A 115,204-nucleotide genomic window follows, 5' to 3' on the forward strand; every position below is an offset into this window, starting at 1 on the left:
CTCCCGCCCGCCCCGCAAGGCGTTAAAGCAAGGACGATGAAACAGCCCCACGGCGATAAAAGCGCTGGGAGCCGACACTCTTTAGGCGAGATGCCGCGGCACGCCAGGGCTCACTGCCCCGTTCGCTTGCGGTACTTGGTGCTGACCCCGCGCGATGCCTCGACCGGGTATTTCGCGGCGTTGGAGGCGAGCTTGCCGGCGATCGCCGCGTCAAGGTCGACCCCGAGCACGTCAGCCAGACGGATCAGGTACAAGGCAACGTCGGCGAGCTCATCGCGCACCGCCTGTGCCGTTCCGGGATCCGAAGCAGCGCCGTGGGAGTCCACCTCGCTCATCCACTGGAAGATTTCGGTCAGCTCGCCGACTTCGCCGGAGAGCGCCATCACCAGGTTCTTGGGCGAATGGAATTGCTGCCAGTCCCGCTCTTCGGCAAATTGCCTTAACGCCTTCGTTGCACCGTCGACATCAATCAACCCCTTTGCCATGTCCGCTCCCGGTCCGATTAACGGCCGAGTGTAGCCGCGCCTGTTGCCGGGGGCTTCCCGCCGCCGTTATCACAGCCTGGGGCGGTGTGCGCGGCTCGAAGCGGTGTGCCAACGGCGCCGAACGCGTCCGATTTGGAACAGCACACAAATCCGTGTATAATCTTTCGTCTTCGCTGGTGACGCGTCGCCAGCAATGGGAAAGCCCAAGGTTTCTCCAAACTGCGGACTATCCCAGACCCCCCAAGCGGGCTGTTAGCTCAGTTGGTAGAGCAGCGGACTCTTAATCCGTAGGTCGAGTGTTCGAGCCACTCACAGCCCACCAAGAATACCCAGGTAGATCAAGCCCTTACGGAACAAGCGCCGTAGGGGCTTTTTCTTTTGCCTGCGTTGTTGAGCCTTCGTGTCCGACTTGTGTCCGAAATTTCCGGCGAGAGAATCGAGACACATTGAGACGACGCATGTTGTTTCGGCGAGGCCGCACATGCTCTTGGGCTGCTGGCAGAGCCGCTGGTGCGGCTCTGTAGTCTCCAGGCGCTTCGATCCAGGCTTGCAGCTCATTGGGCGCCCAACCACATGCGCGACCACCTAGATGGACAGGACGGGGAAATCCTCCATTCGCAATGCGTCGGTAGATCGTTGCTCGACTCAAGGCCGTAAGACGCATGACATCGGCGATGCGGTAGAACGCGGGAGCAATCGGCGACGCCACCTGTACCGGCTGGCTGCTGGGTTCTTGCATATTGGGCATGACCATTTCCAGGAGGGACATGCCATCAGATTGATTCAAGCCGTCTCAACGCCAAACTCACATGGGCGTAGTACAGCGTAGATGAACCGAACGAGCCCTACGCGGCGTAAGCCCGCGCTTCATACGCACGGCCGGATGCCTGCCCCTCGAAGTAAGCATCTGTAGCGCCGGGGGCGTTTTTGCCGGCCAGTGCTATCTGCCGCGCCTGGTCGGACGCGACCAGCCATTGCCGCGCGACCTTCCACGTTTCATTCGACAAGCTGCCCAGCTTGTGCTCGGCCTCCTGCCAGGCGTGCCATGCTCGCAGCACGCCGTCGGCTCCGCCCAGCGCCTGTTCAAGCGCCTGCCGATACTGCACGTCCGCTTCCTGGCGCCGGCTGGCCGACAGAAAGGGATGGTGCAAGGTGACGGTGTAGGCGTGCTGCATGATCTAGCATGGCGTAGGAAGCGGCGTCCGGCCGGATGTCTCTGGTCGTTACGGCGCCAAAGAGTTCGAGGGGTCCGGCAGCGGCTCGAACGCGGGGATAGCGGCCTGCATCGTGGTCAAGCGCAGGTCAGCGCGCCGTGTCACGGTCTTGACGCAAGGATCGGCAGACCGCGCCAATCCGTCAAATCAAATTGGGCATGACTGCAATGCGAGATCGGCCACAGGCGCATCCGGACCGGCCTGGCCCATTGCGATAAAACGCCGGATGGCCGGCGTCATCGCATCCTCGCGCTCGCGCTTGGTAAGCGCGAACGTCGTTAAGATCGCTTCGGGTTCGGCCAGCGGCACCATCACCACGTCCGGCCGATGCACGGTCTGCGCATGGTTCGCATCGAGAAAGCCCAGCCCGTGGCCGGCGCCGACGCGCACGATCATGCCGGCCGGCGAGTCGGCCGTCTCCACCGGATTCGGGTCAATCCCGGCGCCCTGGAGCATGGCGTCGAGCTGCACGCGCAAGCCCGGCTTGACGCGCGGGTTGCACAGGACCAGAGGGCAATCGGCGATGGCCGCGAAGGTGAGCGTTTCGGCCTCGGCCAGCGCATGATCGTGCGGCACCACGACCACGACCGGATCGTGCCAGAGCGATTCGACCGCCAGGCTGTCGGACGTGGCGCCAAACCCCAGGGCGATGTCGATGTGCTCGGTCTGCAAGGCATCCTGCTGCTGGTAGGACGGCAGTTCGGTGATCTGCAAGGACACGGCCGGCTCGGTCTCCTGCCAGCGGTGGAACAGGCACGACAGGCGCGGCTGCACCAGCCCGTCGGACAGTCCGATGTGCAGGACGGGCGGCAGGCCGCCGACGGCGGCGACCGCGCGCTTGGCTCGCTCGAAGTTGGTCAGGATCTCCCGCGCGTGTTCGCGCAGAGCATCGCCAGCAGGCGTCAGGGTCGTGCCCAGGCGAGATCAGATGAACAGCGGTACGCCCAGATTGTCCTCCAATTGGGAGATGTTGCGTGACAGAGCCGACTGCTCTATGTGCGCGTGGGCCGCAGCCCGCCCGAAATGCAATTCCTCGGCCAATACAAGAAAATACCGAAGGTGGCACACGTCCATTATGCGGTCTCCTGATCATTGCCCCGTCTAGAGGAACTCCAGTCGACGCGAAGATGGCAGGACGAAGGGAGGCACCTCAGCCCCGTGCATCCTCTAAAAATTGATTGACCCGTAAGTGTTGTCAACCATTCCAGAGCCACCGTACCTGCAAGTGAATTTCCGTTTTTATCTAGTCCGGGAGACCACACGCAGACCGCCATCTCAGTAGGCAATACAGCCACGATGCCACCGCCTACACCACTCTTTGCCGGCAAACCGACCCTATAGACAAAATCTCCGGCCGCGTCATATGTTCCGCACGTCAACATCAACGCGGAGAGACGCTTCGCCGACCTCTGGTCGAGTATGCGTTCGCCGGTAGATGGGACTACCCCTCCGTTTCCCAGGAAGAGCGCAGCCTTCGCCAGTTCGACACAACTCATCGAAACTGCGCATTGACGACAATAAGCATCGACGACAGCTTCGGGGGTCATTTCCATGTTTTGGAAACTCGCCATGAAATGTGCCATCGCGTAATTTCGATGTGCGTACTGCAATTCTGATTGAGCGACCTGCATGTCATAGTCGATCGTCGGATTTCCCGTTAGACGCCTCATAAATTCGACAAGCGCCGTCTCTGCGCTCACGAAGCGACGACAAAGCACATCAGTAATCACCAGTGCGCCGGCATTGATGAACGGATTACGCGGCTTTCCATTCTCAGCTTCGAGTTGCACCAGTGAATTAAAGGAAGTGCCTGATGGTTCACGGCCGACACGGTGCCACAATGCATCACCTAACAGCCTAAACGCCATCGTGCATGCGAACAGTTTTGAGATGCTCTGGATCGAAAAACGGTAATCAGCTTTGCCGACGCGAAATACATCTCCTGTCATTGTGACGACGGCCATGCCGAAACTCTTCAATGGCACTTTTGCCAACTCTGGGATGTAATCGGCAACGCGTCCCTTCTCGAGCCAAGGACCAATATCCGCATAAATTTTTTCAAGAAAAACTGAATAGTCCATCGATGCTTGTTAGGGATAAACACCTTGTAAAACGAGCGTCTCGATCCACTACGCGCACCTTACGTCTATTGTGTTGTATATGCTGATACGCTCCGGAATCGCTCGATGGTGAAGGCGTCGAGCGGAAGAGAGGACGCGCCCTCTAGCATGAGTTCAGCAATGAGCCGCCCACATGCAGGTCCGAGTTGAAAGCCACTGCCGCAGTAGCCGAACGAGTAATAGAGGTTGGCGGCGCGGGAGCTTGCCGAAATGACCGGAAGAGAGTCGGCCGTAAACGCTTCCACGCCGGCCCAGGCACGGTTCACGCCCAGATGGCGCAAATGTGGGAATATATCGATGACGGTCTTCGCGCTCTTCACAAGCCGCAAGAAATCGACCTCACCGTGACGCCCTGGTAGGTCTGCGATGCCAATCAGCTTACCGCCGATCACCACCGTGCCATTTTCGAACTGTTTAAAAGAAAGTGGCCGCCCTGTCGCACCGAGTGTTGCATGGCAAAAGGGGGCCACACGGTGCGTGACCATTAGCATAAGGCCCTCCGGATGCACGGGTATCGGCTCGCCGGCCTCCCTCGCCAGTTCTCCCGACCATGCGCCAGCCGTGACTAGAAGCTTCTGCGCAGAAAAAGCCCCGTGCGGCGTTTGTGCAATCCACAAGTTGCCGCGCGATTCGATCTGCGTGACTGGTGTTCCCTCGTAAAAGCGTGCACCATGCTTTTGCGCCGCGCGTCGAAACGCCATAGTGGTGCGAAAGGGAAGGGCGTATCCATCGCGCTCGACCCAGATGCCGCCCGTCACATGCTTGGCAAGCGCAGGTTCGAGTTCGAGCACCGTCTCGCGGTCGATCAGTGTCTCGTGAGTAAATCCGTGCGAATTGAGCAGCGCGACACGTTCCCGGCACTCTTCCAGATCGGCTTCACTTTCAGCGATCTTTAGTTGACCAGAAGGAACGAAACCACCATCGTCACCGATGGTTTCGGACAGCGTGTGCCAGATTTCCCGCGACATCAGAGAGAGAGGAATCTCGGGCATCGGCCGGCCCAGTGTGCGCACGCCGCCCGCGTTGACTCCCGAGGCATGGCGCCCCACGTATTCGGCTTCGAGCACGATCACGCTCGCGCCGTGTTGCGCCAGGTAAAAGGCTCCGCACGAACCGTGCAAGCCGCCACCGATCACGAGCACGTCTGCTTCTTGAACGCCGTTCGCAAGAATAGTTTGAGCGTCACGCACTGGCGAGTTCTCCGAGGCTTAGTGGCTTAATGGGCGGCCGAATTCGGTAGTAGCCGACATCGGCGGGCGACAGTTTGCGCACATCGGCAATCACTTCTGTCACAGTAAGGCCGCACATACGGCCCTGGCAGGGGCCCATGCCGCAGCGGCCGAATGACTTGGCCTGGTTTGGCCCGAGGCAGCCAAGTTTCACAAAACGGCGCAGATCCCCCGCTGTCACTTCCTCACAGCGGCAAACAATGGTGTTGTCCGCTGGAATACGGTTTGCCTTGCGCGGTCGGTAAAGACTGTCAAGGAATGGGCGAATGCGCATCAATCGCTTGAGTTCGGCGCGATGCGGGATGGCCTCTCTATCTCGAGTTTCCTCATCAATCGAACCAAGCTGCGCGGCAACGGCCAATGCCGAAAGCGTGCCTTGTTGCGCAGCGGCCTGAGCACCACCGATGCTCGCACCATCCCCAGCCACAAAGATACCGGACACGTCGAGTTCTCCCCATTCATCGACTTGTGGGGCGAAGCACAATTGAGCGTCGTCCCACATGTGCGTTGCGCGCAGCGCCTGCGTGAATTGTGTATTCGGGACTACCCCCTGGTGCAAGGGTACGAAAGCGCGTCCCAGTTCAGCCGGGAGTTCAAGCGCCTGTTTGGCCGGACACCGGTCGAGGAGGTGCGCGACATGCGCGAATCTTTTACGCTCTCGCCGGCGGTCCGCTTTGGGACTTGAGCGTTGATAGCACGGATCACGATCTGACCTGCGTATCGCCTACCCACAAGGTCCGGCACCACATCGAGTTCGATGTGCTGGACGATCTCGCTGCCGCAATTGTCCCGGCTTTTTTTCCGCAGTCGCCCGGCACTTCGCCCTAAGGCGCGATCCCCGGCACCCCGCGCCGGATGTTGCGTGAATAGTCCGCCGGATCCCGCGTCGCCCGCGCGCGGTCGGTATAACGGCCGGCCGCGCGGTAGGCCTGGACGCTGTCGGCGCCGGACAGCGCCCCCAGCCGATACAGATACTCCGGCAGATAGCCCGACAACAGCAGTCGGTAATCCAACGGCAGGCCCGGCACGATCTTCTCCGCCAGGCGATACACGATGGTGGTGCAGTTGGCCGTCAGCGTGTTGTAGAAACGCGGGTGGCGTTGCAGGCGCGTGGCGGTGTCCACGTACGACAGCAGCAGCTTGCGCGGCGCCCCGGCCGGCATATGTATGCGATACAGATAGCCGTCTTCGCCACGCACGTTGGTGCGCACCCGCAGGCTGTCTTCCTCGGTCGAGGCCAGCACCGACAGTTCGTACTGGCGGAAGAAACCGCCGATCTCCGAGAACGCGTCGTGCCGCTTGCGGCGGATCTCCACCGAGAACACCACGTACTGGCCGTCCGCGAAGCCGAACGACACCAGCGCATGCGCGATCGCCGGCCGGCCCCAATACGACAGCGCCAGGTCCACCGACGCCAGTTTCGACAGGTCGTAGCGGCGGGTTTCCCAGCGCGCGTCGAAGTCGGTCGCGCCGCGCCATTCGAAGTTGCGTACGTTGTGCAGGGTCAGGATGTCGCCATCGACCATGCCGTGGGTGATGCGGGCGACCTCTGGTATCCAGTCGCGGTCGTTGGACGGCCGCATGCCCAGGAACCACCAGGCCAGCAACGCGGCCAGCATTGCGCCGAACAGCGCCGCGACCCAGAGACGGTCCGTCGCCAGTCCCGCCAGCGCGGCGCTGGCCAGTCCCAACCAGGCCAGCGGCGGCAGCAGGCGCAGGCGCCCGCCCAGGGGCGACTGGAACCATAGCGCCAACGCGCCCCACAAGCCGCCGGCCACCATCGCGGCCGCGGCCAGCGCCGTCATGACTGGGTCTGCGTATTACGGGCGACCGCCTCGCGGTCCTGGCGGCGCCAGCTGGCGCGCAGCCCCGCCATCTGGCGCAGCGCCGCCTGCGACATCTTCCACCAGCCGGACGGCCGCGGATCGGCCAGCATACTGAGCGCGCGCGCATAGTCCAGCGTCAGCCCGGGGGTCCAGGCCATGGTCATGGCGCGCTTGCGGATCTGCGCCGCCACCCACAGTTCCGGCGTCAGCAGCAGGCGCCACAGCACGCCCCAGCCGGCCTGCGGGCCATGCAGGCGGCCGACCACGCCGTCCAGGGCCGCTTCCAGCGCGGCCGACACCGAGCTGGAGCAATTGCGGTGGGTCAGGTTGTAGATCTCGATCTTGCGGTACGCGTCCCAGAACGCCTGCAGCTTGGCCGCATCGTAGTTGCGTATGCGCACCTGCATGGTCGAGGGGCACCAGGCCTTGGACTCGGTGGCGTAGTCGGGCTGGTAGATGCCAGGCACGTTGTTTTCAGCGGTCGCGCGCAGCAACGTGCCGAACTGCTCGGGCGAATGGTCGATTTCCTCGGCCGGGTACAGGCTGATGTAGATGCCCTCGGCCGATTCCAGCGCGGCGTGCCCGGTGGACACCACGCCGTTGATGTCGACCGCCGCGATATAGCGGTTGACCACCGGATAATGGCGCGTCGCGGTCTTGGCGGAGCCCGCCGGCGTCCACACGTGCACGGTCAGGGCGCGCTCGCTGGCCAGCGGCGGACCGTCGAACACTTTCTGCGCCGGGCCCTCCGTGCGTGTCGGCATGAAGGACGGGTCCGGGTTGCTGGCCAGCGCCGGATTGGCCTCCAGGTTGCGCACCCGGAGCGCGAGCCACAGCAGCTTCAGGCCCGAGATAGCCAGGAACAGGCCGACGCAGTAGGGCACCGTGCCGACGTAGTGGGTGGGATAGGGTTGGAAGAAGAAAATCGCCAGCAGCACCTCGGCCACGCCGGAGGCGAACACCAGGCGCCAGCGCGGGTAGCGCACCACATAGGCGGCGATACACTGGATCAGGCCGTCCACCAGGAACAGCAGCCCGAACAGCATCGACAGCACGAAATGCCCATGATGCTGGCCCGCCAGCACCAGGGTGCCAGCCACCAGCACGAACACGCCCTTGGTGTAGCGCAGCACCCGCTGGCCGCCGACGCCGGACTTGGCGATGGAAAGCGTGGCGATACCTTCAACCACCAGCAGCGCGGCAAAGAACTCCAGCGGAAAGTAGAGCACACCGTCGAGCGCGTCGATGAAGACTACCGCGCCCGCCGCGAACATCAGGGCCCCCCCGATGGCCAGCGCGCGGGCACGTTTGTGCAGATAGTCGATTCCAAGCAGCAGCAAGACCAGGTGGCTCATGGGGAGCGATCTCCATGCATGGGGTAATGCCAAAAGGATAGCAAGTAACGCACGGTGGACACCGCGCCGCCGACCGCGACGTCGCGCCCCGGGGCGCCCCTCCGGCCGGGGACGGCACGGGCCGCCATGGACCCGTTCACCGCCATGGCCGCGAGCCGAGGGCCCGGATCGGCGGCCTATCCCTCAACCTGTCGCGGCCAGGCGACATAATCCGCTGCTGATCCGTACGGTTACATCTCGCCGCGCGCCAGGCTCCGCCTTTGGACTACACCCGGCGTATCATCTTGCGATTCTAAGCTTGAGTAGCGCGTCGGCAGCCATCACGTCCAATGTTCAGAATCGACCTGCGCCGTCTCATTCTTTGGTTGTGTCTATGCTCGGTGCTGCTCGCCCTGGGCAACAGCTTCTACGCCAGCTACCGCGTACAGCGCGAGGTTCTGCTCACCAACACGCTGGAAGGCAACCGGGCCTACGCCGCCAAGCTGGCCAACACCACCGAAAACTTCATCAAGACAGTCCGGCAGGAGCTCGCCTACAGCGCGGGCATGCTCAGCGACATGGAGACCGGCCCGGATCGCGCCGTCGCCGAAGCGCGCAGGCTCATGCGCCAGAACGACCACTTCAACTCCGTGCTGGTGGTGGACGCCGCGGGCTACGTCCTGTCGGTGGATCCGCCGCTGTCCGCGCTGGTGGGCGCGCGGCTGGATAGCGAACCCGTACAGCGGGCACTGCGCACGCGAGAAACGCAGGTCAGCGAACCCTACGAGGGCGTGACGGGCCGCTGGGTTATCCTGAACTCCCACCCCATCTTCGACCGGGGCGGCCGCTACATCGGCTTCGTCGGCGGCACCTTGTACCTGCATGAGGAAAACGCGCTGCACTTCCTGCTCGGCGAACACTATTATCGCGACGGTTCCTATCTGTTCGTGGTCGATCGCACGGGCAAACTGATCTATCACCCCGACAAGAATCGTATCGGCCAGTCGGTCAACAGCAACCCGGCCGTCGCGGACATCATGCGCGGCGTTTCCGGCGAACGCCGCCTGGTCAACACCAGGGGCGTCGACATGCTCGCCGGCTACGCGGTCGTGCCGTCCACCGGCTGGGGCCTGGTGGCGCAGCGACCGGTCGACGGCACCCTGCAGCGTCTCGACGACCTACTATGGTTGACGGTGCGCAACTCGCTGCCGCTCATGCTTATCCTGCTGGTCTGCATCGGCTGGCTTTCCAAGCTGATCTCCGAGCCTTTGTGGCAGTTGGCCCGGGCGGCCAAGCAAATGGACGAACTGGATGCATCAGATCGCATACGCGGCGTCAAGTCCTGGTATTTCGAAGCGGCGCAATTGAAACGCGCGCTACTGACGGGCCTGGGCAGCATCAATCACAAGATACGCAGCCTGCGCCGCGAATCGACCACCGACGCCCTGACCTCCCTGCTGAACCGCCGCGGGCTGATGCGCGCCCTGGACGAATTCGCGGCGACCGGCATGCCCTTCGCCGTTGCGGTCATCGACATCGACAACTTCAAGGCGATCAACGACAACCACGGCCATGATATCGGCGACGACGTCATACGCATGCTGGCGTCGCTGATGCGTCACGGCTCGCGCAGCAACGACGTCCTCGGGCGCGCCGGCGGCGAGGAATTCACCATGCTGCTGCCGGCCACGTCCCTGGACGACGCCGTGCGAGCCGCCGAACGCCTGCGCGCATCGACGGAAGCCGCCGTCAACCCCACGGGCGGCAAGGTCACTATTTCCATAGGCGTGTCGCGCTACCCCGATCACGGCAACGACGTCTATGCCGTGCTGAAAGAGGCCGACAAAGCGCTGTACCAGGCCAAGAATCACGGCCGCAATCTGACGTGCATCGCCGCCCCGACCGATCCGGAAGGCTTCCGCTTCGTCGCGCGGCCGGCGGCTTGACGAAGCCCTCGGCATCCTTGCGCTTACCCGGCCAGGATTCCGCGCCGACCCAGCCCCTATCACTGGCGGGCCAGCGTTACACCGGAGCGCATCCGTGTAACTGGCGCGGGCCCGCTATTGTGGGAATACCGTGACGAGCTCGGGAAGTCCGGCCGCTTGATCCCCATCGATATAGCCGAACACCGCTTGAGAATTCGCCTGGGATATCACGATGATAGGAACGAAGATATTCGTAAGATCGTAATAACGTTTCTGCTGCGCTTGCGCGATCACCAGGGGCTGTTCATCCCGGCTGCTGGTGGTAGACGCGCCGGACCCGGCGCTGTTGCGGTTTTGAAGCAGTATAAAAAACGCCATCAGGGGGATGCGGCCCGCCTGGGCGGAGGGCCACGGCCCAAGCACCACCTCGTTCCAGGGGTATAAGAATGGACCATGGTTTTGCAGCGCGGCGGCGACCTGCGTCATGGCGTCCATGCCACCCTTGGCGTCAACAAGAGAACCCAGGGTGAAGCCGCAAAACATCGTACCCCCTTGAACGCCGTATTTATTCAACCACTGTTGGGCCGTCGCAATTCCCAGGCTCGCGCATGGCGCGGTATCAGGGTTGGCATTCAACGGGTGATACGTGGTTATTAACTGACCGCATCCATTATCGAGGCGTTGATCCGTATCGCCATCCAAGGGATATGCGCAACGATAGGCAGGATCGAAGGGGTGGCTCGGGTCGCCCGCGGGGAACTCATGGTCCACGTAGGCCTGGGGCCACAGCACCAGTCCCGCGTCTCCGAATAATTCCGTCGCGATGTCTTTTCTGAAGTAGGTGAACGACAACCTTCTGGTTTCCGGATCCATCCAGTACGTCGACTCGCCGTCCTCGAACGCCGTGACCATCAACCCTTGGCAGTAGTAAACGGCCCGATTGCCGCATGGGTAGATATCGGCAAGCGAACCATCGAAAGCAAGGGACATTTTTCCCGCCACATATTGGCCGAACGCCTGCCTGTCCACGCCTTGCCGGCTGGTAAAGGAGGCGCCCCCGGGTACCGATGCGCCGGCCGCGGCATATGCGAACGATGGGCCGGACAAGAGCGATGTCAACAGGATAAAAAACCATGCTTTCATGACGCCCCCTTTATGCCCGGGCATGTCCAGCTTCTTCAAGCGAATGCGGTAAGCGTGCCAGGCTCGAGGCTACGGCGGCGTGTCGATAAGGTAGCATCGGAGTCGAGGGGCGCAGATGCTCTTACATAGCCCTTTACCGTTTATTACGCCACCGCGCCGACCACGTCGCGGCAAGCCTCACCGGCCGCCGCCGCGGCCGCTGGGTTCGTGCCGGCGTCCAGGTCTCGCCTGGCAGCGATACAGAGGGCGCTAACGGCCACGACCCGGTTTGGCCGCTGGCTTGGGCGCCGGCGCCTTCGGCGGCTGCTGCATCTGGTGCAGCAAGGTGGAACACTGGTTCTCCGCGCCGGAGTTGCTCGGTACGATCAGGGCAAGCAGGCCCGCCGCCGGTGTCAGCGCAGCTCCCAGCGCCACCATGCCGGCGCCGCGCGCCAGCAGCGGCCCCACCTTGACCCCGGCCTTGGGGTTCTTCAGCGTCCCGTCGACGTAAAGGGGCGAGCGCAGCGAGATGATGCGCAGACCCTTGCTATGCGGCGTGATGTCCAGGTCGATGCCCTCCGTCTTGAAATTCACGGAACCGTCGATGTCGATCACGGCGTTCTCCGTATCGAAGACGAACAGATCCGGCGTCGCCAGGCCGTCCTTCAGCTTGACGTCGGCGGCCGCGCAATTGATCGGCACCTCCTGGTCGCCGAACAGCCGCGCCACGACATAATTGGCGACGTTCAGGCCCGCCAGTTCCATCAGGCTGGCGCTGATCACGCCGTCGTTGATCAGGAGCTTGGTCTCGCCGTTGGCGGTGGCCAGCAGCGCGGCCACCGAATTGCCGGTGCCGCTCAGGGCGGCATCGCCGTTCAATTCGCCCAGGCTGCGCTTCATGCTCTCGACCTTGGGAAAGAGCTGCTGCAGCTGCAGACGGCGAGCCGACACCTTGGCGCGTCCCGGCATCGGTTTCTTCGATCCATCCAGATGGATGTCCGCGTCCAGGGTGCCGCCCGCCATCCCGAAGCGCAGCGGCGTCAGCGCCAGCGCGCCATTCGTCATCACCGCGCGCACCTGCAGATCGGTGATCGGCAGATCGGCGGTCTGCACGATCTTCTTGGCCTTCAGGCTGACATCCGCATCCATGGCATTCCAGCGATCGGTGCGGAATTCCTGCACCGGCAGCGCTTTGTCCGCCGGCTGGTCGGATGGCGTCTTGCCGCTTTCGGCAGACTTGCCGGAAGCGCGCTCGGCCTGCGCCACCTTGGCGCTGTCCGAGTCCGCCTTGCGGCCACTGCCCTTGCCGGTATCGGCCCCCACCAGAGGCCCCAGGTCGGCGAACCGCAGCAGGTTGGACGTGAATTGCCCTTGCAGGCGCGGACGCGGCTTGCTGTTCGTGAACGTCAGGTCGCCGTGGATGTCGCTGTCACCGACCTTGCCGTTGAAAGCGCGATACTCGTACACCGCCCCCTGCGGCTCGTTCAAGCGTCCCACCAAGCGCCCGTCCGTGCTGTACGGCGGCGTATCGGGCAGAGCGACTCCGATCAGAGGGTACAGGTCCGCCATGCTGTCGCCCGACAAGGTCAGTCGCAGATCCAGGGCGCCCAGATGCATGGGGTTGGTCAGCGTACCCTCCGCAGAGGCCTTGGTATGCCCCAAGGCGGCCTTGACCTCGAGCGGGAAAGGCTTATCGGCATCCTGCAGCGCCAGCACGCCGCCCACGCGGCCCTGGGCGTCGACAGGCAGCCCCTTGTACTTGCCCTTGGCTTGCCAATGGAAAACGTAAGCGGCATCGGCGGCCTGGCCGGATTGCCCAGGCCGCGCGGCTTGCCCCGATTGATCGGATTGAGCGGATTGAGCGCGACCCTGGCCTTGTTCCGCCTCCTGCCGGGCAGGCCTGTCGTCCTGCCGTTTCGGCCCGCTCAACCCCCCGGCGATCTCCGACCCCGCCAGGTTGGCAATCGACACAGGCTTGCCCAACGGGTCCACCACGACCTGTACGTCCGCCTGGCGCGTCTCATCGCGATATGCCACGGTACCCTTATCGAAGGCGATTTCGCGTACATCCAATTGCCACGCCGACGGCTGCTTCCGGTCCGCATCCTTGTCTTTATCGCCCTGGGGCTGGAAGTCCCAGTTGGCGCGACCGTCGGCCAGGCGCTCCAGGTTCACCGCCGGTTCACCAAGCTGGATATGCCGCAAAGCCACCCGGTGCGTCAGCAAAGGCAGCAATCCTACCTGGAATTGCAACTGCTTCAGCGTGGCGAATTTCGGCGCCTTGCCCCACTCGGTATTCCCGACCGAAATATCCCCGGCCGTCAGTTGCGCCCACGGAATCCAGGCCCGCCAGCCGTGTTCGTCCTCGGGACGCCGCCATTCCAGACGCAGATCGCCGTCGATGGCCACCGGCCGTCCCAGCGCCGCCGTCGCCTTTTCTTCGACAAAGGGCTTGAACCGGTTGGCGTCCAGCGTCGCCAGGAACACGATCACGGCCACCAGGACTAAAATTACCGCGCCGCCAATACCGGCAATGATCTTGTTTCTACGCGCCATTCTTGTCGCCTTCCTTCGATGACAGTCGTCAGGACATGCCCGTCCGTAGGCGGCGCGGCGCATATACCGTGCCGGCCAGCGGCGCGACGCCGGGCGTGGCGGGGCGCGATGCCCTGATACGCATTAACATTGCGCCCCGGGGGTCCGCCCCCCGTCCACCGGCGCCCGTCCCAGGGACGCCGAACCCGTTAGACCATAAGGCAGCGCGGCTCAGCGCCGGCATGCCGGGAGAGCCCATGCGGCAACTGTGTTTCGTTTTTATCGTCGCGGCGCTGTTTATGCTGACCGTCAGCCGCCTGGCGCTGGCGGGCTGGCAGCGCGAGCGCGTGCGCAATGCCGGCGGCCTCTGGCCCATCGTGTTCGGTGGCTGGCGCATCGACGCGCACCAGGTGTCCGTGCTGGCCATCGCCCCGGCCGTATTCGCCCCCTGGCTGGGTCATTTCCCCACGGCCGCGGCCGTCACGTCGGTATGGTTCCAGGCGGCATGGCTGCTATTGGTATTCATGGAGGTCGCGACCCCGCCCTTCATTCTCGAATACGACGCCCGGCCCAACCGCCTATTCGTCGAATATCTGAAACACCCGCGCGAGGTCTCCGGCATGTTGTGGCGCGGCTTCAAGGGGCCGCTGGTGGGTGGACTGGTCGTCGTGGCGCTGGCGGCATGGGCAGGTCACGCGTTGTTCGGTTCGCCACGGCCCGATGCGCCCCTGGCATGGTGGCAGATGCCGTTGTACAGCCTGGCCGCGCTTGCCGTGGGCATACTGGCGATACGCGGGACGCTGCAGCATCGCCCCATCAACCCGTCCACCGTGGCTTACTGCGGCGACGGCATGCTCAACATGCTGCCGCTGAACTCTCTATATAGCGTGCTGTACGCGGTGTACAGCATGAAGAACGAAAAATCGGCTTCCGCGGTCTACGGCGACATGCCGGACGAGGAAATGCATACGCAGGTGCTGCAGGCGGCCGGCCTGCCCCAGCCCCCGGCGGACCCCGCCTATCCCAGCATGCACTTGCAGACGCCCAGCCGCACGCGCGCGCGTCCCCTGAACCTGGTCATTATTCTGGAAGAAAGCCTGGGCGCCCAATATGTCGCCAACCTGGGCGGGCAAGCGTTGACGCCATGCCTGGACAAGCTGGCGGGCGAGGCCTGGAATTTTACGCGGGCATATGCCACCGGTACGCGCTCGGTGCGCGGCCTGGAAGCGGTCGTCACCGGCTTCCTGCCCACGCCGGCGCAGGCCGTCGTCAAACTGCCGGACGCGCAACGCGGATTCTTCACCCTGGCGGACCTGCTGGGCCGGCAGGGCTACCATTCGCGCTTCATATACGGCGGGGAAGCGCACTTCGACAACATGAAGGGCTTCTTCCTGGGCAACGGCTTCGACCAGATCGTCGACCGCGGCGAGTTCGTGGATCCGCAGTTCGTCGGCACCTGGGGCGCATCCGACGAAGATATGTTCAACCAGCTGCATCGCCTGTTGAGCAGCGATGGCGATCAGCCGACGTTCACACTGGCCTTTACGGTGTCCAACCATACGCCCTGGGAATATCCCGCCGGGCGGATACAGCCGGATGGCAACCCCGCCACGGTCGAAAATACCGTTCGCTACGCGGACTGGGCCTTGGGACAATTCTTCGAACAGGCCAGGAATGCCGACTATTGGGAAAACACCGTATTCCTGATCGCGGCGGACCACGATTCGCGCGTGTCGGGCGCCAGCCTGGTGCCTGTACGCCACTTCCATATACCCGCCGTCATCCTTGGCGCCGATGTCGCCGCGCGCCGCGATGACCGCATCATCAGCCAGGTCGATCTGGCGCCGACGCTGTTGTCGCTGATGGGCGTGGAAAGCCGCCATCCCATGCTGGGCCGCGACATGACGCGGCCCCTCCGAGACGGCGATCCGGGCCGGGCCATCATGCAATACGGCGACAACTACGGCTACTTGAAGGGCGATCGCCTGCTGGTACTGGGCCCGCAGAAAGCCCCGGTCCAGTACCGCTACGGGCAGCCCGAGACCTACGAAGCCGTTCCGGTGGATGCCAGCCTGGCGCGCGAGGCCTTGGCGCACGCGCTATGGCCGAGCTGGGCGTACCGCGAAGGTCGTTATGCGCTGCCGCCCCTGCATGGCTCGGCCAGCCGGACGGCGCCATCGCTGCGCAGCGGCCTCGAACGAGCATGACGCACATTGTGGAAGGCCGTGCAATATGTGCGCGTACGGCTGATTTAGTCACACATTCGAAACCAATAGAAACTTCGCCACGTATTTGTATCAATGCCTCGCTGACAAAGTTGTTGCCTTTGTTAAACGTGTCACACTACCGGACAAAATAAACCGCTCGCGTGCCAGGAGAAGAATCCAGAATGACCGACAAAACCCTCCAGATCCTGATCGTGGACGATAACGAGATGGCATCGGAATTGCTGTCGGAATTCGTCGAGCTGCTAGGCCATGGCTCCCAGACGACCGCGACGGCCGGTGCGGCCATCGCCGCGTGCGAAGCGCGCCGCCCCGACGTAGTGATTACCGACATCGTGCTGCCCGATCTGGATGGCTATGAACTGGCATCGCGCCTGCGGGCCGCGTACGGCAAGGAGCTCCGTATCCTTGCGCTGAGCGGTCTGCCGCGGAACAACGACCGCGCGGAAGCTGTCAACTTCGACGCCTGGCTGGAAAAACCGCTGGACCTCTCCGTGCTGGAACGCATGCTGGGCAACCCTGGGGAAACAACGACATAATGCGGGCCGCCACTCAAGACCTTCGTCTGGTAGAAGGGATCCAGTTCAGGATCCTGGCGCACGTCTTTCCGGTACTGCGGCACGATGCGCTGAAACCGCTATCCAACGCCAAGCTCACCATCGTGCTGCTGGAAAAGGCTATTTCCAAGGGTACGATCGCGGACACCGACCCGCCGCCCTTCGTCGGCGATCTGGACAACATGCTGGATGACAGCGTGGCTGCGATCCGGCTGCTGAACAACTGGTTCCAGGACGACAGCCCCGCGACGGACGTCCACGGCATCGTGCAGGAATGCCGGCGCCTGGCCTTTTCGCAATTGCTGCTGTCCGGCAAGAAAGTTCAGATCGATGACTTTCCCCACCCGACACCGGTCGCTCATCGCCCCGGCCGCTACGTGCTGATGGCATGGATGATCCTGGCTATCTACGGCCTGCCGGAACGCGGCATCCTGCAGATAAGGCAGGAAGGGCCGCACGGACTGGCGGCTCAGGCACTGCCCGCTCCGCCGGATGCCACCACGCGCACACTGCAGCCCGAAAGCGCGCCGCCCATCTCGCTCGAAGACGCACGGAAAATAGCCACGTTCTACGGATGGGAGCTGAACAACCAGGACGGCGGCTGGCTGCTGAACCTGCCGGTGGCAGACAACGGCTAAGGCGTCCGGCATGAGCGCCTGGCCCAATCTCAGTCCCGATAACGGAGCCCTGCTCATCCCCTTGAGCGTGCTGGGCCTGCGCGAAGGCGAAGATCTGCCCGGCGTGCAGGAACTCTGTCGGTTGACCGGTATTTTTTTTGGCGTGTCGATGTTTGCGGTAACGTGGCTGCGCGACACCACCCCGGTAAGCCTGTGGTCCAGCGGGACCTGCCCAGGCACCGCCGAACTGCTGGCCCGTTGGAGCTATCCCGCGCTGAGCTCGGCCGGCGTAGTGACCTCGACTGCCGCCAGCCTGGATGTGCACGACGCCACCTGCGGCGACCCCGCCGCATCCCGCCCCATCCCCGCGGTCCAGTTTTTTGCCGCGGCGCCTTTGACGCTGGCCGACGGCACGCGCGTCGGCGCACTGTGCATCGCCGACACCCGCGACCGCGCGTTTTCCGAGGACGATGCGGAGCGCCTGCGCGATTTCGCCGCCATGGCCAGCGAGGCGTTGCGCGCGCGAAAGGCCCTGGCCGATACCAGGCGCCGCGAACAGTTGCTGGCCCGCGCGTTCCGTCTGGCCAAGGTCGGCGGCTGGGAATACAACGTGATCACCGGCCAGCTGACCTTGAGTGAGCAGGCGCTGGAAATCTACGGCATGGATCCCACCATCCAGCCTACGCTGGACATCATGATGCGGCGCTTCTATCCCGGCGATACGCTGATCGACACGCGGGATGATTTCGCCCGGCTGCTGCGCGACGGCGAAGGCTACGATTCGCGCCGCCGCATACGGCGCCTGGACGGCTCGTCGCGCTGGATCCATGTCCTGGCGGAGCCGGAATGCCAGGAAGGCCAGGTCGTCCGCGTCCACGGGCTGGTCGAGGACATTACCGATGAAGTGGAATCCCAGCAGCGGTTCCACGAACTGGCCTATACCGACAAGCTGACGGGCCTGCCGAACCGCGGCGCCTTCCTGCTGGAACTGGGCCGGCATTTTTCCCGGCGCGAACCCATCGTACTCATCGCCATCGACATCGATGGATTCAAGGACATCAACGACACCATCGGGCACCATGCGGGCGACCAGTTGTTGATCGAAGTCGGCAAGCGCATCGCCGCGTATTTCCCGGTCGGCACCTTCGCCGCGCGCGTCGGCAGCAACGAGTTCACGGTGATTGCTCCGGCCAACGGCACGATCGAACATACGATCGAACAGATAAACCACCTGCGCCTGCAACTGAAACAACCCGTCTATTACACGGAACAGACGCTGTCTGCTTCCGTCAGCATAGGTCTGTGCGAAGCCCCCGCCCAGGCCGGGGATGCCGATCAGATCGTCCGCAACACGGACATCGCGCTCTATCAGGCGAAGAAGGCCGGCGGCGACCGCACGGTCGTGTTCGAGCCCGAGATGCGCGACCGGCTGGAAGAGCGCGTCCAGCTGCTGCGCGACGTGCGGCGAGGCATAGAGCGCAAGGAATTCATTCTGTATTACCAGCCCATCTACGACATGCGCACCCACACGCTGTCGGGATTCGAAGCGCTGATGCGTTGGTCGCTGCCGGAAAAAGGCATCCTGGGCCCCGGCTATTTCAATGCCGCCTTCGACGACCAGACGCTGGCGCCGCAGCTGGGCGACGAAGCGTTGCGCAACGCCTGCGAGCAGATGCGACGCTGGACCAACAAGGGTTTCGATTTCAAGCGCGTATCCGTGAATGTCGCCGCCGCGCAATTCTATCGATCGGACCTGGCCAGCCATATCCTGTCCATGCTGGCGCAATATGGGCTGCGACCGGACCAGCTGACCCTGGAGATCACCGAAAGCGTTTACCTGGGACAAGGCGCGGATGCGGTGGAGGACGCCTTGCGCAGCCTGCATCAGTCAGGCGTCGGCATCGCCCTGGACGACTTCGGGACCGGTTACGCATCCCTGACGCAATTGCAGCGTTTTCCGGTCGACTCGCTGAAGATCGACAAGTCGTTCGTGCAGAATCCGGACGCAAGCTCCATCGTCGAAGCCATCATCGCCCTGGGCAACAGTCTGAACATACAAATCGTCGCCGAAGGCGTCGAAACCGCGGCGCACCAGGACACCCTGCTGCGGCGGGGCTGCCAGTACGGCCAGGGCTACTACCTGGGCAAGCCCATGCCGGCAGAGTTCTACGCCTGATTCCGGCACGGTCCTTTCTTGCAGCTGCGCGCGTCAGGCGGCCAGCAGAGGCGGTTGCGCGTCGGGCGCGTCATAGCCGCGTGCCCCATCCGCGACGCGCACGGCGGCAGCCTGCAGCCGGAACACGCTGACCAGCTGCGACAAGGTCGAGGCCTGCTCCTGCAGGGCCGCCGCGGCCGAACTCCCCTGCTCGACCAACTGCGCATTCTGCTGCGTGACCATATCCATCTGCATGATGGTCTTGTTCACCTGCTCGATGCCCTGCGCCTGCTCCACGCTGGCACCGGTGATCTCGCCCACCAGCGAGGTGACGTGCTGCACGCTGGTCACCACCTCCTCCATCGTGACGCCGGCCTGCGTGGCCAGTTCGCTGCCGCTCCGCACCTTTTGCGCGGAATCGTCGATCAAGGCCTTGATTTCCTTCGCCGCCGCGGCGCTGCGCTGCGCCAGCGCGCGTACTTCCGAGGCGACGACCGCGAAGCCGCGCCCCTGTTCGCCCGCCCGAGCCGCTTCGACCGCGGCATTCAAGGCAAGGATATTGGTCTGGAACGCGATGCTATCGATAATGCCGGTAATGTCGACGATCTTGCGCGCCGATTCGGATATCGAGGCCATGGTATCGATGACTTGTCCCACCACCGCGCCGCCGCGCGTAGCGATCTCCGAGGCCGACATCGCCAGCGTATTGGCTTCGCGCGCATGGTCGGAGTTCTGGGATACGGTCGCCGTCAGCTGTTCGATCGAGGATACGGTACTTTCCAGCGAAGCCGACTGCTGCGCGGTGCGCGACGACAGATCCTGGCTGCCCGCGGCGATCTGCGCCGCCGCGGCAGCCACGGTATCAGTCCCAGCGCGTACCTGGCCGACGATGCCAGACAGGTTGTCGCGCATGCTCTTCACCGCGAACAGCAGGCTGGCCGTGTCATTGGCCTTGACCCGTACCTGCACGCTCAGATCGCCCTGCGCGATGCGGTTGGCGATCTCGGTGGCGTCGCGCGGTTCACCACCCAATTGGCGCAACAAGCCGCGCACGAACAGCGCCGCGACGCACACGCCCAGAATCACCGCCAGCAACGATAGCGCCGCCATCTCCAGTTCGAAATGGCCGGAGACTTCCTGCGCATGCATGGCGATGGTGCGATTGAGCTTCTCCTCCAGGTCGATCATCCGGTTGATATCGGCCAGCCACGTCACCAGCGCCGGCGCCGCCTGGGAAAGCAGCAGATCGGTCGCCTCCTGCCCTTTGCCCGATTGCTTCAGGGCAATCACACGCTGGATCAGCGGCATGGTGCGCGTCTCGGATTCCTTGATCTGGGCCAGCGCCGACTTCTCTTCGGGCAGCACGGCTTCGCGCGCGAACAACTGGTCCAGCGGCCGCGCCGACTCGGCGTAGTCCTTGGCCAGCGCCTCGATGTGCTGTACCGCCTTGGCCACCTCGGCTGGCGCGTTCTGCAGCACAACGTCGCGCAGGGCGATGGAGCGATCGTGCACGCTGCCGCGGAAGTTGATGGCGTAGCGCTGCTTCACGCTATTGATGCCATTGATCATGTTCAGGCTGTTGTCCACGGACCGCATGCGGACCATGCTCAGAACCGCCAAGGCGACCAGCAGCGCCAGCACCACCCCAAAGCCGAGCGCCAGCCGCGCTCTCACGCTTTGATCCTTCAACCGCATTTGCACCACCCGTAGAAGAGACGAATTTCCCTGAACCGTGAATGCGGCGGACCGGCCATCCGGCACCCGGCACCTGCATGCCATTTCACGCCGCAATATTCAGAAGGAAATTTTATCTTTTTTACAGGAAGGTGCGATTACATCACCGCGGTGGGCTCCGGGGCCGCCACTTCGGTCCCCGCCAGATAGCGAGCCTCCAGCGCCATCCGGCGCCGCATCACCGCGTCCTCCACGCCGCGCTTGGCTTGTTCCACGCTGGCGCAGATACCGGTCTCGAACGCCGTCTGCCACCAATAGCCGATGTCGCGCATGTCCTCGAACCAATCTATGCGCCCATGCGTCTTGCCCGCGATGTCGATGTAGTTCCAAGAGAAGATCTGCGACACCCAATACATTGTTTTCATACCCATGTCCCGGCTCCTCGCTTGAGGGCGCTCGCAAGGATGGACAACGAGTCTGGCGGAGGGAGGACACCAGTCCCGGCGTGTCACCACGCCTGCGAGGCCGGAGGCCATTCTAGGAATCGCCGGGGCCTTTTTGTATGCGAAAAATCTGAGCCGCGAACCATAATCGACGCGGAACCAGACTCGGAAATTTCCCACATCCCGTATACCTATACGCGCCGAGAAAACCCTTCGTCGGACAAATCCGAGCACGTATTCCCACACTACTTTCAGCATAAGGATGTACGCATTCTCGGATAGCGATTGGAACCAATTCGCCACCGTTGAACAGACCTGAATTTCTGCTTGCACGGTTCGGTCGGGGCACCAGGGTATTGCGCCATACTGGCTCGCCCCGTGACCTTTTGGCTATCCCATGCGATATCTCCACGACAATCACCATGGCATCCAGGCGGCACCGCCCATCGCTTACGACGCGACCGCCAATGTGACCAGCGCCAGCATCGCCATTGCAACATCGCACAGTGCCTACGAAGCTGTTTTCCGGGAACTCGTGCAGAACCATGCCACCCGCCTGCACCGCTTCATCATCAAGCACATCGGCAACTGCCCCGACGCGGAAGACCTGACCCAGCAGGCCTTTCTGGAAGCCGCCAAGTCGTATCACAGCTTCCGCGGTGAATCGCAGCTATCCACCTGGTTGTATGGCATCGCCCTGAACCTGGTCCGCAACTACCTGTCGCGCGCCCCCGAATGCCGATACTTCTTTGTCGGCGAAGACGCGCTGAGCGATCATGCGTCGCAGGACTTGACTCCGGACGATGCCGCTGAACAGAACCAGACCTTGCGCCTGCTCGAAGAATCCATCGCGGAACTCCCTGAAAACATGCGCAGCATCCTGCTGATGATGGGCCTTAACGACCTGACCTACGAAGAAGCGGCGGCGCGCCTGACGGTACCCGTCGGCACCATACGCAGCCGTCTGTCGCGCGCGCGCGCCGCCCTGCGCTCCAAGCTGGAAACCAAAGGCGTCCGACTGGACGCCTGAGGCTGGCAGCGATCAATTCACGGCCGGGACCTTCAACACCTGCGTGGGGCCCGGCTGCAACAGCTTCAAGCTCCTGTCCAACCCGTCGGTATACACGGTCGATCGCGATCCTCCATCCCAGGACCAGCCGACGGCATCGCCCCACTTGCGCAGCGCATCCGGAATCAACGGCGCCCCATTCACTTCCACGACGCGCGGCCGGATCACGAATATCCGCTCCCAACGTTTATTGCTCTTTTTCTTGTAGGAAAAGAAGGCCCCCAGCCCGGGGATGTCGCCTAGCAGCGGAACCTTGTTGATCTCGTCGCCATCCTCACTGATGTTATATCCGCCGATCAGCAAGGCCTCGCCATCCCCCACTACGGCCAGCGTGCTGACGCTGGTTTTCGAAGTAACGGGCAGTTGGTCCACTTCGGGATCCTGGGTGATCTTGCCGTCCTCGATATCAACCGTCAGCTCGACCTGGCGCGCGCCGTTGGCATCGATATAGCGCGGCGTCACTCGCAATGACGTTCCCACGGTGACCGCCCGCGCATCGACGTAGCGGTCCGTGGCCAGCCTGATATAGAACGTCTTGGAGTGATCGATAAGCGCGCCCATATTGTCGGACGTCAGTATCGAAGGCTTGGAAAGGATCTGCGCATCCTTGTTCTGCTGCAGGGCATTGAGCCGCGCCAGCAGGGAATTCGCCGCGCTAAACCCTATCGTGCCCGGTTCCATAATGCCGGGATCCAAACCCTTGCCGTCCGGGTTGGTCGGCCTGGGACCGCTGTAGCCCACGCCGAACTCCGTCTTGCCGGCCCTGGCCCCCCATCGGACGCCGAGCTCCCGGGTCGCGTCGGCCGTAATATCGACGATCAGGACCTCGATTTCGATCAAGGTGGTCGGCACGTCCAGCTGCGCGATCAGCGAGCGGTACACGCCCATGCGTTCGGGGATATCCTGGACAATGACCGCGTTCAGGCGAGGGTCGGCCTGTATGGTGGCCGGGCGGGTGCGCCGCCCCCCGTCGAACAGGCCTCCGCGCCCCGGTGGCGCTGGCTTGCCCAGGTCCGCCAGCGGTGACGTACCCGCGGGGCCGGGCTCACGCAAGGCGTAAGGATCACGCAGCGGAGCCGCCATCGCGGACAACACCGAGTTGCCGGCGCCGGCGCCGCTGCCGCCTATCAGTTCACGCAGCAGCGTCGCCAGGCCCGGCGTGGTGATCGACTGGTCACGGTAGCGCACGACGCGATCATTGACGGACGCATACTTCAAGCGGAACACGGCGACTTCCTGCCGCCCCGCCGTAGGGGGCAAGGCATTGATGGTGCGCTCGATCAAGGCCACGTAAGCGGGCGGCCCCGACACCAGCGCAAGCCCCTGGTCCGGCAGCTCGCCCCAACCGAAACGGTCGTCGATCACCCCCAGCCGATCCAGCGCATCGCGCAGACCGGCGATGGCGCCATTGCCCACGCTGATGGTCTTGGTCACCATCGCGCTGGCCGGGCTGACGAACAGCGTGCCCGCATACACGAACCAGTTGAAGCCGTACACGCCCGCCAACTTATCCATGAACTCCGTCGGATTCGTGGCGGTGAACTTCCCGTTGACCAGGCCCGCGACGCCAGGCGCCAGCTGCAACGACAGACTGAAGCCGCTGGAGAAGCGCCGCAGAACCGCCTCCAGCGACTCATCGGACGCAAAATAGGTATAAGGGGCCGCCGGCCAGGAAGGCGCGGCGTCCGCGCTCGTCGCGAGAACAAACGTGGCGACGGCCAGGCCCAGCCTGGGTATCGCCTTCCGACCGCGGGAACACCATCGCTGAAACATCATTGTCCAACTCATCGAACTATCATAGATACGCGTCTCTACGGAGCCCCCGGCGGGCTCTCCCTACCCTCCATCGCCAGATCGCGCACGGCACGTAATACGTGGGCGACCGGGACGACGAGCTCGCCCGGGATGTATTCGTTCTCGCGGGCATCGGCCAGCAGCGCGCGCGCCAGCGGCACATCCCGCATCACCGGCACGCCGATCCGACGCGCCATGTCTATCATCTGCAGCGCCACGCCGTCGCGGCCCTTGGCCACCACGATGGGCAAAGGCGTCTGGTCAGGCACATAGCGCAGCGCCACCGCAATGTGCGTAGGATTGACCACCAGCGCGGACGACTTCCGCACGGCTTCCGCGGGACCGCCGTTGCTCATCTCCTGATGCAGTCGCTTGCGTTGCTGCTTGATCTCGGGCTGACCTTCCATATCCTTCTGCTCTCGCTTTACCTCCTCCTTGGTCATCATCAGCCGCTTGTTGCGCTGCCGTCGCTGCCATCCCATATCCAGGCCGGCGATCACCAGGCAGAACACCGCGGTGTAAAGCAGCAGCATGCGGAACAGGCCGCCGTTAACGGCCAACACCCCCTCCAGCCCACCTGATCCGGCCTGTACGAGCGGCGCCAACCCCGCGCGCAGCAATAGCCATGTCAGCAGGGAAAAGCAGATGATCTTTACCGTCGACTTGATCACCTCGACAAGATTCTTCATGGAGAAGATATTCTTGACGTTGGAGACCACGTTCAATTTCGTGCCGGACGGCTTGGCCTTTTCGGCGGCGAATATCACGCCGATCTGCGCGAATTCCACGAACAACCCGAAGCCCAGAACGATAAGCACGAAAGGCCACAGCAGGTCCACGCCTTCGCGTAGCGCTATCGTCGCCGCTACCTTGAGCGCCTCACGGAATTCCATATCGACCAGTCCGGCCGGCATGGCCAGGATCCGCAGCATGCCTGCAAGAATGTTCTGTCCGTTGAAGACCAGATACATCAACAGCGCCAGCGTCAGCATGGTCTGGCTGAAGTCCCTGCTGTATGGAACATCCCCTTTTTTGCGGGCATCCTGTAGCTTTTTCGGTGTCGGCTTTTCTGTCTTTTCGCCGCTCACGGAGCCCGCCAGATGTGTGTCAGGATGGGCAGCAATTCATCCGCGCGCCGTGCTTCCTTGTCGATGTGCCCGAAAAGTATGCCAACGTATAGGACAAGCACGAACAGCGCCAACCCTGTCTTGATCGGCATGGCCAGAAAGAACACCTGTAGCTGCGGCGTGAAGCGGCTGGCCAGCCCGAGCCCGAGCTCGGCCAGCAGCATGATGATCACTACGGGCGCCGACAACAGGACCACCAGATGCATCAGGCGGTCCAATTGCGCCAGGAACAAGGGAATAGCGTCTTGTCGCAGTGTAGGAAACCACTGCCAGGGATTCCAAAGGCGGAAGCTGTCATACAGTATGGATAGAATCAGGGAAATGCCGCCGCCCACAAAGAAGAAAACCCCATAGGCCAGCTGCATCAGGATGGCGGAAGGCGTTGTTTCGCCCCCCATCGTGGGATTGAACAAGGCGCCCATGCTGGCGCCGCGCTGATAATCGATGACCGAACCCACCCCTTCGATCACCCAGAACGGAATGGCCAGCAAGAAGCCCAGCACCAAACCGATAAACGCCTCTTTCGCGACCAGCAGCAGTACTTCGAAAAGGCTGACGGGCGAGGCGGCGATCGTACCGGGAAGCACCAGCGGCACCACCAGCAGCCCCAAGGCCATGGCGAGCGCACCCCGCAGCCGCCCGGGCAATATCTGCTTGCTGAAAACAGGCAGCATCATGCACAAAAGCACAATCCTGGGCTGCGTAAGCACCATGGATAACAGCAGGTCATATACCGCGGCGTAGGTGGCGAAACCATTCATGCGGTTCCCCTCGCACTACCGGATCGCACGAAATGACTCGAATATCGATAGGGAGTAGTTGAATATTTCCGAACCTATCCAGCCGGCGGTCAACAGCAGCGTTACGAAAACCGCCAGCAGCTTGATCGCGAAGGAAAGCGTCTGCTCCTGTATCTGTGTCAAGGCCTGGAACAGCGAAAACAGGGTGCCGACCACGGACGCCACGGCCAGCGGCGGCAGCGATAGCCAGAAGATCAGATACAGCGCTTCCTTCAGGTAGTAAACCAGCTCAGGTACGTTCATCGGATCCCGTCTCACGCATAGGAAAGGACCAGGCCCTGGATCAACTTGGTCCATCCATCCAGCATCACGAACAGGAAGAGCTTGAGCGGAATCGCGATGGTGACCGGGGACACCATCATCATCCCCATAGCCAGCAGGATGTTCGAAACGATCAAGTCGATGATGATGAACGGCAGGTAAAGCAGGAAGCCGATCTGGAAGGCGGCATTCAGTTGCGAGATCACGAATGCGGGGATCAGGACGAGCAGGTTATCCTCCTGCAGGCCGGTGGCCTGCTCCACTCCCCACAAGGATGTGGCGGTTTCCACGAAAAAGCGCCGCTGCCCGGCGCCGCTATGTTTCAGCATGAACGCCCGCAAGGGCGCCGAGCCGCGCTCGACGGCCACCATCAGGTTGTCGAAGCGCTCGGCCGGTTCGCTTTGCGCCGTGGCGCTTCGATAGGCCTGCCTGGCCTCGTCGACGACTTTGCCCAGCACCGGCGCCATCACGTAGATCGACAGGATCAGGGCAAGGCCGTTCAACGCGGGGTTCGCCGGCACTTGCTGCACGCCGATCGCATTGCGCAGCAGCGCCAGCACGACGGAGATCTTCAGGAAAGAGGTCGTCAACATGATGATGAGCGGCAACAACGCCACACAGATGATGACGACGATCAGCGCGACCGGATCGAAATCGCTCAAGCCCATGAATCGCGGCCTGGGAACAATGTCAGCACACGGGCGCCTATCCTGCCGTCGATGTCGACGAGCTCCGCCGTGCCGATCAGCGTACCGTTCGCGCGGATGTGAACCGGGCCCGCGTCGATGCGCCTGTGCAGGTCGAAGAACTCGCCCGGGCGCAGGCGGCGCAACTCCCCCAGGGCCATATTGTGATCGCCCAGGTCGAAGACCAGATGCACCGGAATCCGATCCACGTCCGGCCCTTCGGCACCCGCACGCGGGCCGGCCTCGGGCACGGCGGCTGGCGGATGGGCCACGGGCGCCTGTCCGGGTGCGACGGGCGGCGCGGCGTCGTACCCCACGGAGTCGCCACTGGCTTCCTGGGCGTACTCCCCTGCGTACGCCTGCATGTATTCGCTGTCCTCGGACGGGTAGCCGGCATTGCGCGGCGGCGGCGCCTGATCGTGCTCCGCGTAGGGATCCTGCGTGTAGGGGTCTTGCTCGAGGCCGTAGTGATCTTCCGGTGCCGGGTAATCGTTCATGCGTAAGCTGCTCCATTCCTGTGTGACGACATAACGGGATGCCCCCGGTTCGCAGGCCCGCACCCGTATGGCCTGGCCATCGGGCGTGACCAGCCAGGCGTTGCCGCCAGGGCTCGCCAGGCACCGGTCGAACAACACGACATCGCCGATTTCCAAGCGACGCAGCTCGCCGCTTTCCAGCGCGGTTTCCCCCGCGCGGGCGGCCAGCCGTATGGGCAAGGCATCCAGGACATCCGGCTCGACCACGTTCGACCGAGCCGGCATGCGGTCAAGCAGATCGCCCAGGCCTTGCAAGCCGAGCTCATCCACCGCCAACCGGGCCGATATCGAGCGGCCACTGCCGGGCGACTGCATGATTACGGTCCATGCATACGGAAGCGCGTGCGGGGGATCGGCGGCTTCTTCGCCAAGGACCTGGATGCCAGGGCACAGCCGTGCGATGCCGAGTGCGGCGATGGCATCGCGGACCATCGTTTCCCACGCGGCGTCGAGGAACCGCGGCGGCAGCGGGGCGATGTCCAGGTCCGGCATGCGCATGGCGATCCACTCGTCACAGGCGCGTGATGACAGCCGCAGCGATAGCCGCGCACCGTTCCAATCCAGTGCGACCGAGCGACCTGCGTCGTCCGGCGTATTCTCGCCGTGGAAGGGCTCGCTTTGCTCCATCGGCGGCTTGTGGGCGCATATGGGGCTCATACAGATATTCCACGGCTGCGCGCTCGCATCAGCGGGGTCTTGCGGCATGACGACGGCAGCGGAAGCACACCTCGCGATGGTCGTCAGCGCCCGCGCCTGCGCTGTTGTCCACCGGGTCAACCGCAAGGGCGCCGGCGCCGTCATACCGCCCCCCGCCCTTGCGGAACGGGCGCCGCATCGGCGCGCACTTCCAGCGGCCACCGGTCGCCCTCATGGGACGCCACCTTGACGGCGACGTCGCGCGACAGATCTCCCGCTATCCGATCCGCCAGCGCGGTGGCACCGCGGCGCAGGCGGTCACGCGCCAACGGATCGATGCTGACGAAATCCACGGCCAGTCGGCCCTCGCGTTCCTGTATGGATAGCCGCGTGGCCGGGAGCAGATCTTCATTCAGCGCCACGCCGATCGCGCGATGGCCGTCATGCAGGCTGTCGAGATAGACCTTGGTGACCATGCCGCTCAGGGCGGCGAGGTCCAGCGGGGCGACCGACATCGTGTCGATGGCGGTGTGTTCTTGCCGGTCTACCTCCGCCTGCCGGCCGGTGACGCGCGCGATCTCGTCCTCGCGTTCCGGACGGAATGCCAATTGTTCGAATCCGGCATGCAGGTCCCGGGCGTCGGCGACCCGGGTAGTCTCATTGGCGCCACCTTCCGACAACAGCGCGCGGAACAAGGCGGCATCATCGGGATTGGGCGGCGGAACACGCAGCAGCACGCGCCGCGCGCCTTCCGTCAGGTGCACACCCCGGTGCGGTGGCCCGCCGGCATGCGCTGGAGCGCCATGGGTGGATGCGCCGTGCGGTGGCGAGCCTTGGGGGGAAACACCATGGGCCGACGAGTCCGTGGCCGGCGACTGCCCGGGCGACGACACGTTCATGTTTTCAACTCCTGGTTCAGCATGGGGTACGGCGGCTCACATGGCGAGCCGGCCGTGCATCATGACGGCGACCTCATCGAGGGCATCGTCGGCGACCCGCTCTTCCGCGACGGCACATTGCCTGAGATGGAGCGCCAATACCTCCGTCGACTTGCGAGTGGCTCTGGCGGCGGCCGCGCGCACGTTTCTTCCCTGCACCAGCGCGGCGCTCGCTTCGTCGCGCTTTTCGCGCGCCGATTCCACGCCACGCTCCAGCGACCGTGTGCGTTGGCGCAATGCGTCGATTCTGGCGTAGCTGCGCTCCAGTCCGCGTCGATTCACCGGCTCCGCGAGCAAGGCCGCATACAGGGCGGCCTCTTCGTCCGCGGCCTGGATGCGCCAGTTGTCCAGCTGGCGCTGCTGGCGCGCCAGGTGCGAGTCGGCCTCTTCGAACTGGCGATACAAGCGGCCCAGCGCGCGGACTGCGCGGTCTTCACGAAGATTACGCAACGCGACCAGGTCCCGCCGCAGATTCCGTCCGATCGTCGTCATCCGTGCACCAGATCGGTCATGCGCGCCACCGTGGCGTCGAAACCATCCTTCTCGTCGGCCGGCTGTCGCAGGAATTGCCGTATATCGCCTATCTTGCGTACGGCCTCGTCCGCCACCGGATCGTTGCCCGGCTGGTATTCGCCGATATTCAGGAGCAATTCGATCTCCGCATACTTGGCCATAAGTTCCCGGAAACGTCCCGCCGCCGCCGCATGCTCGCGCTGCACGACACTGCCCATAACACGGCTGGCCGAGGCCAGGACATCCACCGCGGGGAAGTGGTTTTCCGCGCCGAGTTTTCGCGATAACACGATATGACCGTCCAGGATGGAGCGGACCTCGTCGGCCACGGGCTCGGTCATATCGTCGCCTTCCACCAGTACGGTGTAGAACGCGGTCATGGAACCCCGCTCGTTCATGCCCGCGCGCTCCAGCAGCCTGGGCAGAACGGCGAACACCGACGGCGGGAAGCCGCGCCGTGTCGGCGGCTCGCCCGCGGCCAGGCCGATCTCCCGCTGGGCTCGTGCGAACCTTGTCACCGAGTCCATCAGGAATAGCACCCGCTTGCCCTGGTCGCGGAAATATTCGGCAATCGCCGTCGCCACGTAGGCGGACTTGACGCGCTCCATCGCCGACCGGTCGCTGGTGGCGCAGACCACGACGCTGTTGCGGAGGTTGTCCCCCAGGTCGCGCTGCAGGAACTCGCCCACTTCCCGCCCCCGCTCCCCGATCAGGGCGACCACCCGCACGTCGACATCCGCGCCATTGGCCAACATGCCCATCAGCGTCGATTTGCCGCCGCCCGCCGCGGCGAAAATTCCCATGCGCTGGCCTTCGCCGCAAGTCAACAGGCCATCGATGACGCGTATGCCCAACTCCAGCGGCTGATGGATGGGTTTGCGGGATAAGGGATGGGGTGCCGAGCTCAGCACCGGATAAGTCCGCGTCGTCACGAGCGGACCGCGTGTCGCCTCGTCCAGAGGGCGTCCCAGGCCATCGAGCACGCGGCCCAGCAGCTCCATTCCCACCGGCACGCTCAGCGCGCCGTCCGTCGGAATGACCTCCGTACGGGGTGAAATGCCGCGGGTATCGCCGATGGGCGTCAACAAGGCGGCATCTTCGGCAAACCCTATGACCTCGGCCTTGATGTCCTCGCCGCCGTCAGGATCCCGCAGTACGCAGAGCTGGCCCACGCGCGCGCCGGCCACCGCGGCTCGGATGATGGTGCCGGTGACCTGGGTAACGCGCCCGACCACCTCTATCGTGCGGGCATCGGCAAGGCGCGCGCGCATGCCGGGAAGGATGTGATCAAACATCGTTGTGTGGCGTGACGCCTCCGGACGGGTGCCCGGCATGTTCGGGCACGGCGATTTCCAGCGCACGTTGCAGTACATCCAGCTGATCGTCCAGGCTGGTTTCTATCGTGCCAATGCGCGTTTCCATCCGGCATGCACCGCTGGGGAAATGATCGTCGGAAACCACGTCCAGATAATCCACGCCGGGAAACCGCTCCAATAGCGCCTGCATATGCTGACGCACCACCGCGGCATCGTCCGGATGCATGCGCAGCAACACATTCTTCTGCCGCCGTAGCATGGCCAGCGCGCTGCGCACCACGGTCAGGGCACGGTCGGTCGCGTCGAAGTCTCCGACGATGCGTCGCAGCGCGCCGACCACCAGCTCCGCGATGTCGCGTTCGATCTCCCTCAGGTAGCCGGCCGTCTGGCGACTGACAGCCAGCATGGCTGCGGCCTGCTCGACCCGCGCGGCATGCAGACCTTCGGCATAGCCACGCTCACGTTCGCTGCGATAGGTCTCGCGCGCCTGCTCCACCAAGCGCGCCGCATCCTCATGAGCGCGCTGGATCAAGCCCTTGGCATCCAGGAAGGCGACGTGTTCGGCGCGGCGGATGATCTTTCCGACCGCGACCGCCCGCGAATCCCGCGGCTGCTCATCGCGGCCGTTTTCCACTCGGAATATCATCCCTGCTCCTGAATGTCCGACCTGTCGCGCACGGCCATGACCAGCGCCATCGCGCCTTCGCTATCGATCGCCGCGACTACCGCATGCACTATCCCGCTGCCGGCGGTGGTCCCTAATTCATCGTCGGACGATGACATCCGGCCCTGGCTTGCCGACGCCAAGCACGGCAGGGGCGGCAGTTTCAGGAACAGGCGGCGCGCCACCTCTGGCCGGGCGGATTGGAATGCCAGATACAAGGCAGCGTGACCCGCCAGATCGACATCGTGGCACGCCTGGTCGGCATCATGGAACATCTCCCCCGGCAGGCCGGGGTGCGTCATGCGAGCTTCCCGGATCCAATGCATGACTTGCGGTCCCAAGGCAGCCTGGAGCGCCCGCACCGCGGGTCCCGAGATGGCATAGCGCAGCCGCGGGGCGCACAGCGCCACACCGATCCGGCGGACCAGCCGCGCGAGCGCATCCGGCTGCATGACGGCGACCTCAAGACCCGTGGACGAACCGTCGGTCACGGGCGCATCCCGCAGTCCTTCCCGCTGGAGTATGTCCGCGGACCAATGGCGGTGCCACAACGCCGCGGCATCCGGCGCCGCGGCCAGCGCGGAAAGGTAAGGCCAGGATCCATAGTCCCGGATACGCGATGGGTGCAGGGTTTTGCTGGGTAGAAAGTTGAATACAACCATCGACCGCTCTAGCAGCGACAAGCCAGACATGGATCAACCCTGACCGAAACCTTCCACACCGGCCCCTTTGTCCAGCAGACCGTCATGCGTCATGCCATCGCGCCGCTTGCGCCATATCCAGAAGACAGCGCCGCCAGCGGCACAGACGATCGCCGCCACGCACAGTGCCCACCACACCCAGGAGCCACGCGGCGCATCGACGCGATCTCCTTGCACAATCGGGCCGGACGCCGGCAACGACCCGGCGACCGACCCTGGCGCGCGCTGGGCTACCACCAGCACCACCGATACGCGCTCTTCTCCCAGCTCCGGAATCGCATGCGATACCAGCGTGCGGATCTGCGGTTTGAGCACATCCAGGTTGTAGCCGGCCTGATGCTTGATGAATACCGCGGCACTGGCCGCGGTTTTGGCGATTTTCGCGGCGTCCTGATCAGGCAGAACGACATGGACCCGCGCGACCAGCACGCCGTCCATCTTTGTCAGCGTGCTTTCCAGTTCCTGCGACAGCGCATAGATATAGCGTGCCCGCTCTTCCAGGGGCGATGAGATCATGCCTTCCTTCTGGAAAATCTTGCCCATGCCCTCGAACCGTTCCCTGGGCAGTCCCTGCAGCCGCAGGATACCCAGGGCCTTGGCGACATCCGTCTCCGCCACCGTCACGGTGACGCCGTTCTTCTTGAGCTGTTTTTCCGCCGGAATGGCGGATTGGAGCAGCGCGGCCAGGATTTCGTTGGCCTCGGCATCGGTGGTCGAAGAAAACAGTTCCACTCTGTTGGAACATCCCGCGAGGAGGATCAATGCGATCACGCCTAGCAACCGCGCGATCGCAATCCTGGACGATAGTTGCTGCAGAAGAAGCAAGTTCAGCCCCGCGACATGACGTCGGCCGTATGGGAGAACTTTCCGCCAACCTTGCTGGCGACATCGATATCGACGGACAACCTGCTGGCGGTTCGCGCGAGCTTGAGCGCATCCCGAACGGCTTGTCCATCCAGCACCGGACGTTGCTCCAAATCCGATGCCAGCGCCTGGGCCTGCCCCCAATTGCCGGAGATTCCGGCGAGGTGATTGCGCACCCCCCCGGCGATATGCTGTAGCAGTGCACCCATGCCCATGGCGTCGCCCTCGCCCGAGGCATCGTCTCCCATCCCTGCATCGCCCAACGGCGATGCAGGCGTGCTCATCGCGGCACGAAACATCTCTACCTGCAATGCATCGGCGGCAACGGATGGCAGTCCATCGCTGCCAGCTTCGGCCAGGGAATTGAGCATTCCGACTTTCAATTTGAACTCCTGTATGACGGCAAGCGTCCATCGCGCTCAGCGTCGCAAGGCTTTGGACAGTTCCCGTGTGGTTTCAGGGGCGATATCCCCCCGCTCCAGCGCCTGTGTGAATTTCCTGTCCGCGGCCGCGCCATGGCCGGCGTCGCGCAGCATGAAACCCATGCATAGCGCTACCAAGCCTTGATCCGGATCCAGGCCAGGTGTCCGCTCGACAATGGACAGACCTGCTTCCGGTTGACCGGCCAGCGTATAAACCATGGCGAGTCCCAGATCCACGATGGGATTCCCGGGTCGCAGAATACGCAGGCTGTGGAAAATGCTTTCCGCAGCCTGCGTCTGACCCAGAAACGCGCCGATGAAAGCGATTTCGGCGAGTTTCTGGATAACCTTGCCATCCTCGATCATGTCTTGCGGGACATCGCCGGCCGCCATTGCGGGATCGGATTTCGCCATACTCGCGGATGATCCGCTCAGGGATTCCGGCCGCGCAATCTGCAATACCATCGGAGTAACCGTAGACTGAGAAGGATGGAAGGCCGACGACGCGCTACGCCGTCATTTGATCCGCCTGGATCGTTGCGCGGGTAGCGAGCTCGCTGGTGTAGTCCCGGGTCAGGTCGGCATTGGCCTTGAGGTTCTGCGCGACCTTGTCCATGGAACGCTTGGTAACCTCATCGGTGTCGTGCATCTGCTCGCGTGTGATGCCAAGCAGTTGTTCCGTCTTGCGCCGATTGGCCTGGGCATTGTCGATATCCCATTGAGCCAAGCCGAGCTCCAGGTTACGCCAGCCGTTGGCGCCACTGATTCCGCCGTTGGCGCCGTTCACGGCCGTCTGCCCGGCTTTTGCTCCCGACTCGATCACGGGCTGCCAATGGGCCACGGTGTTCCTGGCCGTCACGGCCGCCCCCTTGACCGATGCTACGTTGAGGTTCTTCGCGAACTGCATCGCTTTCTGAAACAGGTCCGAAAGCTCCTTCAGCTTGGCCATGGACTGGCGGATGAGCTGGACGAGTTCCTGCGCGAGCGTCTTCATGGAATCGGCGAACTGCTTCAAGCCCCCCGTCACCGCCGATGCCACGTTCGACGCAGCGGAGCCGCTGCCCGCGCCCAGGCCCGAAACAAAGTTCGCGATACTTTTTAGCGCGGAGCCGCCCCCCGCCAAGAGCAGATTTCCGACGACCATGACGACCATCCCGACAATCTGCCCCCAGAATTCCACTCGCTCGACCGTTTCCTTGCTGGCACCCAACGCTTTCGCGATCTTGCCGCAGGCCTTGGCCAAGGGATTCGGGTCCGCCAGCAGCAGCCCCATGACCGCGCTGACCGTATCGGCCAACGTGTCCGCAACCTTCTTCGAAACGACCTTGCCGGTCGATTTGATCGCATCCGACACCGCGCCCACGACGTCGATATCGTTTTTCTTCAATATATGGTTCGCCAGGGCCACCCCCGCCAGGGCCAATGCGGGCCATGCGGCGCCGCCGGTCGCCACCGTCGCCACGGCGGCAATGGCCACGCCTATGTAGGGCATGTACGGACCCAGGTTCTCCGAGACCCAGCTTGTCAGCCGGTTATACCAACGGCCCGCCTTTTCCAGGAAGTCCGCGGCTTTCTGCTCGAACTCCTTGATGCTGTTCATCTGCGCATCCACATACTTGTCGACGCGAGCTTTCATCTGATCGTAGGATTCGTTGGTCTTCTCATTGACCAGCGCGCCGTTGGCCTTGGTGCGCAAACCCTGCACTTCCGATACCAGGAAGCCGACGTTGAGAGGCGACGGCGCCGCAACGGGTGGCGCCACGGGTGCGTCGGGCGCGGCCAGAAAAGGTGCGCCATTCGCATCATGCGTGTCCGTGGTTTTCACCATGGACGGCTTGGTTTCCACGCCATCCTGTTGCCCGCTGAAGCTTCCGACGATATCTTCTATCGCCTGTACGATGGTTTCGAACGGATTGGACGCTTCTTTGGCATAGGCATTGCCGTTGGTCACCGACATTGCATCACCGGGCCACGTCAATGCCCCGATATTCTGAATACTTGTGCTCATAGCAACCTTCAATTCGGCAGAAGAAATTTCCTAGGCCAGCACACGCATGGCCGAGCGCAGGAATTCCAGGCGAAGTTCGTTCACCTTGTCCAGGCGCCGGTTGGCTTCGCCGGTGTCGCCGCTGCGGCGACGTGCCAGGTCCAACGCGACGTTGGCGTCGCTATCCTGCATCTGGCCTTCGACGTCGTGGTACTTCTTCTCGTAATCCCGCTCCGCACCGACCTTCTGGCCGAAAGCCGAAGTGATACTGCCGACGCTTTGTCCAGTGGTCTGCCCCGCCGCGCCGACGCTGTTCCACATATCCAGCTTGTTGCCGCGCTGGGTATAGCGCGTCATGTCGGCCATGCTGCCCTCGGTGACGGCCTTTCTCATCTGATTGCCCGCGGCATACACGCAGCCGAGGCTGGCGGCCGCGCCGGCAATACCGCAGATGCCGTTGACAATCATGGACACGTTCCTGTCCCAGGCGCCGTCCAATTCTTTTTTGGCGCTCTGTTGTACCGCGAGACGCTTTTTCTGCAGTGCGATTTCGCGATTGTCCATGGATGCTTTCATGGCATCCACGTTCTCCTTCAGGGCCGCCTGGCCCATGCTGGTCTCGGCCTCGGCCATTGCGCGCAATACGGAAGAGTCGGTGCCCTCCGTCTGCCCGACGTTGCCGATGTAGAGAGCCGGGTCCTGCATCATCACGCTGGTATTCGATGATATGGACATCGTAGACATTATGAACACTCCTTGGTATTGGAAATTTCGGAGCACCGATAACGGTGACCGACGACTATGTGATCAAGCCGCTTGCCTGATTCCGGCAAGAGCATGATCGCAACGCTGCTTTATTTGTTCGTGCTCCGGCTTGCAGCACATGGATCGCGCAAGATCGAAGGACTGGAACGCGCGGGCATGCTTGCCCATGGCGCGAAAGCAATCTCCTGCATGCATGACCACGGAAGGATCGCCGGCATCCATGAGCGCCGCGACCGAATACATATAGACGGCATGCTCATGCTGGCCCAGCATCTGGGTGGCGGCGGCAAGCCCTTTCATGTATCGCGGGTCCTTGTTGTCATACAGCACCAGCTGCGCGAACAAATGTTGAGCCAGGTCGTACCTGGCTTTGCCATACAGGTCGTAAGCCACGGAATACAACACCTGGCGATCCCCGTCGCGGATGCCCAACGAATCGCCCAGGGGACGATCATTTTTCAGTATCCCGCGGACGATTCCGAAAACATCGACGCCGCGGTCATGACCGCGATAGGGGGCAGCCATCAGACAGACCCGGTGATCCGCGCAAAGCCCATGGCAATGCTCTGGGCCGCCTTGATCAACCCCTGGATGCCAGTCTGGAGCTGATTGATATTGCCGACGATCAGACCTTGCTTGGAAGCGACCATGGATTGCGTGCTGGACACTTCATCGCGATAGCCGTCCAGCTTGGTCCTCAGGGTTTCGAGATCGGACTTCGTGGAGTTTTCCGTCAGGCCCGTCATGCCCACATCCTTGAGCATCTTGGTTGTCAGGCCCAGCTTCTCGTCGTCGTAGGGTTTTTCTATTTCCTGCTTTTTCTTCTCGTCGGTTTCCCGGTTCTTCAGGATGTCCTGGACTTCGCTCAGTTTCGGATTGTTGTTCTCCTTGCCCATCTGAACGGGGAAAAGGTTGACGAAATTGCCAACCTCCGCGCGCGCGTCGTTGATCTGACGCGTTTTCCGGATAAGACGGTCAGCCTCCTGGTTGCAGGCGCTCAGGGAACTACCGTTCGACTGGGTAACTTCATTGTTCATGGCGATGGCCTTGGCGATGGCTTCGCCCCAGCTCTGGGCCGATACGTCCGCGTAGGCACCGCCGCCGACGCCGACCCCACCCGCTTCACCGTACCCGACCAGGCTTTGGCCGACCCCAGTTGTTGACACACTCATTTAGCACTCCTTTTGCTGCTTCGGGTCCATACGAAAGACCCGCGGCGTAGGTGCCTGGCCGCAATTCGCGGTTCCGCTCCGCGGCGGGCTGCATTCAACACTTGATCCGATATTTCAGTGGAGTGGGAACAAAATCCGGACGAAGGTCACTACCATGACCTTACACACAGTCGATTCATATGTATGGGCCGGTGGTGTCGAGCCGGCCCGCCATGCCCGCGGTCCGTGGCCTCTACTGCCACGCAGCGTTATCGCCGCCGTCGGCAAGAATCCAGGATGCACCCCCAATGATCTCGCCTACTTCTCTACTTTCCGCGCCGTCCGCAATAGGCGGCGCACATCCGGCGGGAGATCACAACGCCGTCGTACGGGACCACGCGCCCGCCAGCCCAACGGGATGGGGCGCTACCCGCCCCAGGTACCCGCTGGGGGCGCCCGCGCCGGTCGACTCGGCCCTGACACGTTTCCTCGTCCAGCCCTGCATGGAGCTCTCCATCAACCACGCGCTGGAGCCGGCGATCACCATATCCCGATTGCAGCATCCGCCCACATTCGACGCTGTGCTGCAGCGCGCCCGAAAAATCCTGCGGGAAGCCGGCACGCACGGCGGCACGGACGGTGCCATATACCAGACGGCCCTGCAGGTGCTGGACCGCAATGTCGTGTTAAGAAACCAGTCCCGTACCATCCGGGGCGCGTTGCACCAGGGATGAATCTGCCCCACTCGGCCCCCCTCCCCGCCGAGACCATCGAGTTGCTGCAGGTGCTGGCGTTTCTTCAGTTGCAAAACGGCAAGGCGCGCGACGCCATCGCGCTGCTGGAAGCCTGCGATCAGGCTGGCGGCTGCCACGGGCGCTCGTTGATTCTCCTGGCCTATGCGCATCTACGAGCGAACGCACCGGCAAAAGCGCTTACCGTATTGGATCGCGCCGATCCGCCCGCGCTCGCCCTGCCCGCATATCGCGTGGTACGCGCGCAGGCGCTCGCGGCCGCGGGACGCCATGACGAGGCGCGGCAGGCCATGAAGGCCTACGCCGCTACCCGCACCGCCGCATCCGCCTAGCCCTTTCTTGCTTGTCCGCATCACCCTTCCCCATGCAAGCAATCCGACGAATTATCGCCATTGCGACCAGCCGGAACGACATCCTGCTGGCCGCGACCGTCATGGCCATCGTGTTCATGATGATCCTGCCGATGCCCACGGCAGTCATGGACGTTCTCATCGCCGCAAACATCACGCTGTCCTGCGTATTGCTGATGGTGGCGATCTATCTGCCGTCCGCGCTTTCGTTTTCTTCTTTTCCCGCGGTCCTGCTGGTGTCGACACTGTTTCGGCTGGGGATATCGATATCGACCACCCGGCTGATCCTGCTCGACGGCGACGCCGGACACATCATCGACACCTTCGGCAATTTCGTCGTCGGCGGTAATCTGGTGGTGGGTCTGGTCGTCTTTCTGATCCTGACCATCGTACAGTTCATCGTCATCACCAAAGGCTCCGAACGGGTGGCTGAAGTGGCCGCCCGCTTCTCGCTCGACGGCATGCCTGGCAAGCAGATGTCGATCGACGCCGATCTGCGAGCCGGTGCCATACAGATGGACGAGGCGCGCAGACGCCGCAGCGTGGTCGAAAAGGAAAGCCAGCTGTATGGCGCCATGGACGGCGCGATGAAGTTCGTCAAAGGCGACGCCATCGCCGGACTGATCATTGTTGCCGTCAACCTGCTCGGCGGCCTGCTCATCGGTTCCGTCCAGCGCGGCATGAGCGCCAGCGAAGCCGCGCTGACCTATTCGATCCTGAGCGTGGGCGACGGTCTGATCTCGCAGATACCGGCGCTGCTGACCGCGATCTGCGCGGGCATTATCGTCACGCGCGTGCCGACCGGTGATAAGCCGTCGAACGTCGGCAGCGATATCGGTGCGCAAGTCATGGCGCATCCGCGGGCACTGATCATTGCCGCCGTCATCGCGCTCGGCATCGGGATCATCCCGGGCATGCCGACGCTGGTCTTCCTGACACTGTCGGTTCTGATAGGTGTCACAGGATTCGTCCTGCTGAATGGTTCGCGTACGTCGCGCGCCGGCGGGGCCGCCGGCGCGGGCGCCGCCACCGACGGCGCATTCGGCGCACAAGGCGACGCGCCGCCGGAGCCCGGCCAACCCACCAAATTCGCTCCGGCCGAGCCGGTCACCCTGGAAATCGGCGAAGCTCTAGCGACCGACATCGACGAAACCGCCATTACCGGCGAATTCCCCGCCGTGCGCTACGCGATCTACCAGGAGCTGGGGGTCCCGCTGCCCGAGATCCGCTTGCGACGCGGCAAGCAGTTACGCGACCGCTCCTACCAGATACTGCTATTCGAGGTCCCGGTCGTGCAGGGCATGCTGCGAAATGGCTCCGTCCTGGTGCGGGAAGGTTCGCGCAATCTTGACGCCATGGGGATTCCTTATGAGCGCGATACCGGCGGTCTGGCCAGTGAGTCCGCGTTCTGGGTATCGCGCGAACATACGGCAACGCTCGACGGGGCCGGTGTGCCTTACCTGCTGCCGCATCAGGTGCCGAACTGGCACCTGTCCATCATATTGCGCAAGCACGCCTCGCAATTCATCGGTATCCAGGAAACCCGCCAGTTGCTGACCGCCATGGAAGAAAACTTCGGAGAACTGGTCAAGGAAGCTCACCGCGTGATGCCGATACAGAAGATCGCGGAGATACTCCAGCGGCTGATCTCCGAGGATATCTCCATACGCGATATGCGCGCCGTACTCGAAGCCCTGGTGGAATGGGCGCAGAAGGAAAAAGACATCGTGCTGCTGACGGAGTACGTCAGAATGGCGCTGAAGCGATACATCAGCTACAAGTATTCGAACGGCCAGAATTTTTTGCCGTCCTACCTGCTGGCGCCGGATGTCGAAGACGTGGTGCGCGACGCGATTCGTCAGACCGCCGGCGGCAGCTACCTGGCCATGGACCCCGAGAAATCCCAGGCTCTGCTCGACAGTATCCGGCGCACCGTGGGACCGCTCGAAACCACCGTGGCCAAACCGGTGATTCTGACGTCCATGGACATCCGCCGGTACGTACGCAAACTGATCGAACAAGACCTGTACCAACTTCCGGTTTTGTCATACCAGGAGCTGGTCCCGGAAATCAATGTGCAACCCCTCGCGCGGGTAGACCTATGAGTCATGATGCATGCCGGCTAGATTGCGGAGTACTGCCATGACACAAGACCTGGAATTACGGGTCCTGACCGGTATCCATCAGGGGGCGAAATGTCCGGCGCAGGATGGCGCACTGATCGGTTCAGATGGCCGGTGCGACATTGTTCTTTGCGACGAGGGCATCGCCGATGAAGCTGCCCGTTTATGGCTGGGCCCTGAGACCTGGAGCATACGGTCGCCGCTGGAACCGCGGGACACGCCTGACGCGCTGGAGACCGTGTCGGAGTGCCCGGACATCAGGTTCGGCATGGCGCTCCGGCTCGGGCCCGTGCTGTTGAGCATCGCGCATGCTTCTTCTCCCTGGCCGGTACCGGACGAGTTCCCGGCTATCCTGCATTCCACCATCACCACGGACGCCGATCGCGCGGGCCCTGGCTCGACGGACCATCCTGCCGCGCCCGCCGACGAGACGGCCGATCCCACGCAGAGCGACGGCGGCCAGGCCGTCGCCGGGATGTCGGTGGCGCAAGGGGCTGGCGGCTTCGACAAACAAGCATACCGGCGCCCCAAGGGATCGGGCTTGCGCTGGGCGGTCGGCGGGCTGCTGGTCCTGCTGGTTTTCGGCAGCGTCGCCTCGTTTCCACCCAGCAAGGTACCTCCGACGACCCAGGTGCAAACCGGCCGCCCCCCCGATCCGGAAACGCTGGTGCGCGCACAACAGCTACTGGCCGAACAAGGCTACGCACCGCGTGTCAGGGCGAGCGCGAGCGCAAACCAGGAAGTCGTCGTGACGGGATGGGTCCGGGACGAGATGGAACACGACAGGCTCGCCACGACCTTGAGCTCAGTCTGGCCGCTTCCCGCCATGCGGGTGGCCAAGGAAACGCAGATCGCCGAGCGGATGCGGATGCACCTCAGGGATATGGACGTACATGCGGGCATTGCGCATCTGCCTGCGGGCGATCTCGAGATACGCGGCGTGGCCGGGTCCGACGGCGTACGGCAGGAGGTATATCGGCGCTGGCGTGACGATCCCTCGGCCTTGGTCTTCCCGGTCCCGGTAACGCTGTCGCTCGCCGCCGAACTCAGCGAAAGCTTCAACAAAGCGGTAGCCGCGGCTGGACTACCCGCCATGACGTCTATCTGGGAAGACAAAGCCTTTCACATCCGGCCCGGCACGCTGGACGCGTCGCAGCGGAAACAGCTGCAAGCCGTTCTCGATGCGCTGAATGGCCTGTACATGGGCGCCGTTCGTGTGGACGTCGACCCCGCGCAAGCGGCGGGATCGGCTCCGTTCCGGGTGCAGACGGTCGTGGGCGGCAAACAACCCTGGGTATTGCTGGAGGACGGAACCCGTATCGTGATCGGTGGCACGCACGGCGCCTACAGGCTGACCTCGGTTGAGGATGGCAGTGTGGTGTTCGACGGCCCTACCCCCACGGTGATTGCACGCTGACCCGCACTCGTGCGGTTTTTCAAGGATAACTGCCATGGCCCTGCCCCCCGAGCCTATCGATGTCGCGGAAGTATTAAGGTCGTTCGGCTGCGCGGCCGACCAGAAAAGCTGGTTAAGCATGCGATCCGAAGTGGATGCCATCCAGCAAGCCATGCAAACGCTGATGCGCGTCCAGCTTCGTCCCGGCGAGTTCGCCAAGGCAAAGGCATTGGCCGACGCCTCGACCGCGGCAAGGGCCATTCTCGCGGTGCTCGATACCGCCACGACTTCCGATACCGGACAGTTCCCCGCGCGCCGCTGACCGCGAACCCGGCGCACTTGCGCGCCGGCGACGGCCATGGGCGAATGATCAGGCCTTTACGACCCCTACTCACACGGAGCAAACCCGATGAACGTCAATGAAAATCTGAGAACCACCACCAACGCAATAGATCAGGAGACGGAGAAGGTCGACGCTTCGTTTCGCGAGAACATGAATGCACCCGCGCTGGACATCGCGAGCGCGCAGCGGTTCGCGCTCCTGACCGGCAACCTCAGCTTCAAATCCGCATGCGCCGCCGGCATGATCAAGCTGGTAGTCAGCTCCTGCAAGGACATCGTGCGCGTGGTTGGGACCTGAAAGATATTGTATCGGGCAACGTATCCGGCATCGCCTTGCGTGAAGCACACCACGGCATGTCTTCTTGATAAGCGCGGCCGCTTCACATCGGCTCGAACATCCGACCGCGCTAGCTTGCTCAATACATCGCACGCAATGCCCGTGAGTTAGCCGCATATTGCGCTTTGCATCGAGCTAAATACAAAGGAAGACATTTACGCCTAAGGTCGTATAACTCTGCACGCGCAAGCATGAGAGCCCTTGCAACAAACGGTGGAAAGGATCGTTCCCGTATGTTAATAATTGCTATATCCACGCGGACAACCGTTGCAAGATTGCACGACGCTGCAGTGGGCGTACGGAGGGAAGCTCGCCATGATCAGCTCTCAATCCTTGAAGCAAGGTGCTCGGCTGCTGCTTGTAGACGACAGCCCCGCGGACCTCAGGCTGCTGGTGCAGCTGCTGAATCAGCAAAACTTCAGGCTCATGGTGGCGCTCGATGGCAAGCAAGCGTACGAGCGAGCGACGACTCAACCGGCGCCTGAGGTCATTCTGATGGATGTATCCATGCCGCGCGTGGACGGATATGCGACATGTCGCCTGTTGAAGGGCAATCCTCGGACCGCGCACATCCCGGTGATTTTCGTTACCGCGTCGGCCGGACTGGATGAGCGGCTTAAAGGCTTCGATGCCGGCGCGGCCGACTATGTCCTCAAGCCATACAACCCCGAAGAAGTATTGGCGCGCGTCCGCGTGCAGCTTCACATGATCCGGCGCGCGGCCACATGCGAATCGGTGCAGCATGGCACACGCGATTCGCTCAACGACCTGATCCCCGGAGCAAACACATTTCCCCAAGTGCGGGTGGGCGCGATATCCAATGAACAAGCGATCGTGAATACCACCACGCAGTACCTCTCCGATCATCTGTGCGATGCACCGTCGCAGAAACACTTGGCTCGCCTGATAGGTGTGAACGAGAAGCGGCTGACCAGCGCGTTCCGCAATCTGCTTGGCAAGACCATCCACGACTATCTGCGTGATCAGCGTATGGAAAGAGCACGCACGCTGCTGTGGGAAGGTTCTTTGACCATCGCGGAGATCGCGGATCAACTCGGCTTTTCCAGCCCCGCCAACTTTGCTTCGGCATTCCGCCGGCAACTCGGCTGCAGTCCGGTGGCGTTCCGCCGTCATCTGGAAGGCCCGCCCGCGTCGCTGGCCAAGCTCGCCAACGAAAGATTCGCTGCGACGAACGGTATTTTTCAAAAGTTATGAGCGCGTTTTTAAAGGCGCAGTGGCCACGCATTGCCTAGGATACATATGTCGCTTCCGGATTCAACCGCCTACCCGGCGAGCGCATGCGAGAAGCCGTATCCATACAAGGAGACGACGTGAGCCATTCCACCATATCCGAACCGCGCATCGCCCCCAATCTGGATTCCGCACCGATGTCAGAGCCCGCGCGCGCCAGCCAGCGCAGTGCCCTGCCCACGACGTATCGACGGCCTTCGCACGTGCTGATCGTGTCGGATGACGCGTCGCAGCTGCGTACCACCACCGATTTCCTGCGCAATCAGCTCTTTCGCGTGACGCTTGCCTCCGGATGGCAGGGCTATTATCACGCGCAAGCCTGGCGTCCCGACATCATCCTCGTGGATGGTTCGATGCATGACATGGATCCATTCATGATGGGCAGGTTGCTCATGCAGACGCCCGATACGCAAGCCATCCCATTGATTTTCCTGCTGGAACAGGAAGGTCAGGCTGCCAGCCGCGAAGCATTCTCGCTGGGCGCTATCGACTGCATTACCAAGCCCGTCTATCCCGAGGAGCTTTTGGCTCGCATTTCGGTGCACTTGCGCAGGACGCCGCCGCGGGATGCAAATGCAGCGCTGCGCGTACGTGCGCCGGTGACGGAAGAGCTGCTGCTGCGCAATGCTCTGAATGCGATCGCCACCGACGTCGGCAGCATCCACACCGTACGCCAGCTTGCCCGGCAGATCGGCACCAACGAGCGCAAGCTGACGGCGCTGTTCAAGACCAAGATGGGAAAATCGGCGCACAAAGTGATCTTCGGACAGAAGATGGAAACGGCGCGGCGCCTGCTCGCACAGACGGGCATGCCTATCCGCGAAGTCGCCAATCATGTTGGTTTCCGCAGCGTGTGCAATTTTTCAGTCGCGTTTCATCGCGACCATGGCATCACGCCGTCCGGCTATCGCCGGCAGGCGCGCGCGACGGGCGGCAGCGCGGTAGCCGAAGGTGTGGACGATGCCATGGCAAACGACGCTGACCAAACCGGCAACTCGATGAACGGGTGATTCGCTCGGCACGCCGGCAGGCGCCGCCATACTCTCGAAGCGGCGTAGCGTCGCCAATATAAGCACCGGCGAGGCGGCCCGGGGCGTTGAACGGACAGCCCGCAACGCCTTTTAACGAAGCTTCCACCGGTGAGGAGCGAAACTTATGGATACCGATGCGGGCGCCACCCAATGCTCGTATCCAAACCGCGCACCGCAACGGTGTGTCCCCTTCAGTTTGTTCCGTGTCCGAGACATGGCCGCGCTTTACAAAAGCGTCTACCGTAAATGATTCGAGTCATACTTGCCGACGACCACCCCGTAGTACTGCTCGGCATGAAGAATGCCCTGGAAGTATCGGGCGATATCCGTGTTGTTGCGGTGGCGGATTCGCCAGACAGCCTCTTTTCATGTCTGTCCAAACACCCCTGCGATGTGCTGGTGACCGACTTCTCCATGCCAGGGTCGCAACAGCCGGACGGACTGGCCATGCTGCTTCAACTGAAGCAGAAATTCCCCGATGTCCGCATCGTCGTCTTGACCAAGATGGCATCGCCCGCGCTGATGTCGCCCATTCTGCAAGCAGGTGCATTCGCCCTGGTGGAGAAAAGCGCGGCGGTGAAGGAGATCGCGACGGCGGTCCAGCGCGCGGCCAGCAGGCGTACATACGTCACGGAGAACGTGCAACGCGAGTTCGCTGCCCTGGGTGTCCCACGCACACAGGTCGCCGAACCCGTGCAGTTATCCCCACGCGAGATGGAGGTGGTGCGGCTGTTCGCCCAAGGGTACAGCAACAATCAGATTGCCGAGATCCTGGGTGTCAGCGCAAAGACGACCAGCCGCCAGAAGATGGATGCCATGCGCAAACTGGCGGCACGCAACGATGCCGAACTTTATGCGCATGCTCGGGATATGGGGCTGGTGTAGGGACTCGTGTAGCGTGGGGGCGGGAGCGGCTCAGGCGCGCAGACCGTTTCCGGGTGGCGCCGCCTTGGCACTGAGGTTGGCCACGACAGGCGCGGCATGCCCGACGGTGGCCAGCTTCTCGCGCCAGCTCAGGGAAACGTCGACCATGCTTTCCACGGTTCGACGCAGCTGAGTGACGGTGGCGTCGGCCAATTCGAGGCGGCGGGTCAGGAGAACTTCGCCAGTGCGATCGTCCAATGATAAGGCGGCGCCTTCCGTTTCGTGGCCAAACGCATTGGCGGAGAGCATATCTCGGTACAGGGTCAACCGCTGATCTGTTTCGACGGGTTCTTGCCCTAATACCGCGTAGGCGTGCAGCATGTCTTGCGGATCATCATGTTCCAGCGTGACGGTGACGTCGTTATCGAATATCAGGTCAATGGTCCCGGATTCACCCAAGGTAAGCGGGACACCGCTTTCCTCTCCGAACAGCGCGATCAATTTATGCGCGTCCATGTGAGTCTCCGTCGGGCGATACCGTATTCATGAGCAACCTCGGCATATGATGGGACCGGTCAGTGGCATTGCCCAGGGTATGGTTCCTGTGCCGACGGATGCCCTATCAGTCGGTCTCTATGAACGGAATGGTGTATTCGCTGGCAAGGCGTGGGACGGCGACGTCCGCGGCGTCCTCCCGTTCGCAGACGGCGCGCGCCGCCAGCAGATCGCGAATCAGCAACGGGGGTTCTTCTTCGATGTCGGCGGGACATTGCCTGACCATTTGCTCCGCATACAGCGGCACCCCGCGAGCCTTTTCAACAATGCGACGGCGTATCTTGCTGGAAAGCCGTTTGTCCTTGCCGCGGAGAGTCACCAATTGAACCATCGCATCGCGACGCAACGGCGGCATGGTGATGGTCTCGTCGATCGGAACATTAAGATTCATGCCACGGCCGCACAACAGAATCATGACGGGATCACGCCGACGATGCTGCAGCAGGGAAGTCAACAACCCGCGCGTCGCGGCATCCGCCCATTGCGCGTCGTCAACGAGTATCAGCAGAGGTTGGCTGGGCGCATCGCCATCGAGCAGCAGATTGGACAAAGGCGCGACCAAGGCATCGACATCGGGCTCCGCCGGAGCGGGAGCAATCGCGCCGCTACGCTGGCCGACGAAGTAGTCCACCAGCATCGCGCTCGTTGCCTTGTCCAGTCCCACGCGATAGCCCAGCGACTCGATTGCACGCGCATAACCCAGTTCAGCGTCGTCCGCGGCTCTGGCGCCCACGCCATCCTGTACCGCGAGCCGGGACAGGAAGTACTCGTGGAAGGGATGGAGCGCCAGTTGGCGATTTTCCTGGTCGCATCGCAGGAAAGTCACGACGCCCCCGCCGCGCCGGACATATTCGGCGAAGACCTGGGCGAGCAGCGATTTTCCTATACCCTGTTCGCCGCGCAGGTACATGACGTGCGGGCGTTCGTTCTTGCGCAGGCTATTCCACCGGCGTACCAGGATATCGAATTCCGTCGTCCGCCCGAACATGCGATGCACGGTAATGGCTTGCGACTGGCCTTCCAGGACGCCCACATGCAGGCCATAGCGTTCATCGGGCCGCACCACAAAGCGATCGCTGAGGCGTGCTTGGGCGGCGTCCGTAAGCAGAGTTTCGCCCGATTCGGCAAGATAGGCCAGACGCAAAGCCCTTTGCCCGACCAGCATCATGGGCAAGGTGCCGTTATCCGGCGGAACGCGCGCGAGCTCCGCATGGATGCCCATGCCCAGCGAAACATGCGGCGATATTGCGCAGCGCCGGATGTAGCAGGCCAGGCGCGCGGCCGATTCGGTCGGGCGTTCATTCAGCGTGGGATAACCGAACAGGATCGCCAGGTTGCCATCGGCGCCCAGGCAGACCCGGCGGCCGGCGGCCTGCGCCAGCCGGACCAGTCGTTGACGGGCAGCTTGCACGCGATCGATGGTCTCTTCCCCGGGCACGCCGTCACCGTCATGGCCGATGGCGACCGCCAGGACTGCCAGGGGACGGGCATCGTCATTGGCGGACGAAGAGGCATGCACCGCGCGGTCGTTGGACACCGACACATCGAGCAGCGATCGCGTTTCCAGCGATGGCGTCGTTCCATAGTATTCGCCCATGACGGCGACACAATGCTCGTACGCTTTCATCGCCGATTCGCGACGGCCGGTATCTCGCAGCAGGCGGATCAGATCGCGATGCGCGTGTTCATCGCCGGGATGCACCTGCACCCACTGCCGAGCGCTGGCAAGCGCGTCCTGGATTCTGTCTTCCGCGCACAATTGGGCGATGTAAGCCTGGCGGCATTGCGAGACTTCCTGCGACAGCCGCGATTGCCAGCTCATGCGCCAGGCGGACAATGCCGCGTTGACCGGCGTGACCATGTGCTCCAGCAGATCGCCGCGATCATGGCTGAGCCGCTCTTCAAGCGTCAGCCGCGCATAGGCGCCGATTCCACAAAGCGCCAGCACGTCCACGGTAACGAGGTTCTGGTCCAGCGCCAGCATGCTGGACGTCGACAGGATGGCTTTTTCCATGGGTCCGAGCACGTGGCGAAGAACGCACAACGCATGCCGCAGATTCGCTCGCGCCCCCGATGCGCAGTTCGGCCAGAGCAGCTCGGCCAGCGCGGCGCGCGATTGCTTCTTGTCCAGGGAAAGTGCCAGCATCGCGAGCAGCAGCTTGGGTTTGCCGTAAGCGATCAACGGCGTTTTATCCACGCCGTCGACGATCAGCTGGAATTCACCAAGCAGGCAGATCCGAACGGGCCGATTCAGTATTTGAGACATAGGAATCCAAGTCGGCCGAATGCATCGAACGACCGTAGGCGTAAAGTTGGCGGCGCCATCCGGGCGCCGAAGCAGAGGGGTCAGGGTTGATACCCACGGTAACTTCCGGGCGTGTGCACGCGCGGCTTCGCGTTTGTTGGCATGCGACAAACGGGGCCAACATGGTCACCGAGGTAACGGGCGGTCGCCTTGCGGAGACCTGGAATGTGGCACCCACGCATGGAAACAACGTGGATTGCCAGTCAGTCGCCCCGACACCTTAATGTGTCGAAGTCTAGGCAACACGTAGCGCGGGAAAAATAGGAAATTTCTGAGCCGCGTATTTAGGGAAAGTTACTGTTCTACAGGCTCGGCATGCTGCATGGCGGGCCGGGCGAAGCACCGGGCAGCCCGCGACACGGTGCTTGGCGCACGTGACGGCGCTCATGATAGCGTTCATGCGGGCCCGCGCAGGAAGACACACGCGCAGCGCGGCGGCGCGACGGCTCGGGCCAGCGCGGGCACCGCGGCCACCAGCCGCCGCGTATAGGGATGGCGCGGCTCGGTCAGAACCTGTTCGGCGGACCCGTTTTCCACCCACTCACGCTGGCACATGGCGACCACGCGATGGACGAACGCGCGCCCAATCGAGATGTCGTGGGCAATCATCAGATACGCCACGCCATGATCGCACTGGATATCGAGCATCAGGTTAAGTTCGACGTGATCGCCGCGCACCCATTCCTTGAACTTGGAGGGGCCGTTGCCGACCGGATTGGTCAGGACGACGGAGGGCTTCAGGATATCGGTGCCGCGCGGCGGATGGGCCGCCAAGAACGGGGCTTGACGCACGTCAATGTCGTCCCTTCGCTTCCCGGTTGGAATGACCATACCGGGGTGAACGTAACGGACCCAGACCATGCGACCCGACATCCGATCCGAGCATTCCCCCCAACGCGGCCCTCAATCGGAGCCAGGCGTCAGCGGCATGCGAACTTCAGCCGCTTGGCGAACACTGGACAGGTCGCTACGGCACGCCAGCGCTTATCCACACCCCGCCGGCAGACTGGTTCGCGTGGAAACGCATATTTCCGTCGTCTACCTGGTGGGACGTTATGCCTATAAGTTTTGCAAGCCGGTCGACCTCGGTTTCGTGGATTTCACCGCCCTGTCGACCCGCTGGCGATGCTGCAACGCCGCAGCGAGGAGCAACCGCCGGCTGGCGCCGTCCATCTACCTCGGTGTCGTGCCGGTCCGCCGCGAGGGCCGCGTCTTCAAGGTCGATGTGTTGAAGCACGCGCGGGCGCGTCGCGAGGGACCGTCCCTGGCCGTCGTGTCGCGTCGCGACCGGGCGTTCGCAGCGGTGGAGTATGCGCTGAAGATGCGCCGCTTCGACACGGCGCAATCGCTTTCGGCGATCGCGGCGCGAGGGATGCTGCGCATCGTCGACATTGAACGGCTCGCGCAGCGGCTGGCCGCTTTTCATCTGCGAGCCAGCCGCAAGGTCCCGGCGCAAATATTGGGATCCGCACGACTGGTGCAATCCCAGGTCACGGACGTGCTGAGCGCGATCGAGCGCCTGGCACCGGGCGCCACGCCCGACGGGGTCGTCCCATGGTGCCGCGAGGCGCTCGCGGGACTCGCGCAATATATGGATGAACGGCGAGCGCGCGGCTTCGTGCGCGAATGCCATGGCGACCTGCATCTGGACAATATGGTGCGCCGCGGGAACACGGTGGAGTGCTTCGATTGCGTGGATTTCAGCGATGCCCTGCGCTGGACCGACGTCACGGCGGACATTGCTTTCGTTGTGATGGATCTGCTTGCGCATGGCAGGGGCGAACTGGCGACCCGCTTGCTGAATCGCTGGTTGAGCCGTACCGGCGATTATGGCGCCCTGGCGGGCCTGCGATTCTACGTCCTGTACCGGGCGCTGGTGCGGGCGTTGGCGGCGGCCCTGAAACCACGCGCGCGCCGGGATCGGACCGCCCGCGTCCCGATGTTCGAGACCTATCTCGACCTTGCCCGGCGTATCACGGCGCCGCCGCGGCCCATGCTGCTGCTGTGCCATGGCTATTCGGGTTCCGGAAAATCCGTGGCGAGCGAAGCCCTGGCGCCGATGCTAGGCGCCATACGCATCAGCAGCGACATCGAGCGCAAGCGTACCGACGCCCCCGCGCCCCTGCCGGGATCCTCGGCATCCTTGTATGAACGCACCGCCATCGACGGCACCTATGAGCGCCTGCGTGACCTTGCGGGCGACATCCTGGCAGCGGGCTACCCGGTGATCGTCGATGCGACCTTCCTGCGCCGCGCCCACCGGGCCTCATTCATGGCGCTCGCGGATACGCTATCGGTTCCGGTGTTCCTGATCGATTTCCAGGCCGATCCCCGACGCTTGTCCGCGCGACTGACACTACGAGCCCAGGAGGCGGATCAGCCGTCGGACGCGGATGCGGCCGTCCTGCGGCTGCAACGCACCCAGGCGGACACCTTGACGCAGGCCGAATGCGCACGAACTATCAAAGTCAGTACCGATGTCCCCTTAGGCATGTACGAAACGCCGCGCTTCTGGGATGAACTGCTTTACCGCACAGGCGCCTTCCGCGGCTGGCTTCTGGATGCGCAAGCCCCTGCCGGACGCCACGAGCCATAGTTCGCGGAGATTGCCGATGATGCCTTCCTCCATGTTTTTCCTTGCGCTTGCAACGGACTACGACGGCACGATCGCGCAGTTTGGCGCGGTGGACGCCGCCACGCGCAAATCCCTGGACACCCTCAAACGTACCGGCCGGCGCCTGATCCTGGTCACCGGCCGTGAACTCGCGGAACTGCGTCATGCCTTTCCAGCCCTCGGATTGTTCGACCTGGTCGTCGCGGAAAACGGAGCGGTCCTCCATGACCCCGCGAGCGGGGAGACCCACCTGCTGGCAGCGCCGCCCCCGAAGGGCTTCATCGAAAAACTGATCACGCGCGGCGTCCAGCCGCTATCCGTGGGAAGCTGCATCGTCGCGACATGGGAACCACATCAAGCGGTCGTGCTGGAGACCATCAAGGAATTCGGGCTGGAGCTGAAGATCGTGTTCAACAAGGGGGCGATCATGATCCTGCCAGCGGACGTCACCAAGGCCACCGGCCTGCGTGAGGCGCTGACGCGGCTGGACATCTCGCGCCACAACGTCGTCGGGGTGGGCGACGCCGAGAACGACCACGCATTCCTGCGCGACTGCGGCTGCGCGGCCGCCGTGGCGAACGCTCTGCCGGCGATCAAAGCGGACGCCGACGTCGTGCTGGAGGGCGACCACGGCGCCGGCGTCGGCGAACTGATCCGGCGCCTTATCGACGAAGACACGAAGCTGATCGCACCGCGCCGCCTGGGCTTGCGCATCGGCCTTGATCGCGAAGGGCGATGCGTGCGCATTCTGCCGAATCAGCATGTGCTGGTCATGGGGGACACAGGCTGCGGAAAATCGAGATTTGCGAAGATGCTCACCGAACGGATGGCACAGGCGCAGTTCGAGTTCTGCGTCATCGATCCGGAAGGGGATTATCACGACCTGGAAGATGCGGTCGCCATCAGCGAAGGTCCCGATCCACCCCGTAGCGACGAAGCGATCAGGCTGCTGCGAAAAACCGGGGTTAACGTCGTGGTGAACACAGTCTCCCTGGACCTGGCCGCACGCCGGAAACTGGTCGGCGACATTCTGGGCCCGATCTCGGCGCTGAAGGCGCGTAGCGGTCGTCCGCACTGGCTCATTGTGGACGAAGCCCATCAGTTCTTCTCCGGATCGGCGGACGGTGGGCCGCGGCTGCCCGCCGTGTTCCCGGCGACGCTGTTCCTGAGCGTCTGTCCTGAAAACCTGACAGCCGACATTCTCGGGCACATCGACGTGGTAGTCGCGTTCGGCCCCGCCGGTGTCGATAAATTCGCGAATTTGCGAGGCCTATTGGGATGCACCGCAAGGCCGCGAGGCGTCGAGCTTCACGATGGCGAAGCGCTGGTGTGGCTGCGCGACCCCGACCAGGCCCTGGTCGCCATACGGCCGGACGCCCCGCGGCAACGTCATCATCGCCACTTGGGCAAGTACGCGGTAGGCGACGTCGGCGCCTGGCATAGCTTCTACTTTCGCGGCCCCGATAACAGTGGCGGCCAGCGAGCCCGGAATATTTGGGAGTTCGCCACCATCATTCCCAGACTTGATGCCGCGGTGTGGGAACACCACCTGAGGGCGCACGACTATTCCACCTGGTTCCGCAACGTCATCAAGGACGAAGACATCGCCCGAGAGGCGGAGAAAATCGAAGACGATACGCATTTGAGCGCGATGGAAAGCCGTCATGCCATCTCCCGGATGCTGCTCGCGCGCTATGCGGCGCCGGCCGACACCGGTTGATACAGCGCTGCCGGCCCCTCCCCGATGCAAGCTCCGATGACGTGGATCAAGGCGTCGGCCCGGCGCGGGCCATAAGCTTTGTCGGGATATCCGCCTCGAATGGCTAAGAGCCTGCTGGGGGCGGCCGCTCAGGGGACGCGCATGCCTAGGAGAATGACAAGGCCGTTTGCCCTCGTCACCATGTTGGCCATTGCCGTGCTTCTTGGCACATGGCTGGCCGCCAGGGACGAGATCGAGACCACGACATACAGCGAATTCGAGCAGCGATTGGCCGCTGGCGATATCGACCGCGTCACCATCGTGGGCGATACGATTTCCGGACACTTGAAGAGTCCGGCGCCGGATGGCGCGCGAACTATCGCCGCTACCCTGGTCGAACCGCCCCTGGCGGATGAACTACGCAAATTCAATGTGCCTTTCCAGCGCGTCCCGCAGTCGACTTGGCTGGGTGGCTTGCTGTCCACTTTGCTGCCGCTGTTCCTCATCATCGCTGCCTGGACCTATCTGAGCCGCAAGATGAGCGGCGCCGGCAATCTGCTGGGACTGGGCGCCAGCAAGGCCAGGCTGTACATGCAGAAGGACATCGCGGTGAGGTTCACCGACGTGGCCGGGGTGGATGAAGCGAAGGCGGAACTACAGGAAGTAGTCGATTTCCTGCGTAACCCGCGCCACTATGGCCGGTTGGGCGCGCGCATCCCGAAAGGCGTGCTGCTGATCGGGCCAACCGGCACCGGCAAGACGTTGCTGGCCCGGGCGGTAGCGGGGGAAGCCGGAGTGGCCTTCTTCTCGATCAGCGGGTCCGCCTTCATTGAAATGTTCGTCGGTGTCGGCGCGGCGCGAGTGCGCGATCTGTTCGAACAGGCGCGCGCCAACGCGCCGGCCATCATCTTCATCGATGAGCTGGATGCCTTGGGCAAGGTACGCGCGCTGTTCCCGCTGGCCGGCGGACACGAGGAGCGCGAGCAGACGCTCAATCAGCTGCTCGTGGAGCTGGACGGTTTCGATCCCGCCGTGGGCGTCGTCCTGCTGGCGGCCACCAACCGGCCCGAAATACTCGATCCCGCGCTGCTGCGCGCCGGCCGCTTCGACCGCCAGATTCTGGTGGACCGGCCCGACCGCGCCGGCCGCCTGGCCATCCTTCGCGTGCATGCGAAGAAGATACGGCTGGCCCCCGGCACCGACCTGGACCAGGTGGCGGCCATCACCGTGGGATTCGCCGGCGCGGATCTGGCGAATCTCGTGAACGAAGCAGCCATCGTCGCAACGCGGCGCGACGCGGACGCGGTCACGCTGCAGCATTTCAATCTGGCGATCGAACGCATCGTAGCGGGAATCGAGAAAAAACACGCTTTGGTGAACGTCCGGGAGCGCGAACTGGCCGCCACGCACGAATTGGGACATGCGCTGACCGCCCTGGCGCTGCCCGGCGCCGACCGTGTGCATAAAGTTTCCATCATCCCGCACGGTATCGGCGCGTTGGGCTACACGCTGCAGCGTCCTGCCGAGGACCGTCACCTTCTGACCCGTACGCAGGTAACCGAGAAGATCATGGTCCTGCTTGGCGGGTACGCCGCCGAAGTGCTGGTTTTCGGCGAACCCTCCACCGGCGCGGCCGATGATCTGGCGAAGGCCACCGACCTGGCGCGCGACATGGTGCTGCGCTTTGGCATGGACGACGCCATAGGGCCGGTATCGTACGAGGGCTCGCCGGTTCTGACCGGCGCGCCCGCGGAACCCGCGGGCGCGTTGCCGCCGCGGCGTACATGGAGCCCGCACACCGCGCAGCAGATCGATGACGCGGTGCGGTCGCGTATCGAGGCAGCCCTGGAGCGAACGACGGCCTTGTTGCAGGCGCGACGGTCCACACTGGATCGGTGCGTCTCGGTGCTGCTCGAACGCGAGAGCCTGGACGAAGAGGATCTGTTGTCCCTGGTACAGGAACCAACGTCGATGAAAGCCGCGGGCTGAATGCGAGCGATCATGTCGCGCGCGGATGGCTGCTTATGGCGGAATCGCGCGCCGTGCTCCTGAACCGGCTGGCTCGGCCGTGTTTCCTGCTTGACGCAAATCAATGAGGGTGACCGCGTCGCGCGCGAAATTATATGTATGCGGCGGCACGATAGACCCGCCGCACGGTCCGTCGCACACCGAAATGCTCCAGCGACCCCTCGCACATCCAGGTGACATCATGTTCAAGCACATGCTCATACCCATAGACGGATCGAAATGCGCATCCGACGCGTTGCGGCAGGCCATCGAACTGGCGCGCGACATGCGCGCCAAGGTGACCTTGCTGGTGGTCACGGAGCCTTTCCGTTTGTTGTCCGCCGAGGCCAGCCAGATAGAACGCGTCCGCGGCGAGTTCGAAAAATTCCAGCATGAGCATGCCGCGCAATATCTGGGCTGGGCGCGCGAGTTCGCTCAGGGACATGCCGTCACCTGCGATACGGTGCAAGTCGAACACGACCAGCCGTACGTTGCGATCATCGATACCGCCAATAAATACGGCTGCGACGTGATCGCCATGGGATCCCATGGCTATGGCGGCGTCAAGGCGGTCGTGCTGGGCAGCGTCACGCAGAAAGTGCTGACGCATTGCCAGACGCCGGTGCTGGTCTATCGATGACCGATGCCCTACGGAGAAACGATATGTGGAAGGTAACCATTCCGCGCCACGCGTGGATCGCCCTGTGCAATGGCGGGAGAGGTCTGATCCTGCAGAACGACGGTGATTCCGCCAATCTGGAGCTGCGCACCGTCGCGTCTTACGAGGTCGAGTTGCCGCCCACGCGTGATCTCGGCGCGGCGCCACCGGGTCGGGTGACCGGCCCCATGGGCATGCCGCGCAGCGCCGTGGAAGCGCCGGACCTGCATGAACGCGCGGAGGCGGAGTTCCTGCATCGCTTCGTGCATGCCCTCGATGAACACACGCGGCGAATGCCTCAGGCGAGATTGATCATCGTCGCCCCGCCCCGCGTACTTGGGCGTCTGCGCAAGGCGCTCTCGCCGACGTTGCGCGACCGCCTGTTCGCCGAGATTCCCAGGAATGTAGCGCTGCATACCGTGGACGAGATCAAGAACAAATTGTCGGCCTGAGGATGAGCGCGGAGAGGATGAGGTTCTACACACGGACTGCAATTGCGCTCGTGCTGGCATGCGCGAGCCTCGCACCGGCCAGCGCCACGATCGCCGCGCCGCCCACGCCGGACGACCTGGCCGCGGCCTATCGCCGCATGGTGCGGCAACGGCTGTCGCCGCCCCCCAGCGAGTCGGCTTACTACGGTCTGCGTGCCTTGCTCATGCTGCGCGAGGCCGGCATCTACCTGGCCTCGCCGCAATATGTGGTTGTCGTGGACCGCAACCCGCATGTGCAGGCTATCTTCATATTCTGGCTGGATCCCGCGAAGGGGGAGCGCCTGATCGGGGCATCGCCGGTGTCCACGGGGCGCATAGGCCAATTCGATCATTTTCAAACCCCCATCGGGGTCTTCGATCACACCGTGCTCGACGGCGATTTTCGCGCCGAAGGCACGAAGAACGAATTCGGCATCCGCGGGTATGGAAGCAAAGGCAAGCGCGTTTTCGATTTCGGCTGGCAGGAGGCCGAGCGCGGCTGGGGGAACGGCGGTTCCGGCACGATGCGGCTGCAGATGCACGCGACCGATCCTTCGATCCTTGAACCCAGGCTGGGCAGCGTCCAATCCAAAGGATGCGTCCGCATACCGGGCGGACTCAATACCTTCCTGGATCATTTCGGCGTGCTGGACGCGGATTATGAAGCCGCGCTGGCAGCCGGCGAACGCGTCTGGGTCTTGCCGCCGGACCGCGAGCCGGCGGCCGGCGCGGGGCGCTATCTGGTCATACTGGATAGCGCGCGGGCGAATCGCCCGGCGTGGTCTCCACCGCCCCGCTGAATCAAGAAAAAACGCAGCCGGACCAAGGTGGCGGGCTGCGTCGATTCTGCGTCAGTGGCTTGCATCAGTGCTCAAGCCGCCGCGCGGGGGGATGGTGGGTCGTGCGCGACTCGAACGCGCGACCAACGGATTAAAAGTCCGCTGCTCTACCGACTGAGCTAACGACCCGACCGAAGCCCGCGATTATGGCCTATGAGGCCTTGCTTGTCAAAAAGCAAGTCCCCCGAGGCGGGGCGCGGCCCGAGGCCGCGTTTGGTGACCACCAAGCGGTGGTCACCCCGGTGATCACCCCGGCGATCACCAGGCAATGACCACCGAAGCAGCGATCACCAGGCTGCGATGACCGCGCCGTGGTACTTCGTCAGAATGAAATCCTTGACCGCCTGCGAGTGGTACGCGGCCACCAGCTTGGCCAGGTCCGGACGGTCCTTGTCCTTTTCGCGCACGGCCAGCACGTTGGCGTACGGCGAGTCGGGCGCTTCCTGCGCGATGGCGTCGCGCTTGGGGTCCAGGCCGGCCTGCATGGCGAAATTGGTGTTGATCGCCGATGCATCGGTGTCATCCAGCGAACGCGGCAACTGCGCCGCGTCCAGTTCGATGAAACGCAGCTTGCGGGGATTTTCCGCGATGTCCAGCGGCGTGGCTTTCAGGCCGGTGCCGGCCTTGAGCTTGATCAGGCCCTGGGTTTGCAGCAGCAGCAAAGCGCGGCCGCCGTTGGTGGGATCGTTGGGGATGCCGATGCGGGCGCCTTCCTTCAAGGCATCCAGGCTCTTCACTTTCTTGCTGTAGATGCCGATGGGGAAGATCACGGTCTTGGCGATGCTGACCAGCTTGTAGCCGCGGTCGGCATTGGCGTTATCCAGATAAGGCTGGTGCTGGTAGCTGTTGACGTCCAGGTCGCCGGCCGCGAGCGCGACGTTGGGCTGCACATAGTCGGAGAACTCGACGATCTGCAGCTTCAGGCCCTGCTTGGCGGCCTGTTCTTTTACAACTTCCATGATTTCCGCATGGGGCCCGCCGGTCACGCCCACCTTGAGCGGCTTGTCCTGCGCGGTAGCGGACGACGTTGCAGCCACGCCGGCCGCCAGGGCCAGCACGGCGAATATCTTGATGAAGTTCAGCTTCATGATTGCTTGGATTCCTCGGATTGCGATTTGACCGCGGCGCGGGCGCCGTTACGACGATGCGACGCGCGGCCGATTAACGATGCGACATGCGGCGGACCGCCCAGTCGCCAAGACTCTGCATCACCTGCACCAGCACGATCAGCACGACCACTACCGCCGTCATCACCTCGGTCTGGAAGCGCTGATAGCCATAACGAATCGCCAGATCGCCCAGTCCGCCGCCACCGATGACGCCGGCCATCGCGGAATAGCCGATCAGGCTGACGAAGGTGACCATGACACCGGCCACGAGGCCGGGCAAGGCCTCGGGCAGCAGCACCTTCATGATGATCTGCGCGGGCGAGGCACCCATCGCGCGGGCGGCCGTGATCAAGCCCGGATCGACCTCGCGCAAGGCGTTTTCGGCGATACGCGCCATGAAGGGGATGGCGGCCACCGACAGCGGAACGATGGCCGCCGTCGTGCCGATGGACGTCTGCGCGACCAGGCGGGTGAACGGAATGATGAAGACCATCAGGATGATGAAAGGCAGGGACCGCGTCGCATTGACGACGGCCGCCAGCACGCGGTTCACGCTCAGGCGTTGCAGCATGGCGCCGCGGCTGGTGACCACCAGGATCACTCCGATGGGTATGCCGAGCAGCACCGCGATGGCGCCGGATACGCCGACCATCAATAGCGTTTCAATCAGCGAAGTGGTCAGTGCGTCTATCAGTTGTTGCGGGCTCATGGGCAAGCTCTTGTACGGCGACGGCACGCGTCGCCAGGTCATTCGAGGCCAGGTCCAGGGACTGCGGCGCGCCTTGGACCAGGACGAAAGCCGTACCCACGGCGATGCCCTGTACGTCCTCGATGCGGGCCTGGATCAGGCTGACGTCCAGTGAAAATTGGCGGGAAAGACGGGAGATCACCTCGCTGGCGCCCTGGCTCCCGCCCAGGGACAGCCGCAGCAGGCGGACCGCGGAATCGGGCCGTGCCGCGACAGCGTCGCGCATGCGCGACCGCAAGGCCGACAAGGTGGCGTCGGTAAGGTCGCTGGCCGTCGCCGCCGACACCATGGACTTGGTGATGTCGTGGCGCGGCGTGGCGAAGATTTCGGCGGCGCTGCCCATTTCCACGATCTGGCCTTCGGACAACACCGCGACGCGGTCGCAGACTTCGCGCACCACTTCCATCTGGTGGGTGATCATCACCACCGTGACGCCGGTCTGGCGATTGATATCGCGCAGCAGCGAAAGAATATTGTGGGTGGTTTCGGGATCCAGCGCGGACGTAGCCTCGTCGCTGAGCAGCACATCCGGCTCGTTGGCCAATGCGCGCGCGATACCCACGCGCTGCTTCTGGCCGCCGCTGATCTGGGCGGGGTAGCGGTGCGCCAGATGCTCCAGGCCCACCAGCTTCAGCAGGCGGTCGACACGGGCGGGAATGTCGCCCCGCGGCACGCCGGCGATTTCCAGCGGCAAGGCGACATTGCCATAGACGGTGCGGCGTGCCAGCAGATTGAAGCCCTGGAACACCATGCCGATGCGGCGCCTTTGCTGCCGCAACTGGTCTTCGGGCAGGCCCGTCAGGCATTGAGCGCCGATCGCGATCGTGCCTTCATCCGGCCGTTCCAGCAGATTGATGCACTGGACCAGCGTGCTTTTGCCGGCGCCGCTGGGACCGATGATGCCGAAGACTTCACCCTGCGCGATATCCAGGGTGATGCCGCGCAGGGCTTCGAATCGGCCATGCGGCGTCGCATAGGTCTTGTTGAGGTTTTTTATGTGAATCATGGCGCGACGACATTGTGAACGAGCGCGATACGTAGCAGAACGACAGTTTCGTGCCAGCTTTATAACTTTTGATTATAAATCGCGCGTAAATGCCGCCCTGCCCCTGTGGGGAGAGCGTGATCGGCGTACGGTCTCAGCGGGCCCGTGAAATCCGGACTTCCGCGCCGCGACGCTTGACCTCCAGCCCTTCGGACGGAAGGATGCGCAGGCCTTCCAGGCCTTTGATGTAACTGGACCCCTGCATTTGCATGACGCGGATCTTGTTGCGCATGACCACGGGGTTGTGCATGGGCATGCCGAACATCCAGACCTCATCCAGGATGCGGGCGGAGTTGAATTCACCCGTGTGGTGCGCCGCCGGTCCCAGGCATAGCATGTGGCCCTCGCGGCCGAAGACCGGGTACTGGCCGAAGTCGCACGTCACGGTCCAGACCGAGCCGCCTTCGTAACGGTGGCCGGTGTTCAGGTCCCACCAGGCCTCTCCCTTGGGCAGGTAGACGCGGACTTCGTTGCCGGGCTTGACGATGGGCGCGACGAGTAGCGCGGGGCCCAGCAGATACTGCAGGTCCCAGGCATGCGCCTCCGCGTCGCCGGGAAAAGCCATGGCCATGGAGCGTTGCACCGGCAGGCCGGTACGCACCGCGTCTTCGACCGCGCCCAGCACGTAGGGGATCAGCCGATAGCGCCATTGCAGCCAGGTGCGCGCATGCGCCAGGGTTTCTTCGCCGAAAGCCCAGGGCAGCAGCTTTTCCACGCCCTCGAAAATCAGGTTGGAAGAGAACACCCCGAAGGTCAGCCAGCGCAGATAGAGCTCCGGCGTCATCGCGTCCATGGGAGCGGTGGCATTGCCGATGGCATGGACTTGCACGGGCAGCCCACTGGCGCCGATGGACAGGGCGGTGCGCAGCGTGTGCTCCAGCCCTTGCCAATCGTTGCTGACGCGCGGGCCGTTCTGCCAGGGCAGGCGTTGCGCCGCGGGGAAGAGATCGGTGCTGGGCACCACGCCTTCCGGCGGCACTTTGTGGCCGGCCACGGCGTCGAACAGGGCGCGCCGCGCCAGCAAGGGATAGATGGTGCGCAAGGCGGGACCGGATTCGCCACCGCGCGCGGTGATGCCATCGGGGATGGCCAGCTGGATATCGCAGGCCGGCGCGTCCAGGCCATCGTCGATCAACTGGCGCTGGCGGTCCGCCCACAGCGCATAGACGTCGCGGTTGGTCAGGTCGAGCAGCCCGAAAGGCTGGCCCGCCGATGCCGCGGTGCCGTCGAACACCTGCGCGTTGCCGTCGTCGCGGGCCAGCAGCCAGCCGCGGTCTTCCAGTTCTTCGAACAGCGGCGTGTGGCGCAGGATCCCGGGGAAACCGGGCGCGCAGACGTGCACGTGATGTTTGTGGAACAAGGCGAAGAGCTGACGCGCATCCGGAAAGCGCGCCGCATCCCATTCGAGCTGGGGTTTGTCGGCCTGGAACGCCCAGGCCGCGGGCGCGGCAAGTTGCACGGCATCCAGCGGCAGATCCTGGGCGCGCATGCGCTCGATCAGCGCCGTGGTCTGCGTCGCCATTTCGCCTTCGGCCTGGCGCAGCCAGACACCCATGGCCCACAGCACGGGCTGGCCGGCGCGACCGGTCAAGGCGGTGTATTGATTGAGGATTTCGACCGGCTCGCCGACGAACAGGAACAGGTCCAGTACCGCGCCGTCCACCGTGACGACGTAGGCGCTGTCGGCCGGCTCCACGCCCAGCGCGTGCTGCACGCGCCGCACGGTGTTGACGTAGACGCCCCAGCCCTTGGGGCTCCAGGCCAGCGGCAGGGCGCGGTGTTCCGGATCGTCCGACACGACGTTTTCGTCGCGGCGGTTCAGGTCGCCGGGCGTTTCGCCCAGGCCATAGATACGATCGCCCGCATCCAGGGCAAAGCTGACGGTCCAGACCGCTTCGTCCGCTTCGTCCAGCGCGTTGTGGCCGAATCCAGGGGCATGTTCGGAATCGTCGGACACGAAAACCTGGGTGTCGCCTTTGAATAGCGCCACGCGCACCGGATCCGTCGATATTTCCAGCGCGGTATCGCCCTGGGTGATGCGCCAGCCGCCGCCGTCGCGCGGCGCGACCGTGGCTTCTCCCACGGCCTCCTGGCGGGCCAGCAGCATTTCGGCAATGGCCTTTTCACGCATGCCGGGCTTGTCATCCGACAGTGCATGCGGATGTCCACAGCGGATCCGGAAAACGCCCGGCGCGTGCGGCTCGACCACAAAACGCAAACCGTCGCCCGTATCGAAATCAATTCGGCTTGGGCGAGCGGTCAACAGCTCGACGCTTTCGAGCTGGTTTGTATGCGCAAAATCGAACTTGGGCGGCACCTAGCATCCCCCGCTTAGCCAAAAAGCACCAAAAGGCGCTATTTTGACGGATTTGTCGTCTGAAATAAACTCGGCATTAGATTTGCGGCTCCCGGCGTCCGCGCTTGACACGGCCTGCTGTCAATGCCTTGCAGCGAAGCGGCCGCTTACGTCGCCACCGGGACGAGCCACCGCTCGAGCCTCGCCAACGCGGCGGGCCATCTAACTGCCGGCAACTTCCTGCAATTCCCGGCTTCCCACCGACCCGGCGCCCCCTTCAGCCACCCGCGCCGCCACGCACTCCGCGGCCGGGCGCGATCGCCGCCGCCAGGCCGGACTCCAGGACGGCAGGCTCGCCGCATAGCTCGGCGGCAATGATGTCTCCGGCCAAGGCAGCCCAACTGAGTCCGCGTGACGCGTAGCCGGTAGCCAGGTGCAGCCCCGGCGCGTGGGGCACCGGCCCGATCGCCGGCAGCCTGCCCGGCAGCACCGCGCGCCAGCCGGCCCATCCGGGCAGCGACCCGGCGGATCCCCGATACGCGTCCATCCCGCCCCGCGCCAGCAGGCCGGCCGCCTTGGCGAGGTTGGTTTCCTGCCCCGCGGCAGTGACCTGGCTTTCCGACGCCCCGTGGACGTAGGTGCTGCCGGCGACGCACCAGCCATCCACGGCGGGCAGCAGATAGCCCTCGCCGCCCACGATGCAGCGCGGCCCGCCATGCAGGCCGGCGCGGGGCAGCAGCGTTACCTCGCCCGCGAGGGTGTGCATCCGCGCCACCAAGGGCAAGGGCTGGAGCAAATCGCTGGCGGCCAGGATGTCCCGCGCGCCACCGGCATTGGCGAGCACGACGTGCGGCGCCTGGCCGACCTCCTTCCCTGCGTCGTCGTACAGCCGCCAGGTGCCCGTGCGATGGTCGAGGCGGCGGACCGTCGCCGGCACGAAGGCGGCGCCGGCCGCCGCCATCAGCCCCTGGATCAGGGCCGGCGGCCGCACCAGCATGCCGGCGGCGAAATAAAGCCCGCCGCGTGACAGCGGCAGCCCGGCCAACTCGGCGGCCTGCGCCGCATCGACGCCGCGCACCCAGGAGCCTGGGAACGCCAGGGCCTCCAATACGGACGCGGCATCGGCGGCGCGCCCGGCGTCGCGCGACAACTGCAAGGTGCCGCACTGCCAGGGACGCGCTTCCGGCGGCAGGCTGCTCCAACGGGCCGATGCGCGCAGGCTGCCGGCACGCGACAAGCGCGCCCGCGCGTTGTCGTCGCGGGCGACCAGGGGCGTAAGCGCGGCCGCCAGATGGCCTTGATGCACGGATGCCGCACGCGCGTCGAACACGGTGACGGGGATGCCCCGCAGTCCCAGCGCATGAGCCAGGGCGGTGCCGGCAATGCCCGCCCCCACGATGGCGACATGGGAAGGCGGCGGCGCGGCCTGCGCGCACGCGCCGGGATGAACCGCCACGGTCATATGGGTCTTGCCCGCGAAACCCGGCCGTTTCCGCACGGCGAAGCCTGCCTCCAGCAGACCGCGGCGGACCGCGCCGGCACTGCACCAGGTCGCGGCGGTGGCGCCCGCCGCCGCGTGCGACGCCAACGCACGCATCAGGTCGGTCGTCCACATCCCGGGATTGCGGGCCGGCGCGAAACCGTCCAGGAAAAACGCGTCCGCCACGAACTCCAGCGCCGGCACCATGGCCGCCGCATCGCCGAAGCCGAGCGTCAGCGTCAGCGCGCCATTCTCGAATTCCAAGCGATGGACACCGGGCAACAAGGGGGGCCATTGGGCCAGGAGTTGCCGCGCGAGATCGGCCGCGGCGCCCGTCCCGGCGTAACGGCGCAGCATGTCCGCCAGATCGTCCGGACGCAAAGGATGCGCTTCGAACGACACCATATGCAGGCGCGCCGGCCGCGCGGGATCGTCACGCCAGGCGCGCCATAGCGCCAGGAAGTTCAAGCCCAGGCCGAAACCGGTCTCGCATACGGTAAAGGCGGCGCGCCCCCGCCAGCGGTCCGGCAGGCCATTGCCCTGCAGGAACACGTATCCGGCCTGCGCCCAGGCACCGTCGGCGGGGTGATAGACATCATCGTAGTCGCGGCTGTACGGGACGCCGCGCGCGTCGACGACGGGTTCCGCGGGAATCAAGGGCCGATAAGCAACACTGGAGGACTCGGACATGGGTGATACATCGTGTGGATACTATGTGCGGCGTAGAATCGATCTATCGGGCAGCCATCCTGCCCACCTGCCGCACCGCGCAGCGCGCAATGTGGATTAACCCTGATTATCGCCAGACAAGCATGCAACCCTCCGCGCAAGCCTCTTCCCATCAAGCGCCCATGGATCTGTGCGCGGCCCTGGACGCCGCGGTCAACGCCGCGCACGCCGGCGCCGCCATACTGCAGTCGTATGCGCATCATCGTGCCGACCTGGTCATCGACCGCAAGGCCCGCAACGACCTGGTATCGCAGGCCGACCGGGAAGCCGAAGCCGCCGTCATTGAAGTGTTGCGCGAACGCACGCCGCAATACGGCATCGTGGCCGAGGAAACCGGCGGCAAGGTCGAGGGCGAGGCCACCTGGTATATCGATCCGCTGGACGGCACCACCAATTTTCTGCACGGCATACCGCATTATGCGGTTTCCATCGCGCTGATCGCGCGCGCGGGAACGAAGGTGGACGGCGGCGCCCCCCTGGCCGCGGATACCCCCGTTGTCGGGGTCGTCTACGACCCTTGCCGTGAAGAGCTCTTCAACGCCATCCATGGCGTGGGCGCGTGGCTGAACGGCCATCGCATCGCCTGCTCGCGCACACCGTCGCTGGACGACGCGGTATTGGCCACGGGATTTCCGTTCCGGGACTTTTCGTTCGCGCAGCAATACATGCCCACGCTGCACGATGCCATCAACCAGACCCGCGGCGTGCGCCGGCTCGGCGCCGCCGCGCTGGACCTGGCCTGGACGGCGGCGGGCCGCTATGACGGCTACTGGGAAATGGGGCTCGCGCCCTGGGATGTCGCCGCGGGAACGGTCATCGTGCGAGAAGCCGGCGGCGTGGCGGAAGACATGCATGGCGTGGACAGCTGGCCCATCGGCGGCTATGTAGTGTCCGGCAACAAGGACATCGCGGCGGCATTGAAGCAGATGATCACGCCGCATCTCACCAAGAAGGCGCCGGGCTGAGCGATCCGCGAGCCGGGCCCCTGTGCGGCGGACTCGGCCGGAAGCAAGGGCCGCGGCGCAGCCTACCGCGATGCGGCCTTGCGCGGCACCGCCGCCTGCGGCGATGTTTCCGCGCAAGCCGGTTCCGGTAAGGCCGGGTCCCGCGCGGCGGGCTCGCGCAATTCCCGCCGCAAAATCTTGCCGACGTTGCTCTTGGGGAGTTCGGCGCGGAACTCGACCTCGCGCGGACATTTGTAGCCCGTCAGCTTTTCGCGGCACCAGGCGTTGACTTCGGCCTGCGACAGGGCCGCGTCGCGCGGCACGATGTAGACCTTGACCACTTCGCCCGACCGTTCGTCTTCCACGCCGACCGCCGCGGCTTCGAGCACGCCGGGGTGGGCGACGATGACTTCTTCGACTTCGTTGGGATAAACCTTGAAGCCGGAGACGGTGATCATGTCCTTTTTGCGGTCCACGATGCGGATATAGCCGCGCTGGTCCATCGTGCCGATGTCGCCGGTACGGAAATAGCCGTCCGCCGTCATGACCTCGCGCGTTTCCTGCGAACGCCGCCAGTACCCGCGCATGACCTGCGGCCCCTTGATGCAGACCTCCCCGCGCTCGCCTTCCGGCACGGCATGGCCGTGGTCGTCCAGGATCGCCACGTCGGTGGACGGCACCGGCAGGCCTATGGTGCCCGAAAACGCCAGCGTGTTGGTGGGATTGACCGTAGCCACCGGCGCGGTTTCCGACAGGCCGTAGCCTTCGATGATGGGTCGTCCCGTCATCGTGCGCCAGCGTTCCGCCACCGCGCTCTGCACCGCCATGCCGCCGCCGAACGTCAGGCGCAGCGCGGAAAAATCCAGCGCGGCGAAAGCGGGATTGTTCGCCAGCGCGTTGAACAAGGTGTTCACGCCCGGGAAAATATTCACCGGCAGATCGCGCCAGGCCTTGATCAGCGCGGGCTGGTCGCGCGGATTCAGAATGAGCAGATTGCGCATGCCGGCATGCATCCCATACAGGCCGCAGACCGTCATCGCGAACACGTGATAAAGCGGCAAGGCACTAATGATGGTCAATTGGCCCGGCACATCGTGCAGCGCCGGCCAGGCCACCGCCTCGGTCTGCAGCACATTGATCGCCAGATTGCGATGCGTCAGCATGGCGCCCTTGGGCGTTCCCGTAGTACCGCCGGTGTATTGCAGTACGGCCAGGTCGTCCATGGACAATACCGGCGGCTCGAAGCCGTGCCGCCGGCCGATGGCCAGCGCCCGCGACAAAGGCAGCGCTCCATCGATCCGCCACTGCGGCACGGCCTTCTTGACGTGCCGCGCGACCAGGTTCACCACCGTTTCCTTGACCCCGCCCAGCAGGTCGCCCACCGCCGTGACGACCACATGCCGAAGGTCGCCACGGTCGGCGACATCCTGCAAGGTATGGGCGAAGTTTTCCAGGACGACGATGACTTGCGCGCCGCTGTCCAGCAGCTGCCGCTGCAGCTCGGCCGGCGTGTACAACGGATTGACGTTGACCAGCACATGGCCGGCACGCAGCGTACCCAGCATGCAGGCCAGATAGGCGGGGACGTTGGGCATCATCAGGGCGACCCGGGTGCCGCGCTCCAATCCGAGCGACTGCAGCCAACCGGCAAAACGTCTAGCGTGGCGGTCCAGCGTCTCGTAGCGGATATCCGTGCCCATCGCCGTGCAGGCAACCCGGCTGGCGTAGCGTTCGCAGGCCCGATCCAGCAGATCGACCAGCGACACATAGGCATCGACCGAAACGTCTGCGGGTACGCCGGCGGGATATTCGGCCAGCCATGGACGCTGCATGGTGTTGTCTCCGATTTAATAAAGGCCGCGTTTGATGATACGCTCAATCGTCCAGCCGCCGCCACGCGGCTGCCCGCCGCGCGGATACCGGTCGTTCCGACGCCCCCGGGCGGCGGCTTATCTTCCGGCCAGGGTCTCCCGGCCAGTCCATTTTTCTGTCGTGCCCCGCGCAGGCGCGCAACCTAACGGTGCCTCATGAAACTGCTCGAACCCATCGTCGCCTGGCAGGCGGAACTCGCCGCGATCCGGCGCGATCTGCATGCCCATCCGGAACTTTGTTTCGAGGAATTCCGGACCGCCGACGTGGTGGCCGGCAAGCTGCAGGAATGGGGCATCCCGGTGCGCCGCGGCCTGGGCGGTACGGGAGTAGTGGGCACGATACGGGGCAACGGTCCCGGCACGCGGGCGATAGGCCTGCGAGCCGACATGGACGCACTGCCCATGCAGGAAATCAACACTTTCGAGCACGCCAGCCGGCACCCCGGCAAGATGCACGCATGCGGGCATGACGGCCATACGGCGATGCTGCTGGGCGCCGCCCGCTATCTGGCCGCGCATCGCGATTTCGACGGCACGGTCTACGTCATCTTCCAGCCCGCGGAGGAACACGGCGGGGGCGCCAAGCGCATGATCGACGATGGCCTGTTCCGTGAATTTCCCATGGAAGCGGTATTCGGCATGCACAACTGGCCCGGCATGGCGCAAGGCGCCTTCGGCCTGACGGACGGGCCCATCATGGCGTCCAGCAACGATTTCCGCATCACCATCACGGGCAAGGGATCGCACGCCGGCATGCCGCATCTGGGCATCGATCCGGTCATGACCGCCGTGCAGTTGGCGCAATCGTTGCAGACCATCATCACGCGCAACCGCAATCCGCTGGATGCCGCGGTGTTGAGCATCACCCAGATCCATGCCGGCAGCGCCGACAACGTCGTGCCCACGCAGGCCGTCATGCGGGGCACGGTCCGTACGTTCACGGTGGAATCGCTGGACCTGATCGAGCAGCGCATGCGCGACATCTCCGTGCATACCTGCGCGGCGCTCGCCTGCGAGGTGGATTTCGATTTCCAACGCCACTATCCGCCGACCATCAACCATCGCGCCGAGGCCGCCGTATGCGCCGAGGTAATGCGCGAACTGGTGGGCGCGGACAAGGTGAACGACCATGTGCAGCCTTCGATGGGGGCGGAAGACTTCGCCTTCATGCTGCAGGAGATCCCCGGCTGCTATGTCTGGATCGGCAACGGCTGGGGCGATCATCGCGTCGCGGGCCACGGCATGGGTCCCTGCATGCTGCACAACGGCAGCTACGATTTCAACGATGAATTGCTGGGGCTGGGCGCCACGTATTGGGTGCGGCTGGCGCTGGCCAGGCTGGCGGCGGGCAATATCCAGGGCGCCTGAGGCACGGATGCGCGGTCCGCGCATCGGGGATAACGCGCGCGTCGTACGGACGCATGCGTCGCCGCCTCAGGCGCGGCACATCTCCAGGAACAGCGACGCCGCGCGAGCCGGGGCGGACGCATGCGGCAGCAGAATGCTCAAGGTACGGGTCAACCCGCCCGTGCCGACGCGCAACGCCACCAGCGCACCGTCCTCATGGCGCATCGACATGATGGAGACGAAGCCGATACCCAGGCCGGCGCGTACGGCCTGCTTGACGCCTTCCACGCCGGCCAGTTCCAGCGCCACGCCGGGCGCCAATCCTTCGGCCTGAAAAGCGCGTTCGACCAATCCGCGCACCCCCGAACCCTGTTCGCGCATCACCAGCGGGTAGGCGGCGATGTCGGCCAGCCCGACGACGGCACGCGCCGCCAGGTCGTGATCGGCGGGCACCACGGCCACCACTTCATCGGCACGCCATTCGTACACCGCCGTATCGGCGGGCAGGCCCGCCGGGATGTCGCCTTCGATAAATGCCATGTCCAGCTGCGGCAGGCGTTGCACGATTTCGCGGGTGTTGCCGTCCGACAGCTGCAATGCCACCGCCGGGTAGCGGGCCCGGAAGGCGGCCACCAGCGCCGGCAGCACGTAGCTGGCGGGGGTGGTGCTGGCGCCCAGCCGCAGCGAACCGGAAGCGATGCCGCGCCACTCGTCGCGTACGCCCCGCGCCTGTGCATAGGCGTGTCTTAGCTGGCGGGCATGCTCGACCAGCCGCTCTCCAGCGGACGTCAGCGCTATCCCGTGCCCGCTGCGGCGGTACAGAGGTTCGCCGAACCACTCCTGCAGCGCCCGCAGTTGGCCGGATACCGCCGGCTGCGACAGATGGAGCAGCTCGGCGGCGCGGCTGATATTGCCGGCTTCGGCGACATAGGCGAAGGTCAATAGCTGTTCGGGCGTCATGGGGATCCGATATTGGAATTAATTATATTAACCATCCAATATCGCAAGTTTTCAAATGAATCGCGCATCCGTAACATTACCACTGGTTATTAAGGTCTGCCGCGCGGTCATAACAGGACGGGCGTTCCTGTCGCGGCAGGTCCGGGGAACGAAGCATTATGAATACCACTACCGCCGGCCTATCGCTGGCTACCCCCTGGCGCGACAAATTGAACGGCGTGTTGTTCGTCGGCCTGATGTCCGCCGCTGTCGTGCAGCTGGCCAGCCTGCCCTTCCTGCGCAACCTCGGCTTTTCGCCGCTGGTCGTCGGCATCGTCTGCGGGATGATCTACGGCAATTTCCTGCGCGGCACCATGCCGCACGACTGGAGCGCGGGCGTGAACTTCGCCGCGCGCCGGCTACTGCGGATTGCCGTCGCTTTCTACGGCTTGAACATCAGCATCCAACAGATCGCCGCGGTCGGACTGCCCGGGCTGGCGGTTTCCATCGCGGTCGTTGTGAGCACGCTGGTCATCGGCACGCTGGTCGGCCAGCGCCTGCTGGGCCTGGATCGCGATACCGCCATGCTGACGTCGGCGGGCAGCGCGATCTGCGGCGCGGCCGCGGTGCTGGCCTTCGAACCCACGCTGCGCGCCCAGCCGCACAAAAGCGCCGTGGCGGTGGCGACGGTCGTGCTGTTCGGCACCCTGTCCATGTTCCTTTATCCGGTCATCTACCATGCCGGCTGGCTGCACTTCGACACCCAGCACCTGGGCATCTATATAGGCGGCACCGTGCATGAAGTCGCGCAGGTCGTCGGCGCGGCCAGCAATGTGGACCCGGCCACGACCGAAGTCGCCACCATCGTGAAAATGACGCGCGTCGCCTTGCTGGTGCCGGTGCTGCTGGTGCTGGGACTGTGGCTGCGCCGCGCGGCCGGCGCCAAGGCCGAAGGCGGCCATGGCGGCGCCGCGCGCCTGCCCATTCCATGGTTCGCCATCGGGTTCCTGGCCCTGGCCATCGTCAATTCGTTGAATGTGGTTCCGGCCGACGTGGTGACACAGCTGCGCACGCTGGACGTTTTTGCCTTGACCATGGCCATGACGGCCCTGGGCATCGAAACCCGCTTCAGCCAGATCCGCAAAGCCGGGCCGCGCGTGCTGGCGCTGGGTTTGATCCTGTACGCGTGGCTGGTTTTCGGTGGCTACGGCCTGGTGAAACTGCTCGGCTGAGCGGTCAGGCAGATGTCACGCGACGAGGACGAATTTCCGTCATAATCGGCCGGTTGTCCGAAAGGAGCCGGCCCATGTCCGCCAGTAAAACATCGCCCTTCGTCACCCTGCCCAAGGACCGCGACCCGGTCCTGCGCGTCATGCCCATGCCCGCGGACGCGAATGTGCATGGCGATGTATTCGGCGGCTGGATCATGGCCCAGGTCGATATCGCCGGATCGATCCCCGCCGCCCGCCGCGCGGCCGGCCGCGTGGCCACCATCGCCGTCAACAGCTTCCTGTTCAAGCAACCTGTCTTCGTCGGCGACCTGTTGAGCTTGTATGCCGACGTGGTCAAGACAGGCACGACGTCCATCACCGTGTCCGTGGAAGTCTACGCACAGCGGCAGCGCCTGGACGCCGAAGTCGTGAAGGTCACGGAAGCCACCCTGGTCTACGTCGCGACGGACGACGCCCGCCGCAGCCGCCCCCTGCCCGCGCTATGACAGGCAGTCGCGTATGACCGAAGCCGACATCGCGCAAAAGCCGGCCGCCGCGCCGCGCCGCCTCGATCCGGAAGACGCCCAACACGCCTTGGCCGAAGTGCAGGAACTGCTGCGCCGCCAGGAACTGGTGGCCAGCCTGGTCCATCGCCAGGAAGAAGGCGATACGCGCCAGAACCTGGTCGAACAGCTGGTGCAGCGCCAGCACGAAGCCGAATTGAAGGCGCTGGTCGACGGCCTGCATCCGGCGGACATTGCCTTCATCCTGGAATCGCTGCCGAAAGACGAACGGCAGGCGGTCTGGAAGCTGGTCAGCGCCGAACACGACGCCGACGTGCTGCTGGAAGTGGAAGACTGGGTCCGCGAATCGCTGATCGAGGCGATGGATCGCCAGGACCTGGTGGCGGCGACCGAAAACCTGGACGCCGACGAGCTGGCGGACCTGGCGCCGGACCTGCCGGCCGACGTCGTGGCCGAAGTGCAGAAAGGCCTGACCGACGAGGAACGCGCGCAGTTGCTCGAAGCCATGGGCTATCCCGAGGACAGCGTCGGGGCCATCATGGATTTCGAGATGGTCCGCGTGCGCGAAGACGTTTCGCTGGAAGTCGTATTGCGGTACCTGCGCCGGCTGCACGAACTGCCCGACCACACCGACCAGATTTTCGTGGTGGATCGCCAGGACAAGCTGCAAGGCATCCTGCCATTGTCGACATTGCTGGTCAGCGAACCGGATACCGCCGTGCGGGACGTGATGACCACCGACTATCTGACGCTGGCCGCGCTGGATTCCGACGCGGATGCCGCCGGCGCCTTCGAACGGTACGACCTGGTATCGGCGCCGGTGGTCGACGACCAGGGCCGGCTGATCGGCCGCGTGACCATCGCCGACGTCGTCGACGTCATCCGCGAAGACTCGCAGGAACAGGCCCTGTCGCGCGCCGGCCTGCAGGAGGAAGACATCTTCGCGCCGGTGACCATGGCCCTGCGCAACCGCGCCCCCTGGCTGTTGTTCAATCTGTGCACCGCCGGCACGGCGTCCTTCGTCGCCTCGCGTTTCGAGGGCACGGTCAGCCATATCGTCATCCTGGCCTTCCTGATGTCCATCGTTGCCGGCATCGGCGGCAACTCCGGCAACCAGACCATGACGATGATCATCCGCGCCCTGGCCGTCGGCCGGATCACCGGCCGCAACCTGTGGCAGCTGGTCAAGCGCGAACTGCTGGTCACCCTGCTGGTGGGACTGTGCGGCAGCGTGGTGGCCGCCCTGTTCGCGTGGGGTATTTCCGGATCGGTGTCGATCGCGCTGGTCATGATGGCCGCCATGATATGCAACATGCTGGTGGGCGCGTCGGTCGGCGTGCTGGTGCCCATGTTGCGCGACCGCTTCGGCAAGGATCCGGCAATCGGCTCGTCGGTGCTGTTGACCTTTGCCACCGACTCGCTGGGCTTCTTCATCTTCCTGGGGCTGGCGACGGTCTTTCTGTTGTAGACCGCCGCGGCTTCAACGGTATCTCAACGGAACGTCCTCGGGCGCTCATGGCGCTGTAGCAATCGCTTGCGCATATGTACGTTTGCGTCGGGCACTTCAACGCGACGAAAATGTCACACCGCGGTCACCAACCATCCTGATTTGCAATGAAGTCCTCGTTCGTCCACGCCGCCCGGCGTGCCAGCGTTACCGTCTTGCTGACGACCGCCGCCGCCCTGCCCTTGACGGCCCAAGCCTGCGACAACATCCCCAATTGGGCGCAAGGCGCATGCAGCCGCCTGGACCAGATCTGGAACCAGGGCAACGACGAGCTGTATATCACCGGCTACGCCTGGCATAACCGGGCCGCGTATTCCGCCGACAAGATCAAAAGCTTTCGCGAGGAAAGCTGGGGCGGCGGCTGGGGCAAGGGCATTTATGACGAAGACGGCGACTGGCAAGGCCTGTACGGCATGGCCTTCCTGGATTCGCACGGCCACGTCGAGCCCATCGCGGGCTATGGCTACCAGAAGATCGGGCGAGTCGGGCAGAACTGGCGCTTCGGCATCGGCTATACGGCCTTCCTGACCGCGCGGGAAGATATCTTCCACTACATCCCCTTCCCGGGGATTTTGCCGCTGGCGTCCGTCGGCTACGACAAGGCCACGTTCTACGCGACCTACATCCCCGGCGGCAAGGGCAATGGCAACGTGCTGTTCATGTTCGCCAAATGGACGTTCTGATCAGAACGCCGTGACGAGCCTGCGCACCAGCGCGCCCAGGCGGCAGTCGCTGATACCGTGGTCGCGCAGCGCCCGTTCGGTTTCCAGTACGTAGTCCAGGCAGGCGCCGGAACGGCCCACGGCGGTGCGGATGACGTCCAGCCGCCGCTCTTCGGCCACGTCGCCGGCATAGTCGGCACAGGCACGATTCAAAAGGAAAGCCAGCCCGGCCACCGGCCCCTGGTCGCTGTGGCAGACCAGCCAGCGCGGCGTGTAGGCGTCGCCTATCATCTCGCGCTCCCACAAGGCGGCGAACGCGGCCGGCACATCGGCCGCGCCGATACGGAATACGACGCCGCGGCAGCAGCCGCCCCGGTTCAGTCCGAACACCAGGCCCGGCGCCTGATCCGAACCTCGATGGTGGCGCGACCACAGGCAAAGCGAGCGGTGATAGCCATGGATACTGGCCAGGCGCCGTTCCTGCCACGGAAAACCGGGCCGCCAGATCAAGGACCCGTAGGCGAATACCCAAAGGTCCTCTTTGCCATCCCAGCTGCCGGGAAAGCCCGCCGGCAGCGCGGCCTCGGCCCCGGGACGGCCGGTTTCGATACGTTCTATCAAGGCGCCGGAAAACGGCTCGGCGGGTTCGCCGGAAGGCACCGCGGACATGCTGCTTTATCTCTAACGACTACGGATGGGGACGAAAAGATCGTACGCCCGGAGCGGAGAAAAAACGTTGCAAGTTGACGTTGCTGGAATCAGATGAAATGAAAATTGCGTTCTCGTTGTTTGGTGGCAACGAAAATCCTTTCCTACGATCCGAGAAATCCGACACTACAGGCCGTCCAATGGCAGTTCGGTCGTGCTTTTGATGACCTCCATGGAGAAGCTGGCGCTGACGTCCAGCAGGTCCACGGCGTCGATCAGCCGGCGGTAGAAGCGGTCGTAGGCCGCCATGTCCTCGACCATCACTTTCAGCAGATAGTCAATGTCGCCGGCCATACGGTGGAATTCCACGACGTTGGGCAGCGCTTGCACCGCATCGATCAGCCGCCGCGTCCATTTGGCGCTGTGCTGGCTGGTCTTGATGGACACGAACACCGTCAGCTTCAATCCCAGCGCATTGGGATCGAGCAGCATCGCGTGGCGGGCAATGACGCCGTCGTCCTTCAGCTTCTGGATGCGGCGCCAGCACGGAGTCACCGACAGATTGACCTGTTCGGCGATTTCGGCGACCGAACAGGCGGCGTCTTTCTGCAACAGGCTCAGGATCTTGATATCGGTCTGATCCATGGATTTTCCTTGGCGCGGCCGACGCCGCAACGGGGGCCATCTTGCCCGTTCCGGCTGGCGGCGTCCATCGGCGGCGGCCCGGGCGCTTTGTGTTAAACCACGGGGATCATGACATCCCCCCCGCAACGCTTCCCCACGCTGTCGCACTGGGGCGCCTACACCGCCTTGGTGCGCGACGGCCGGCTGGTCGGCTGCGAACCGTTCGCCCGCGACCGCGCGCCGTCGCCCATGATCCACGCCATGCCGGACATGGTGCATTCACCGCTGCGCGTCGCGCGCCCCGCCGTGCGCGAGGGCTGGCTGCGCGGACGCGCTAAAGATACGAGGTCGGGCGCAGGCGCGGGACGTGGTGTGGACCGCTATGTGGAAGTCGGCTGGGACACCGCCTTGAAGCTGGTGCATGAGGAACTTTCCCGCGTGCGGTCGACCCACGGCGCCGAGGCCATTTTCGGCGGATCCTATGGTTGGGCCTCCGCGGGGCGCTTTCACAATGCCATGAGCCAGACGCGGCGCTTCCTGTATGCGGGCGGCGGCTGCACGGACCAGGTCGGTAACTACAGCTGGGGCGCCGCGCAATTCCTGCTGCCGCACGTGATCGGCACCTGGCAACCACTGACGGGCAAGGTCACCGACTGGAACAGCGTGGCCGCCCATACCCGGCTGATACTGGCCTTTGGCGGCATGCCCCTGCGCAACGCCCAGGTGATCGCCGGCGGCGCCGGCGAACACACCACCGCCGGTTGGCTACGGCGCACCGTGGACAATGGCGCGCGCATCGTGGTCGTTTCCCCCACGCGCGGCGACGTGCCCGCCGGCATAGAGGCGGAGTGGATCCCGATACGGCCCAATACCGACGCCGCGCTGATGATAGGCATGGCCAGCGTGCTGCTGGAATCCGGCCGCCACGATGCCGGCTTCCTGGACCGCTACTGCCACGGGTTCGAACGTTACGCGGCCTACCTGCGCGGCGATACCGACGGCCAGCCGAAGACGGCGGAATGGGCGGCGGCCATCTGCGGTGTTTCCGCCGACACGGTGCGGCGCCTGGCGCTGGACGCGGCCAACTGCCGTTCGCTGGTGAACTGCACCTGGTCGCTGCAGCGCGCCCACCGGGGGGAACAACCTTATTGGGCATGCATCGCGCTGGCCGCGATGCTGGGCCAGATCGGCCTGCCGGGCGGCGGCTTCAGCTTCGGGCTGGGCTCCATCAATAGCGCGGGCAACCCGCGCATCGACGCGGCCGTGCCCCAGCTACCGGAAGGCTCGAATCCCGCGCGCAGCGCCATACCAGTGGCCCGCATTGCCGACATGCTGCTGGATCCGGGTGGCGCCTATCGATTCAACGGCAGGGAGTACCGCTATCCCGACATCCGGCTGGTGTACTGGGCCGGCGGCAATCCCTTCCACCACCATCAGGACCTGAACCGCTTGCAGCAGGCCTGGCAGCGTCCCGAGACCGTCATCGTTCACGAAACATGGTGGACGCCCACCGCGCGCCGCGCCGATATCGTCCTGCCGGCCACCACCACGCTGGAACGCAATGACATTGGCGCGTCGTCGCGCGACGGTTATGTGTTCGCCATGCATCGCGCCCTGCCGCCGCAGGGACAAAGCCGCGACGACTTCGAGATTTACCGCGAACTGGCGGCCATGGGCGGCTACGAGGATGCCTATACCGAAGGCCGCGATGCCTGTGGCTGGCTGCGGCACATGTATGCGGACATGCGCGCGCGATGGGCCGGCTCGGACGAACTGCCGGAGGCGCCGGAATTCGAGGATTTCTGGCGACAGGGCTATCTGGCGCTGCCGCCGCCGCGCCGCGACTTCGTGCTGTTCGAGGACTTTCGGCGCGATCCGGCGCGGCATGGATTGCGCACGCCTTCCGGCCGTATCGAGCTGTATTCCGATCGCATCGCGGGCTTCGGCTACGAGGATTGCCCCGCGCATCCCGCCTGGCTGCCGCCGGCGGAATGGCTGGGCGCCCCCGCCGCGGGCCGCTATCCGCTGCACCTGGTCAGCAGCCAGCCCGCGCACCGCCTGCATTCGCAGCTGGATCCCGCGTCGCTGTCGAGCGCAAGCAAAATCCAGCACCGCGAGCCGGTGCGCATCCATCCGGCGGACGCCGCCGCGCGCGGTATCGCGGACGGCACGCTGGTGCGTATCCACAATGCCCGCGGCGCATGCCTGGCCGGGGCCGTGCTGGATGAAGGACTGATGCCGGGTGTGCTGGTCATGTCGACAGGGGCCTGGTTCGACGCGGATGCGGACGGCGCCGGGCTCGAACGGCACGGCAATCCCAACGTGCTGACGCTGGATGCCGGGACTTCGCAGCTGACGCAAGGCAGCAGCGCGTTGTCGGCCCTGGTCGACATCGAACCGTGGCATGGCGCCGCGCCGGCCGTGCGGGCGTATGAGGTGCCTGTTGTCGGCGTATCTTGAATCGGTCAACGGCTGGCCAGGCGTCAACGCCTGCCGAACGGCAGCGTCCATAACAGCGCAAGACCGTTCCAATATCCGGCCGCCAGCCACGAAAATGAGCAAATTCTTTGCTTCGCCATGGCTATACCATGGTTTTTATCCGCATCTCCAGATAAAACCATGGAATCTCATACCCCACCCGCGGGCCTGGCCCCACTCTGTGACGCGATCCTCGCCGCCGGTCACCTGTCCGGCAAAGGCTTGCTCGGCGCCCTGGCGCAGGGCGTGGCGCGCGCGGACCCGGCATGCGCGCTGGACCGGGTATGCCCGCAAGCCCTGGCCGAGCCGCGCGGCGGCTATTCACGGCATGTGGCCTACGCCGACCCGCAAGGGCGATACACGGTGGTGTATCTGGTCTGGCCGCCGGGACAATTCAGCCCAGTGCACGGCCACCACACCTGGTGCGCCTATCGGGTCGTCACCGGCGAATTGACGGAAACGCTGTACCGCTGGGACGCGGATGTCCAGTGCGCGCATGCCTTGCGACAGGTCAGCCGCCGGCCCGGTGACGTCGTGACCGCGGCGCCTGGACTGGATCAGGTGCATCGCCTGGGTAATGCGGGTACCGCCGTCGCCGTATCCCTGCATGTGTACGGCATCGATGCGCAGGCCCTGACAACGGGGGTCAACCACGTCGTGACGAGCGCGCCGGCGATGCAGGTCGCTTGACGCGAGGTACCAATGCAGGCTCCATCAGCGGGTTGCTGAATGCCGGTTGCTGATGCCGGCTCCTTAAGCTGTCTCCTGATGCCGGCCGCCGATGCGGGCCAAAGCGGCCCGCCATCGATAAGGCCCTATCACCCCATCCACTGGCTGACAGGCGCCGCCGCGTCCTGCAGCGGCTGGGCGAGCACATCGACCAGCGCCGGCCCGTCGTGCTCCATGGCCGCGCGCAACGCGGCCTCCAGCTGCGCCGGATCTTCCACCCGCCACGCCTTCACGCCATAGGCCTCCGCGATGCGCGCGTGATCCGTGCGATCGAAGTCGACGCTGTAGTAGCGCTGATCGTAGCCCGCCTTCTGGCTGGCCTTGATCCAGCCATAGACCGAGTTGGAAAACACGATCATCAGCAGCGGGGCCTTGTGCCGCACCACCGTTTCCAGTTCGCCGACGGTGAAACCGAAGCTGCCATCGCCCATGACGGATACGCACTTGGCTTGCGGCCGGCCGAACCAGGCGCCGAAGGCGGCCGACAGGGAATAGCCCAGCGCGCCGTGCGCGCGATTGGTGATGAATTGCCGGCCCGGCCGCGCGGCGTCGTAATACGCGGAAAAATACGGGCAAGGCGTACCGGGATCCGCGCAGACGATGGCGTCCTCGGGCAACAGGCGGTTCAGCGTCTTGACGACGCGCTCCGGCCGGATGGGCCGTTCGGTCGAAGATGCCAGCGCATCCAGCTGCGCGGCGCGCGCCGCGCGCGCCTTGCCCGCCAACACCGCGCCGTCCGCGGCATCGGCACGCCGCCGCGCCAGGCGCGGCGCCAGTTCGGTATTCAAGGCCTCCAGCGCCAGCCGCGCGTCGCCGATCATGCCGACCTCGGTGCGATAGTTCGTGCCTACCACCATGGGATCGACATCGATATGCAGAATGGTCGTGTCGCGTCCCGGGAAACGCCAGTGCTCGGTCGAGGTGGAGCCGGCCCGGCAACCGACGAACAGCACCACATCCGCCGCCGCGACGACATCGCGCGTGGCCAGGACGCCGCCATTGGAGCCGACCACGCCGGCGTTCAAGGGGTGCGTGTCAGCCAGGCTGCCCTGGCCGCTGACCGTGACGCAGACGGCCGCCTTCAGGGATTCGGCCAGCGTCCGCAAGGCCTCGCTGGCCCCCGCGATGACGACTCCGCCGCCGCAGATAACGACCGGCGCGCGCGATTCCGCCAGGATGGCCGCCGCACGGGCAACGTCCGCGGGATCAGGCGCATAGCGCATGGCGGGAAAGCGGCCATGCTCAGGCTGCGCCCAGATATCCGATGCGTCCACCTTCTGCTTCATGACATCGTATGGAAAGCACAAATGCGCGGCGCCCGGCTTGCCGCCGGTCATGGCGCGAAATGCCGCGCGCACCATGCCGGGAATCTGGTCCGCGCGGTCTATCGTCCGGTTCCACTTGGTCAAGGGACGGTAGAGCGCTTCCTGGTCCAGTTCGGTCAACGGATAACGGCCACGCGAGCCGACGGCCACGTCGGAAGTAATGCCCAGCACGGGGATCGAGGACTCATTGGCTTCCACCAGACCCGGCAGCAGATACGTGGCGCCGCCGCCGCTGGGACCTTCGCACACGCCCACCTTGCCGCTGACACGCGCGTACGCATCGGCCATATAGCCCGCGCTGCGCTCGTCGCGCGTCAGGACGTGCCGCATCCCATGATCGAGTCGATGCAGGGCGTCGTAGAACGGCAGGCTGGTGTCGCCGCACAGTCCGAAGATGTGTTCCACGCCGTACGCCTGCAACATGCGCACCATGGCTTCCGCGCCATTCAGTTGGTCCATATCAGTTTTCCAGATTGATGTGATTGGTCTTGATGAACTGGTCCCAGCGCTCGTATTCGCGCTTAACGTAGGCGTCCAGCGTCGGACCGTCGGAGCCGATGACTTCGAATCCGGCGTCCGTAAGTTTGCGGCGCACCTCGGGATCCGCCAGCACTGCCTGGAAGTCGGCGGTCAAGGCTTTTACCGTGGCCGGCGGCGTCTTGGCGGGCGCGAACATGCCGCTCCAGGAATAGGCTTCGAATCCCGGGAAGCCCGATTCCGCGACGGTAGGCACATTCGGCAGATCGGGCAGGCGCTTTTCTCCAGCGACGGCCAGCGGCTTGATTTTGCCGGCCTGGATCTGCCCACGCAGCGCGGCATAGCTCAGCCACGTCATGTCGGCCTGTCCGCCCACCACGGCCTGCACCGCCGGACCGCCGCCGCCATAAGGCACGTGCAGCAGGTCCACGCCGGACAGGCGCTTCAACTGCTCGGGCGCCAGGTGGTTCAGGGACCCCACGCCGGTGGAGGCGAAGTTGTATTGCTTGCGCGGATTCTTGCGTGCGGCATCGAAGAACGCGGCCAGGGTATCGCCGGGCACGCCAGGGTTGGCGCCGATGACCAGCGGGAAACGCACCGTCTGGCTGATACCGACGAAATCCTTGAAGGTATCGTAGGTCAGATTGGTTTTCGCGGCCGGATTGATCGCATGGTTGTCGAAGCTGACCAGCAGCGTATTGCCGTCCGGCGCCGCCCGGGCGACGAAGGACGTCGCGATCTGGCTGGCCGCGCCGGCGCGGTTTTCGACGATGACAGGGCGGCCATGCAGGCGCTCGGACAACTTGGGCTGCAGGATGCGCGCCAGGATATCGGTGCTGCCGCCGGGCGGATAAGGCACCACCAGGATCAAGGGCTTTTCGTCGGCCGCGCGCGCGGCGGAAATGCCCCCCAGCATGCCGCACAGCGTTGCGCACAGCGCCGCCCCCAGGAACCGGCGGCGGCGTGCCGCCACCGCCGGATAGGCGCGGTTTTCAATGTCGTACATGTTTTCCCCTTGTGGTTGTCAGGCCTTGTCTTCGAGCTGATCCCGCATATAGATCGTCGAAAAGCCCGTACGGATAACGTCGGTGATCTGGTCCAGGCGACGCCCGATATGGTGCGATACCAGCTCCTGCAGCAAGGCGTCGTCGCGCGCGCGCAGCGCATGCACGATGCGCAGGTGTTCGGCCTGCGTATGCTTGCGGCGGCCCTGCTGCATATCGATCCAGCGGACGAAATGGATGCGCGCGTTCACGCTTTCCAGGCTGCGTACGAATTCGTCGTTGCCGGTCAAACGCGCCAGCGCCATGTGAAAGTATTCGTCCAGCGCCAGCAGGCGCACGGCATCGGTGTCCTCGGGCACATCGCGCGAGACCTCCACCGCGGCCTGCAATTCGTCCAACTGTTGGTCGGTGGCGCGTTCGCACGCGGCGCGGACGATGCCGCACTCCAACACCGAGCGGAATTCGTAGAGGCTATGTATCTGCTTGGCGTCGAGGGGGCGGCCGATGAATCCGCGATTGACGGCCCGGGTCACGAAGCCTTCCACCATCAGTTGGTTCAGTACCTCGCGCAGCGGCGTGCGGCTGACGTTCAACTGCCGCGCCAGCTCGACTTCGTTGATCCGCTGTCCGGGTTTGAAGTCGAACCGTACCGCCATGGTCTTGACGGCGTCGTACAGGTCGGAAAGACCGGCGGCGGTGCGATCCGCGTAGCGCGGTAATGCCATGTGGCGCCTCCCTCGTGCCTCCTGGGTCAAGTGCATACTAATGTGTATACACTTTGCGCCGCCACAGTAGTTACCCGAAGGGCAAAGCGTCAGGGGTGGTTAACGGAAGTCGGTATCGAGCACGCTTTGCCGGCCATCGCGGTGGACCAGTGTCAGGCTATCGAGCGTGGTGCCCTGCCCCGCCGGCGCCTGCGCGACACGCAGGCGGGCATGGCCCAGCGGCACCAGCCACGCGCCGTCGTCGGCGGACTGGGCCGTGGCGCCGGCTACGTCGGCGAAGCGGGCAGCGAGCGCCGCCGGGTCCTGCGCACGCGCCAGCACTTCCGTCACCGCGCGCGCCCCGTTGGCGTGTTGCATCAGCGCGGGCTGCCAGACGCACTCGGGCGTCAGATGGCGGCAGAAATACAGCCGGATACCCGGTATGGGTTGCTCGGCGAAACGCACGGTGTGGAAGCGGGCTTCCATGGTTTTGCCGCCGACCTGGGCCGGCCGGGTCAGGACCTGGACGGGATTCACCGCGTAACCCGCGTCGCGCAGCCTTTGGTAGGTTGCCTCGGCATCCTCGGTACGCAGCACCAGTGCTTCCAGTCCCAGCGGCGAGTCGGCGATTTCCTTGCGCGCGGGCGGCTTGCCCGGCGGCCATCCCAGCAATTCCACATAGGAATGTTCCAGGACGATCAGGCGATTCCAGGAGCCCAGATTATGGATCTCGGTTTCGCTGAGCGTGTAGCCCTGGCGCTCGAAATGGGGCGCCGCCTGTTCCAGACGGTCCCGCACCATGATCACCGCGTGATCGAGTTCCGTCGTTGCGGCGCCCGCTGTCATCGCCTGTTCCCTATGCCAGTTTGCCGTGGCATTGCTTGTACTTCTTGCCGCTGCCGCAGGGGCAGGGATCGTTGCGGCCGACCTTGGGCAGCGCGTTGCGCACCGGCTGCTGGCCCTGCGGACGCTCGTCCTGTCCCGCGGCCAGCGCCTCGTCGTAGTCGGCATGCTGGTACTGGACATTCTGCACGTGTGGCTGCGCGGCTTCGGCTTCCGCCTCGGCGACCTGCTCCTGCGACTGGATGCGCACGGTCATCAGCACCTTGACCACATCGTCGCGGATGCGGTCCAGCATGCCGGAGAACAGCTCGAAGGCCTCGCGCTTGTATTCCTGCTTGGGGTTCTTCTGCGCATAGCCACGCAGATGGATGCCCTGGCGCAGGTAGTCCAGCGAGGACAGGTGCTCGCGCCAGTGCTGGTCGATGGCCTGCAGCATGATGGAGCGTTCGAATTGCCCCCAGGCTTCGGCGCCCACCTGTTCCACCTTGGCGCGGTAGGCGGCCGCGGCGGCCTCCTTGACACGCTCCAGCAGATCGTCGTCCGTCAGGCTGGTTTCCTTTTCCAGCATTTCGGTCAGGGGCAGCGACAGCTGATAGTCGGACTCCAGCGCGCGCTGCAGGCCGGGCACATCCCACTGCTCTTCCACCGATTCCGCCGGCACGTAGGCGCGGACGAGCTCCTCGACGGCCCCGTCGCGCAGGTTTTCCACCGTCGGGCCCACCGTTGCCGCTTCCAGCACTTCATTGCGCTGCGTGTACAGCACCTTGCGCTGGTCGTTGGCAACGTCGTCGTATTCGAGCAATTGCTTGCGGATATCGAAGTTGCGGCCCTCGACCTTGCGCTGCGCGGTCTCGATGGAACGCGACACCATGCCGGCTTCGATGGGCTCGCCTTCCGGCAGCTTCAGGCGTTCCATGATGGCGCGCACGCGGTCGCCCGCGAAGATGCGCATCAGCGGATCTTCCAGCGACAGATAGAAGCGCGACGATCCCGGATCGCCCTGGCGGCCGGCGCGGCCGCGCAGCTGGTTGTCGATACGGCGCGACTCATGGCGCTCGGTGCCGATGATGCGCAGCCCGCCCGCCTGCTTGACCTTTTCGTTGGCCGGCTTCCATTCGGTGCGGATCTTGTCGATGCGCGCCTGCTTTTCCGCTTCGGACAGCGACTCGTCGGCACGGATCAGGTCGACCTGCTTGTCGACGCTGCCGCCCAGCACGATGTCGGTACCGCGGCCCGCCATATTGGTGGCGATGGTGATGTGGCCGGGCTTGCCGGCCTCGGCGACGATTTCCGCTTCGCGCGCGTGCTGCTTGGCGTTGAGCACCTGGTGCGGCAGTTTGGCCCGCTGCAGCAGCCCGGACAGCAGCTCCGAGTTTTCGATGCTGGTCGTGCCCACCAGCACGGGCTGGCCGCGCTCGTGGCAATCGCGGATGTCCGCCAGGATGGCATCGTACTTTTCGCGCGCCGTCTTGAAGACCTGGTCGTTCTGGTCCTTGCGGACCATGGGCTTGTTGGTCGGGATGATGACCGTTTCCAGCCCGTAGATTTCCTGGAATTCGTAGGCTTCCGTATCGGCGGTGCCGGTCATGCCCGACAGCTTGTCGTACATGCGGAAGTAGTTCTGGAAGGTGATGGACGCCAGCGTCTGGTTTTCGTGCTGGATCTTGACGCCTTCCTTGGCTTCCACGGCCTGGTGCAGGCCATCGGACCAGCGGCGGCCCACCATCAGGCGGCCGGTGAACTCGTCGACGATGACCACTTCACCGTCCTGCACCACGTACTGCTGGTCGCGGAAGAACAGCGTATGCGCGCGCAACGCCACCATCAGGTGGTGCATCAGCGCGATGTGCCGCGGGTCGTACAGGGATTCGCCTTCCGGCAGGATGCCGACGCGGCTGAGGATGGCCTCGGCGTGCTCGTGGCCCGCTTCGGACAGATGCACCTGCTGGCTTTTTTCGTCGACCCAGTAGTCGCCTTCGGGCTCGGGCTCCTGCGGCTTGGGCTCCGACTCCATGCGCTTGAGCAGCGGGGGCACCGCGTTCATGCGGATGTACAGCTCGGTGTGGTCTTCGGCCTGGCCCGAAATGATCAGCGGCGTGCGCGCCTCGTCGATCAGGATCGAGTCGACCTCATCGACGATGGCGTAGGAAAGGCTGCGCTGGCGGCGATCCTCGACGCGATACTCCATGTTGTCGCGCAGGTAATCGAAGCCGAATTCATTGTTGGTGCCGTAGGTGATGTCGGCCGCATAGGCGGCCTTCTTTTCTTCGTTCGGCTGCTGCGGCACCACCACGCCCACGCTCATGCCCAGGAAGCGGTACAGGCGGCCCATCCATTCGGCATCGCGGCGCGCCAGGTAGTCGTTGACCGTCACCACATGCACGCCCTTGCCGGACAATGCATTCAGGTAGACCGGCAGGGTCGCCATGAGCGTCTTGCCTTCGCCGGTGCGCATTTCGGCGATTTTGCCGTTGTGCAGGGCGATACCGCCCAGCATCTGCACGTCGAAGTGGCGCATGCCGAACACCCGCTTGCCCGCTTCGCGCACGACGGCGAAGGCTTCAGGGAGCAGATCGTCCAGCGAAACCCCCTGTTGGAAGCGGGCGCGGAATTCCTGGGTCTTGGCCGCGAGCTGCTCGTCCGACAGCGCGGCGATGGTGGATTCAAGGCCATTGATCTGGCCCACCACCTTGCGGTACTGCTTAAGCAGCCGGTCGTTGCGGCTGCCTATGAGTTTTTTTAGCAGAGAAACCATGCGTATGTCCGCGCGCGCCTGCCGCCCTGTTCGCGGGGCGTCGGTACGCGACTAGTATTGTTGTCAGTGAGGCGGAAGAAGCCGCCGGGAAACGATCGAGTGTAACGCACCGCGAGGGCAACACTTCGGCCCGGGATACCGGCGTCACGCCGGCAGGCGCCCGGGCCGGAACCGGGTGGCCGCCGCGTCCGCGTCAGCGGACCACGGTAGCCGTTGCCGCGGCCAAGGCGGGCGGCGCGGTGGGCGGCCGTCCAAGGAAGAGACGGGGATCCATGGCCTGGCCGCCCAGGCGGATCTCGAAATGCAGATGCGGCCCCGTCGACACGCCGGAAGATCCCACCCGCGCGATGAGCTGGCCGCGCTCGACCAGATCCCCCGCTTTGACGAGCACTTCCGATGCATGCGCGTAGCGCGAGAGCAGGCCATCGCCATGATCGATATCGACCCGCTGGCCATAGCCGGCATCGGGACCCGCCGCCACGACGACGCCGCCGGCGGCGGCGAGGATGGGCGTGCCCATGGGAGCGGCGAAATCCAGCCCGTCATGGCGCAGATAGCGGCCGGTGACGGGGTGGCGGCGCCAGCCGTAGGATGAACTCAAATAAGGGTAGTCGGTGACCGGCAGCGACGACGGCAACCTGGCCAGGTCGGCGCGGCGGCGGGTCAGCGCCATATCGAACAGTTGCAGGGCGGCCATCCGGCCGGCCAATTCGTCGGCCAGCACGTCGACGTCCCGTCCCAGCGCCTGCGCCCTGCCGTCACCAGCGATTTCCTTGCCGCCGTCCGCCTCCCCGTCCGCGCCGCCATCGCTGGGGGCGCCGTTATCCATGGCCTGGGCCACATCGGCCACCGGCGCGAAGGTTTCAGGCAAGGGCACGCCCGCGGCGATCGCCAACCGGCGGCTCAAGGCGTCGACGCCGGCCAGGCGCGCCTGCAGCGTCCCCACTTTGGCGGCCAGCATTGCCAGGGCCTGGTGCAAAGCGTCGTCGGAATAGCCGGGCTGGGGGTCTTGCGGTACGGCGCCCGCACGCGCCACGGGCAGCACGCTGGCCGGTGCCAGCCCCCGCGATACGAGGGCGCCCGCCAAGGCCGCAAGCAGCAGGGCACCGCTCATCAGCAAGGCCAGGCGGCCGCCTTCCAGGGTGAAATGCCCCGCCGAACCGCGCCGGGCATGCATAATGACAAACTTCAATCGAGTAATCCTGTTGCCTGGCGAATGAACAAACGCGCGCCCTACCGTCCTTCCCGCAAGCCCGCCCGCCGTGAAAACACCGCCATGGGTTGGCTGGGACATGACGCGCGCGGCGCCGGCGTGCTGGCCACCGCGAATCTGCACCTGCAGATCCAACGCACGGTGGCGGCGGCGGTGCCGCCGGTCCTGGGTAACGTCTGCCGGGTCGCGCGCCTGGAGGCCGACCGCCTGCAGCTGGCCGTACCGAGCGCCGCCCATGCCGCGAAACTGCGCCAGATGGCGCCGCGGATCGCACAGGCGTTGCACGCGGCAGGGTGGAACCTTAACGAAATCGCGGTGAAGGTTCAAGCCGGCTTGCCGGGCTCAGGGATAAAACCGCCACGCGCGCCCAAGGACGTGATGCCCCTGGGAGACACGGCGCTAGGGGCTTTCGAGGCCTTGCGGGAAACGTTGAATCCCGGTCCGCTGGCCGACGCGATCGAGCGTTTGCTCCGCCATCATAGACAGACCTGACCCCGGTAAGCAGGACCCTGTGCCCCTGAAGTAATGTAGCCAAGACGGGGACTCCGCGGATCCGGCTTTGCCGGTCCGCTGGAGTCGCCCCCTTGAGGGGAAGCGCGCAGCGCTTCGGGGGCGGGTCCTTACGCCAGCTTCCACTCGTAGCGGAAGGCCTGCGGCGCTTCAGCCTGGGACTGGTAGCTCACCATTTCCCAGGACTCCTGCTGGGCAAGCAGCGCGCGCGCCAGCTGATTGTTCAGTGCGTGGCCGGACTTGCAGGCGACATAGCGCGCCACCAGCGGTTTGCCAAGCAGGTACAGGTCGCCGATGGCGTCCAGGATCTTGTGCTTGACGAACTCGTCGTCATACCGCAGTCCGTCGCTATTCAGTACCCGGTATTCGTCCATGACGATGGCATTGTCCAGGCTGCCGCCGCGCGCCAGGCCCATGGACCGCAGGGCTTCGACTTCATTGACGAAACCGAAAGTGCGCGCGCGCGCGATTTCCCGCGTATACGAATGGGTGGCGAAGTCGACTTCGGCGAAATTGGCGGTGGAGTCGATGGCGGGATGCCGGAAATCGATGGAGAAAGCCAGCGCGAAACCGTCATGCGGTTCGAGCCGGGCCCATTTTTCGTTGCGGCCCTCGCCTTCGCGCACCTCGATGGGCTTCAGCACGCGGATGAACTGCTTGGGCGCGTTCTGCTCCACGATGCCGGCCGAGCGCAGCAGATAGACGAAAGTGGCCGCGCTGCCGTCCATGATGGGCACTTCTTCCGCCGTCAGGTCGACGTGCAGATTGTCGATGCCCAGGCCGGCCAGCGCCGACATCAGATGCTCTACCGTGGACACCCGGACATTGCCCTGCTGCAGCACGGAAGCCATGCGCGTATCGCCCACGCCGGTGGCCTGCGCGGGCAGGTCGACGACTTCGGGCAGGTCGATGCGATGGAAGACGATCCCGGTGTTCGGCGCAGCGGGACGTAGCGTCAGTTCGACCCGGCGGCCGGAATGCACCCCGACGCCTGTGGTCTTGACCAGATTCTGTATGCTGCGTTGACGAAACATGGGCTTTGTTCGGATTCTTGGTTAGCGGAAAGAAACCCGCCACGCCGTTGTAAGACCAGTATTGTAACCCTGGGTTTACGCGCATCCAAGGCAAACAATCCTACGATCTTGATAGCCTGAAACTATCTGAAACGACTCAGTGGTTCCCTTCCCGGCCCGCGCAAAGCACGGGCCGGGGATGAGGGAGTACTGCAAGGGGCGCGCCTCAAGGCCCCGGCTCTGCCAGCCGGCGCCCCGCGAACGCGCGCCTGACTACGTCAATCCGCCTGCTTGCGCAGGAAAGCCGGAATGTCGAAGTGGTCCATCCCCGAGCTTTCCAGGGCGCGGACCTGGGCCGACGCCTGCGTGCGCGGATTGCGCATCACCGACGGCATGTCCAGGTTGCGGTAGTCGCCCTGTCCGGCGCCGTTGCCGGGCGCCATGCCGACCATGGGGAAGTCGTCGGTGCCGGTGCGCAGCGCCTCGGTACGGTTCTGCACCAGTTGCGGACGGCTGGAATTGCGACCCAGGCCAGTGGCGACCACGGTAACGCGCAGGCTGTCGCCCATGGACTCGTCGTAGGCCGTGCCGAAGATCACGGTGGCATCCTCGGAAGCGTAGCCGCGGATGGTTTCCATGATTTCGCGCGTTTCGCGCATCTTCAGCGTGCGGCTGGCGGTGATGTTCACCAGGACGCCGCGCGCGCCGTGCAGGTCGATGCCTTCCAGCAGCGGGCAGGCGATGGCGTGCTCGGCGGCGACGCGCGCACGGTCGGTGCCCGACGCGGTGGCCGTGCCCATCATGGCCTGGCCCTGCTCGCCCATGATGGTCTTGACGTCTTCGAAGTCGACGTTGACGTTGCCTTCCACATTGATGATTTCGGCGATGCCGGCGCAGGCGTTGTGCAGGATGTCGTCGGCCGACTTGAAGCAGTCTTCCTGCGTGGCGTCCTCATCCATCAGTTCGTACAGGTTTTCGTTCAGCACGACGATCAGCGAATGCACGTGCTTGGCCAGCTCATTGATGCCCTCTTCGGCCATCTTCATGCGCTTGTTGCCTTCGAACTGGAAAGGCTTGGTGACCACGCCCACGGTCAGGATGCCGAGCTCCTTGGCGACTTCCGCCACCACGGGGCCGGCGCCGGTGCCCGTGCCGCCGCCCATGCCGGCGGTGATGAACACCATGTGCGCGCCATTCAGCGCCGCGCGGATTTCCTCGCGCGCCGTTTCGGCGGACGCGCGGCCCTGCTCGGGCTTGGCACCCGCGCCCAGGCCGGTACGACCCAGGCGAATCTGCACGGGCGCGTTCGTAGCGGCCAGTGCCTGCGCATCGGTGTTCGCGCAGATGAAATCGACTCCGCTGACACCGTTGCGGATCATGTGCGCGACGGCATTGCCACCCGCGCCACCGACACCAACGACCTTGATCACGGTCCCTTTGGTGCTGTTCTCGAGCATTTCAAAGTTCATGATGCGACTCCCTCAAGTCTGATTGCAAATCACAAAAACAAAAACCCCAACTACCTTTTTTGTGAATCGCTTCAAAGCCGACGCCGACATTCGTTGTCCGCCACGGGTTTGAAGCGTCTCCGCCAGCGCGCCGTCCAACCGCTCGGCACGCCCCGGAATCGCCGGCAGCGCGATTCCTATTCAATTCATGAACCACTCCTTCATCCGCGCCAACAGGCTCTTGAAATTGCCTGTCTGCGCGGCTACCTTGCGTCCGCGCATGCGCTGCATGCGCGCCTCCTGCAATAGTCCCATGACCGTGGCGAAGCGCGGGTTGCGCATCACGTCGGCCAGGCTGCCTTCGTACTCCGGCACCGCCACGCGCACCGGTTTGAGAAAAACGTCCTCCGCAAGTTCCACCATGCCGGGCAATTGCGCGGACCCGCCGGTCAGGACCACGCCGGAAGCCAGCAGGTCCTCGTAGCCGGAGTCACGCACCACCTGCTGCACCAGCGTGAACAATTCTTCGATGCGCGGCTCGATAACGGCGCCCAGGGCCTGGCGCTTAACCAATCGCGGACCACGATCGCCAAGACCGGGCACCTCCACGGTTTCGTCGGGACTGGCCAGGACCTGCTTGGCCACGCCGTAGCGCAGTTTGATTTCCTCCGCGTCGGGGGTCGGCGTGCGCAGCATGGCGGCGATGTCGTTGGTGATCTGGTCGCCGGCGATGGGAATCACCGCCGTGTGGCGGATCGCGCCGCCGGTGAAGATCGCCACGTCGGTCGTTCCGCCGCCGATATCGACCAGCACCACGCCCAGTTCCTTTTCGTCCGTGGTCAGGCAGGCCAGGCTGGAAGCCAGCGGCTGCAGGATCAGGTCCTGCACTTCCAGGCCGCAGCGCCGCACGCATTTGACGATGTTCTGCGCGGCGCTGACCGCGCCCGTCACGATGTGCACGCGCACTTCCAGCCGCAGGCCGCTCATGCCGATGGGTTCGCGGATGTCTTCCTGGCCGTCGACGATGAACTCCTGCGTCAGCACGTGCAATACCTGCTGGTCCGTCGGGATATTCACCGCCTTGGCGGTTTCGATGACGCGCGCCACGTCGGTGGCGGTGACTTCCTTGTCCTTGACCGCCACCATGCCGCTGGAGTTGAAGCTGCGGATGTGGCTGCCGGCAATACCCGTATAGACGTCGCGGATCTTGCAGTCGGCCATCAGCTCGGCTTCCTCCAGCGCGCGCTGGATGGAGTTGACCGTGGTTTCTATATTCACGACCACGCCCTTGCGCATGCCTCGGGATTCATGCTGGCCCAGGCCCAGCACCTCGAATCGGCCTTCCGGCAGGATTTCGGCGACGACGGCCACCACCTTGCTGGTTCCGATATCGAGGGCGACGATTAAGTCCTTGATGTCACGGGTCATGGCGTTAGCGCTTTTTTGGATTGGATTTCGGTTTGGTTTTCGATTCGGCTTCCGGCGGCTGCGCCAGGGCCAGGGCAAAGCCGTTGGGATAGCGCAAATCCGCCTGCAATATGGCGCGGCCTTCCAGCTTCTGCGTCAGCGCGGGCCAGGCCTGCACGAAACGCTGGATACGCGCGGCGAAGGGCAACGCACCCGGCGGCCCATTCGGGTCCGGCGCGTCGGCGCCCGGATCCCGCCCAAGATCCAGTTTCAAGCCATTGGACAGGGTGACCCGCCACGCATAGCGCGGACTCAATTCCAGGTCGTGCACGCGCATGTCCAGCGGCGCGAACCAGCGGGCCAATTCCGCGTACCGCTGCACGACCAGGCTTTCGCTGCCTTCCGGACCATAGAAGTGCGGCAGCGCCGATTCGTCGTCCAACTCGCCCGTATTGGCGGTGAATGATTCCCCCCAGGTATTGATCATCTGGTTTTCGTTCCAGAGCGCCAGCGGCTGCTGTTCCTCGATCCTGACCCGCAGCACATTGGGCCAGATGCGGCGTATCGCCGCATGGCGCACCCAGGGCGCGGATTCGAACAGTTCGCGGGCCTGATCCAGGTCCATGGTAAAGAAATTGCCTTTCAGGCCGCCCGCGATCGCCGCCCGCATGCTGACCGGCGACACGTAATGCAGCTGAGAGCCCGGCGCGGCTTCCAGTTCGATGGCGGTCAGGTCGAAGTACGGCCGCTTGGCCAGCCACACCAGCCCCGCCCCCAGCATGGCGAGCACCGCCAGCACGGCAAGCGTGTTGGCGATCAGGTTGGTGGTGCGAGCGTCGTTCCACACGGATGATCCAGTCAGGTATTGCGGGCGGGGCTGCGCACTTTGCACGAAGCCTCGGACAGTATTGCCACACAGAGTTCGGGATAGGACATGCCCGCCGCCTGCGCCGCCTTCGGCACCAGCGAATGGCCGGTCATGCCCGGCGAGGTATTCATTTCAAGCAGCCAGACGCGCTGGTCGGCATCCAGCATCAGGTCGGCGCGGCCCCAGCCCTCGCATCCCAATGCCCGGTAGGCTTCCACGCTGACGCGCTGCACTTCGCGGGCGACCGCGTCCGGCAGATCGGCGGGGCAGAAGTACTGCGTATCGTCGGAGTAGTACTTATGCTCGAAGTCGTAGTTGCCGTCGGGGGCGACGATTTCGATGACCGGCAAGGCGCGCGCCTTCCGCCCGGCGCCCAGCAGCGCCACCGTCAGCTCGCGCCCGGTGATGAACTGCTCCGCCAGCACTTCGTCATCGAAGCGCGCCGCCTCGGCATAGGCGTCTTTCATGTCGGAATAGCCGCGCACCTTGGTGATGCCGACCGTGGAGCCTTCATGCGGCGGCTTGATGATCAGCGGCAGGCCCAGATCGTCCGGCACGCGGCGCAGGTCGGTATCCGCGTCCAGGATGGCGAAATCCGGCGTGGGCAGTCCGTGCTGCAGCCAGATCCGCTTGGTCATGATCTTGTCCATCGCGATGGCCGACGCCGCGGGACCGCTGCCGGTATAGGGTATGCCCAGCAGTTCCAGCGCGCCTTGCAGCGTGCCGTCTTCGCCGTAGCGGCCATGCAGGGCGATGAATACCCGATCGAAGCGGGCCGCTTCCAGGTCCGCGAAGCTTTGCGCGCCGGTGTCGAACAGATGCGCGTCCACGCCGACGCTGCACAGCGCCTCATGCACGCCCTTGCCCGACATCAGCGAAACCTCGCGTTCCGCCGAGCGGCCGCCATACAGCACGCCTACCCGGCCCAGGCCCCGGCCATCCGGCCCGGCCTGCGCGGCGGCGCGCGCGCGCTTCATGCTGGCTTCGCGCGCATTCGCGTCGAATTCATGTTGGCTCATTGCACCGTCCTCCTGTCGCCACGCTGCGTGGAAGCCGCACTGGCCAGTTCGCCGATCTGGGCCGGCACCTTGCTGATGGACCCGGCGCCCATGACGATCACCACGTCGCCGTCGCCCACGAAATCGACCGCGGCCTGCGGCAGCTCGGCGACGTCTTCGACGAAGAGCGGTTCCACCTTGCCGGCGACGCGCAGCGCGCGCGCCAGGGCACGGCCATCGGCGGCCACCAGGGGCGCTTCGCCGGCGGCGTAGACCTCGGTCAGCAACACGGCGTCGGCGGTGCCGAGAACGCGAACGAAGTCCTCGAAGCAGTCGCGCGTACGGGTATAGCGATGCGGCTGGAAGGCCAGAACGATGCGGCGATCCGGCCAGGCGCCGCGGGCCGCCGCCAGCGTCGCGGCCATCTCCACCGGATGGTGGCCGTAGTCGTCGATGACGGTGAACGTGCCGCCGCCCGGCCCGCTGACGGGAAAGTCGCCGACGTGCGTGAAGCGGCGATTGACGCCGTTGAAGGACTCCAGCGCGCTGCAGATGGCCTCGTCCGGAACGCCCAGCTCGGACGCCACGGCGATCGCGGCCAGCGCGTTGCGCACATTGTGCAGGCCCGGCAGATTCAAGCAGACCGACAACGGCGGCAACTCGATGTCGCGGTCGCGGCGCAGGACGTCGAAGCACATGCGCGTACCATCGGCGCGTACGTTCCGCCCCGCCACCTGCGCTTCGCCGTTCAGGCCGTAGGTAGTTACCGGACGCGAGATGAAAGGCATGATCTCGCGCACATTGGCATCGTCGCTGCACAGCACGGCGCTGCCGTAGAACGGCAGCTTCTGCGTGAACTCGATGAAGGCGCTCTTCAAGCGGGCGACGTCGTGGCCATAGGTGTCCATATGGTCGGCGTCGATATTGGTCACGATGGCCATGACCGGCAGCAGGTTGAGGAACGAGGCGTCCGATTCGTCGGCCTCGACCACGATGTACTCGCCCTGCCCCAGGCGCGCGTTGGCGCCGGCCGAGTTCAGCCGGCCGCCGATCACGAAAGTGGGATCGAGGCCGCCCGCGGCCAGCACGCTGGCCACCAGGCTGGTGGTGGTGGTCTTGCCATGCGTGCCGGCGATGGCGATACCGCGCTTCAGGCGCATCAGTTCGGCCAGCATGATGGCGCGCGGCACCACCGGGATGCGGCCGGCGCGCGCCGCGATGACCTCGGGGTTGTCGCCCGCCACCGCCGTCGACGTCACGATGGCGTCGGCGCCGGCGATATTCGCGGCGGAGTGCCCGATGACAATGGACATGCCCAGGCCGGACAGGCGCCGGGTGACGGCCGAGTCGTGCAGGTCGGAACCGCTGACGCGATAACCCAGATTCAGCAGCACTTCCGCGATGCCGCTCATTCCGGACCCGCCGATCCCGACGAAATGGATGTGTTGAATACGATGTTTCATGATGCCTGTTTCACTCCGCCGCCCACGCGTCGAAGCGCGGCGGCTTCGCAGGCGTCGGCAATGTGGCGGGCCGCATCCGGCATGGCGCGGCTGCGCGCACGGGCGGCGACGGCCTGAAGCTCGTCGCGGCCGCGCTGCGCCAGCCAGTCGGCCAGCCATTGCGGGGTCAATTCGTTCTGCTGGCGCAGCCAGGCCGCACCGGCATTGCTCAGGTAGCGCGCATTCGCGGTCTGGTGATCGTCAATGGCATGCGGGAAAGGCACGAACAGCGCGGCGGCGCCTGCCGCGGCGATCTCCGCCACAGTCATCGCGCCCGCGCGGCAGATCACCACGTCGGCGGCCGCCAGCGCGCCCGCCATGTCGTCGATGAAAGCGCGGCAATCGGCCTGCACGCCGGCCGCGGCATAGCCGGCGCGCAGCGCCTCGATATGCTGCTCGCCGGCTTGATGCGTGACGTGTGGGCGCGCCCCTTCGGGCAGCAGCGCCAGCGCCTGCGGCACGACCGTGTTCAAGGCCTGGGCGCCGAGGCTGCCGCCGACCACCAGCACGTTCAGCGCGCCGGTGCGGCCGGCATAGCGCTGTTCGGGCGCGGCGATGGCGCAGACTTCGCGGCGCACCGGGTTGCCGACCATCTCGCCGCGCGGCAGCACATCCGGGAAACCGGTCAATACGCGGCGCGCCAGGCGCGCCAGCGTGCGATTGGCGGTGCCGGCCACGGCGTTCTGCTCATGCACCACCAGCGGCACGCGGCGCAGCGCCGCGGCCAGTCCGCCCGGGAAAGCCACATAGCCGCCCATGCCGACCACGACGTCCGGCCGCGCGGCCGCCAGATGCCGCCATGCCTGGCGCGTGGCGGCGAACAGTCGCGCCGGCAATTGCAGCAGGGCCGTGATGCCGCGTCCACGCAGCCCCTGGAACCGCAGCTCCGCCATCTCTATGCCTTGCGCGGGCACCAGGCGCCCTTCCATCTTGTCCGGATTACCGAGCCAGAGCACGCGCCAGCCGCGCTCGCGCAGCACGGCCGCCAACGCCAGGCCGGGCATGATGTGCCCGCCCGTGCCACCGGCCATGATCACCGCGGTGCGCACCGGCCCATTCATACTCGGCCTCCTCGCATCATCGTGCGGTTTTCCAGGTCGACGCGAATCAGCATGGCCAGGGCGACCAGGTTCATGACGACGCCCGAGCCGCCATAGCTCATCAGCGGCAAGGTCAGGCCCTTGGTGGGCAGCAGGCCCAGGCACACGCCCATATTGATAAAGGCCTGCACGCCGAACCAGATCGCCACGCCCTGCGCCACCATCCCGGCGAAGGTACGTTCCATGGCGATGGCCTGGCGGCCGATTTCGAAGCCGCGCAGCACGATGATCGCGAACAGCGAAATCACCAGCATCACGCCGGCGAAACCCAGCTCTTCGCCCACCACCGCCATCAGGAAGTCGGTGTGGGCCTCCGGCAGATAATGCAGCTTCTCGACGCTGGCGCCCAAGCCGACGCCGAACCATTCGCCCCGCCCCAGCGCGATCAGGGAGTGAGAAAGCTGATAGGCGCTGCCATAGGCATTGTCCTGGTTCCACGGATCCAGGTAGGCGAACAGACGCGCGCGCCGCCAGGGCGACGCCCAGATCAGCAACAGGAAGGTACCCACCAGCACGCCCAGCAGGCTGCTGAAGTACTTGCCGTTGATCCCACCCAGGAACAGGATGCCGATGGCGATGGCCACGATGACCATGAAGGCGCCCAGATCCGGCTCCAGCAGCAGGAACATGCCGACGCCGCCCAGCGCGAAGGCCATGGGCAGAAAGCCGCGCGCGAAGTTCTGCATGTGCTCCTGCTTGCGGACCGTATAGTCGGCGGCATACAGCAGGGCCGCGACTTTCATCAGCTCGGATGGCTGGAAATTGATCGGCCCCAGCGGTATCCAGCGATGCGAGCCGTTGACTTCGCGGCCGATGCCGGGCACCAGCACGATCGCCAGCAGGAATAGCGCCAGGATGAACAGCGGCACGGCCAGGCGCTGCCAGACACGGATCGGAACGGTGATCGTGCAGGCAGCCGCCACCACGCCCACGCCGACGAAGGCCGCATGGCGAATCACGAAATAGTATTGCCCATAGGCGGCGTAACGCGGACCGTCGGCCAGCGCGATGGACGCCGAATACACCATGAGCAAACCCATCGACAACAGCGTGCCCGCCGCGATGACCAGCGGCATGTCGAAGCTGCGCATGCGCGTGCGCCCGGGGCGCACGGCATTGACGCTGCCGGTCAGGTCGGCGAACAGGCTCATGAGCGGCCCCCCCTGTCGTCGCAAGCGCGCATCAGAGCCGTCATGCCACTTCTCCCCGATCCAGCGCCAATTCCTGCGCTTCCTGCGCGAAGACCTGGCCGCGATGCACGTAGTTGCGGAACATGTCCATGCTGGCGCAGGCGGGCGACAGCAGCACGGCGTCGCCGGGTTGCGCCAGCGTCATGGCCTGACGCACCGCGTCGCGCATGTCGGCGGCCTGCACGCAGGCGACGCCGGTGGACTCCAGCGCCTTGCCGATCTCGGGCCCATCCTGGCCGATCAGCACCAGCGCGCGCGCATGGCGCGCGACGGGCGCGATCAGCGGCGAAAAATCCTGCCCCTTGCCCAGCCCGCCGGCGATCAGCACCACCGGTTGACCCAGGCCTTCCAGCGCCGCGACGGTGGCGCCGACGTTGGTGCCCTTGCTGTCGTTGATGAAGTCCACATCGCCGATGCGGCGCACGAACTCCACGCGGTTCGGCTCGCCGGCATACTCGCGCGCCGCGCGCAGCATCGGGCCCCAGCCGATATCCAGGGCGCGGCCCAGGGCCAGCGCGGCCAGCGTATTCGTCGCGTTGTGCATGCCGCGGATGCGCAACGCATCCACCGGCATCAGCCTGGACACCCGGCCCGCCGGGCGGGGCGACGGCGGCGCATCCTTCTTGCGCCGGGCCGGCGTAGGCGCGGGGATATCGAAATCGCTGGCTTCGCAGGCGGTCAGCCACGCCACGCCCTGGCCCAGCTCCAGTCCCATGTCCCCGACCAGCGTCGGCACGTCGCTGCCGAAGCTGCGCACGCGCTGATGATCCAGGCCTTCCACCATGCCCACCGTCAACGGATCGTCGCGATTGACGATGGCGATGCGCGCCATGGCAAGCAGGCGCGCCTTGGCCTGCGCATAGGCCTGCATATCGCCATGCCAGTCCAGGTGATCCTGGGTAACGTTCAATACGACGGCGGCATCGGCCGCCAGGGAGTGCGTGGTATGCAGCTGGAAGCTGGACAGCTCCAGCACCCAGGCCTGCGGCAAGTCGTTGTTGTCCAGCGCGTCCATCAGCGCGGTCAGCGCGGCCGGCCCGATGTTGCCGGCCGCGCGCGCCGTCAGGCCCGCGGCCTCGATCATGCTGCGCGTCAGCGCGGTGACCGTCGTTTTGCCATTGGTGCCCGTCACGGCCACCAGGCGGGGACGGTATTCGCGGTTTTCCGCCAGCGTGGTCAGCGCGCGAGCGAACAGTTCGATTTCGCCCACGACCTCGATGCCGCGCTTTTCCGCTTCGTCCAGCAGCGACCGCGCCGGCTCCTGGTTGGGGGCCAAGCCCGGACTGATCACGACCTGCGCGACGCCGTCCAGCAGCGCCGCGTCGAAACCGGCGGATCCCAGGCGATAGTCCGGCTGTTCGTCGGCGGCCATGCCATCGAAAACCGCACGCAGCGTGTCCAGGCCGCCCGGCTGCTCGCGCGTGTCGGCAATGCGCAGCCGCGCCCCATTGCGCGCGCACCAGCGTGCGGCGGCAATACCGGTTTCTCCCAGTCCCAGGACCAGGATGCAAGGCGTATCGGAGTCGGGGAAGTCCGTTGCGCTCATCGCAATTTCAATGTCGAAAGGCCAATCAAAACCAGCATCATGCTGATTATCCAGAAGCGCACGACGACCTGGGTTTCCTTCCAGCCGCCCACTTCGAAATGATGGTGCAGCGGGGCCATGCGGAAGATGCGCCGCCCCTCGCCGTATTTGCGCTTGGTGTATTTGAACCAGCTGACCTGCACCATGACCGATAGCGTTTCCACGACGAAGACGCCGCCCATGATGAACAGCACGATTTCCTGGCGCGCGATCACCGCCACCGTTCCCAGCGCCCCGCCCAGCGCCAGCGCGCCGACGTCGCCCATGAAGACCTGCGCGGGATAGGCGTTGAACCAGAGAAAGGCCAGGCCCGCCCCCGCCAGCGCGGCGCATAGCACCAGCAATTCCGCCGCCCCGGGCACGTAGGGAAACAACAAATACTTGGAATAGTCGGCGCGGCCGATCACATAGGCGAAAATGCCCAGGGCGCCGCCGACCATGACCGTGGGCATGATGGCCAGGCCGTCCAGGCCGTCGGTCAGGTTGACCGCATTGCTGGTACCCACGATCACGAACCAGGTCAGCGCGACGAAGCCCAGCACGCCCAGCGGATAGCTGACGGTCTTGAAGAACGGCACGATCAGGTCGGCACGGGTCGGCAAGGGCATGGTGAAGCCGCTCATCACCCAATTGCGAAACAACGGCCACAGCTCCGTGTTGGCGGGCGCCGATACGGCGAACGCCAGGTAGACCGCGGCGACCAGGCCGATCAGGGCCTGCCAGAAGAACTTCTGCCGCGCCGGCATGCCTTCCGGATTGCGGTGCACGACCTTGCGATAGTCGTCCATCCAGCCGATCAGGCCGAAGCCGAAGGTGACCAGCAGCACGACCCAGACGAAACGATTGCTCCAATCCGCCCACAGCAAGGTGCTGATGCCTATCGCGATCAGGATCAAGGCGCCGCCCATGGTGGGCGTGCCGGTCTTGACCAGATGCGTTTGCGGGCCATAGGAACGGACGGCCTGGCCGATCTTGAGCTCGGTCAGTTTACGGATCACACGCGGGCCGAAGAACAGGCCGATGAGCAACGCGGTCGCGCAGGCGAATACCGCGCGCAGCGTGATGTACTCAAAGACCCCGAAGGTGCGGATATCGTCGGAAAGCCAGCGGGCGATCTCAAGCAGCATGCTGTTCTCCCTGCCCCAGGGGCGCATGTCCATCCGTACTCAAAAACGCCTTCACTACCCGCTCCATGCGCATAAAGCGCGAACCCTTTACCAATACGGCGCGCGCGGCCGTGCCGCGCAGCGCCGTCACAATTTCTTCCACACTTTCGCAGGACCTTGCCGTGGGTCCGAAAGCCGTCGCGGCATCGCCCGCGGCTTTCCCCAGCGTGAGGAGCAGATCGATGCCGCGATCGCGCGCGTACTCGCCTACCTCGCGATGCATCGCCGGTCCGTTGGCGCCGACTTCACCCATGTCACCCAATACCAGGACACGGGGTGCCGGCAACCGCGCCAGCACGTCGATGGCCGCTCTGACGGAGTCCGGATTCGCATTGTAGGTGTCATCGACCAGCAGCGTTCCGTCACTCAATTGATGCCGCTGCATGCGCCCGGATACGGCGCTGAAACCCGCCAGCGCCCTGCACACCGAGGCCAGTGGCGCGCCTGCCGCAAGCGCGCATGCCGTCGCCGCCAACGCGTTGCGCAGATTGTGCATGCCGGGGACGGGCAGCTCCAGCATCGCTATGCCAGCAGGTGTGACCAATTGGCACCGGGTGCCCAGCGCGTCGGCCTGTATCTGCTCGGCGTAGACATCCAACCCCGCCTGCAGGCCGAAGCGCAGGATGCGCGGCGTGGCACTCAAGCCGTCCCAGGTCGAGGTATGCGCGTCATCGCCGGGGTACACCGCATAACCGTCGCGGGGCAACGCGGCCAGCACGGCGCCGTTTTCTTCGGCGACGGCCTGCACCGTATGCATGAACTCCTGATGCTCACGTTGCGCGTTGTTCACCAACCCCACCGTGGGCGCGGCCATGTCCGCCAGCAGCGCGATTTCGCCCGGATGATTCATGCCCAGTTCGAACACCGCGGCGTGATGATGCGGACGCAGCCTCAGCAGCATCAGGGGCACGCCGATGTCGTTATTGAAATTGCCCGCGCTTGCGAGGCGCTGCTCGGCGCCCAGCCAGTCCGCCAGGATGGCCGAGATCATCTCTTTGGTGGTGGTCTTGCCGTTGCTGCCCGTCACCGCGATCACCGGAATCGCGAAACGCGCGCGCCATGCCGCACCCATGCGTCCCAGCGCCAGGCGCGTGTCGCCCAGCACCAGCTGCGGCATACGGACGCCATCGACCCGGCGCGCGACGACGGCGGCCACGGCGCCCTGATCCTGCGCCTGCGCCAGATAATCGTGGCCGTCGAAACGTTCGCCGGCCAGCGCCAGGAACAGCTGGCCGGGACCGATGGTGCGCGTATCGGTGGAGACCGCGGACACGCCCGGCAGCAGCAGGGCCAAGCGCGCCCATTCCCGGTCATCGAACGGCAGTTTGACGCCGGCGATCTCCTGGTAGGTTTCGTGCCCCTTGCCCGCGAGCAGCACGATGTCCTCCAGCCGCGCGGCCCAGATGGTTTCCATGATCGCCTTGGCGCGGTCGGCTTCCACGGTAACCGCGGCCTCATCGGCGATGCCCGCGCGGATCTGCGCCAGGATGGCGGCCGGATCTTCGCTGCGCGGATTGTCGCTGCTCAGCACGACATGATCGGCGCCCTGTGCGGCGATCGCACCCATGACGGGACGCTTGCCCGCATCGCGGTCTCCGCCGCAGCCGAACAGGCACAGCAGCCTGCCGCCACGCGCCCGCGCGACTGGCCGCAAGGCAGCCAGCGCGCGCTCCAGCGCGTCCGGCGTATGCGAATAATCCACGACCACCATGGGTCCGCCGGCCGCGGCCGCGGCCCCCGGCAAATCGATGGGCGTGACGACTTCCATGCGGCCGTCCACCGGCGCGGCGGCCGCCAGCTCGCGCGCGATGTCGGCCAGGCTCCAGCCCAGCGCCAGTAGTACGCCGGCGACCAGCAGCAGATTCGAAACGTTGTGCCGGCCCAGCAAGGCAGTCATGATCTGGGCCTCGCCCTGGGTCGTGGCCAGTGTGAAGATCTGCCCCTGCCCCGTCACCGACAGGTCGCGCGCATGCAAGTCCGCCGGGGACTGCAGCCCGTACGTCAGCACGCGTTCGGCATCCAGCGACGCGATCAGCCGCCGGCCGGCCTCGTCATCGGCATTGACGACCGCCCTGGCCAGCCCCGGCCATGCGAACAGGCGCGCCTTTGCCGCCTCGTACGCGGCCATGGTGCCGTGGTAATCCAGATGGTCGCGGCTCAGGTTGGTGAACGCGGCGATGTCGATGCGCAGGCCATCCATGCGGCCTTGCTCGATGCCGATGGACGACGCTTCCATCGCCACGATCTGCGCGCCCGCCTGCCGCATCCGCGCCAGCAGGCGGTGCAGCGCCAGCACATCGGGCGTCGTCAGGCTGCCCGGCAGCACCTGGCCGTCCGGCAGCGTGGCGCCCAGCGTACCGATCGCGCCGCAGGGCTTGCCCGCGTGCGTCAAGGCATGGGCCAGCCATTGCACGCACGACGTCTTGCCATTGGTGCCCGTGACCGCGATAACGGCCAGGGCCGCGGAGGGCCGGCCATACCAGATGTCGGCCAGTTCGCCCAGCATGCCGCGCAGGCCGTCGACCACGCGCAGCGGCACGCCGGCCGCAACGGCTTCCGGCAATGGCGTGCGCTGGCCCTCGACCAGGATGGCGGCCGCGCCTCGCGCGATCGCCTGCTCTATATATAGACTGCCGTCGCTGGCGCGGCCTTTGCAGGCGACGAATACATCGCCGGCGGCGACCTCACGCGAATCCAGCCGCAGATCCGCCCCGGCCGCGGCGTGTGCGCGCAACCATGCTACGACGCCGTCCGCATCGGACGGCGTCGTGACGGGCGTATCCAGAGTCGTCGCGTTCATCTCATCCGCTCCTGCAAGCCCGCCACGACCGTGGACTCGAAGGGAGCGTCCGGTTGAACATTCATCAGCCGCAGGGCGCCGCCGACGATGGTCGAAAAGACCGGCGCCGCCACCGCGCCACCATAGTAGCCACCGGTCTGCGGCTCGTCGATGGTGACCGCCACGACGATGCGCGGATCGGAGACCGGCGCGAAGCCGACGAAAGAGCTGCGATACCGGCTGGTGCTGTACTTGCCGTCGACAATCTTGCGCGCCGTACCGCTCTTGCCGGCCACGCGATAACCCTGCACTTGAGCAAGCTTGGCGCCGTCCGGACCGGCGGCGGCCTCCAGGAAGCCACGGATCATCGCGGCCACCTTGGGCGGATAGACCTTGACGCTGGTCGGTTCGCTATCGCGCTTGACCAGGGTCAGCGACACCATATCGCCGTCGCGCGCGAACACGGTATAGGCGCGCGCCATCTGCAGCAGGGACACCGACAGGCCGTAGCCGTACGCCATGGTGGCCTTTTCGATCAGGCGCCAGCGGTCCCAGGGCCGCAGGCGGCCCGGCGCCGCGCCGGGAAAGCCCAGCTGGGGCGCCTGCCCCAGGCCGAGCTCGGTGAAGCGATCCCACATCTCGCGGGCTTCCAGCTTCTCCGAAATCAGGGTCATGCCGATATTGCTGGAGCGGCGCAGCACATCGGCCACATTGATCGTGCCGTTGCGGCTGACGTCGCTGATCGTCGAGCCCTGGTAGCGGAAATGGCCGTTGCCGGTGTCGAACATGGTCGACGTGGTGATACGGCCCAGGTCCAGGGCCAGCGCGGCCGTGAACGGCTTCATGATCGAGCCCGGCTCGAACGTATCGGTGATGGCCTGGTTGCGCAGCGCGTCCGAATCGAGCTTGCTGCGATCGCCCGGATCGTAGGTGGGCAGGCTGGCCATGCTCAGGATTTCACCGGTGCGCGAGTCCAGGACGACCGCCGCCGCGCCGCGCGCATGGTGCAGCGCGATCGCATCGCTGAGCGCCTTGAACACCAGATACTGCACGCGCGTGTCGATGGACAGGCGCAGGTCCTTGCCATTGACGGGCTCCGTCACCGCCTGCACGTCTTCAATCACGCGACCCAGGCGATCCTTGATGACGCGGCGCGTGCCGGGACGGCCGGACAGCTGCTTGTTGAACGCCAGCTCGACGCCTTCCTGCCCCTGGTCCTCGACGTTCGTGAAACCCACCACGTGGGCCATGACCTCGCCTTCCGGGTAATAGCGGCGCGTTTCCGGCTGCTGATGGATGCCGGGCACGCCAAGCTGCTTGATCTTGTCGGCGATATCCATCGGCACCTGGCGCTTCAGGTACACGAAGTTCTTATCTTCGTCGGCCAGGCGTTTGTTGAGATCGGCGACCGGCATGTCGAGCAGCTTGCCCAGGGCGGCCAGTTGCTGGGGCGGCGCTCCCCGCGCGTCGTCCGGGATGGCCCAGATGGCGCGCGCCGGAACGCTGGAAGCCAGCACGACATTATTGCGGTCCAGGATCTTGCCGCGCGTCGCGGCCAGGGTCAGCGTACGTTCGTAGCGCCGTTCGCCCTGTTGCTGGAGGAATTCCGTGGTGATGCCCTGCAGGAACAGCGCGCGCGCGGCCAGCGTGCCGAAGCCCACGAAAAGCAGGATCAGGACCAGGCGCGAACGCCAGGCCGGCAACTGGCCGCGCAGCACGGGGCTATTGAAGAACGGCAGCCGCTTCATTGCGTGCCCCCGGTAACCGGGGCCTGATTGAGATAGATCGTCCGGTCGGGCACGATGGGGATCATTTTGAGGTCATCGCGGGCGGCGCGGTCGACGCGGGCATTGCGCGCCAGTTCGGCGCGGTCCAGCTGCAGGCGCCGCCAGTCGTTGTCGAGGTCGCGAGCCTGGGCCTGCGACCGGTCGAAGTCGATAAACAGCTGGCGCGCCTGATAGCGACTGGTCACCAGCGAAATGGCGCAGGACATCAGCACGGCGGCCAGGAGCAGGCTAAGGCGGCCCATCAGCGCTTCCCCTTGCCGGCGCGGCGCGCGCGCGCTGCCGCCAGCGGCTCGGCACCGACGAAAGCGGCGCCACCGCCCGCGGGCAGCGGCACGTCGGTACGTTCGGCCACACGCAGGATGGCCGAACGGGAACGGGCATTGGCCGCCACTTCGTCGGGCTCGGCCAGCACTCGGCCCAGCGAACGCAGCAGCGGTTGCGGCATTTCGCTCTCGCGCAGCGGCAGGCGCGAATGCGCCGCGCCCGGCCTGGCGGCCGCCGCGATGAACTGCTTGACCATGCGGTCTTCGAGCGAGTGAAAACTGATCACCGCCAACCTCCCCATCGGCGCGAGCAGATCTAGAGTTGACGCGAGGGCGCGTGAGAGTTCTTCGAGTTCCCTATTGAGGTAAATCCGTAGAGCCTGAAAGGTGCGCGTGGCCGGATGCTGCCCCTTTTCGCGCGTGCGGACGGCGCCTGCGACGAGCTCGGCAAGCTCGAGCGTGGTGCGCAGCGGCCCTGTTGCGCGGCGAGCTGCAATCGTTTTTGCAATCTGAAAAGCAAACCGTTCTTCGCCATATTCCGCAATGACCTCCCGCAATTCATCCACACTGGCCTCGGCCAGCCACTCGGCGGCCGTGGGGCCGCGCGTCGTATCCATGCGCATATCCAGCGGGCCTTCGCGCATGAAAGAAAACCCCCGCCCGGCGTCATCGATCTGAGGTGACGACACCCCCAGATCCAGCATGACGCCGTCCACCATTCCCACTCCCAGATCGGCCAGCGCTTCGCGCATGGTGGCGAAGCCGCCATGCACGACCGCTACGCGAGGATCGGCGGCGGCCAATTGCCGCGCCACCGCGATCGCGTTGGGATCCTTGTCGAACACCACCAGCCGGGCCTTGGACGACAGGCGGGCCAGCAATGCGCCGGAATGCCCGCCACGCCCGAACGTGCCATCGACATAGACGCCGTCCCGGCGGCGCTGCGCCTCGCCCGCATCCGCCTGGCCGCGGCCGGCGGTCTTGCGGCTGCCGAAATCCGGCAACAACAACGCGTCCACCGTCGGCGCCAGCAGCACGGGCCGATGCTCGAATTCCATGTCGGTTTCAGAACGAAAACTGATTCAGCACTTCCGGCATCCCCTGAGCCAGATCCTCCGCCTCGCGGCGGGCCAGGGAAGCGGCATCCCACAGCTCGAAGTGCGCGCCCATGCCGAGCAACATCACTTCGCGCGTCATACCTGCGGCATTGCGCAGTTCGGGGGCGATCAGAATGCGGCCGGACCCATCCAGCTCGACATCCTGGGCATTACCCAGCAGCAGCCGCTGCAATGCCCGGGCGGACATGGGGAGCGCGGCAATGACTTCACGCTTCTTTTCCCATTCCTGGCGCGGGTAGAGCAACAGGCAACCGTCCGGGTGGCGGGTCAGCGTGAGCCGGCCCTCCGCCTGAGCGACCAGGGCGTCACGATGCCGGGTCGGAATCGAGATCCTCCCCTTTGCATCCAGCGTGAGCGCGCTGCTTCCCTGGAACACCCATCCCTCCCACTTAATTGCACAAAAACCTACTTTTTCCCACTCTACGGGAAGGGAAACCAGCGGTCAAGCAACCGGACACATTTTTTTCAATCACAACAAGGACTTAGGCGTCACCGTTGAAAAGCCAAAATAAAAACCCCCTGATAAATCAGGGGGTTGCAAAATGATCTAAAAGTCCTACCTGAGCCTGCCGAAAAAGAAGAACTTTCGTATGGCGCTAGTCTTACGTAGAAGAGGCAAGACGGGTCTATAGGCCGGATTCTGTACGCCGGGAGGTCCCGGCGGGCAATCATTCCTCTGGCCCGGCCATTACTGGCCGGATCTAGCCATCTACCCGCATGCTCGGACGAGCCGCCCTTTCCGGTCCGTGGACCGTGCGCATGCCTATTTGATGTTGCTCCCGGTAGAGGTTGCCGCGTTTCACCCTGCGACGCCGCGCCCGTTGCCGGACGCGCGACACGGAAGTAGCCGTGCCTGTGCGCGGTGATACCGCGCCCGCTTCGCAGACTCGTCTCTGTGGCCCTGTTCCTCGGGTACGCGCCGGTTGCCCGCCGCGCGCCCGGACGGCCGTTAGCCGCTACCGCGCCCTGTGGAGTCCGGACCTTCCTCGATGCTTGCGCACCGCGATTGCCCGACCCGTCTTGCAAACGCCATTTTAGCCTGACGCGGAAACGGGGCCGGCATGCGTATCAGGTCAGGCTCACATCCAGCACCTCGCTCAGGTCACCCTGGTCCACGCCGGTGTTCTGCTTGAGGGCGTTGCGGCGGGTGGTGATGCCGGGCAGTTCAGGCAGCGACCAGCGGCGCGTAATGAAACGCAGGATGGATGTCGTGTCCAGCATCGTGTGGTCGACGTAGCCCTTGCGCACCGTCGGACCGGCGATGATGGTGGGCACGCGCGAACCCGGGCCGAAGCGGTCGCCCTTGGGCGGCGCGATATGGTCCCACAGCCCGCCGTTTTCGTCGTACGTCACGATGACGAGCATATGGCCCCACTGCGGGCTCTTTTCCAGTTCCGCAATGATGTTGGCGATGGCCTGGTCGCCGCGCAGCACGTCGGCGTAGCCGTTGTGCTCGTTCAGATTGCCGACCGGCTTGTAGAACGACACGGGCGGCAGCTTGCCCGCCCGGATGTCGGCGATGAAGTTTTCGCCATTGACACCCGCATCCTTCAAGTGCTCCGCGCGCTGCGCCACGCCATCCGGCGTGGTCGGATCGAAACGCTTGAAGTAATTGAAGGGCTGGTGGTGGAACTGGAAGTTCACGAAAGGTTGGCCATTGGACTGCAAGGCCGTACCGGTATAGTCGGAACCCACCCAGCCCGCCGGATTGGTCGAACGCGCGGTCTGGAAAGCCCAGCCGCCGCCGTACCAGGCCCACTCGACGCCCTTCTGGCTGAGCAGATCGCCGATGTTCTGCTGGGTCTGCGGCGGCAAGGTGGTGGCGTTGGCGGGATCGGCCAGCAGCCCGGCCGTAACGCCCTGGGCATTGGCCACCGGCTTGTTGCCGCTGGGCTGGTACGGCGGCTGCATGGTGTTGATGCCGAAGCCGTCCGGCGTAATGGTGGCGCTGCTGGTCACGAAGATCGACGTAGCCGGACCGCTCAATGCCGAATCCGCGCCTTGCGCGGCTGGGTTCACCGCCAGGTGCGAGCCCTGCGGACCGTCGGAAAGCGTAGCGACCTTGCTCTTGTTGTTGTCGGTGATGGGAACGAGCGGCGGCGTGGCGGCGATCAGATACTGATGGTTCAGGAACGAACCGCCAAAGGCGCCCATGAAGAAATGGTCGGCCATTGCGTACTTCTGCGCGACCTTCCACAAGGGCAGCGTATTGGCATTGCCCGTAAAGTGGCCCATCACCAGTCCGCCGGCGCTATCGGCCCAGGCGACGAACTGGTCGTTCTTGCCGCCGTCGATCTGCATCTGGTTCTGATAGAAGTTGTGCCACAGATCGGCGTTGACCGCCTTCAGGTCGACGCCGGGATAGGTCTCGTTGATGGAGAACGGCTTGTTCGCCATCCCCTGGGTTTGCGACGTGGTGACTACCGGCACGCTGGGATCGAACTGCGCCTTGGCATTGGTCAGCCCGGCCCACACCGGCGGCAGCGCGGCCAGCACGGTCTTGCCGTCGCGGTCCACCTGCGGCGGATAGCTGGCGGTGGCCAGGGGGCTGTCCACGCCGGGGAAATCGCTGTACAGGTTGTCGAAGCTGCGGTTTTCCGCATAAATGACCACGACGTTCTGAATGTTGTTGACGGCCGCGTCATTCGCGCGCGCGACGACGTCAAGCGAAGAATCGCCGTCCCCGCCACAGGCGGCCAGCGAACCCAGGACTGCTATCGCGGCCAGCGGCCGTAGCGATGAAACGCACATCGTGCGGAGTGTCGGCTTCATACCAGGCATGTTCCTCTTGAGTAATGGCATGAGAAAAACGCCGCCATGGTCGGCCACCAACATGTGAACTTCGTGAAGCTCCACTGACCGTGAACTGAACGCGCCGGCTGTCATTCAGCGCGCGTTAAGCGCGGCTTCCATGAACGGAAATATTGCGCTGCTAGGCTCACCGCACTTCGCTTCCTATCTCGCAGCCCATGTTCCGAGCACGCACCGCCGCGACGCATCGCGCACGTTTCGCCATCCTCATCGTGCCGGCGTTGCTGGCGATCAGCGCCCTATGGGGATATACCGCGGCGCACGCGGCGAATGACACGCCGGTTGCGGAGGGCGCCCGTGACGGCGGCGCCGCGCAATCCGGCAATGGGCAGACGTTCTACCCGCCACCTCCCGTGACCTTCGACCGCGCGTATGCGAAGCAAAGGGCGGCTGATCTCGCCGCCCTGGGCCAGACGCTATTCATGGATCCACGTCTATCCGCATCGGGACGGCAGTCCTGCGCCAGTTGCCATAGCCCGCAGAACCATTTCGGTCCGCCGGATGGCATGTCGGTGCAGCCGGGCGGGTCCGCCATGACCCGCACCGGCGTGCGTGCCGTGCCGTCCTTGATGTACCTGCAACAGGTACCGCCCTTCAACGAGCACTTCGTCGACAGCGAGGAAGAAGGCGACAACAGCACGGATGCCGGCCCCACCGGCGGCCTCACCTGGGACGGCCGCGTCAATCGCGCCGACGCGCAAGCGCGCATACCGCTGCTCGATCCGCGCGAAATGGGGAACAAGGATCCCGCCGCCGTCGTCGCGCGCGTGCGGTCCGCGCCTTATGCGGATACGGTCCGCCGCCTGTACGGCAGCCAGGTCTTCGACGATACCGATAAGGCCTTCGCGGCGATCGCGCAGGCCCTGGCCTATTACCAGGACACGCCGTCGCTGTTCTTCCCCTACAGCAGCAAGTACGACGCGGTAGCCATGGGCCGCGCCGCCTTCACCGACCAGGAAGCCCGCGGCCTGCGCCTATTCTCGGCGGAGGACAAAGGCAACTGCGCAAGCTGCCACCGCTTCAGCGTGCCAGGCACGCTGCCCATATTCAACGACTACGGCCACATCGCGCTTGGCGTGCCGCGCAATCCCGCCATTGCCGACAACGGCAACCCTGCCTATTTCGATCTCGGCCTGTGCGGCCCCTATCGCACGGACCTGGCCGATCATCCCGATTATTGCGGCCTGTTCCGCTCCCCGACGCTGCGCAACGTCGCCACGCGCAAGGTGTTCTTCCACAACGGCGTGTTCCATCAGCTGCGCGAGGTGGTGGAGTTCTACGCCACCCGCGACGTGCAGCCCGAACGCTGGTACCCGCGCCGCGCCGACGGCACGGTGGAGAAATTCAATGATCTGCCGGCGCAGTACCACGAGAACGTCAATATGGATCCGCCCTTTGGCGGCAAGCCGGGCGACAAACCCGCGCTGACGCCGCAGGAGATCGACGATGTCGTCGCCTTCCTGGGCACCTTGACCGACGGCTACTTCGATCCGCGCGCCGCGCTGGGGGCGGACAAGGCACGGCCGGGGCACTGAGCGTGCCGCGATAAATCCCCTCGGCCGCCTGGGCGGGGGTGCAGCGCCCCGACAAAAGCAAGGTCTGCCGCGCAGGACCGGCAGCACAGCGGCCTTCCTGCGACAATAGCGGTCTTCAGACGTTTTTCCTACCGCTCCATGGCTCCTGCCACTCTTATTACCTTCACCGGCGTCCAGCTCGCCTTCGGTCACCATCCCCTGCTGGACGGCGCCGACTTTTCCATTCTGGCCGGGGAACGTATCGGCCTGATCGGCCGCAATGGCGCCGGCAAGTCATCCATGCTCAGGCTGCTGGACGGACGCAGCGACCCTGATGACGGCGACATCACGCGGGCGGCGGGACTGAAGGTGGCAACGGTCGAGCAGGAGCCCGTCCTCGACGAAAACGTCACCATCTTCGAAACGGTGTGCGGCCCCCTCGATGACAACGAAGACTGGCAACGGCCCGCGCGTGTTCGAGCTCTGCTGGAACGGCTGCGCCTGCCGGGCGACACCCTGGTCGCCGGCTTGTCCGGCGGCACGCGCAAGCGCGTCGCCCTGGCCCGCGCGCTGGCGGACGAACCCGATCTGCTGTTGCTGGACGAACCGACCAACCATCTGGACTTCGACGGCATCGCGTGGCTGGAGCAGGTCCTGACCGATTGGAAAGGCAGCGCGGTGATCATCACGCACGATCGCCGTTTCCTGGACAACATCGCCACCCGTATCGTCGAACTCGACCGCGGCCGGCTGCTCAGCTTTCCAGGCAATTTCTCGCAATGGCAGGAACGGAAGGCCCAGTGGCTGGAATCCGAACGCCTGGAACAGGCACGCTTCGACAAGCTGCTGGCTCAGGAAGAGGTCTGGATACGCAAGGGTGTGGAAGCCCGGCGTACCCGCAACGAAGGCCGCGTGCGCCGGCTGGAGCGCCTGCGCGTGGAACGTGCCGAGCGCCGCGAAAGACAGGGCAACGTCAACCTGGCGATCGCGGAGGGACAACGCTCCGGCAAGCTGGTCGCGGAGCTGCAGCATGTCCGCAAGGCCTACGGCGACCGCGTCGTGGTCGACGATTATTCCACCACGATTCTGCGCGGCGATCGTATCGGCATCATCGGTGCCAACGGCGCCGGCAAGACCACCTTGCTGCGCATCATCCTGGGCCAGCTGGCTCCGGACTCAGGCACCGTGCGCATGGGGACCAACGTAGCGGTCGCCTACTTCGATCAGATGCGCGCGCAGCTCAATGAAACCGACACCCTGGCCGACGTCATCAGCCCGGGCAGCGAATGGGTGGAGATAGGTGGCGCGCGCAAGCACGTGATGAGCTATCTGGGGGATTTCCTGTTCTCGCCGGCGCGCGCGGGTTCGCCGGTCAGCAGCCTGTCCGGCGGCGAACGCGCCCGCCTGTTGCTGGCCCGCCTGTTCGCCCGGCCCGCCAATGTGCTGGTGCTGGACGAGCCCACCAATGACCTGGACATCGAAACGCTGGAGCTGCTGGAATCGCTGCTGCAGGAATATACGGGCACCGTGCTGCTGGTCAGCCACGACCGCGAATTCCTCAATAACGTCGTGACGCAGACCATCGCCAACGATGGCGCGGGGAAATGGAAAGACTATGTGGGCGGCTACGACGACTGGCTGGCACAGCGGCCCGCCCCCGCGCCGGGCTCCGCCGATGGCGCGAACGGCACGGCGGCCGCGGCGGACCAAGGTGATAAATCAGAGCCGGCCGATAAGCCGGGCAGCCAGGGCAAAACGAAGACCGCCCGGGTCAGCCGCCTGAGCACCTGGGAAACCAAGGAACTGGAAACCCTGCCCGACGCCATTGCCGCAATCGAAGCCGATCAAGCGGCGCTGTCCGCGCGACTGGCGGACGGCTCGCTGTATCGCGACGCGCCGGATGAAGTCGAGCGCATCAACCAGCAGCTCGCCGAGCTGGAACGCGCCCTCGAAGAAAAGTTCAACCGCTGGGAGCAACTGGAGGCACGCCGCGCCGCGGCGTCCTGAGCGCTCAGCCCTGCACCCGCCAGGCGAGCGATTCCCCGGCCGCCAGAGGCACCAGCGTGTCGGCGCCATAAGGCACTTCGTCCGGGATCACATACTCCTGGCGCTTGAGCGTCAAGGTTGTCGTGTTGCGCGGCAAGCCATAGAAGTCCGGCCCGTAATGGCTGGCGAAGGCCTCCAGCTTGTCCAGCGCGCCCGCCAGTTCGAAGGCCTTGGCGTAAAGCGCCATGGCGTGCAGCGCCGTGTAGCACCCGGCGCAGCCGCAGGCGTGTTCCTTCAACCCGCGGGCATGCGGCGCGCTGTCCGTGCCCAGGAAGAAACGCTTGCTGCCGCTGGTAGCGGCGGCCACCAGCGCCTGCCGATGCACTTCGCGCTTCAGGATCGGCAGGCAATACATATGCGGCCGCATGCCGCCCTGGAACAGGGAATTGCGGTTGTACAGCAGATGCTGCGGCGTAATCGTCGCGGCCACGGGCCCTTCGGCGTCCCGCACATATTCCGCTCCATCCTTGGTCGTGATGTGCTCGAAGACGACTTTCAAGGCGGGATAGGCGGCGCGCAGGGGCAGCATGACGCGCTCGATGAACAAGGCCTCGCGATCGAACACATCGACCTGCGGATCCGTGACCTCGCCATGCACCAGCAAGGGCATGCCGCACTTCTCCAAGGCGTCCAGCGCCGGCCGGCACTTGCCCAACAGATCGGTCACGCCCGCATCCGAGTTGGTGGTGGCGCCCGCGGGATAAAGCTTGACCGCGTACACGCTGCCCGACTCGCTGGCGCGGCGGATTTCGTCGGCGGACGTATTGTCGGTCAGGTACAGCGTCATCAAGGGTGTGAACGAGCCATGGGGCACGCCTGCCCGGGACATCGCCGATTCGATACGGGCGCGATAGGCGAGCGCCTGTTCCGTCGTCGTGACCGGCGGCCTCAGGTTCGGCATGATGATGGCGCGCGCGAACTGCCGCGCGGTATCGCCGACCACCGCCGCCAGGGCATCGCCGTCGCGCAGGTGCAGGTGCCAGTCATCCGGACGCGTGATGACCATGGTATCGAAAGACTGTGTGGACATGAAATTCCCAAGAAAGATGTTGGCGCGCCCACGGCCCCACGCCATGACGCGATAAGAGTGGCGGCGCCTATTCCGATAGAGGCATGCCGCGCTCGGCCAGCGCGCAGAACATGGCCGCGCCGAGCGGGATGACGGCATCGTTGAAATCGAAATGGCTGTTATGCAAGGTGCAGCCCGAGTCCGCGCCGCCCTGCCCCAAGCGAAAGTACGCGCCAGGCCGGGCTTGCAGCATAAAGGAGAAATCCTCCGACCCCATGGAAGGCACCAGATCGCGGACGACGTTTTCCTTGCCGATCAGTTCGGTGGCGATGTCGGCCACCAGATTGGCATGCTGGGGAGTATTCAAGGTCGCGGGGTAGATCCGTTCGTATTTGACCTCGGCCGTCGCGCCGAACGCCCCGGCGATCGATGTCGCCAGTTCGGTCATGCGCTTCTCGACCAGTTCCTGCACGGTTTTGCGGAACGTGCGCACCGTGCCGACCATCCGCGCCTCGCGTGGAATCACGCTCATGGCGCCAGGGTGGCCGGCCTGCACGGAGCCCACCGACAAGACCGCCGAATCGAGCGGATTGATATTGCGCGCCACGACGCTTTGCAAGGCGGTGATCAGATGGCCCGCGACCACGACGGGATCGATGGTCTGGTACGGATGCGCGCCATGACCGCCGCGCCCGTTGATGACAATCTCGAAGCGATCCGCGGCAGCCATCATGGGACCGGGGTTGATGCCTACCGTGCCGGGCGGCAATGCGGGCCAGTTGTGCAAGGCATAGACGGCGTCGCACGGAAAGGTATCGAATAGGCCGTCTTCCATCATGGCCTTGGCGCCGCCGCGCCCTTCTTCCGCCGGTTGGAAGATAAGCACCGCACTGCCGTCGAAGTTGCGCGTCTGCGCCAGATAGCGCGCGGCGCCCAGCAGCACGGTGGTATGGCCATCATGGCCGCAACCATGCATCAGGCCGGGCTTGGTCGACTTGTGGCCGAACGCGTTGTCTTCCGTCATCGGCAGCGCGTCCATATCGGCGCGCAAGCCGATCATGCGCCCGCTATCCGTACCACGTCCACGGATCACGCCAACGACACCGGTTTTGCCGATTCCACGATGCACCTCGATGCCCAAGGCTTCCAGCGCGCCGGCCACGATGCCCGATGTTCGCACTTCTTCAAACCCCAACTCGGGGTGGGCATGCAGGTCGCGTCGCAATGCCGTTAGTTCATCATGGAATAGACGTATCGATTCGAGCGGTGAACGCGGATACATAGTCCGTCACGGATTACAAAGTTGCGGAGTTTAGTGCGTCATTTTAGTTGCTACAGACAATAAATGCCTTTGTCTTTAGGGCGCAGACACGTTATGCTCCGGCCGCAGGATCAATTTTCCAACACTCAGAGAAGGAGAGCCGCATTATGGCCACACCCTCCAAAACCGCGTCCGCCCGCAAGCCGAATGCAGCTTTCATGAAGCCGCTCACCCCGAGCGCGGATCTGGCTGCGGTCATCGGTCCCGAGGCGGTGCCGCGCACCGAGGTCACGAAAAAGATCTGGGAATACATCAAGAAGCACAACCTGCAAGATGCCAACAATAAGCGCAACATCAACGCAGATGACAAGCTGCGTCCGTTGTTTGGCAAAGATCAGGTTTCGATGTTCGAGTTGACCAAGCTGGTCAACGCGCATCTCAAGTAAGGTCCTCTTCCCGCTGGGCCACATCGGACCATGCTGCTTTGTCAGCGGGTTCTACTTGCGGACCCCGGCATACGATAAGCGCCGCGACGCGTTTCGTATCAGCAGGCGCCGTGCCAGGGAATATGCGCAACGACATCATCAGCGTAGCGCGAAGACCGCCCGGGACCGGATAAAAAACGGCTGGCATTGCCAGCCGTTTTCATTTGGGGCGGCGATGGTGTCCCGCCGCCATGCATGCGCATGCGCCCACGAGCGCATGCGCTCATGTGCCTTCATGCATATGCCGTCGGCGCGCGACCTTCCATCAGTGCAAGCCAGCCCTTGATCAGGCGGTAAAGCACCCAGATCACCGTGGCCGCGACACCTATCCAGCCGATGAAAATCAACGTCGCGATGGCGCTGATGGCGAGCCACAGCAGCGCCCACCAGAACGTACGCAGCAGCCAATCGAAGTGCGACGCGTAATAGGTGCCGGCCGCGTCGGCGCGCTTGATATAAACGAGCACCACAGCTGCTAGTGTGGCGATGGCGAGAAAACCGCCGGTCACGAAACCCAAGGCATACAAGCCATAAGCGACATGCGTGATGGTGCGCAGGTCGGGGCTGTTGCTGGTCACAGGGATCTGGGGCTCACTCACGATAACCGCTCCTTCTGGTTGATCGGATTATGTTACCGCACAACATCCAAGGGTTCGGCGGCACCGTTGTGCCGGGACGTTGAACGTTGTTATTTGCGGACGCCCGAGCCAGGTAGCACCGGGCACCCAAACCGTCGATGCAAAAGCAAAACCCCGCTGCATGGGCAGCGGGGTTTTGGGGATAAGAGCCTGACGATGACCTACTTTCACAGACGTCCGTCCACTATCATCGGCGCGAAGGCGTTTCAC

The 115,204-nt window shown here is 64.6% G+C and carries 100 protein-coding genes, 2 tRNA genes, 1 other RNA gene and 3 pseudogenes; 35 read left to right on the forward strand and 71 right to left on the reverse strand.

Features of this window, described 5'->3' with window-relative positions; translation table 11 throughout:
* Nucleotides 1-110 precede the first annotated feature (110 nt).
* The gene (locus tag ACNA0R_RS24470; RefSeq protein ID WP_415828677.1) at nt 111-485 is read right to left on the reverse strand and encodes a nucleotide pyrophosphohydrolase; all 375 of its coding nucleotides are present in this window, start codon (nt 483-485) and stop codon (nt 111-113) included.
* A gap of 246 nt (nt 486-731) precedes the next feature.
* Here ACNA0R_RS24470 and ACNA0R_RS24475 point away from each other — a divergent pair.
* Nucleotides 732-807, forward strand: a tRNA-Lys gene (locus tag ACNA0R_RS24475).
* 24 nt (nt 808-831) lie between these two features.
* Here the strand turns inward: ACNA0R_RS24475 and ACNA0R_RS24480 are convergent.
* From ACNA0R_RS24480 to ACNA0R_RS24510, 7 genes and pseudogenes are all read right to left on the reverse strand, one after another.
* Nucleotides 832-1,254 (reverse strand): helix-turn-helix transcriptional regulator, encoded by a 423-nt coding sequence (locus tag ACNA0R_RS24480; RefSeq protein ID WP_415828768.1) that lies wholly within the window; start codon nt 1,252-1,254, stop codon nt 832-834.
* Between the two features lie 76 nt (nt 1,255-1,330).
* Nucleotides 1,331-1,660 (reverse strand): hypothetical protein, encoded by a 330-nt coding sequence (locus ACNA0R_RS24485; protein WP_415828678.1) that lies wholly within the window; start codon nt 1,658-1,660, stop codon nt 1,331-1,333.
* A gap of 186 nt (nt 1,661-1,846) precedes the next feature.
* Complete coding sequence (locus ACNA0R_RS24490; protein WP_415828769.1) at nt 1,847-2,617, reverse strand: LysR family substrate-binding domain-containing protein; 771 nt, start codon at nt 2,615-2,617, stop codon at nt 1,847-1,849.
* Between the two features lie 6 nt (nt 2,618-2,623).
* A complete protein-coding gene (locus ACNA0R_RS24495) occupies nt 2,624-2,773 on the reverse strand; it encodes a LysR family transcriptional regulator (RefSeq protein WP_415828679.1) in 150 nt (49 codons plus the stop codon).
* Between the two features lie 95 nt (nt 2,774-2,868).
* A pseudogene (locus ACNA0R_RS24500) lies at nt 2,869-3,780 on the reverse strand (glutaminase); the annotation flags it as partial.
* A gap of 65 nt (nt 3,781-3,845) precedes the next feature.
* Nucleotides 3,846-5,009 carry an NAD(P)/FAD-dependent oxidoreductase gene (locus ACNA0R_RS24505; RefSeq protein WP_415828680.1) on the reverse strand — a complete coding sequence of 388 codons (1,164 nt, stop codon included), beginning with the start codon at nt 5,007-5,009 and terminating at the stop codon, nt 3,846-3,848.
* Nucleotides 5,002-5,607 (reverse strand): annotated as a pseudogene (locus ACNA0R_RS24510) ((2Fe-2S)-binding protein); the annotation flags it as partial. The gene ACNA0R_RS24505 and the pseudogene ACNA0R_RS24510, both read right to left, overlap by 8 nt.
* On the opposite strand from ACNA0R_RS24510, the pseudogene ACNA0R_RS24515 reads away from it, so the two are divergent.
* Nucleotides 5,608-5,733: pseudogene (locus tag ACNA0R_RS24515) on the forward strand (AraC family transcriptional regulator); the annotation flags it as partial.
* 139 nt (nt 5,734-5,872) lie between these two features.
* Here ACNA0R_RS24515 and ACNA0R_RS24520 read toward each other — a convergent pair.
* Together ACNA0R_RS24520 and ACNA0R_RS24525 are read right to left on the reverse strand one after the other, a co-directional pair.
* Nucleotides 5,873-6,853 carry an Lnb N-terminal periplasmic domain-containing protein gene (locus tag ACNA0R_RS24520; RefSeq protein WP_415828681.1) on the reverse strand — a complete coding sequence of 327 codons (981 nt, stop codon included), beginning with the start codon at nt 6,851-6,853 and terminating at the stop codon, nt 5,873-5,875.
* Nucleotides 6,850-8,229 (reverse strand): HdeD family acid-resistance protein, encoded by a 1,380-nt coding sequence (locus tag ACNA0R_RS24525; protein WP_415828682.1) that lies wholly within the window; start codon nt 8,227-8,229, stop codon nt 6,850-6,852. Before ACNA0R_RS24525 ends, ACNA0R_RS24520 begins: the two co-directional genes overlap by 4 nt.
* A 329-nt stretch (nt 8,230-8,558) precedes the next feature.
* Between ACNA0R_RS24525 and ACNA0R_RS24530 the strand changes: the two genes are divergently transcribed.
* Nucleotides 8,559-10,154 carry a sensor domain-containing diguanylate cyclase gene (locus ACNA0R_RS24530; RefSeq protein ID WP_415828683.1) on the forward strand — a complete coding sequence of 532 codons (1,596 nt, stop codon included), beginning with the start codon at nt 8,559-8,561 and terminating at the stop codon, nt 10,152-10,154.
* Nucleotides 10,155-10,268: 114 nt separating this feature from the next.
* On the opposite strand, the gene ACNA0R_RS24535 is transcribed toward ACNA0R_RS24530, so the two are convergent.
* Both ACNA0R_RS24535 and ACNA0R_RS24540 read right to left on the reverse strand, forming a co-directional pair.
* Nucleotides 10,269-11,315, reverse strand: coding sequence for a hypothetical protein (locus tag ACNA0R_RS24535; protein WP_415828684.1), 1,047 nt, complete (start codon nt 11,313-11,315; stop codon nt 10,269-10,271).
* Between the two features lie 210 nt (nt 11,316-11,525).
* Nucleotides 11,526-13,811, reverse strand: a complete 2,286-nt coding sequence (locus ACNA0R_RS24540; RefSeq protein ID WP_415828685.1) for an AsmA family protein — start codon at nt 13,809-13,811, stop codon at nt 11,526-11,528.
* A gap of 236 nt (nt 13,812-14,047) precedes the next feature.
* Between ACNA0R_RS24540 and ACNA0R_RS24545 the strand changes: the two genes are divergently transcribed.
* The 4 genes from ACNA0R_RS24545 (at nt 14,048) to ACNA0R_RS24560 (ending at nt 19,365) form a co-directional block, all read left to right on the forward strand.
* A complete protein-coding gene (locus tag ACNA0R_RS24545) occupies nt 14,048-15,997 on the forward strand; it encodes an LTA synthase family protein (RefSeq protein ID WP_415828686.1) in 1,950 nt (649 codons plus the stop codon).
* 182 nt (nt 15,998-16,179) lie between these two features.
* The gene (locus tag ACNA0R_RS24550) at nt 16,180-16,554 is read left to right on the forward strand and encodes a response regulator (RefSeq protein WP_415828687.1); all 375 of its coding nucleotides are present in this window, start codon (nt 16,180-16,182) and stop codon (nt 16,552-16,554) included.
* Complete coding sequence (locus ACNA0R_RS24555) at nt 16,554-17,210, forward strand: hypothetical protein (RefSeq protein ID WP_415828688.1); 657 nt, start codon at nt 16,554-16,556, stop codon at nt 17,208-17,210. Before ACNA0R_RS24550 ends, ACNA0R_RS24555 begins: the two co-directional genes overlap by 1 nt.
* A 10-nt stretch (nt 17,211-17,220) precedes the next feature.
* Nucleotides 17,221-19,365 carry a putative bifunctional diguanylate cyclase/phosphodiesterase gene (locus tag ACNA0R_RS24560; protein ID WP_415828689.1) on the forward strand — a complete coding sequence of 715 codons (2,145 nt, stop codon included), beginning with the start codon at nt 17,221-17,223 and terminating at the stop codon, nt 19,363-19,365.
* A gap of 33 nt (nt 19,366-19,398) precedes the next feature.
* Here the strand turns inward: ACNA0R_RS24560 and ACNA0R_RS24565 are convergent, their stop codons facing one another.
* Together ACNA0R_RS24565 and ACNA0R_RS24570 are read right to left on the reverse strand one after the other, a co-directional pair.
* On the reverse strand, nt 19,399-21,018 hold the full coding sequence (locus ACNA0R_RS24565; protein ID WP_415828690.1) for a methyl-accepting chemotaxis protein: 1,620 nt from the start codon (nt 21,016-21,018) through the stop codon (nt 19,399-19,401).
* Between the two features lie 158 nt (nt 21,019-21,176).
* Nucleotides 21,177-21,449: a hypothetical protein gene (locus tag ACNA0R_RS24570; RefSeq protein WP_415828691.1), complete on the reverse strand. Its 273-nt coding sequence runs from the start codon at nt 21,447-21,449 to the stop codon at nt 21,177-21,179.
* A 409-nt stretch (nt 21,450-21,858) separates the two neighbouring features.
* On the opposite strand from ACNA0R_RS24570, the gene ACNA0R_RS24575 reads away from it, so the two are divergent.
* A complete protein-coding gene (locus ACNA0R_RS24575; protein ID WP_415828692.1) occupies nt 21,859-22,491 on the forward strand; it encodes an RNA polymerase sigma factor in 633 nt (210 codons plus the stop codon).
* A 12-nt stretch (nt 22,492-22,503) separates the two neighbouring features.
* Here the strand turns inward: ACNA0R_RS24575 and sctC are convergent, their stop codons facing one another.
* From sctC to ACNA0R_RS24665, 18 genes are all read right to left on the reverse strand, one after another.
* Entirely contained in the window at nt 22,504-24,306 is a 1,803-nt protein-coding gene (gene sctC, locus ACNA0R_RS24580; RefSeq protein ID WP_415828693.1) for a type III secretion system outer membrane ring subunit SctC, read from the reverse strand.
* A 35-nt stretch (nt 24,307-24,341) separates the two neighbouring features.
* Nucleotides 24,342-25,412, reverse strand: coding sequence for a type III secretion system export apparatus subunit SctU (gene sctU, locus ACNA0R_RS24585; RefSeq protein WP_415828694.1), 1,071 nt, complete (start codon nt 25,410-25,412; stop codon nt 24,342-24,344).
* Nucleotides 25,409-26,212, reverse strand: coding sequence for a type III secretion system export apparatus subunit SctT (sctT, locus tag ACNA0R_RS24590; protein WP_415828695.1), 804 nt, complete (start codon nt 26,210-26,212; stop codon nt 25,409-25,411). Before sctT ends, sctU begins: the two co-directional genes overlap by 4 nt.
* Before the next feature lie 15 nt (nt 26,213-26,227).
* On the reverse strand, nt 26,228-26,494 hold the full coding sequence (sctS, locus tag ACNA0R_RS24595) for a type III secretion system export apparatus subunit SctS (protein ID WP_415828696.1): 267 nt from the start codon (nt 26,492-26,494) through the stop codon (nt 26,228-26,230).
* Between the two features lie 11 nt (nt 26,495-26,505).
* Nucleotides 26,506-27,174, reverse strand: a complete 669-nt coding sequence (sctR, locus tag ACNA0R_RS24600) for a type III secretion system export apparatus subunit SctR (protein WP_415828770.1) — start codon at nt 27,172-27,174, stop codon at nt 26,506-26,508.
* A complete protein-coding gene (sctQ, locus tag ACNA0R_RS24605; RefSeq protein WP_415828697.1) occupies nt 27,171-28,391 on the reverse strand; it encodes a type III secretion system cytoplasmic ring protein SctQ in 1,221 nt (406 codons plus the stop codon). Before sctQ ends, sctR begins: the two co-directional genes overlap by 4 nt.
* 140 nt (nt 28,392-28,531) lie before the next feature.
* Complete coding sequence (locus ACNA0R_RS24610; protein ID WP_415828698.1) at nt 28,532-29,269, reverse strand: hypothetical protein; 738 nt, start codon at nt 29,267-29,269, stop codon at nt 28,532-28,534.
* Nucleotides 29,270-29,305: 36 nt separating this feature from the next.
* Entirely contained in the window at nt 29,306-29,800 is a 495-nt protein-coding gene (gene sctO, locus ACNA0R_RS24615) for a type III secretion system stalk subunit SctO (RefSeq protein ID WP_415828699.1), read from the reverse strand.
* Entirely contained in the window at nt 29,797-31,116 is a 1,320-nt protein-coding gene (gene sctN, locus ACNA0R_RS24620) for a type III secretion system ATPase SctN (protein WP_415828700.1), read from the reverse strand. The genes sctO and sctN overlap by 4 nt, the downstream gene beginning before the upstream one ends.
* Nucleotides 31,109-31,783: an HrpE/YscL family type III secretion apparatus protein gene (locus tag ACNA0R_RS24625; RefSeq protein ID WP_415828701.1), complete on the reverse strand. Its 675-nt coding sequence runs from the start codon at nt 31,781-31,783 to the stop codon at nt 31,109-31,111. Before ACNA0R_RS24625 ends, sctN begins: the two co-directional genes overlap by 8 nt.
* Nucleotides 31,780-32,463 (reverse strand): SctK family type III secretion system sorting platform protein, encoded by a 684-nt coding sequence (locus ACNA0R_RS24630; protein WP_415828702.1) that lies wholly within the window; start codon nt 32,461-32,463, stop codon nt 31,780-31,782. Before ACNA0R_RS24630 ends, ACNA0R_RS24625 begins: the two co-directional genes overlap by 4 nt.
* A 33-nt stretch (nt 32,464-32,496) precedes the next feature.
* Nucleotides 32,497-33,273 carry a type III secretion system inner membrane ring lipoprotein SctJ gene (sctJ, locus tag ACNA0R_RS24635; RefSeq protein ID WP_415828771.1) on the reverse strand — a complete coding sequence of 259 codons (777 nt, stop codon included), beginning with the start codon at nt 33,271-33,273 and terminating at the stop codon, nt 32,497-32,499.
* Nucleotides 33,274-33,329: 56 nt separating this feature from the next.
* Nucleotides 33,330-33,737, reverse strand: coding sequence for a hypothetical protein (locus ACNA0R_RS24640; protein WP_415828703.1), 408 nt, complete (start codon nt 33,735-33,737; stop codon nt 33,330-33,332).
* A gap of 48 nt (nt 33,738-33,785) precedes the next feature.
* Nucleotides 33,786-34,202, reverse strand: coding sequence for a tetratricopeptide repeat protein (locus ACNA0R_RS24645; protein WP_415828704.1), 417 nt, complete (start codon nt 34,200-34,202; stop codon nt 33,786-33,788).
* Nucleotides 34,203-34,296: 94 nt separating this feature from the next.
* Nucleotides 34,297-35,745 (reverse strand): type III secretion system translocon subunit SseC family protein, encoded by a 1,449-nt coding sequence (gene sctE, locus ACNA0R_RS24650; protein ID WP_415828705.1) that lies wholly within the window; start codon nt 35,743-35,745, stop codon nt 34,297-34,299.
* Nucleotides 35,746-35,826: 81 nt separating this feature from the next.
* Nucleotides 35,827-36,519 (reverse strand): hypothetical protein, encoded by a 693-nt coding sequence (locus ACNA0R_RS24655; RefSeq protein WP_415828706.1) that lies wholly within the window; start codon nt 36,517-36,519, stop codon nt 35,827-35,829.
* 63 nt (nt 36,520-36,582) lie between these two features.
* The gene (locus tag ACNA0R_RS24660; protein ID WP_415828707.1) at nt 36,583-37,065 is read right to left on the reverse strand and encodes a SycD/LcrH family type III secretion system chaperone; all 483 of its coding nucleotides are present in this window, start codon (nt 37,063-37,065) and stop codon (nt 36,583-36,585) included.
* Entirely contained in the window at nt 37,065-37,712 is a 648-nt protein-coding gene (locus ACNA0R_RS24665) for a hypothetical protein (RefSeq protein ID WP_415828708.1), read from the reverse strand. The genes ACNA0R_RS24660 and ACNA0R_RS24665 overlap by 1 nt, the downstream gene beginning before the upstream one ends.
* A 287-nt stretch (nt 37,713-37,999) precedes the next feature.
* On the opposite strand from ACNA0R_RS24665, the gene sctX reads away from it, so the two are divergent.
* From sctX to ACNA0R_RS24710, 9 genes are all read left to right on the forward strand, one after another.
* Complete coding sequence (gene sctX, locus ACNA0R_RS24670) at nt 38,000-38,425, forward strand: type III secretion apparatus assembly protein SctX (RefSeq protein WP_415828709.1); 426 nt, start codon at nt 38,000-38,002, stop codon at nt 38,423-38,425.
* A complete protein-coding gene (locus ACNA0R_RS24675; protein ID WP_415828710.1) occupies nt 38,422-38,775 on the forward strand; it encodes a hypothetical protein in 354 nt (117 codons plus the stop codon). Before sctX ends, ACNA0R_RS24675 begins: the two co-directional genes overlap by 4 nt.
* Before the next feature lie 32 nt (nt 38,776-38,807).
* Nucleotides 38,808-40,898: a type III secretion system export apparatus subunit SctV gene (gene sctV, locus ACNA0R_RS24680; protein ID WP_415828711.1), complete on the forward strand. Its 2,091-nt coding sequence runs from the start codon at nt 38,808-38,810 to the stop codon at nt 40,896-40,898.
* Nucleotides 40,899-40,908: 10 nt separating this feature from the next.
* Nucleotides 40,909-42,333, forward strand: a complete 1,425-nt coding sequence (sctD, locus tag ACNA0R_RS24685; protein WP_415828712.1) for a type III secretion system inner membrane ring subunit SctD — start codon at nt 40,909-40,911, stop codon at nt 42,331-42,333.
* 34 nt (nt 42,334-42,367) lie between these two features.
* Nucleotides 42,368-42,634 (forward strand): hypothetical protein, encoded by a 267-nt coding sequence (locus ACNA0R_RS24690; protein WP_415828713.1) that lies wholly within the window; start codon nt 42,368-42,370, stop codon nt 42,632-42,634.
* An 87-nt stretch (nt 42,635-42,721) separates the two neighbouring features.
* On the forward strand, nt 42,722-42,952 hold the full coding sequence (locus ACNA0R_RS24695) for a hypothetical protein (protein ID WP_415828714.1): 231 nt from the start codon (nt 42,722-42,724) through the stop codon (nt 42,950-42,952).
* A gap of 354 nt (nt 42,953-43,306) precedes the next feature.
* Nucleotides 43,307-44,206 carry a response regulator transcription factor gene (locus ACNA0R_RS24700; protein ID WP_415828715.1) on the forward strand — a complete coding sequence of 300 codons (900 nt, stop codon included), beginning with the start codon at nt 43,307-43,309 and terminating at the stop codon, nt 44,204-44,206.
* 116 nt (nt 44,207-44,322) lie between these two features.
* Nucleotides 44,323-45,252 carry a helix-turn-helix domain-containing protein gene (locus tag ACNA0R_RS24705; RefSeq protein ID WP_415828716.1) on the forward strand — a complete coding sequence of 310 codons (930 nt, stop codon included), beginning with the start codon at nt 44,323-44,325 and terminating at the stop codon, nt 45,250-45,252.
* A 267-nt stretch (nt 45,253-45,519) separates the two neighbouring features.
* Complete coding sequence (locus ACNA0R_RS24710; protein WP_415828717.1) at nt 45,520-46,158, forward strand: response regulator; 639 nt, start codon at nt 45,520-45,522, stop codon at nt 46,156-46,158.
* Nucleotides 46,159-46,188: 30 nt separating this feature from the next.
* Here ACNA0R_RS24710 and ACNA0R_RS24715 read toward each other — a convergent pair whose 3' ends face one another.
* The 3 genes from ACNA0R_RS24715 to ACNA0R_RS24725 form a co-directional block, all read right to left on the reverse strand.
* Nucleotides 46,189-46,653, reverse strand: a complete 465-nt coding sequence (locus ACNA0R_RS24715; RefSeq protein WP_415828719.1) for a type III secretion system chaperone — start codon at nt 46,651-46,653, stop codon at nt 46,189-46,191.
* Between the two features lie 106 nt (nt 46,654-46,759).
* Entirely contained in the window at nt 46,760-48,958 is a 2,199-nt protein-coding gene (locus ACNA0R_RS24720) for an AAA family ATPase (RefSeq protein WP_415828720.1), read from the reverse strand.
* 435 nt (nt 48,959-49,393) lie between these two features.
* On the reverse strand, nt 49,394-49,858 hold the full coding sequence (locus ACNA0R_RS24725) for an ABC transporter ATP-binding protein (protein WP_415828721.1): 465 nt from the start codon (nt 49,856-49,858) through the stop codon (nt 49,394-49,396).
* Nucleotides 49,859-50,012: 154 nt separating this feature from the next.
* Here ACNA0R_RS24725 and ACNA0R_RS24730 point away from each other — a divergent pair, with 154 nt between their 5' ends.
* The 6 genes from ACNA0R_RS24730 (at nt 50,013) to ACNA0R_RS24755 (ending at nt 57,245) form a co-directional block, all read left to right on the forward strand.
* A complete protein-coding gene (locus ACNA0R_RS24730) occupies nt 50,013-51,593 on the forward strand; it encodes a bifunctional aminoglycoside phosphotransferase/ATP-binding protein (RefSeq protein ID WP_415828722.1) in 1,581 nt (526 codons plus the stop codon).
* 16 nt (nt 51,594-51,609) lie between these two features.
* On the forward strand, nt 51,610-53,331 hold the full coding sequence (locus ACNA0R_RS24735; protein ID WP_415828723.1) for an HAD hydrolase family protein: 1,722 nt from the start codon (nt 51,610-51,612) through the stop codon (nt 53,329-53,331).
* Nucleotides 53,332-53,484: 153 nt separating this feature from the next.
* A complete protein-coding gene (gene ftsH, locus ACNA0R_RS24740; protein WP_415828724.1) occupies nt 53,485-55,299 on the forward strand; it encodes an ATP-dependent zinc metalloprotease FtsH in 1,815 nt (604 codons plus the stop codon).
* A 220-nt stretch (nt 55,300-55,519) separates the two neighbouring features.
* Complete coding sequence (locus ACNA0R_RS24745) at nt 55,520-55,957, forward strand: universal stress protein (RefSeq protein ID WP_415828725.1); 438 nt, start codon at nt 55,520-55,522, stop codon at nt 55,955-55,957.
* 23 nt (nt 55,958-55,980) lie between these two features.
* On the forward strand, nt 55,981-56,427 hold the full coding sequence (locus ACNA0R_RS24750; RefSeq protein WP_415828726.1) for a host attachment family protein: 447 nt from the start codon (nt 55,981-55,983) through the stop codon (nt 56,425-56,427).
* 50 nt (nt 56,428-56,477) lie between these two features.
* Nucleotides 56,478-57,245 carry a L,D-transpeptidase gene (locus tag ACNA0R_RS24755; protein ID WP_415828727.1) on the forward strand — a complete coding sequence of 256 codons (768 nt, stop codon included), beginning with the start codon at nt 56,478-56,480 and terminating at the stop codon, nt 57,243-57,245.
* 92 nt (nt 57,246-57,337) lie between these two features.
* Here the strand turns inward: ACNA0R_RS24755 and ACNA0R_RS24760 are convergent.
* The 6 genes from ACNA0R_RS24760 to mnmC all read right to left on the reverse strand — a co-directional run bounded on the left by ACNA0R_RS24760 (nt 57,338) and on the right by mnmC (nt 64,652).
* Nucleotides 57,338-57,413: transfer RNA gene (locus tag ACNA0R_RS24760), tRNA-Lys, on the reverse strand.
* A 158-nt stretch (nt 57,414-57,571) separates the two neighbouring features.
* Entirely contained in the window at nt 57,572-58,372 is an 801-nt protein-coding gene (locus ACNA0R_RS24765) for a MetQ/NlpA family ABC transporter substrate-binding protein (RefSeq protein WP_415828728.1), read from the reverse strand.
* 73 nt (nt 58,373-58,445) lie between these two features.
* Nucleotides 58,446-59,102: a methionine ABC transporter permease gene (locus ACNA0R_RS24770; RefSeq protein WP_415828729.1), complete on the reverse strand. Its 657-nt coding sequence runs from the start codon at nt 59,100-59,102 to the stop codon at nt 58,446-58,448.
* Nucleotides 59,056-60,147: a methionine ABC transporter ATP-binding protein gene (locus tag ACNA0R_RS24775; protein ID WP_415828730.1), complete on the reverse strand. Its 1,092-nt coding sequence runs from the start codon at nt 60,145-60,147 to the stop codon at nt 59,056-59,058. The genes ACNA0R_RS24770 and ACNA0R_RS24775 overlap by 47 nt, the downstream gene beginning before the upstream one ends.
* A 133-nt stretch (nt 60,148-60,280) precedes the next feature.
* Entirely contained in the window at nt 60,281-62,503 is a 2,223-nt protein-coding gene (locus tag ACNA0R_RS24780; RefSeq protein WP_415828731.1) for a glycoside hydrolase family 31 protein, read from the reverse strand.
* 256 nt (nt 62,504-62,759) lie between these two features.
* Nucleotides 62,760-64,652: a bifunctional tRNA (5-methylaminomethyl-2-thiouridine)(34)-methyltransferase MnmC2/FAD-dependent 5-carboxymethylaminomethyl-2-thiouridine(34) oxidoreductase MnmC1 gene (mnmC, locus tag ACNA0R_RS24785; protein WP_415828732.1), complete on the reverse strand. Its 1,893-nt coding sequence runs from the start codon at nt 64,650-64,652 to the stop codon at nt 62,760-62,762.
* 122 nt (nt 64,653-64,774) lie between these two features.
* Between mnmC and ACNA0R_RS24790 the strand changes: the two genes are divergently transcribed.
* A complete protein-coding gene (locus ACNA0R_RS24790) occupies nt 64,775-65,656 on the forward strand; it encodes an inositol monophosphatase family protein (protein ID WP_415828733.1) in 882 nt (293 codons plus the stop codon).
* Between the two features lie 62 nt (nt 65,657-65,718).
* Here the strand turns inward: ACNA0R_RS24790 and ACNA0R_RS24795 are convergent, their stop codons facing one another.
* Entirely contained in the window at nt 65,719-67,467 is a 1,749-nt protein-coding gene (locus ACNA0R_RS24795; RefSeq protein WP_415828734.1) for an AMP-binding protein, read from the reverse strand.
* 195 nt (nt 67,468-67,662) lie between these two features.
* Between ACNA0R_RS24795 and ACNA0R_RS24800 the strand changes: the two genes are divergently transcribed.
* Complete coding sequence (locus ACNA0R_RS24800; protein WP_415828735.1) at nt 67,663-68,874, forward strand: M20 aminoacylase family protein; 1,212 nt, start codon at nt 67,663-67,665, stop codon at nt 68,872-68,874.
* Between the two features lie 66 nt (nt 68,875-68,940).
* Here ACNA0R_RS24800 and ACNA0R_RS24805 read toward each other — a convergent pair whose 3' ends face one another.
* On the reverse strand, nt 68,941-69,813 hold the full coding sequence (locus ACNA0R_RS24805; RefSeq protein ID WP_415828736.1) for a LysR substrate-binding domain-containing protein: 873 nt from the start codon (nt 69,811-69,813) through the stop codon (nt 68,941-68,943).
* A 158-nt stretch (nt 69,814-69,971) separates the two neighbouring features.
* Between ACNA0R_RS24805 and ACNA0R_RS24810 the strand changes: the two genes are divergently transcribed.
* The 4 genes from ACNA0R_RS24810 to pagP all read left to right on the forward strand — a co-directional run bounded on the left by ACNA0R_RS24810 (nt 69,972) and on the right by pagP (nt 73,717).
* Nucleotides 69,972-71,024 carry a YeiH family protein gene (locus tag ACNA0R_RS24810; RefSeq protein ID WP_415828738.1) on the forward strand — a complete coding sequence of 351 codons (1,053 nt, stop codon included), beginning with the start codon at nt 69,972-69,974 and terminating at the stop codon, nt 71,022-71,024.
* Nucleotides 71,025-71,098: 74 nt separating this feature from the next.
* Nucleotides 71,099-71,509 (forward strand): acyl-CoA thioesterase, encoded by a 411-nt coding sequence (locus ACNA0R_RS24815; RefSeq protein ID WP_415828739.1) that lies wholly within the window; start codon nt 71,099-71,101, stop codon nt 71,507-71,509.
* A 13-nt stretch (nt 71,510-71,522) separates the two neighbouring features.
* Nucleotides 71,523-72,995, forward strand: coding sequence for a magnesium transporter (gene mgtE / locus ACNA0R_RS24820; RefSeq protein ID WP_415828740.1), 1,473 nt, complete (start codon nt 71,523-71,525; stop codon nt 72,993-72,995).
* A gap of 146 nt (nt 72,996-73,141) precedes the next feature.
* Nucleotides 73,142-73,717 (forward strand): lipid IV(A) palmitoyltransferase PagP, encoded by a 576-nt coding sequence (gene pagP, locus ACNA0R_RS24825; protein WP_415828741.1) that lies wholly within the window; start codon nt 73,142-73,144, stop codon nt 73,715-73,717.
* Here pagP and ACNA0R_RS24830 read toward each other — a convergent pair whose 3' ends face one another.
* Together ACNA0R_RS24830 and ACNA0R_RS24835 are read right to left on the reverse strand one after the other, a co-directional pair.
* The gene (locus ACNA0R_RS24830; RefSeq protein WP_415828742.1) at nt 73,718-74,365 is read right to left on the reverse strand and encodes a gamma-glutamylcyclotransferase; all 648 of its coding nucleotides are present in this window, start codon (nt 74,363-74,365) and stop codon (nt 73,718-73,720) included. It abuts the gene before it with no gap.
* Nucleotides 74,366-74,530: 165 nt separating this feature from the next.
* The gene (locus ACNA0R_RS24835; RefSeq protein WP_415828743.1) at nt 74,531-74,989 is read right to left on the reverse strand and encodes an Lrp/AsnC family transcriptional regulator; all 459 of its coding nucleotides are present in this window, start codon (nt 74,987-74,989) and stop codon (nt 74,531-74,533) included.
* A 108-nt stretch (nt 74,990-75,097) separates the two neighbouring features.
* Here ACNA0R_RS24835 and ACNA0R_RS24840 point away from each other — a divergent pair, with 108 nt between their 5' ends.
* Together ACNA0R_RS24840 and ACNA0R_RS24845 are read left to right on the forward strand one after the other, a co-directional pair.
* Nucleotides 75,098-77,428: a molybdopterin-dependent oxidoreductase gene (locus ACNA0R_RS24840; RefSeq protein ID WP_415828744.1), complete on the forward strand. Its 2,331-nt coding sequence runs from the start codon at nt 75,098-75,100 to the stop codon at nt 77,426-77,428.
* Nucleotides 77,429-77,587: 159 nt separating this feature from the next.
* Nucleotides 77,588-78,136, forward strand: a complete 549-nt coding sequence (locus ACNA0R_RS24845) for a cysteine dioxygenase family protein (RefSeq protein WP_415828745.1) — start codon at nt 77,588-77,590, stop codon at nt 78,134-78,136.
* Nucleotides 78,137-78,264: 128 nt separating this feature from the next.
* Here ACNA0R_RS24845 and ACNA0R_RS24850 read toward each other — a convergent pair whose 3' ends face one another.
* The 6 genes from ACNA0R_RS24850 to ACNA0R_RS24875 form a co-directional block, all read right to left on the reverse strand.
* A complete protein-coding gene (locus tag ACNA0R_RS24850) occupies nt 78,265-79,959 on the reverse strand; it encodes a thiamine pyrophosphate-binding protein (protein WP_415828746.1) in 1,695 nt (564 codons plus the stop codon).
* Nucleotide 79,960: 1 nt separating this feature from the next.
* On the reverse strand, nt 79,961-80,893 hold the full coding sequence (locus ACNA0R_RS24855) for a tripartite tricarboxylate transporter substrate binding protein (RefSeq protein ID WP_415828772.1): 933 nt from the start codon (nt 80,891-80,893) through the stop codon (nt 79,961-79,963).
* A gap of 108 nt (nt 80,894-81,001) precedes the next feature.
* Complete coding sequence (locus ACNA0R_RS24860; RefSeq protein WP_415828747.1) at nt 81,002-81,706, reverse strand: GntR family transcriptional regulator; 705 nt, start codon at nt 81,704-81,706, stop codon at nt 81,002-81,004.
* Between the two features lie 99 nt (nt 81,707-81,805).
* Nucleotides 81,806-82,531, reverse strand: a complete 726-nt coding sequence (locus ACNA0R_RS24865; RefSeq protein WP_415828748.1) for a VOC family protein — start codon at nt 82,529-82,531, stop codon at nt 81,806-81,808.
* Between the two features lie 10 nt (nt 82,532-82,541).
* Nucleotides 82,542-85,283 (reverse strand): preprotein translocase subunit SecA, encoded by a 2,742-nt coding sequence (gene secA / locus ACNA0R_RS24870; protein WP_415828749.1) that lies wholly within the window; start codon nt 85,281-85,283, stop codon nt 82,542-82,544.
* A gap of 193 nt (nt 85,284-85,476) precedes the next feature.
* Nucleotides 85,477-86,460, reverse strand: a complete 984-nt coding sequence (locus ACNA0R_RS24875; RefSeq protein ID WP_415828773.1) for a M23 family metallopeptidase — start codon at nt 86,458-86,460, stop codon at nt 85,477-85,479.
* Nucleotides 86,461-86,499: 39 nt separating this feature from the next.
* On the opposite strand from ACNA0R_RS24875, the gene ACNA0R_RS24880 reads away from it, so the two are divergent.
* Complete coding sequence (locus ACNA0R_RS24880; protein ID WP_415828750.1) at nt 86,500-86,988, forward strand: DciA family protein; 489 nt, start codon at nt 86,500-86,502, stop codon at nt 86,986-86,988.
* A gap of 128 nt (nt 86,989-87,116) precedes the next feature.
* Here ACNA0R_RS24880 and lpxC read toward each other — a convergent pair whose 3' ends face one another.
* The 17 genes from lpxC to acpA all read right to left on the reverse strand — a co-directional run bounded on the left by lpxC (nt 87,117) and on the right by acpA (nt 108,002).
* On the reverse strand, nt 87,117-88,040 hold the full coding sequence (gene lpxC / locus ACNA0R_RS24885; RefSeq protein ID WP_415828751.1) for a UDP-3-O-acyl-N-acetylglucosamine deacetylase: 924 nt from the start codon (nt 88,038-88,040) through the stop codon (nt 87,117-87,119).
* Between the two features lie 257 nt (nt 88,041-88,297).
* Nucleotides 88,298-89,491, reverse strand: coding sequence for a cell division protein FtsZ (gene ftsZ, locus ACNA0R_RS24890; protein WP_415828774.1), 1,194 nt, complete (start codon nt 89,489-89,491; stop codon nt 88,298-88,300).
* A 177-nt stretch (nt 89,492-89,668) separates the two neighbouring features.
* Complete coding sequence (gene ftsA / locus ACNA0R_RS24895) at nt 89,669-90,895, reverse strand: cell division protein FtsA (protein WP_066654970.1); 1,227 nt, start codon at nt 90,893-90,895, stop codon at nt 89,669-89,671.
* Nucleotides 90,896-90,899: 4 nt separating this feature from the next.
* Nucleotides 90,900-91,721 (reverse strand): cell division protein FtsQ/DivIB, encoded by an 822-nt coding sequence (locus ACNA0R_RS24900; protein ID WP_415828752.1) that lies wholly within the window; start codon nt 91,719-91,721, stop codon nt 90,900-90,902.
* 11 nt (nt 91,722-91,732) lie between these two features.
* Nucleotides 91,733-92,719, reverse strand: coding sequence for a D-alanine--D-alanine ligase (locus ACNA0R_RS24905; protein ID WP_415828775.1), 987 nt, complete (start codon nt 92,717-92,719; stop codon nt 91,733-91,735).
* Between the two features lie 38 nt (nt 92,720-92,757).
* The gene (gene murC, locus ACNA0R_RS24910; RefSeq protein ID WP_415828753.1) at nt 92,758-94,203 is read right to left on the reverse strand and encodes a UDP-N-acetylmuramate--L-alanine ligase; all 1,446 of its coding nucleotides are present in this window, start codon (nt 94,201-94,203) and stop codon (nt 92,758-92,760) included.
* The gene (murG, locus tag ACNA0R_RS24915) at nt 94,200-95,303 is read right to left on the reverse strand and encodes an undecaprenyldiphospho-muramoylpentapeptide beta-N-acetylglucosaminyltransferase (protein WP_415828754.1); all 1,104 of its coding nucleotides are present in this window, start codon (nt 95,301-95,303) and stop codon (nt 94,200-94,202) included. The genes murC and murG overlap by 4 nt, the downstream gene beginning before the upstream one ends.
* On the reverse strand, nt 95,300-96,493 hold the full coding sequence (gene ftsW, locus ACNA0R_RS24920; RefSeq protein ID WP_415828755.1) for a putative lipid II flippase FtsW: 1,194 nt from the start codon (nt 96,491-96,493) through the stop codon (nt 95,300-95,302). Before ftsW ends, murG begins: the two co-directional genes overlap by 4 nt.
* A 40-nt stretch (nt 96,494-96,533) precedes the next feature.
* Entirely contained in the window at nt 96,534-98,078 is a 1,545-nt protein-coding gene (gene murD, locus ACNA0R_RS24925) for a UDP-N-acetylmuramoyl-L-alanine--D-glutamate ligase (RefSeq protein ID WP_415828756.1), read from the reverse strand.
* On the reverse strand, nt 98,075-99,244 hold the full coding sequence (gene mraY, locus ACNA0R_RS24930; protein ID WP_415828757.1) for a phospho-N-acetylmuramoyl-pentapeptide-transferase: 1,170 nt from the start codon (nt 99,242-99,244) through the stop codon (nt 98,075-98,077). The genes murD and mraY overlap by 4 nt, the downstream gene beginning before the upstream one ends.
* Nucleotides 99,234-102,083 (reverse strand): bifunctional UDP-N-acetylmuramoyl-L-alanyl-D-glutamate--2,6-diaminopimelate ligase MurE/UDP-N-acetylmuramoyl-tripeptide--D-alanyl-D-alanine ligase MurF, encoded by a 2,850-nt coding sequence (gene murF, locus ACNA0R_RS24935; RefSeq protein ID WP_415828758.1) that lies wholly within the window; start codon nt 102,081-102,083, stop codon nt 99,234-99,236. The genes mraY and murF overlap by 11 nt, the downstream gene beginning before the upstream one ends.
* Nucleotides 102,080-103,810 carry a peptidoglycan D,D-transpeptidase FtsI family protein gene (locus tag ACNA0R_RS24940; protein ID WP_415828759.1) on the reverse strand — a complete coding sequence of 577 codons (1,731 nt, stop codon included), beginning with the start codon at nt 103,808-103,810 and terminating at the stop codon, nt 102,080-102,082. The genes murF and ACNA0R_RS24940 overlap by 4 nt, the downstream gene beginning before the upstream one ends.
* Nucleotides 103,807-104,091, reverse strand: a complete 285-nt coding sequence (gene ftsL, locus ACNA0R_RS24945; RefSeq protein ID WP_415828760.1) for a cell division protein FtsL — start codon at nt 104,089-104,091, stop codon at nt 103,807-103,809. Before ftsL ends, ACNA0R_RS24940 begins: the two co-directional genes overlap by 4 nt.
* Nucleotides 104,091-105,170: a 16S rRNA (cytosine(1402)-N(4))-methyltransferase RsmH gene (rsmH, locus tag ACNA0R_RS24950; RefSeq protein ID WP_415828761.1), complete on the reverse strand. Its 1,080-nt coding sequence runs from the start codon at nt 105,168-105,170 to the stop codon at nt 104,091-104,093. Before rsmH ends, ftsL begins: the two co-directional genes overlap by 1 nt.
* 7 nt (nt 105,171-105,177) lie before the next feature.
* Nucleotides 105,178-105,606: a division/cell wall cluster transcriptional repressor MraZ gene (mraZ, locus tag ACNA0R_RS24955; protein ID WP_066639927.1), complete on the reverse strand. Its 429-nt coding sequence runs from the start codon at nt 105,604-105,606 to the stop codon at nt 105,178-105,180.
* Nucleotides 105,607-105,843: 237 nt separating this feature from the next.
* Nucleotides 105,844-106,252: RNase P RNA component class A (gene rnpB / locus ACNA0R_RS24960), an RNA gene on the reverse strand.
* Nucleotides 106,253-106,298: 46 nt separating this feature from the next.
* Complete coding sequence (acpA, locus tag ACNA0R_RS24965; RefSeq protein WP_415828762.1) at nt 106,299-108,002, reverse strand: acid phosphatase; 1,704 nt, start codon at nt 108,000-108,002, stop codon at nt 106,299-106,301.
* Nucleotides 108,003-108,199: 197 nt separating this feature from the next.
* Between acpA and ACNA0R_RS24970 the strand changes: the two genes are divergently transcribed.
* Together ACNA0R_RS24970 and ACNA0R_RS24975 are read left to right on the forward strand one after the other, a co-directional pair.
* Nucleotides 108,200-109,576, forward strand: coding sequence for a cytochrome-c peroxidase (locus tag ACNA0R_RS24970; RefSeq protein WP_415828763.1), 1,377 nt, complete (start codon nt 108,200-108,202; stop codon nt 109,574-109,576).
* A gap of 138 nt (nt 109,577-109,714) precedes the next feature.
* Nucleotides 109,715-111,562, forward strand: a complete 1,848-nt coding sequence (locus tag ACNA0R_RS24975) for an ATP-binding cassette domain-containing protein (RefSeq protein WP_415828764.1) — start codon at nt 109,715-109,717, stop codon at nt 111,560-111,562.
* Nucleotides 111,563-111,566: 4 nt separating this feature from the next.
* On the opposite strand, the gene pyrC is transcribed toward ACNA0R_RS24975, so the two are convergent.
* Entirely contained in the window at nt 111,567-112,631 is a 1,065-nt protein-coding gene (pyrC, locus tag ACNA0R_RS24980) for a dihydroorotase (RefSeq protein WP_415828765.1), read from the reverse strand.
* A 67-nt stretch (nt 112,632-112,698) separates the two neighbouring features.
* Nucleotides 112,699-113,892, reverse strand: coding sequence for a M20 aminoacylase family protein (locus ACNA0R_RS24985; RefSeq protein ID WP_415828766.1), 1,194 nt, complete (start codon nt 113,890-113,892; stop codon nt 112,699-112,701).
* A 146-nt stretch (nt 113,893-114,038) separates the two neighbouring features.
* Here ACNA0R_RS24985 and ACNA0R_RS24990 point away from each other — a divergent pair, with 146 nt between their 5' ends.
* Nucleotides 114,039-114,317, forward strand: coding sequence for an SWIB/MDM2 domain-containing protein (locus ACNA0R_RS24990; protein WP_066354569.1), 279 nt, complete (start codon nt 114,039-114,041; stop codon nt 114,315-114,317).
* Nucleotides 114,318-114,589: 272 nt separating this feature from the next.
* Here ACNA0R_RS24990 and ACNA0R_RS24995 read toward each other — a convergent pair whose 3' ends face one another.
* Nucleotides 114,590-114,955 (reverse strand): DUF4870 family protein, encoded by a 366-nt coding sequence (locus ACNA0R_RS24995; RefSeq protein ID WP_415828767.1) that lies wholly within the window; start codon nt 114,953-114,955, stop codon nt 114,590-114,592.
* Nucleotides 114,956-115,204: the final 249 nt, after the last annotated feature.

The sequence above is a fragment of the Bordetella sputigena genome (assembly GCF_965137885.1).
In the GTDB taxonomy this organism is placed as follows: domain Bacteria; phylum Pseudomonadota; class Gammaproteobacteria; order Burkholderiales; family Burkholderiaceae_B; genus Bordetella_C; species Bordetella_C sputigena.

Coding starts and splice junctions, on each gene's coding strand:
- ACNA0R_RS24880 (WP_415828750.1), top strand. CDS start 86,500: ATGAACAAACGCGCGCCCTACCGTCCTTCCCGCAAGCCCGCCCGCCGT.
- sctO (WP_415828699.1), bottom strand. CDS start 29,800: ATGACGACGATCGGACGGAATCTGCGGCGGGACCTGGTCGCGTTGCGT.
- sctN (WP_415828700.1), bottom strand. CDS start 31,116: ATGTTTGATCACATCCTTCCCGGCATGCGCGCGCGCCTTGCCGATGCC.
- ACNA0R_RS24845 (WP_415828745.1), top strand. CDS start 77,588: ATGGAATCTCATACCCCACCCGCGGGCCTGGCCCCACTCTGTGACGCG.
- ACNA0R_RS24775 (WP_415828730.1), bottom strand. CDS start 60,147: ATGATTCACATAAAAAACCTCAACAAGACCTATGCGACGCCGCATGGC.
- ACNA0R_RS24540 (WP_415828685.1), bottom strand. CDS start 13,811: ATGGCGCGTAGAAACAAGATCATTGCCGGTATTGGCGGCGCGGTAATT.
- ACNA0R_RS24610 (WP_415828698.1), bottom strand. CDS start 29,269: ATGAACGTGTCGTCGCCCGGGCAGTCGCCGGCCACGGACTCGTCGGCC.
- ACNA0R_RS24525 (WP_415828682.1), bottom strand. CDS start 8,229: ATGAGCCACCTGGTCTTGCTGCTGCTTGGAATCGACTATCTGCACAAA.
- ACNA0R_RS24750 (WP_415828726.1), top strand. CDS start 55,981: ATGTGGAAGGTAACCATTCCGCGCCACGCGTGGATCGCCCTGTGCAAT.
- ACNA0R_RS24860 (WP_415828747.1), bottom strand. CDS start 81,706: ATGGCATTACCGCGCTACGCGGATCGCACCGCCGCCGGTCTTTCCGAC.
- ACNA0R_RS24970 (WP_415828763.1), top strand. CDS start 108,200: ATGTTCCGAGCACGCACCGCCGCGACGCATCGCGCACGTTTCGCCATC.
- sctQ (WP_415828697.1), bottom strand. CDS start 28,391: ATGAGCCCCATATGCGCCCACAAGCCGCCGATGGAGCAAAGCGAGCCC.
- ACNA0R_RS24480 (WP_415828768.1), bottom strand. CDS start 1,254: ATGTCCCTCCTGGAAATGGTCATGCCCAATATGCAAGAACCCAGCAGC.
- ACNA0R_RS24495 (WP_415828679.1), bottom strand. CDS start 2,773: ATGGACGTGTGCCACCTTCGGTATTTTCTTGTATTGGCCGAGGAATTG.
- ACNA0R_RS24700 (WP_415828715.1), top strand. CDS start 43,307: ATGATCAGCTCTCAATCCTTGAAGCAAGGTGCTCGGCTGCTGCTTGTA.
- ACNA0R_RS24630 (WP_415828702.1), bottom strand. CDS start 32,463: ATGGTTGTATTCAACTTTCTACCCAGCAAAACCCTGCACCCATCGCGT.
- ACNA0R_RS24690 (WP_415828713.1), top strand. CDS start 42,368: ATGGCCCTGCCCCCCGAGCCTATCGATGTCGCGGAAGTATTAAGGTCG.
- ACNA0R_RS24830 (WP_415828742.1), bottom strand. CDS start 74,365: ATGTCCGCGGTGCCTTCCGGCGAACCCGCCGAGCCGTTTTCCGGCGCC.
- ACNA0R_RS24675 (WP_415828710.1), top strand. CDS start 38,422: ATGAATCTGCCCCACTCGGCCCCCCTCCCCGCCGAGACCATCGAGTTG.
- sctT (WP_415828695.1), bottom strand. CDS start 26,212: ATGAATGGTTTCGCCACCTACGCCGCGGTATATGACCTGCTGTTATCC.
- mnmC (WP_415828732.1), bottom strand. CDS start 64,652: ATGTCCGAGTCCTCCAGTGTTGCTTATCGGCCCTTGATTCCCGCGGAA.
- ACNA0R_RS24855 (WP_415828772.1), bottom strand. CDS start 80,893: ATGCTGGGGGGCATTTCCGCCGCGCGCGCGGCCGACGAAAAGCCCTTG.
- lpxC (WP_415828751.1), bottom strand. CDS start 88,040: ATGTTTCGTCAACGCAGCATACAGAATCTGGTCAAGACCACAGGCGTC.
- sctX (WP_415828709.1), top strand. CDS start 38,000: ATGATCTCGCCTACTTCTCTACTTTCCGCGCCGTCCGCAATAGGCGGC.
- ACNA0R_RS24660 (WP_415828707.1), bottom strand. CDS start 37,065: ATGGCTGCCCCCTATCGCGGTCATGACCGCGGCGTCGATGTTTTCGGA.
- ACNA0R_RS24840 (WP_415828744.1), top strand. CDS start 75,098: ATGACATCCCCCCCGCAACGCTTCCCCACGCTGTCGCACTGGGGCGCC.
- acpA (WP_415828762.1), bottom strand. CDS start 108,002: ATGAAGCCGACACTCCGCACGATGTGCGTTTCATCGCTACGGCCGCTG.
- ftsL (WP_415828760.1), bottom strand. CDS start 104,091: ATGGGCCGCCTTAGCCTGCTCCTGGCCGCCGTGCTGATGTCCTGCGCC.
- murG (WP_415828754.1), bottom strand. CDS start 95,303: ATGAATGGGCCGGTGCGCACCGCGGTGATCATGGCCGGTGGCACGGGC.
- mraY (WP_415828757.1), bottom strand. CDS start 99,244: ATGCTGCTTGAGATCGCCCGCTGGCTTTCCGACGATATCCGCACCTTC.
- murF (WP_415828758.1), bottom strand. CDS start 102,083: ATGAACGCGACGACTCTGGATACGCCCGTCACGACGCCGTCCGATGCG.
- ACNA0R_RS24765 (WP_415828728.1), bottom strand. CDS start 58,372: ATGAAGCTGAACTTCATCAAGATATTCGCCGTGCTGGCCCTGGCGGCC.
- ACNA0R_RS24715 (WP_415828719.1), bottom strand. CDS start 46,653: ATGGACGCGCATAAATTGATCGCGCTGTTCGGAGAGGAAAGCGGTGTC.
- ACNA0R_RS24560 (WP_415828689.1), top strand. CDS start 17,221: ATGAGCGCCTGGCCCAATCTCAGTCCCGATAACGGAGCCCTGCTCATC.
- murC (WP_415828753.1), bottom strand. CDS start 94,203: ATGAAACATCGTATTCAACACATCCATTTCGTCGGGATCGGCGGGTCC.
- ACNA0R_RS24725 (WP_415828721.1), bottom strand. CDS start 49,858: ATGGTCTGGGTCCGTTACGTTCACCCCGGTATGGTCATTCCAACCGGG.
- ACNA0R_RS24575 (WP_415828692.1), top strand. CDS start 21,859: ATGCGATATCTCCACGACAATCACCATGGCATCCAGGCGGCACCGCCC.
- sctV (WP_415828711.1), top strand. CDS start 38,808: ATGCAAGCAATCCGACGAATTATCGCCATTGCGACCAGCCGGAACGAC.
- ACNA0R_RS24520 (WP_415828681.1), bottom strand. CDS start 6,853: ATGACGGCGCTGGCCGCGGCCGCGATGGTGGCCGGCGGCTTGTGGGGC.
- ACNA0R_RS24665 (WP_415828708.1), bottom strand. CDS start 37,712: ATGAGTGTGTCAACAACTGGGGTCGGCCAAAGCCTGGTCGGGTACGGT.
- ACNA0R_RS24795 (WP_415828734.1), bottom strand. CDS start 67,467: ATGCAGCGTCCATGGCTGGCCGAATATCCCGCCGGCGTACCCGCAGAC.
- ftsH (WP_415828724.1), top strand. CDS start 53,485: ATGACAAGGCCGTTTGCCCTCGTCACCATGTTGGCCATTGCCGTGCTT.
- ACNA0R_RS24865 (WP_415828748.1), bottom strand. CDS start 82,531: ATGACAGCGGGCGCCGCAACGACGGAACTCGATCACGCGGTGATCATG.
- ACNA0R_RS24850 (WP_415828746.1), bottom strand. CDS start 79,959: ATGGACCAACTGAATGGCGCGGAAGCCATGGTGCGCATGTTGCAGGCG.
- sctC (WP_415828693.1), bottom strand. CDS start 24,306: ATGATGTTTCAGCGATGGTGTTCCCGCGGTCGGAAGGCGATACCCAGG.
- ACNA0R_RS24720 (WP_415828720.1), bottom strand. CDS start 48,958: ATGTCTCAAATACTGAATCGGCCCGTTCGGATCTGCCTGCTTGGTGAA.
- ACNA0R_RS24770 (WP_415828729.1), bottom strand. CDS start 59,102: ATGAGCCCGCAACAACTGATAGACGCACTGACCACTTCGCTGATTGAA.
- ACNA0R_RS24695 (WP_415828714.1), top strand. CDS start 42,722: ATGAACGTCAATGAAAATCTGAGAACCACCACCAACGCAATAGATCAG.
- ACNA0R_RS24545 (WP_415828686.1), top strand. CDS start 14,048: ATGCGGCAACTGTGTTTCGTTTTTATCGTCGCGGCGCTGTTTATGCTG.
- sctE (WP_415828705.1), bottom strand. CDS start 35,745: ATGTCGGTGACCAACGGCAATGCCTATGCCAAAGAAGCGTCCAATCCG.
- pagP (WP_415828741.1), top strand. CDS start 73,142: ATGAAGTCCTCGTTCGTCCACGCCGCCCGGCGTGCCAGCGTTACCGTC.
- secA (WP_415828749.1), bottom strand. CDS start 85,283: ATGGTTTCTCTGCTAAAAAAACTCATAGGCAGCCGCAACGACCGGCTG.
- ACNA0R_RS24470 (WP_415828677.1), bottom strand. CDS start 485: ATGGCAAAGGGGTTGATTGATGTCGACGGTGCAACGAAGGCGTTAAGG.
- ACNA0R_RS24555 (WP_415828688.1), top strand. CDS start 16,554: ATGCGGGCCGCCACTCAAGACCTTCGTCTGGTAGAAGGGATCCAGTTC.
- ACNA0R_RS24550 (WP_415828687.1), top strand. CDS start 16,180: ATGACCGACAAAACCCTCCAGATCCTGATCGTGGACGATAACGAGATG.
- ftsW (WP_415828755.1), bottom strand. CDS start 96,493: ATGAGCCTGTTCGCCGACCTGACCGGCAGCGTCAATGCCGTGCGCCCC.
- ACNA0R_RS24745 (WP_415828725.1), top strand. CDS start 55,520: ATGTTCAAGCACATGCTCATACCCATAGACGGATCGAAATGCGCATCC.
- ACNA0R_RS24655 (WP_415828706.1), bottom strand. CDS start 36,519: ATGTCTACGATGTCCATATCATCGAATACCAGCGTGATGATGCAGGAC.
- ACNA0R_RS24640 (WP_415828703.1), bottom strand. CDS start 33,737: ATGCTCAATTCCCTGGCCGAAGCTGGCAGCGATGGACTGCCATCCGTT.
- sctS (WP_415828696.1), bottom strand. CDS start 26,494: ATGAACGTACCTGAGCTGGTTTACTACCTGAAGGAAGCGCTGTATCTG.
- ACNA0R_RS24990 (WP_066354569.1), top strand. CDS start 114,039: ATGGCCACACCCTCCAAAACCGCGTCCGCCCGCAAGCCGAATGCAGCT.
- ACNA0R_RS24570 (WP_415828691.1), bottom strand. CDS start 21,449: ATGGGTATGAAAACAATGTATTGGGTGTCGCAGATCTTCTCTTGGAAC.
- ACNA0R_RS24625 (WP_415828701.1), bottom strand. CDS start 31,783: ATGATATTCCGAGTGGAAAACGGCCGCGATGAGCAGCCGCGGGATTCG.
- ACNA0R_RS24975 (WP_415828764.1), top strand. CDS start 109,715: ATGGCTCCTGCCACTCTTATTACCTTCACCGGCGTCCAGCTCGCCTTC.
- ACNA0R_RS24530 (WP_415828683.1), top strand. CDS start 8,559: ATGTTCAGAATCGACCTGCGCCGTCTCATTCTTTGGTTGTGTCTATGC.
- sctD (WP_415828712.1), top strand. CDS start 40,909: ATGCCGGCTAGATTGCGGAGTACTGCCATGACACAAGACCTGGAATTA.
- ACNA0R_RS24810 (WP_415828738.1), top strand. CDS start 69,972: ATGAATACCACTACCGCCGGCCTATCGCTGGCTACCCCCTGGCGCGAC.
- ACNA0R_RS24805 (WP_415828736.1), bottom strand. CDS start 69,813: ATGACGCCCGAACAGCTATTGACCTTCGCCTATGTCGCCGAAGCCGGC.
- ACNA0R_RS24645 (WP_415828704.1), bottom strand. CDS start 34,202: ATGGCGAAATCCGATCCCGCAATGGCGGCCGGCGATGTCCCGCAAGAC.
- murD (WP_415828756.1), bottom strand. CDS start 98,078: ATGAGCGCAACGGACTTCCCCGACTCCGATACGCCTTGCATCCTGGTC.
- ACNA0R_RS24710 (WP_415828717.1), top strand. CDS start 45,520: ATGATTCGAGTCATACTTGCCGACGACCACCCCGTAGTACTGCTCGGC.
- ftsA (WP_066654970.1), bottom strand. CDS start 90,895: ATGACCCGTGACATCAAGGACTTAATCGTCGCCCTCGATATCGGAACC.
- ACNA0R_RS24985 (WP_415828766.1), bottom strand. CDS start 113,892: ATGTATCCGCGTTCACCGCTCGAATCGATACGTCTATTCCATGATGAA.
- mgtE (WP_415828740.1), top strand. CDS start 71,523: ATGACCGAAGCCGACATCGCGCAAAAGCCGGCCGCCGCGCCGCGCCGC.
- ACNA0R_RS24485 (WP_415828678.1), bottom strand. CDS start 1,660: ATGCAGCACGCCTACACCGTCACCTTGCACCATCCCTTTCTGTCGGCC.
- ACNA0R_RS24815 (WP_415828739.1), top strand. CDS start 71,099: ATGTCCGCCAGTAAAACATCGCCCTTCGTCACCCTGCCCAAGGACCGC.
- ACNA0R_RS24940 (WP_415828759.1), bottom strand. CDS start 103,810: ATGAAGCGGCTGCCGTTCTTCAATAGCCCCGTGCTGCGCGGCCAGTTG.
- ACNA0R_RS24875 (WP_415828773.1), bottom strand. CDS start 86,460: ATGCATGCCCGGCGCGGTTCGGCGGGGCATTTCACCCTGGAAGGCGGC.
- ACNA0R_RS24905 (WP_415828775.1), bottom strand. CDS start 92,719: ATGAAGCGCGCGCGCGCCGCCGCGCAGGCCGGGCCGGATGGCCGGGGC.
- ACNA0R_RS24735 (WP_415828723.1), top strand. CDS start 51,610: ATGATGCCTTCCTCCATGTTTTTCCTTGCGCTTGCAACGGACTACGAC.
- ACNA0R_RS24790 (WP_415828733.1), top strand. CDS start 64,775: ATGCAACCCTCCGCGCAAGCCTCTTCCCATCAAGCGCCCATGGATCTG.
- ACNA0R_RS24800 (WP_415828735.1), top strand. CDS start 67,663: ATGAAACTGCTCGAACCCATCGTCGCCTGGCAGGCGGAACTCGCCGCG.
- pyrC (WP_415828765.1), bottom strand. CDS start 112,631: ATGTCCACACAGTCTTTCGATACCATGGTCATCACGCGTCCGGATGAC.
- ACNA0R_RS24835 (WP_415828743.1), bottom strand. CDS start 74,989: ATGGATCAGACCGATATCAAGATCCTGAGCCTGTTGCAGAAAGACGCC.
- rsmH (WP_415828761.1), bottom strand. CDS start 105,170: ATGGAATTCGAGCATCGGCCCGTGCTGCTGGCGCCGACGGTGGACGCG.